Genomic DNA, 112745 nt, shown 5'->3' with positions numbered 1-112745 from the left:
CCGCCGCGCGTCGCGCCGAGCAGGCCGGCTTCGACGCCCTCGAGCTCCACTTCGCCCACGGCTATCTCGTCCACGAGTTCCTCTCGCCGCTGGTGAACACCCGTCAGGACGCCTACGGCGGGGACGGCCCTGGCAGGCGCCGCCTGGCCCGAGAGATCGCCGCCGCCGTCCGCGAGCAGTGGCCCGCCGACCGGCCCGTGATCGTGCGCATCAGCGCCACGGACTGGCTCGACGGCGGCTGGGACATCTCGCAGTCCATCGAGCTCGCCCGGGAGCTGGAGGCCGTCGGGGTCGACGCCCTGCACGTCTCGACCGGCGGCGCCGTCATCGCGGACATCGCCGTGGGCCCCGAGTACCAGGTGGGCTTCGCCCGTACCCTGCGCGAGGCCGTCTCGCTGCCGGTCACCGCCGTCGGGCTGATCACCGACCCGGCCGGAGCCCAGGCGATCCTGGACCGCGGGGACGCCGACTTCGTCGCCGTCGGCCGTGCCGCCCTGCGCGAGCCGGGATGGCCCCAGCGCGCCGCCCACGAGCTCGGGGTGCGTGATGCATCGCTCTACCCGGGCGCGTACCGCCGCGGTTCCTGGTGACCGGGGGACGGTGGCTGTGATCGACCTGCTGCGGACCTCCGCCGCCCTGCGTGCCCGGGTGGCGCTGCGCCCCGGGAGCGTGGTGCTCGTCGACCGCTTCGGGGAGCTGACGGCGGCCGAGCTGCTCGATCAGGTCCATCTGCTCGGGCACCGCCCGCGTCGCGCCGCGCGCCACACCCCCACCCGGGGTCTGCGCGTCCTGCCGCCCGACGCCGCGCTGCGGCAGGTGCTGCTGGAGGCGTTGGCCGGCGACGGAACCCTCGACGTGCGCTCGCGGGGCACCGTCGGCGGGGCCAGCACACTGCATCGCGGGGCCCTGTCGCCCACCCAGCTCGCCACCCTCGTGGACCTGGCGCGACGCACCGGTCTGCGTCCGGGCCGACGGGTGGCCAGCGCCGCCCCGGGAGTGCACCGGCACGGACTGCTGGTGGCACTCGGCGCCCTCGCGCTGGGTGCACCGCTGGTGGACCTCACCCATCTGTCGGCGAGTCGGCGGATCGCCCTGCTGCACCGCGCGCCTCCGTCGCTGCTGACCGGGGTGCCCGTGCACCTGGAGGACCTCCTGCACGCGGACATCGAGTTCGGGGGCCATCGCCCGCTGCGGATCCCCCGCATCGTCTCCGGGACCGACCTGCTCCCGGAGACCCTGCGGGCGGATCTCGCCCGCCACTTCCACGGGCGGGTCCACGATGTCTACGGCACCACCGCGACAGGCCCCCTGACCGTGGACGGCCGAACGCTGCGCGGCGTCCGTCTGCGGTCGCAGGACGGGCTGCTGCGGGCCCGGACCCCGTTCACCCGGGGCCGCACCCTGACCACCGATCGGGGCCGGATCGACCCCGACGGGACCGTCCTGGTGACGGGCCGGACGGACGGCGCGGTCCCCGCGGGAGGGATGATCCAGGATCCCGGCGCCGTGGCGCGTCTGCTGCGCGCCCAGCCCGGCATCGCCGCCGTGCAGCTGCGCATGGTCCCCGGGGAGCGCAGCGGCTCCTGCGCGATCGCCGAGGTGACCCTCGCGCCCGGGATGCCGGTCGGCCTCGCTCCGGGCCCGGAGGAGCTCCGCGCTCTGGTGCGCGACCGGCTCGGCGCGGCCTCGGTCCCGAGCGAGGTCCGACTCAGCAGTCCGGAACGCTGACCGGCACCGCGGTCACGGCGAGCCCGCCCATCGCGGTCTCCTTGTAGCGCTCGCTCATGTCGGCGCCCGTCCGGCGCATGGTCTCGATCACGGTGTCCAGGGAGACGAAGTGCTCACCGGTGCCGCGCAGCGCGAAGCGCGCCGCGGTGATCGCCTTGACCGCGGCCATGGCATTGCGCTCGATGCAGGGCACCTGCACCAGACCGCCGACCGGATCGCAGGTGAGCCCCAGGTTGTGCTCCATCGCGATCTCGGCGGCGTTCTCCACCTGTGCGGGCTTGCCGCCCATCGCCTCGCACAGCGCGGCCGCGGCCATCGAGCAGGCCGAGCCGACCTCGCCCTGGCATCCGACCTCGGCGCCGGAGATCGAGGCGTGCTCCTTGTACAGGGAGCCGATCGCCCCGGCCGTCAGCAGGAACCGCACCGCGATCTCGTCGGGGTCGACCCCCTCGATATAGGTGGTGGCGAAGTGGAGCACCGCCGGGATGATGCCGGCCGCCCCGTTGGTGGGGGCGGTGACGACCCGGCCGCCGGCGGCATTCTCCTCGTTGACGGCGAGCGCCGCCAGAGAGACCCATTCGAAGGCGTTCATCGGCAGGCGGACGGGGTCCTCGGCGCTCAGGGCGTCGTACCAGGCGGCCGCCCGGCGGTTGACCTCCAGACCACCGGGCAGCACGCCGGGGGTGCGGATGCCGCGTTCGATGCAGTCGCTCATGGTGTGCCAGATCGCGAGCGCGGCGCTGCGGATCTCCTCGTCGCTGCGCCACTGGCGCTCGCGCAGCAGCATCGCCTCGGAGACGGAGATGCCGCGGTCCTCGCACACGGCCAGCAGCTCGTCGCCGGTGGTGAAGACGGTCCGCCCCTGGCCCTCGGCCGTGACCTCGGCGATGGACCGGTCCATGTCTGCCTCGTCGACCACGAAGCCGCCGCCGACGGAGAACATCGTCCGGCGCAGCACCTCCTCGCCCCGGGCGTCCAGGGCCACGAAGGTCATGCCGTTGGGGTGCTGGGGCAGGAAGGTCAGCGGGTGCAGGGCGATCCGCGAGGGGCGCAGTCCCACCTCGAGCGTCCCGTTCAGCAGCAGCCCGCCATCGGCCTCGATCCGTGCCACCCGTTCGCGCCCGGCGATGGGGTCGACGTCCTCGGGATCGGCGCCCTCCAGTCCCATCACCACGGCGTCCAGGGTGCCGTGCCCCTCACCGGTGGCGGCGAGGGATCCGTACAGGTCCACCGCGACGTCGGCGACCCGCGGGCCGGTCAGCTCGTCCTCGAGGACCTCGCGGGCGAACTGCGCGGCGGCGCGCATGGGGCCGACGGTGTGGGAGCTGGAGGGTCCGATCCCGATCTTGAACATGTCGAAGGTGCTGATGCTCATCGGGCGCCTCCTCGGTGCCGGCCGCGGCCGGGCCGGGAGGAACCACCGCCGCGACCTCCGGCGCCGCCACGGCCGCCGCCGGATCCCCGGCCTCCTGTGCCGCCCTGGCCGCTGGGGTTCTTGCCGGCACGATTCCTGCCGGGCGAGGTCTTGCCGCGCGAGGTCTTGCCACCGCTGCGCGAACCACCGCCGCCCGGACCGCCGCCGCGGCGCGAATCCGCCCCGCCCCGTCCCGGACGCCTGGCGCCGGAATCGGGCTCGGGAGCCTCCTCCCAGGAGGCCCTGCGCTCCTCGTTGGCACGGCGCTCCTCGGCGCGGCGCTCATCCGCCCCGCCCCGTCGGGAGAGGTCGAGCTTGCGCGGGGCGCCCTTGTACTTCACGAGCGCCGGATCCTCGGCGGGTTCCCCCGCCGGAGCGCGACCGCCGAGCTCGTCGAGCGCCGGCTCCTCGGCGCTCGCGACGTCGGCCCATCCGGCCTCGACCTCGGCCTCGCCGACGATGCGCCGGGTCCGGGAGACCTGATGCGGCAGGGCGAGGGTGACCACCACACCGGCGGCGCCCGCGCGGGCGGTGCGGCCGGACCGGTGGACGTACTCCTTGACGTCGTCCGAGGGGTCGACGTGGACGACCATGCCGATGTCGTCGATGTGCAGGCCGCGGGCGGCGACGTCGGTCGCGACCAGCACCGGGAAGGCTCCCTGGCGGAAGCCGGCCAGCACGTTCGTGCGCAGCCCCTGCTGCTTGTTCCCGTGCAGCGCGGCTGCCGGCACCCCGACCTCCACCAGCTCCTGGGCGACCCGCTCGGCGCCGAGCTGGGTCCGGGTGAACAGCAGGGTCCGCCCCGGCCGCGCGGCCAGCTGCGCGGTGACCTCGCGCTTCACGGAGGGCTCGATGGTGAGCACGTGATGGTCCATCGAGGCCACCGCGGCGGCGACCGGAGTGGTCTCGTGGCTGACGGGGTCGACCAGGAAGGCATCGACGATCTCCTCGACCTGTCCGTCGAGGGTGGCCGAGAAGAGCATCTTCTGCGTCCCCATCCCGATGGCGGCCAGGATGTCCCGCACATCGGGCAGGAACCCGAGGTCGGCCATGTGATCGGCCTCGTCGAGGACGGTGGTCTCGACCAGGTCCAGCTGCAGGGCGCCGCGCTCGGCCAGGTCGATCAGACGACCCGGCGTGGCGACGATGATCTCCACGCCGCGGGCGACGGCATCGGCCTGCTTCTCGATGTTCATGCCGCCGGCGACCAGCTGTGCCCTGATGCCGACCGCGCGGGCGAAGGGGTGGATGGTGTCGACGACCTGGACGGCGAGCTCGCGCGTGGGCACCAGCACGACGCCGAGGGGGCGTCTGCGGTGCACCTTGCGCCCTCGGAAACGGGAGGTCATGGCGAGCGTGAAGGCGAGGGTCTTGCCGGATCCTGTCTCGGCGCGGGCCAGCACATCGCGCCCGGCGAGCGCGTCGGGCAGGATCGCGGACTGGATCTCGAAGGCGCTCGTGAGCCCCTGCTCGGCGAGGACGCCGAGCAGCTCATCGGGCAGCGCCATGTCCTCGAACCGCTCCGAGCTGTGGGCGGAGCGACGGCGGGCCTTGGGCATGGTGATCCTCCTGACGATGCGGACCCGCCCATCATCGCGCATGTGGGGGACGTGGGAGAATGGCAGGACGATGTTGCGCACTCTCATGACTTCGAAGATCCACCGGGCCACGGTGACGCAGGCGGACCTGCACTACGTGGGCTCGGTGACGATCGACCCCGATCTCACGGAGGCCGCAGGGCTGGTCGAGAACGAGCAGGTCTCGATCGTCGACATCACCAATGGTCACCGCCTGGTCACCTATGTGATCGAGGGGACGCGCGGAAGCGGCGTGATCGGGATCAACGGCGCCGCGGCGCATCTGGTGACCCCCGGCGACCTCGTGATCATCATGGCCTACGGGCAGTTGGACGAGAGCGAGATCTCCACCCATCGCCCCCGCGTGGTCCACGTGGACGAGAGCAATCGCATCGTGGCGCTCGGAGCAGACGGCGCCGAACCGGTGCCGGGCATGCCCGATCAGTTCTGCGGGCGCACCTCCGGCGGGATCCGCTGAAGCCCGCACCCGACGACCCATGGACACCGGAAGCCCCTTTCCCGGCCGGCGACTAGGATCGCGTCCGTGATCCGTCCTCGCCCCTGCCGCCTGCCGTGACCGGGGTCCTGTCCGGCTTCTTCATCGTCTGGGCGCTCATAGGCGTGGGCTGGGTGGCCGGCCGCGCCGGCATCCTCGGACCGCAGGGCCGGTACGTCCTGAACCGGGCGACGTTCTTCATCGCCTCCCCCGCCCTGGTGCTCATCGGGCTGCTGGAGTCCGACGTCCGCGAGGTGCTCTCTGTCCCCATGGCGGTGGCTGCCGTCTCGGGCCTGGCCACCGGCGGCCTGCTGCTGCTCGGGCTGCGCGTGTTCACCGGGCGCCGCGGCACCGAGCTGCTGATGGCCGCGATCAGCGGATCCGTCGTCAATGCCGCGAACATGGGCTTCCCCATCGCCGCCTACGTGCTCGGGGACATCTCGCACGCGCTCCCGGTGATCCTGTTCCAGATGGCCCTGTACAACCCGCTGTACCTGTTCGTGCTGCACCAGAGCACCGAGAAGGAGTCGATGGGCCTGGGCGGGGTGGCCCGCGCCATCGGGGCGAACCCGGTGATCGTGGCCGCGGCCGTCGGCCTCGTCCTCACGATGGTCGACGTGCAGATCCCCGACGTGGTGCTCGAACCCGTGCGGTCGCTGGCCGATATGGCCATTCCCGCGATGCTGCTGGCCTACGGGCTCTCCCTGTACGGCTCGAGACCCTTGGCGAAGGACGACGGCTACCGCGGACTGATCGCCGTCGCCGCCTCCGCGAAGCTGCTGGCGATGCCGCTGATCGCCCTCGGGGTGGGCCTGCTGTTCGGGCTCTCGGGGCACTCGCTGTACGAGGTGGTGGTGATGGCGGCACTGCCCACCGCCCAGAACGTCTACGTGGCGGCGGCCCGGTACCGCGCCGCCGAGAATCTCGCCCGGGACACGGTGCTGATCACCACCATCGGCACCGTCCTGGTCCTGCTCCTGATCTCCGGCGTGCTCGGCGTGTGACCCCACCGAGCAGCAGCTCCCGGAGTTCGCCGACCTCGCCCCGGCGACCTCAGAACGGGGACGTGCCGGAGGTGCCGGGCGCCAGCTCCTGATCGAGGAAGAGGCTGGCCGCCCCGATCGCGCCGACGTCATCGCCCAGGTGGGAGGACTCCACCACCCCCGAGGTGCCGGCCCTCCAGCCCTCGAGCGCACGGAGCACCTCCGCCTCTCCGACCTCCCGCAGTGCGGGCCAGGTCGGCCCACCGATGATGATCCGCTGGGGGTCGTGCACCCCGGCCAGGATGCGGATCGCCTCCCCGAGCGCGCTCGCATGGGAACCGATGATCGACCGCGCCGACGGCGAACCGTCCGCGGCAGCGGCCGACAGCGCCTCCAGCGCCGCGGTCGTCCCTGCCCCGGCGGGCATCGAGATCCCGGCCTCGCGCGCGTTGGCGATCATCACGTGCGCATCGGTGTACAGGCTCTGGCAGCCGTGGCGGCCGCACGGGCAGACCTGATCCGCTCGGCCGATGGGCAGGTGGCCGATCTCCCCGGCCTGGGTGCTGCCGCCGCGGTGGACCCGGCCCCCGCCGCTGACGGCCGACCCCACGCCGTGCCCGACGTACAGGTACAGGATCGTCTCCACGGCGTCGAGATGGCGCGACCAGATCTCCCCCGTCAGGGCGGCGTTGGTGTCCTTGTCGAGCGTCGCGGGCAGACCGGTGACCGCGCTGAGCGCATCGACCACCGGCACGTCCCGCCAGCCCGGGATCCACGGCGGGTCGCGCAGGATCCCGGCATCGGCGTCGAGCCCGGCCGGGGCCGCGATCCCGATCCCCAGCAGGCGACGATGGGTCGCCGTCTCGGCCTCCCCCTCCCCCGGCACAGGTCCGCTCGCCCCCAACGAGCGGCTCAGCTCCGCGATCGCCGCGGCGATCCGTTCGAGATCCGCGCGCGGATCATGCGTCGGCGGCGCGAGCGTCGTGCGGGCCACCGGGCGCGCCGCGAGATCGCAGATCACCACGGCGATGTGCGCGGGGTCCAGGTGCACGCCGATGGCGAGCCGGGCGTCGGCGACCACCCGCAGCAGCGTGTGCGGCTTGCCGGGGCCGGAGATGCGCCGGCCCGCCTGCTCCACCAGCCCGTCGGCCAGCAGGCGCCGGGTGATCAGCGAGACCGCCTGGCGGGAGAGACGACTGCGCCGGACCACCTCCGACTGGCCGATCCCGTCCGGGGCGCTGCGGATCGTCTGCAGGACGAGCTTCTCGTTGAACGCGCCGATGTCCGTCATCGATGAGCCGTGCACGGGGCCTCCTCTCCGACCGCCGACGCGGGTGCTTAAGCGGTTATTGCATATGTCCATCGGTGTGAGTAACCTACCTCACACGGGACGACGCGGCCCCTTCTCCCCCACGGATCCGCGAGGCACCGACGCCTACTGCTCCCGCTTCACCGCACCGAGGGCGGCGCGGTGCTTACCTGAAGGGAGAGCGATGAGCGCCAGCGACGTCGTCGCGACGGACACCCCGCGGACCGGACCATCCGGCCCCGGCCCCGCCGCCGACCCCACAGCGCGCAGCGGACCCCGAGCCGGCGACGGCACGGCGGGCACGAGGCCGGTGAAGAGAAAGCTCACCGGGCGCGAGAAACGCAATCTGCGGATGGGACTGCTGTTCATCTCCCCCTGGATCATCGGGGTCACGGTCTTCGTGATCTACCCGCTGATCTACTCCTTCGCGATCAGCCTGACCCAGTACTCCGGGATGCAGTCCCCGACGTTCATCGGGTTCCAGAACTACATCGCCGCATTCCTCGACCCGCTGGTGCGCACCGCAGTCGGCAACACCGTCTACTACATGCTCCTCGCGGTCCCGATCGGGCTCGTGGTCGCGCTGCTGCTGGCCTTGGCGATGAACCGCAACGTGCGCGAGGTCGCGCTGTACCGGACCTTGCTGTACCTGCCCTCGCTGATCCCGATGTTCGCGCTGTCGTTCATCTTCATCGTGTTCGTCAACCCCCAGTACGGCATCGTCAACCAGTTCCTGGGGCTGTTCGGGATGCCGGCCACGAACCTGCTGGGCGACCCGCAGTACGCGAAGATCGTCATGATCGTGATGGCCCAGCTCGGTGCGGGCAATGCGGCGCTGATCTACCTCGCGGGGCTGCGGAACATCCCCGACACCCTCTACGAGGCGGCGCGCATCGACGGAGCGAGCCGGTTCCGCCAGTTCTTCGCGATCACCGTCCCGCTGCTGACCCCCACGATCCTGTTCAACCTGATCACCGGTGTCTCCGGCGCGATGATGGTGTTCACCGAGGCGTTCATCATGACGGACGGCGGGCCGGACAACTCGACGCTGTTCTACATGCTGTACCTCTGGCGCAACGCGTTCTCGTACGGGCAGCTCGGCTTCGCCTCGGCGCTCGCGGTGCTGCTGTTCCTGTTCGGCATGCTGCTGGCCGGACTCATCTACTGGCTCTCCCGCCGGTTCGTGAACTACGACGTGTCGGCCGGCTGAGGAACAGGAGAACCCCATGGCCATCAATACCGCCAATCCCGGTGCCCAGGACCTCGGTCAGGCACCCAAGCTCAAGTCCCGGTCCAACTACGGGCGCAATGCCGACGGCTCCCGCCCCACCAGGGTCAGCGCGTGGATATCGCGCCTGGTCATGCTCGCGGTCCTGCTGCTGTTCTCCCTGCCCGTGTACTGGATGATCATCTCGGCGCTGAAGACGCCGGAGGAGCTCGCCCAGTTCCCGCCGACGCTGTTCCCGACGGAGCTGCGCTGGGAGAACTTCTACGACGCGGTCACGGTGATGCCGTTCTGGACCTTCTTCCGCAACAGCGCGATCATCACCATCAGCGTCGTCGTCTTCAGCGTGATCTCGAACTTCATCGTCGCCTACGGATTCGCCTGCATCGAATGGCCCGGCCGCAACAAGGTGTTCTTCATCGTGCTGGCCACGCTGTTCCTGCCGTTCCCGGTGACCCTGATCCCGATGTTCGACATGTGGGCGGCCCTCGGATTCGTCAACACCTTCGTGCCCCTGATCGTCCCGGCGCTGTTCGCGGGCGGCTTCTTCACCTTCCTGCTGCGCCAGTTCATGCTGCAGACCCCGCGCGACATGCTCGACGCCGCGCGGGTGGACGGGGCCAGCGAGTGGTCCATCGCCTGGCGGATCGTGTTCCCGACCGCACGGCCCGCCATCACCGTGATCGCGATCTTCGCGGCCGTGGGCACGTGGAACGACTTCATGGGCCCCCTGATCTACCTGCAGGACGAGGACAAGCAGACGCTGTCGATCGGTATGGAGGTCTTCCGCTCCGTGAACTCCCAGGACGTCCAGTTCAACCTGCTCATGGCTGCCTCGTTCCTGGTGCTGCTCCCCCTGGTGATCCTGTTCTTCATCTTCCAGCGCTACTTCGTCAGCGGCATCACCCTCGGAGGTTTCAAGTGATCGATCGTCGAACTCTGCTGCGCGCCCTCGGCGCCGGCGCCAGCGTGACCATCGCAGGTGGCTCGGTCATCGGCTGCACCAACCGCCCCGTCGGCGAGGACCGCGACCCGAACACGGTGCGCCTCTGGGGCATCTGGGCCTCGGACCAGGAGAAGGAGATGCAGGTCATCGAGGCCTTCTCCGAACAGAACCCCGATGTGAAGATCGAGGTCTCCCAGGTGCCCTCCAACGGTCAGGGCGACGCCTCCAGCGTCATCACGGCCGTGCGCGGCCGCACCGGCCCCGACATCTACTTCATGGACCGCTTCAACGGGGCCCAGTTCGCCTCCCTCGGGCTGCTCGAGCCCATCGACGGCCTCATCGAGGAGCACGAGGACGTCAGCGTCGAGGAGTTCATGGCCGGATGGGTCAAGTTCGCCACCGACGAACTGTTCTACGACGGCCAGTACTACGGACTGCCGATGGACACCGATACCCGCGGGATGTACGTGAACCTGGGTCTGGCCGACGAGGCCGGCATCGACCGGTCCCTGCTGGATCCGGCCAACGGGCCGATGTCCTACGAGCAGCTCTGGGAGATCAACGACGCGTTCAACGTGCAGAACGAGAGCGGCACCTACGAGCGGGTGACCTGGATCCCCTGGGACGACCAGGCCTCGTTGCTGATGTGGGCGATGGCCAACGGCGTCAAGTTCTTCTCCAACGAGACCTGTCATACGCTGCTGGACTCTCCGGAGATGCTGGCCGTGGCGGAGATGTACGCCGGCTGGATCGAGCGCTTGGACTTCGCCCGCCTGGACGCCTTCAAGGCGACGTACCAACCGCCGAACGCCCCGCCGACGCAGACGTCCTTCTTCTCCGATCGCCAGCTGTTCCAGATCACCGGCCCCTGGGGCGTCCAGTCCCAGGCGGACTACAAGCCCGACATGGAGTACACCGTCACCCATCTGCCGGTGCCGGAGGAGGGCGATGAGCCCTTCACCTGGGCCGGCGGCTTCGCGCTGACGATGCCGAAGGGCGCGAGCATGTCGAAGGCGGCCTGGGACTTCTTCAAGTTCTACGCGGGCTACGAGGGCCAGAGCATCCTGATGCCGCAGATCAGTCGCATCCCCACCAACATCGAGACCGTCGAGGACCCGAAGGGGTGGGACCGGGACATCAAGTTCTTCGTGGAGCTTCTGGGCGTGGCCAAGTCCCGTCCACCGCTGCCGGTCGGCACGAAGCTGTGGGACGCCATGATGACCATGCAGGGCAGCCTCAACCAGGCCTCGGACACCCCGGAGAACCTGGTCAAGGAGGCCCAGCAGTACGTGGATCCGACGATGCAGCAGTTCTGCCCGGTCACGCTCCCCGAGGGTTTCGGGGAGCCGGATCCGCACTTCCCCGTCGAGGACGTGCCGGGCGCCTGAGCGCGCGACCTGCCGGGGACGGAGCGGGGCCGACGACCCTTCGCCCCGTCCCCGGGCCGGCCCAGCGTGATGGCGCTGATGCGCGGCGTCCGTCCGCCCCGTCCCGTTCCCCCATCCTGCATCACCCCGGAGGTACACCATGATCGATCGTCGGACCCTGCTGCGCGCCCTCGGCGCCGGCGTGAGCGTGACCATCGCCGGCGGCTCGATCATCGGCTGCACGAACAGGCCCGTCGGCGAGGACCGTGATCCGAACACCGTGCAGCTGTGGGGCCTCGGCGCGGCGGATGCCGAGAAGGAAGCACAGGTCCTCGAAGCGTTCTCCGAACAGAACCCGGAGGTGAAGGTCGAGGTCTCCCAGGTCCCCTCGAACGGGGAGGGGGATGCCTCCAGCGTCATCACGGCGATCCGTGGCAGAACGGGCCCCGACCTCTATTGGCTGGACCGCTTCAATGCTCCCCAGTTCGCCTCCCTCGGGCTCCTCGAGCCGATCGACGGCCTGATCGAGGAGTACGAGGGCGTCGGCCCCGAGGAGTTCATGGCCGGGTGGATCGGCTTCGCCACCGACGAGCTCCACTACGACGGCCAGTACTACGGCCTGCCGACGTCCACCGACACGCGCGGCATGTACGTGAACATGGATCTGGCGACCGAAGCGGGCATCGATCCGGCGCTGCTGGATCCCCGCAACGGCCCGATGACCTACGACCAGCTGTGGGAGATCAACGACTCCTTCAACGTCCAGGACGACAACGGCACCTACGAACGGGTGACCTGGATCCCCTGGGACGACCAGGCGAAGCTGATCATGTGGGCGATGGCCGCCGACGTCCGCTTCTACGACGAGTCCACGGGTCACATGCTGCTGGACTCGCCGGAGATGCTGGCGGTCGCGTCGATGTACGCCGACTGGATCGAACGTCTGGACTTCCCCCGGATGGACGCGTTCAAGGCCACCTACCAGCCTCCGAACGCACCGCCGGCGCAGACGTCCTTCTTCTCGGACCGTCAGCTGTTCCAGATCACGAACCCGGGGGCCGTGCGCAGCCTCGCGGACTACAAGCCGGATATGAACTACGCGGTCACCCACCTTCCCGTGCCCGCCGAGAACGACGAACCGTTCAGCTGGTCAGGCGGCTTCGCCCTGGCGATGCCCAAGGGGTCGAGCTTGTCGAGGCCCGCCTGGGAGCTGATGACGTTCTACGCGGGCTACGAGGGCCAGAAGATCCTCATGCCGCCGCTGACCGGCATCCCGACGAACCTGGAGACCATCGCGGATCCCGAGGGGTGGGACCCGCGGATCGAGTTCTTCGTCGAGCTCCTGGACGTCACCAGGTCGAGGCCTCCCCTGCCGGTCGGGACGAAGCTGTGGGACGCCATGGAGACCATGCAGGGCAGCTTGACCCAGGCCTCGGACACCCCCGAGAACCTGGTGAAGGAGGCGCAGCAGTACGTGGACCCGACGATGCAGCAGTTCGTCCCCTTCTCGCTCCCGGAAGGTTTCGGCGAACCCGATCCGAACCTGAAGCTGCCTCAGCACTGAGACCGCATCACGACCGCGCCGCCGCGCGCCCTCGTGGTCACCGCACTCAGGTCGCTGCGAGAGCGCGGTACCATGAACGCGTGGCACGACGGCTCCTGCTTACGCAGCCGCATCGGAGAAGGTCCGCGCCGACCCTGCGCTCCTGAAGCGCCTGCGGTCCGCTGTGGGCACCGATGCGGCTCCCCTCGCCTGCGCGAGGGTTTTTTCATGTCACGAGACGCCTGGCGGCATCCGCCGCACTGATCCTTCGGAGGACGATTCACCCATGAGCGAGGCCCCGCACCGATACACCGCCGCGGTGGCGGACGAGATCGAACGCCGCTGGCAGCAGCGCTGGGACGAGGACGGCACCTTCCATGCCGACAACCCGGTCGGTGCGCTGCGCGGATCGGCCGAGTCGCTCGAGCAGGCCGCCTCCGCGACGCCGCCCGAGAAGATGTACATCATGGACATGTTCCCCTACCCCTCGGGGGCGGGGCTGCACGTGGGCCACCCGCTGGGTTACATCGCGACCGACGTGGTCGCCCGCCACCAGCGCATGCTGGGCAAGAACGTGCTGTACACGATGGGCTACGACGCCTTCGGCCTGCCCGCCGAGCAGTACGCGGTCCAGACCGGCACTCATCCTCGCACCACCACCGAGGCCAACGTGGCGACCATGCGCCGTCAACTGCACCGTCTGGGGCTCTCGCACGATCCCCGCCGCTCGCTGGCGACCACCGACCCGCAGTTCGTGAAGTGGACCCAGTGGATCTTCCTGCAGATCTTCGACTCCTGGTACGACCCGGAGGCCCCCAACGCCGACGGCATCACCGGTCGCGCCCGCCCGATCGCCGAGCTGCAGGAGGAGCTGCGCGCCGGCCGCGTCGACCCCTTCGCTCTGGCCGACCGTCAGGGCGTCGAACTGCCCGTGGCCTGGGCGGGGCGCACCGCCGCGGATGTCGCCGGTGCCTCCGAGGCGGAGATCGAGGACCTGGCCCACGCCTTCCGCCTGGCCTACATCTCCGAGACGCCGGTGAACTGGTGCCCGGGCCTGGGCACCGTGCTGGCCAACGAGGAGGTCACCGCCGACGGTCGCTCCGAGCGCGGCAACTTCCCCGTCTTCCGCAGCCGCCTGCGCCAGTGGAACATGCGCATCACCGCCTACGGGGATCGGTTGATCGACGATCTGGAGCGCGTGGCCTGGCCGGAGTCGATCCGCACGATGCAGCGCAACTGGATCGGCCGCAGCCACGGCGCCCAGATCACCTTCGAGGTCCTCGGGCTGGCGGGCTCCGGGCGGGCAGATGACGCGCAGAGCACCCCGGGCGCGGAGGTCCCGGGGACCGCTGGTTTCGACGTCTTCACCACTCGCGCGGACACCCTGTTCGGAGCGACCTTCTGCGTGCTGTCCCCGGAACATGCGCTGCTGTCGGATCCCTCCGCCCTGCCGGCGCAGTGGCCCGAGGGCACTCGCGAGGCGTGGACGGGCGGTGCAGCAACCCCGCACGAAGCCGTCGAGGCCTACCGGGTGCGCGCCGCGTCCCTGGGCGAGGAGGAGCGCACGGCCGATGACCGCGAGAAGACCGGTGTGTTCACCGGTCTGTTCGCGAAGAACCCGATGGACGGCCGCGAGCTGCCGGTGTTCACCGCGGACTACGTGCTGACCGGGTACGGCACGGGCGCCATCATGGCGGTCCCCGCCGAGGACGCGCGCGACTTCGAGTTCGCGACGACGTTCGAGCTGCCCGTGATCCGCACCGTGCGCCCACCGGAGGACTTCGACGGCGGCGCGTGGACCGGGGACGGCGAGAAGATCAACTCCGCCAGCGCCGAGCTGGACCTCAACGGTCTGGACCCGGACGAGGCGAAGGACCGCGCTACCGGGTACGCGCAGGAGAAGGGCTTCGGCCGGGCCCGCACCACGTACCGGCTGCGGGACTGGCTGTTCTCCCGCCAGCGCTACTGGGGCGAGCCGTTCCCGATCGTCTACGACCCCGAGCGCCCCGAGGTGCCGATCGCGCTGCCGGAGTCCATGCTGCCGTTGGACCTGCCGGAGGTCGCGGACTTCTCCCCCAGGACCTTCGACCCCATGGACGCCGACTCGGTGCCGCAGACCCCGCTGTCGCGGGCGAGGGAGTGGGCCGAGGTCGAGCTGGACCTGGGCGAGGGGCCGAAGACCTACCTGCGAGAGACGAACACGATGCCGCAGTGGGCGGGCTCGTCCTGGTACCACCTGCGCTACATCGACCCCACCGAGGACGACGTCCTGGTGAGGCCCGAGAACGAGCAGTACTGGCTGGGCCCGCGCGAGGACGGGGGCGTCGGCGGCGTGGACCTCTACGTCGGCGGGCAGGAGCACGCCGTGCTGCATCTGCTGTACGCGCGCTTCTGGCACAAGGTGCTGTTCGATCGCGGCGTCGTCTCCAGCCAGGAGCCGTACCACCGCCTGTTCAACCAGGGGTACATCCAGGCCTACGCCTACACCGACTCCCGCGGCGTCTACGTCCCGGCGGAGGAGGTCATGGCCGAGGACGACGGCACCTACACCTATCAGGGCCGGCCCGTGGCCCAGGAGTACGGGAAGATGGGCAAGTCGCTGAAGAACGCCGTCGCCCCGGACGACATGTACGAGGAGTTCGGCGCGGACACCCTGCGCGTGTACGAGATGTCGATGGGCCCGTTGGACCTCTCGCGGCCCTGGGAGACCCGGGCCGTGGTCGGTTCCCAGCGGTTCCTGCAGCGGCTGTGGCGCCTGGTGGTCGACGAGGAGTCCGGTGAGCTGGTCGTCTCCGACGAGCCGGCGGATCTGGCCACGAAGCAGGCCACGCACCGCACGATCGAGGGCGTCGACCGGGACATGTCCCAGATGCACGTCAACACGGCGATCGCGAAGCTGATCGAGCTGGTCAACCATCTGACCAAGCTCGGATCCTCCCCGCGCGAGGCGGTCGAGCCGCTGGTGCTGATGGTCTCGCCGATGGCCCCGCACCTGGCCGAGGAGCTGTGGTCCCGGCTGGGCCACGAGGGCTCCGTCTCGCGGGCGGCCTACCCGGTCGCCGATCCCGAGCTGGTCAAGGCCGACGCCGTCACCTGCGTCATCCAGGTCAAGGGGAAGGTGCGCCACCGGATCGAGGTGGACCCGGAGATCTCCGAGAGCGATCTGGAGGCCCGCGTCATGGCCGAGGAGCGGGTCCAGGAGCTGCTCGAGGGCCAGAGCATCCGCAAGGTCATCGTGCGGGCCCCGAAGATCGTGAACATCGTGGTGTGAGCTCGCACCGAACCGTGTCGATCGGTCCCGGGGCCAGCACGGCCCCGGGACCGCTCTGTCGTCGTGCCTGGCCTCGCGCACCTTCCTCCACAATGCTCCGCCGTCCACATCCGAGCGGCCGGCGCCGTGAACGGGCCTCTGCGCTGGCTACGGTCGCGCCATGGACATCATCTGGGGATGCGACACGGAGGACATGGACGAGCTGGTCGAGCGGATCGTGGAGGGGGCCGAGCGCCTGCGCCGGCTGATCGAGCTGCTGCGCAGCAGCTCCGCGACCGTCGCGTGGACCGGTCCGGATGCGAGCGCGCACCGGGAGCGGACCGCCGTCGTGACCGGCGAGGCGAGCGACCTGTGCGGGATCCTCCGGGAGCGCTCGCGGCAGCTGCACGAGGAATCCGTCCAGCAGACCCGTGCCTCCCGGGCCGAGCGCGGCCTCGCCGTCGACCCGTTCGCGGCGGTGCGCGCCGAGTGGCCGGACCATCTCCCCGGCGGTCCGATGCAGCCTCCGGACCTCGAGGGAGGACCTCCGATCGGGTTCCGGGCACCGATCGACGTCGACGAGATGCCGGCTGTCCCGTGGCCGGAGGGGATGGGGAAGCCCGGCCCCTGGGTCGGAGGACCCTTCCAGCCCCAGGAACCGATCGATCCGAGCCGTCCGCTCCCCGAGGGCGAGCCGTTCGACCTCACCGAGGAGTCCCTCGCCCACGGCGAGGACTGGCGGCGGCTGCTCCTGAAGACCACCCCCTACTCGGCGCTCGCGCAGAGGGCCATGGACGCGCACGATGCCGTCGGCGACGGCCTGGATCGGGCCGAGTCCGCCCTGGTGGACAGCGGCCACGAGGAGTTCGTCCCGGTGATCGATGCAGCGCGCGTCCCCCATGACGTCTCCTCCCTGGTGCTCGGGGAGGACTCGAGCCTGGGCCAGGTCACCACGGGGATCGATCAGATCCTGGCCAATGGGCACCAGACCGGCACCGAAGTGGCCGACGCGCTCGGCGAGGGCGACTTCTCCGGCGCGGCGCGGGCCGGGGAGCGCGGGATCTACCGTCACTACGGGGCCCTGGCCGACATCGCCCTGGCCAACCAGCTCCCGCACGTCCCCGGGGTCGCGGCCGACGTCGCCGAGCACAGCGCGAGCGCGATCGAACCGATCAGCCCTCAGGCCGCGGACGGGCTCCGAGAAGCCGGCGAGCGCGCCGAGGCGTTCGGCGAGCGCTTCGAAGGAGCCGTGGACCGCGCCACGGACACCGAACGGTGGTACGACGCGCGCCGCCGTTACATGCCGATGCCGTGGGATCCCCAGGGGTGAGCGGTGCGGGCGCGGTGAGGTGGGCACGGCCAAGCGGGGCCGGTCACCCGGCCCCGCTCCCCCGGAGCTTCCTCGCCCCGGGGACGATCGGTCAGGACGTGCGCTCCTCCCTCGCAGCCGGCGACGCCCCGCCCGCCGTCGGCGCATCGTCGCCCACCACCGGCTCCTCCTCGCCGTCGCCGACGGCGAGCACCAGCCCGGGCCCGGCCTCATCGGCACGGACCTCGACGCTCTGGCCGTCGTGGACCTCGCCCTTCAGGATCAGCCGCGCCAGAGAGTCGCCGATCTCCTTCTGCACCAGACGCTTCAGCGGACGCGCCCCGTACAGCGGGTCGAAGCCCTCCGCGGCGAGCCATCGGGTGGCCGACTCGTCGACCTCCAGGCGGATCCGTCGGTCCTCGAGACGCTTCGCGACCTCGGCGACCTGCAGGGTGACGATCCGTGCGAGCTGATCGCGCGAGAGCGCATCGAACATCACCACGTCGTCCAGCCGGTTGAGAAACTCGGGCTTGAACGAGGCACGCACCACCTGCATCACCCGCTCATGCTTCTCGGACAGCCCGAGGGTCGCATCCTGCAGCACGTGCGCGCCGAGGTTCGAGGTGAGGATCAGGATCGAGTTGCGGAAGTCCACGGTGCGGCCCTGACCGTCGGTGAGGCGACCGTCGTCGAGCACCTGCAGCAGCACGTCGAACACATCGGGGTGGGCCTTCTCGATCTCGTCGAGCAGCACCACCGAGTAGGGACGACGCCGCACGGCCTCGGTGAGCTGACCACCCTCGTCGTAGCCGACGTATCCCGGGGGTGCCCCGACCAGCCTCGAGACGGTGTGCTTCTCGCCGTACTCGGACATGTCGATACGGACCATGGAGCGCTCGTCGTCGAAGAGGAAGTCGGCCAGCGCCTTGGCGAGCTCGGTCTTGCCCACGCCCGTCGGCCCCAGGAACAGGAACGACCCGGTGGGTCGGTTCGGATCGGCGATCCCGGCCCGGGAGCGGCGCACGGCATCGGAGACCTCGGCGACCGCGCGCTGCTGACCGATCAGCCGGTGGCCGATGAGGTCCTCCATCTCGAGCAGCTTCTCGCTCTCGCCCTGCAGCAGACGGCCGGCGGGGATCCCCGTCCAGCTGCCCACGACGTCGGCGATGTCGTCCGCCCCGACGTGGTCGGAGACCAGCGGCCGGTCACCCTCGAGGCCGCCGGCGGCCTCCCTCTCCTCGGCATCCACCAGCTGCATCTTCAGCTCGGGGATGTCGCCGTAGAGGATCTTGGAGGCGGCCGTCAGGTCACCCTCGCGCTGGGCGCGGTCCGCCTGCATGCGCAGCGTCTCGAGCTGGGCCTTGAGGTCGCCGACGAGATTCAGCCCGGCCTTCTCCCGGTCCCAGCGGGCCGACAGAGCCGTCATCGCCTCGGTGCGGTCGGCGAGCTGGGAACGGACCGACTCCAGTTGGGCGATGCTGCCGGGGTCATCGCTGCCGTCCAGGGCCAGCTCCTCCATCTTCAGCCGGTCCACCTGCCGACGCAGGATGTCCAGCTGCTCGGGCGAGGAGTCCAGCTCCATGCGCTGGCGGGACGCGGCCTCGTCGACCAGGTCGATGGCTTTGTCCGGCAGCTGACGGCCGGTGATGTAACGGTCCGAGAGCGTCGCCGCGGCCACCAGTGCGGCATCGGTGATGGAGACCTTGTGGTGGGCCTCGTACTTGTCCTTCAGCCCGCGCAGGATCGTGATCGAGTCCTCGACGCTGGGCTCGCCGACCAGCACCTGCTGGAAGCGTCGCTCCAGCGCGGGGTCCTTCTCGATGTTCTCGCGGTATTCGTCCAGCGTGGTGGCGCCGACCATGCGCAGTTCGCCGCGGGCCAACATGGGCTTGAGCATGTTGCCGGCATCCATCGAGCCGTCGCCGGTGCCGCCGGCGCCGACCACCGTGTGGAGTTCGTCGATGAAGGTGATGATCTGCCCGTTGCTGGTACGGATCTCGTCGAGCACCGCCTTCATACGCTCCTCGAACTCGCCGCGGTACTTCGAGCCCGCGACCATCGAGGGCAGGTCCAGGGCGATCAGACGCTTGCCGCGCAGCGAGTCGGGGACGTCGCCGGTGACGATGCGCTGGGCGAGTCCCTCGACGACGGCGGTCTTGCCCACGCCGGGCTCGCCGATCAGCACGGGGTTGTTCTTGGTGCGGCGGCTCAGCACCTGCACCACGCGGCGGATCTCGGCGTCACGACCGATCACCGGGTCCAGCCGACCCTCCTGGGCCTGCTCGGTGAGGTCGACGCCGAACTTCTCGAGGCTCTGGAAGGTGCCTTCGGGGTTCTGGGAATCCATCTGGGTCATGCGCTCATCTCCTGGGGTCAGTCGGGCCACGGCATCGCGGAGGGAGACCGGCGTCGCCCCGACGTCGGCCAGCAGTCGTGCGGCCTCGTCCTTCCCGAGCGCGATGCCGATCATCAGGTGTTCGGTGGACAGGTAGGTCCGGTGCTGGGCGTCGGCCTCGCGCCGCGCCGCCTCGAGGGCGTCGAAGCCGGTGCCGACGAAGGTGGGGGCGGAGCTCGCCCCGGACCCGCTGACCTGCGGGAGGGCGTGGACGGCATGCTCGGCGCGGGTGGCGAGGTCCTGGGGGTCCGCGCCGACCTCGGCGAGCACGGCGCGGCCGATCCCGTCGGCCTGCGTCGCCAGCACCCACAGCAGGTGCAGGGAACTGATCTGGGGGTTCCCGAGCTGGACGGCCTTCTCCGCGGCAGCGGTCACGGCTTCCTGCGAGCGGGTGGTGAACTGGAACTCCACGATGCTCCTTCCTGGGGCCGGAATCCTGGGTCCGGACGGGGTCTCGCATACGGTAACGACCCCTGGGTTGAGTCTATTCCGCTCAACCCTGATCGTCCCCGACGGCCGACCGCTTCCGGTGCGCGGCCCGGTCCGCGATCGGCGACGACCAGGGGCGGAGGAGGGCCGGACGAAGGACGGACGAGGGGTGGCCCCTGTAGCATCGCAGGGACCCGGAGCCGTCCCGTATGGGGGATACGGACGGCGGCGCGCTCCGCGATCTCATCCCGTCCCCGTCTCCCGCCGCCGAAACCGAGGCCTCCATGTCCCAGTCCCCGTATCAGTCGCCGGGCGGGCAGTTCATGCCCAACGGCCGACCGCGCCCCGGTGCGCCGACCTCCGCCGAGGGCTCCCCGTCCTTCCAGTCCCAGCCCCGCTACGTCGACTACGGCAATCCGCGGGCCTACGACACGTCGGTGCGTCCCGCCGCGGGGATCACCGCAGCGCGCCACGCTCCCGCGCAGATCCAGCGGCCCGCGCAGGCGCAGCCGCAGTCGGCCTGGTCCACCCAGATGCGCCGGGTCCAGGAGGTCGCCCAGCACGGCACCAAGCTGCCGGCCGTGAGCATCGTGGTCTGGATCGCGGCCGTGGTCCTGGGCATCGCCCTGCTGCTGGTGCTGGGCTTCTTCTTCCTGCGGTTCGTCACCGGCTCCAGCGCGAACCCCATCTGGTGGCCGGTCACGGCCTTCATCGCCCTGATCTCCCTGGTGGTGATCGCCCTGGTGATGTTCCTGGCGGACCGGTGGGATCCGCAGCCGTTCCCGCTGCTGATCATCGCCGTGTTCTGGGGGGCGGCCATCGCGGCCTTCATCAGCTTCTGGATCAACTCCTTCAACTCGCTGCTGACCTGGTGGATCACGCAGAGCGAGGCGGCCGTCGCCTTCGTCGGGCCCGTGATCAGCGCGCCGCTGGTCGAGGAGATCACCAAGGGACTTGGCCTGCTGCTGCTGATGGTGCTGGCCCGCCGGTACTTCAACGGACCGTTGGACGGGCTGATCTACGGCGCCCTCATCGGCGGCGGCTTCGCCTTCACCGAGAACATCCTCTACTACACCCGCGGGCTCGAGGCCATGGGTGGTGACGGTGTGCTGATCTCGTTCGTCATGCGCGGCGTGCTGAACATCTTCGGGCACGCGATCTACGTCTCGGCGACGGGCATCATCGTCGGCTTCGTGGCCCGCAAGTGGGGCACGGCCATGGGATTCCTCGTGTTCATCCCCGCGCTGATCCCCGGCATGCTGCTGCACGCTCTGTGGAACCTCGCCGCCACCCTCGGCGGCGGCAACGGACTGGTCCTGGTCGTGATGTACCTCCTCGAGGCGCTGCTGTCGCTGCTGTGGATGGGCGTGATCGTCGCACTGATCTGGGACGAGTCGCGCCTGACCCGGGTGCGCCTGGGCGACTACGCCAACCAGGGCTGGCTCACTCATGAGGAGGTCGACATGCTCGCGACCTGGAAGGGTCGGCGCGAGGGCAAGCGCTGGGCGAACCAGATCGGCGCGAAGCCCGTGATGAAGCGGTTCATCCGCGAGAGCGCGGACCTCGCCTCCATCCGCCAACGGCTGCTGGCCGACGGCGCGAACCCCAAGGTCGTCGCCCAGGAGACGCATCTGCTCGGACGGCTGACGAGCAATCGTCAGGAGCTGCTCTCGCACACCGGCTGAGGCCGAGTCGCTGCCCATGCACCCCGCTGGAGCGCTCAGCGCCGTGGGTCCTCGTCCCTGCCCCGCAGGCGATCGAGGGCCCGGCGTTCGCGCTTGGTGGGCCGTCCGGTGCCGGGCTCGCGACGCGGCGGGGCGGCGGCCAGCTGCTGCGGCGGCTCCGGGCTGTGGTCCTCGTACGCCTCGCGCGCGACCGGATATCCCACCCGGGTGGTGAGGATCCTGGTGACCACGACGATCCGTTCCCGGCCCGGCGACCGCAGGCGGAGCTCGTCCCCGACGGCGATCCGCTGGGCGGCCTTGGTCGGCGCCCCGTTGCGGCGCACGTGACCGGCGCGGCAGGCGGCGGTGGCCGCGGAGCGCGTGGGCATCAGTCGTGCGCTCCACAGCCAGAGGTCGAGGCGGACGGTCTGCGGGCCGGTCATGCGGCGGCGGGCTCGCGCACCAGCGGCCACGGGTCGTGCGCCTCCAGCTGGGCGGCCAGCTGCAGCAGCAGCGCCTCGTCCCCGCGGCGGGTCGCCCCCAGCTGCACGCCGAAGGGCAGCTCGGTCCCGTCGACCTCCTCGCGGTGGATCGGCACCGCCAGCGCGGCGTCACCGGTCATGTTCCAGCTGCTGGTCCAGGGGGTGAACGCCCGCTGGGCGTCGAAGTCGGCCCCGCCCTCGCTCAGCTGCAGCTGCTCGGGGAAGGCAGGCGGCCCGGACAGAGCCGGGGTGAGCACCAGGTCGTAGTCGGCGAAGGCCTCCGCGGTGCGACGGGCCAGGGTCTGGACCCCGGCCAGGGCGGCCGCGAGGTCGACGCCGCTGTAGGCGCGGCCGCGTTCCCGCAGCCACCGGGTGAGCTCGAGCAGCTGGGCCTCCTGCGGCTCGCTCAGCGCGATGGTGGCGGCGCCGACGGTCCACAGCGGCATGAAAGCCGTCCAGTCCTCGGCGGTGAAGGGAGCGGGGATCCGGCTCGTGCGGTGGCCGAGGCCGCGCAGCGTCTCCACGGCGCGGTCCAGCCCGCGCAGCGCGGCCGGGTGCACGGCGGTCTCGGCGGCGAGCGGCTCGTCGAGCACAGCGATCCGCAGCGACCCCGGCGACCCCTCGACGGCGTCGAGGTAGCTCGCGGTGCGGCGCGGCAGAGGCATGAAGTCCCCGGGCCGCCCGCCGACGAGCAGGTCGAGGCCGACCGCGACATCGCGCACGCTGCGAGCGAGAACACCGTCGGTGGCCAGGCCCATCCCTTCGGTGGAGTACGGGCCCGTCGAGACCAGTCCGCGGGAGGGCTTCAGGCCGAGCACGCCGCAGCAGGCGGCGGGAATCCGCACCGAGCCCCCTCCGTCGGAGCCGTGGGCGAGCGGCACGACGCCGCGGGCGACCGCCGCGCCGGCGCCTCCGCTGGACCCGCCGGCGGTGCGCCGCAGGTCCCACGGGGTGCGGGCCGGGGCCCCGGTGGCCGGTTCGGTGTAGCAGGGCATGCCGAACTCGGGGGTGGTGGTCTTACCGATCGTCACGGTGCCGGCGTCGAGGATCCGCTGGGCCACCCCGTCGGTGACCTCCGCGATGTTCCCCCGCAGGGCGAGGGACCCGGCTTCGAAGGGCTGCCCGGCGATCCGGGTGAGGTCCTTGACCGGCAGCGGTACTCCCAGCAGGGGGCGGCGGGCGGCGAGCACCTCGAGCTCCCCGGCGCGGCGGGCCGCGACCAGGGTCTCGGCGGCGTGGCGGGCCTGCCGGTCGGAGAGGTCGGTCAGGAGGTGGGCGAACGCGCCCACGTCTGCGCCGGCGGTGCGGGCGGCCTCCAGGGTCCGCTCGGCGAGCTCGGGGGCATCGAGCTCCCCGCTGCGCAGCGCCGCGGCGGTCTCCAGCGCACCGCGGTCCCCGGGGATCATCGGCCCCGTCACGACCGGGCCCCGGACGATCCCTCGCGGCGCAGTGCGGTGCGGACGTGCTCGATGATCCCGGGCGCCGCCTCGGTGATCTGCTCCCAGGCGGTCTCGAACGCGGTCTCGTCGCCCCACCAGGGGTCCCGGATGCCCGTGTCCTCGACAGGGCCGGGGGCGAAGTCGCGCACCATGTGGGTGCGGCCGACGATCTCCTGGCCACCCACGCGATGCAGGGGGCGGATGTGGTCGTGGTCCATGGCAAGGACGAGGTCGGCCTGCTCCAGATCGCGGGAGCTCATCTGGCGGGCGCGGTGGGCGGAGGGGTCGAGGCCGTGGGAGCGCAGGAGCGCTCCGGCCCGCGGGTCGACCGGGTTGCCGATCTCCTCGCGCGTGGTGCCGACGGAGGCCACCTCGACCTGCTCGCCGAGCCCGGCCTGCTCCAGGGCGTCGCGCAGGGCGTACTCGGCCATGGGCGAGCGGCAGATGTTCCCGGTGCAGACGGTCAGGATGCGGTATGCCATCAGGCCCGACTCCCCTCGTCGTCGGCGGGGTCCGCGCGCAGATCGGCGTGCTCGGGGCGGGAGAGGATGCCGCGGGCGAACCAGCAGGTGGCGCGCACCCGGTATCCGCGCTCGCGGGCGTCGTCCAGGGCGAAGCGCACCAGCGCGGAGCCGATGCCGCGGCCCGAGCGCTCCGGCGCCACCACGGTCGAGCGGAGGTCACGCACCGCGGAGGTCCCGGTGTCGGGCGTCTCGTCGCCGTAGTAGAGGACGCCGACCGCCTCGTCGCCCTCGAAGGCCTCGTAGCGGTCGCGGTCGTCGTCGTGGACCAGGCGCACCGCGCCCGGCCCGGCGGAGGTCTCATCCATGCCGGTCACGGTACACTGCCGGTCATGCCTGCGCCTCTGATCTGGCACATCACCGAACTGTCCGCCTGGGAAGCGGCCGTCCGGGCGGGCTCCTACACCCGGGCGACCCGGGGCCGAGCGCTGTCCGAGGTCGGCTACATCCACGCCTGCTGGCCCGAGCAGGTCTCGATGGTCGCCAAGCGCGTGTACCCCGACCGCCCCGCGGACCTCGTGATCCTCGAGATCGACGTCGCCCGGGTGGAAGCCGCCGGGGTGGCGGTGGACATCGAGGCCGACGACGACGGCGCAGGGCGCGGTTACCCGCACATCAAGGGGCCGCTGCCCGTCACCGCGGTGCTGCGGCTGCGCCGTACCAAGTGGATCGGCCGCGAGTTCGTCGTCGTCGCCTGATCGACGTGCCGCGAACGGGTGAGCGGCAGGAGACCAGGCCAACCGGCATCGCCTGATCGTGTCGCCCGAGCGACGGGAGCGACCCGTGGCGTCCTCGCGTCCGGCGACGTAGCATCGGGCATGGCCAGATCCTCACCGCGTGCCCGCTACCTCGACATCCATCCCGTCGACCCGCAGCCGCGTCTCGTCGACCAAGCCGTCGACGTACTCCGTGACGGCGGCCTGATCGCGTATCCGACGGACTCCTGCTACGCCCTGGGCTGCTCCCTCGGCGCCGCCGAGGGACTCGAACGGATCCGTCGCATCCGCCAGGTCGACAAGAACCACCACTTCACTCTGGTGTGCGCGGACTTCGCCCAGCTGGGCCAATTCGTGATCGTGTCGAATCCGACGTTCCGCCTGGTCAAGAACGCCACACCGGGGCCGTACACGGTCATCTTGCCGGCCACCAAGGAGGTGCCGCGGCGGATGGCGCACCCCAAGAAGCACACCGTCGGCGTGCGCATCCCGGACCATCGGGTCGCGCACGCGCTGGTCGAGGCGCTCGGGGAGCCGATCGTCTCCTCGACGCTGCTGCTGCCGGGCCAGGAGGACCCGCCTTCGGAGGGCTGGGTGGTCCAGGACCTGCTGGGTGATCAGGTCGACGTGATCATCGATTCCGGGGAGGTCGGCATCGTGCCGACGACGGTCGTGGACCTCTCCAGCGGTGAGCTCGAGATCGTCCGCGAGGGCGCCGGGGACATCACGCGGTTCTGAGCCCTCGCCGACGGGTCTCGAGCACGCCGGAGAAGACCAGGATGCCCAGCATGTACAGCGGCACGATCCACAGGGCGTAGCGCAGCGTGAACGCATCGCCGAGCGCCCCGACGATCGGTGGGGTGACGAAGAAGCCCAGGCGTGCGAACCAGCCCACCACGGTGATCCCCACCCCGTGCGGGACACCCGGCATGTCGTCGGCCGCGCGGAACGCGGAGGGGAACAGCGTCGCCACGCCCCAGCCGGCGGCGGCGAAACCGATCAGCGCGGTGACCGGGTGGGGCACCAACATGGCCAGGCTCATGCCGATCGCGCCGACCAGCGCGCCCAGACGGGCAGTGGTGCGATCTCCGAGGCGATCCACGACGAAGTCCCCGGTGAACCGGCCGATGGTCTGGGCGCCCTGGAGAGCGACGAAGGCCATGCCGGCGAAGAACGGGGTCGCGGCGAAGGTGGAGGTCATGAACAGCGCGCCCCAGGTGTTGCCGGCGTCCTCGGTGGAGCCGGCGAACACCAGGACCATGCCCAGAGCGGAGATCAGGCCCAGCGCGCGCAGGCTCATGCCCGCGATCCGCAGGCCGCTGGGGGCGATCTCGGCGGGGACCTCCGCCCCGGAGCCGGCCGACGGACCCGCCGCCGCGGGGGTGCGCTCGGTGGCATCGTGCCCCGGCAGCATGAAGCGCAGCGACCCGGCCGCGAGGGCGCCGAAGACGATCAGCCCGATCACGCCCTGGACCCACAGGGGCACGCCCAGCTGTGCGAAGGTCGAGCCGATCAGTCCACCGGCGACCGCGCCGAGCGACCACCAGCCGTGGTAGCTGTTCATGATCGAGCGGCGGTAACGGCGCTCGACCCGCATGCCGTGGGCGTTCATCGAGATGTCCGTGATGGAGTCCGCAGCCATGGCCAGCACGAGAGCGCCCGCGAGCCACAGCCAGGACCCGGAGACGTACACGGCCAGATGCGTGGTCGAGGCGATGACCTGTGCGAGGACCGCGACCCGCGCCGAGCCGAAGCGCCGCATCAAAGGGGCCGCGGCGAGGCCCGCGACGAGCCCGCCGACCGGGCCGATGCCGATGGCGAGCCCGAAGGCGGTGTTGGACAGCCCGATGCTCTCGACGAGCTCGGGGTACCGAGGCATGATCGCGCAGAAGGAGGCGCCGTTGAGGAGGAACAGCAGGGAGATCGCGCGGCGGGCGTGGCGCGCGTCGGAGGCGATGGGGACGGGCGGGGCGCCGGCGGAGTGAACGTTCACGCGATCCATTGTCCGACGTCCGCCCCCGGATTCCAACCGCCCGGCCCGTCGATCACCCGGCCCGGCGGCGCGACCACTGCCGGCGATCACCCGGAGCCACCGGATCGTGCGTCGTCGGCGGAGCCCTTCTCCGCCGCCGACGTCCCTGCCCGAACTGGGCCGCCCGAACTGGGCTGCCCGGCCCCGCCCCCCCGCCCGGGAACATTCGTGCCCGGTCACCGTACGGCGACCGGGCACGAGGAATGTCAGGAGCTGATCAGGTCAGGAAACGAGGCACCAGGTCGAAGGTCAGGAACAGCGCGAACAGGCACATCCCGAGTCCGACGACGAAGGTCACGGCCGTGAACAGGCTCATCACGTAGAGCCCACCGGCGAAGAGGCCGAACAGCACGACGAACAGCACGATGCTGAGCACCAGGTTATTGCCGTGCGACGTCTGGTTCTCCTCACGACGCTCCGTCGTCTCGACGGTGCTCGTGACCTGCTCGTTGCTCATGGTGGTTCTTCCTCCGTGTCACCTGATCGTTCCGCCCGCTGCGGGCCGGGGCCCGAGGGCGCGGACGTTCGAGCCCATCCTAGACCAGGGAGGGAGCCGGTGCCGACTCGGCGCGGTGGCGGATCGCGGTGAGCAGGCTCCCGAACACGGCGGCGCCGTCGGCCCCGTCGATCTCGGGGTGCCACTGCACGGCCAGAACGCTGGATCCGCCCACGGCCTCGACGGCGAGCGGCAGGGAGCTCTCGTGGCGGGCGACCACCCGCAGCTCTCCGGCCACCTCGGCGACGCCCTGGTGGTGGAAGGCGGTGACCTCGGCGCGGGTGCCGAGGGCGAGGGCGAGGTCGCTGTCCGCGTCGATGGCGGCCTCCACCGCGGTGGGGCGCTCCCCCGTCGTGGGATGGGCCGGGAGGTCCGTCGGGAGGTGGCGGTGCAGCGCGCCGCCCTCGGCGATCACGATGATCTGCAGGCCGCGGCAGATGCCGAGCACCGGGACGTCGGTGCGGCGGGCCGCGCGGTACAGCGCCGTCTCGAAGGCGTCGCGCTCCGGATCCGGGGTCATGTCGGTGGCCAGAGCGTCCTCGCCCCAGGCCGCGGGATCCAGATCGGTGCCGCCGGTGAGGACGAGACCGTCGAGCTCGGAGATCTCCTCGTCGCTCCAGTCGTCCTGGGGGGCGAGGATCACGGGCCGGGCACCGGCGTCGCGGACCGCGCGCACGTAGTGCTCGGTGACCACCACGGCGTCATGGCCCGCCCAGGCGCCGGTCATCATGGCGCGGGTCCCTGCGGTCACGCCGATGAGCGGGCGACGGGTGGTGCGCTGCGCCATGATGGTGGTCCTTTCCGCGGGAATCCGTGCCGCCGATCTCGGCGACAGGACACAGTTCATCCTGCGGGCAGGGGTGGGGGCGAGCTCTGTGGCCGAATGTGAACCAGGGGCGCGGCTGCTCAGCGGGCGCCGAGCAGGCCCCGATGGCTCTCGAGAGCGGCGAGGTAGTAGCCGCGCAGCTGCTCGGCGAGCACCGGCCAGGTGCGCTTGTGCACGCTCTCCAGCGCGGCCCGGCCGAAGGCGCGCCGCTTGGCATCGTCGAACAGCAGGTCGGCGGCCTGCTCCTGGAGCTCATCGAGCATCCCCGGGGTGTAGAGCCACCCGGTGCGGCTGGGCGAGACGAGGTCGACGGGGCCGCCGCGGCGGGGAGCGATCACGGGCAGGCCGGAGGCCATGGCCTCCTGGATGGTCTGACCGAAGGTCTCGAGCTCGCCGGGGTGGATGAAGAGGTCGGCGCTGGCGAGGTGGGCGGCGAGGTCCGTCCCCGAGCGGAAGCCGGCGAAACGCGCCCGGGGCATCCGGCGCCGCAGCGCCTCGCGTTCCGGGCCGTCGCCGACGATCAGCAGGCGCACCCCCGGCATGTCGTGGATGACCTGCAGATCAGCGACCTGCTTCTCGGCTGCGAGACGCCCCATGTACACCACGAGCTTCTCGCCGGGCTCCGCGTACTGCGCGCGCAGCTCGTCGCTGTGCAGCGAGGGGGAGAACAAGGAGGTGTCCACGCCGCGGCGCCACAGGTCCACCCGGTCGATACCGTGCTCGATCAGTTCGTCCCGGGTCGTGGTGGAGGGAGCGAGGGTGAGGGTGGCCCGGTTGTGGACCTCGCGCATCGCCCGCCAGGAGGCCCGGGCGAGGAACGGCATCCCGTAGCGCGCGGTGTAGCCGGGGATGTCGGTCTGGTAGACGGCGACGGTGGGGACCCCCGCCTTCTGCGCGGCCACCATCGCCCGCCCGCCGAGGACGGTGGGCGAGGCCAGGTGGACGACGTCGGGCCGGAACTCCTCGATCCGGCGGCGCAGCGTCGTGGCGCCGGCCGCGGCGATCCGCACCGCCGAGTAGCCGGGCAGCGGGGCCGACGGGACGCGGTGCACCTCGATCGTGCGTCCGCAGGAGGTGCGCAGGGAGGTCTCGGCCCGTGGCCACTGCGGGGCGATGATCGCGACGTCGTCGCCCGTGGCGGCGAAGTGGTCGACGACGCGGAGCACCGAGTTGGTGACTCCGTTCATGTGCGGCAGGAACGATTCGGCGACGATGAGGATCCTCACGCCCCCGATGCTCTCTCGCCCGAGCAGAATCGGGTCCACGCCCGAATGACATCTTGTCGACGCCGAGGTGAACTCTCCGCCGTGCCCCCGGAGGCCGTGCCCCGGAGGCCATGCCCGGGTGCCGTGCCCCGGGCGCGTGCCCCGGATGCCATGCCCGGATGCCGTGCCCGGGCGGCGACCCACACCGCGCAGGTGGTGTCCCGGGCACCCGTCCACGACACACCGCCGCGCGAGCGCCGGTTCCACCCATCCATCCCGAGTCCGGGCCGGAACAGTGGAATCGATGCGCGTGTCGCGCTCGACGACCCGTCACGGCACGCAGACACCGGCGAGCCGCGATCACGCAGGCTCCCGCAAGCCCCGTTCACGCAGGCGCCGGCGAGTCCCGGTCACGCAGATGCCCGCAAGCCCCGATCACGCGGACGCCGCCGAACGCCACGCGGGTCGAAGTGCTCGTGCGCGCGGGCTCGCCGGACTTCCGTGCTCAGACCCCGCGTCCCGGTGCTCAGACCCTGCGGGAGGCGATCTCCGCGCCGCGGACGAGCGCGTCGAGCTTGGCCCAGGCGATCTGCGGGTGGATGCGTCCGCCGAGTCCGCAGTCGGTGGAGCCGATGACGCGATCGGGGCCGACCAGTGTCGCGAAGCGCTCGAGGCGCTGGGCGACCAGCTCGGGATGCTCGACCACGTTGGTCGCGTGGGAGACGATGCCGGGCACGAGGACCTTGTCCTGGGGCAGCTCGAGGTCCTCCCACACGGTCCACTCGTGCTCATGGCGCACGTTGGCCGCCTCGAAGCTGTAGTACCTGGCATCGATCTCCAGCAGCAGCGGGGCGATGTGGCGGAACTCGATGTCGGTGGTGTGGGGGCCGTGCCAGGATCCCCAGCACAGGTGGAACCGGGTCTGCTCGGTGGGGACGTTCACCAGGGCCCGGTTGACCGCGTCGACGCGCTTGCGGGTGAAGGCGAGGTAGTCCTCGACGCTCGGCTCGGGATTGATCTGGTCCCAGTTCTCGGCGATCGACGGGTCGTCGATCTGCACGGTGAGCCCGGCGGCGGCGATGGCCTCGTACTCCGGGCGCATCACCTCCACCCAGGCGTCGAGGAAGGCGTCCTCGTCCCCGTAGTGGTCATCGACGATGCGGCTGCCCGAGCCCGGGGAGAGGGCGTTGACGAAGCCGCGGTCGTAGCCGGCCGCTTCGAGGGCCGCCTGCACGTTGGCCACGTCCTGGGCCACCAGCTCGCGACCGACGTCGGAGTAGGCGATCTCGCCGGTCGCCGCCGGGAAGGTGGCCTGGCCGCCGACGGTGATGCCCGAGGTGGGGTCCTGGTAGGCGTCGGCGAAGATCGTCCAGTCGCGCCGGTCGGGGAAGGTCGTCAGGCGCACGTCGCCGGGGCTCGAGCGCACCGGCTCGCTGGAGAAGTGGTCGCTGCCGGTCAGTTCGAGGCCGCTGACGCGGTCGAAGATGTAGGACCACCAGGAACCGTAGTTCACGGCGGAGCCCATCAGATGCCCGTACTCGCCATCGTTGGGGATGGCGATACCGATCTCGCGCTGGCGGGCGACGACGTCCGAGACCGCCTGGCGCAGCACCTCACGGAACTCGTCGGTCGGCGCGGGGGTCAGCCCGTCCGCGCCGACGGGGCGCGCGGCGTTGGCGGCGATCAGCTCCTCACTGCGGGGGAGGGAACCGGCATGGGTCGTGAGGATCTCGGTCATGGGCACGAGCGTATGGCCCCGACGCCCCGGGGCGAAAACCGGGGCGTCACAGCTGTTCACGAGTCGCCGAGCGGTCTCCCCCGCCACCGCGCCCGCGCCGCGGGAATCTCAGTCGGTCTCGTGCGGCCAGGTCGGCACCAGATTCCGGTCACCGTAGGCCTGATCGATGCGACGCACCGGCGGCCAGTACTTCGACTGGATCCGCATCTGCGCGCTGTCGTGCGTGGTGAGGTCCTCCGGGGCGGTCCAGCTGCCGGGGTAGACCGCGACCTCCCGCGAGTAGGGGTGCGTCCACTCCCCCGTCGCGATCGACGCCGCGGTGTGAGGAGCGTTCACCAGCGGGTTGTCATCTTTCGCCCAGGCACCGGAGACGATCTCCTCGGCCTCCTTGGCGATCATCAGCATCGCGTCGACGAAGCGGTCGATCTCGGCGAGGTCCTCGGACTCGGTCGGCTCGATCATGAAGGTCCCGGCGACCGGGAACGACATGGTCGGGGCGTGGAACCCGTAGTCGATCAGCCGCTTGGCGACATCGTCGACGGTGACCGAGGTGCGGGCGGTGAAGGGGCGCAGGTCCACGATGCACTCGTGGGCGACCAGGCCGTTCTCCCCGGTGTAGAGGATCTCGTAGGACTCCGAGAGGCGATGGGCCATGTAGTTGGCCGCGAGCACCGCGGAGGCGGTCGCATGGCGCAGCCCCTCGGGCCCCATCAGCCGGATGTAGGTCCAGGAGATCGGCAGGATCGACGCCGAGCCGTACGGTGCCTGCGAGACGGGGCTCCCGCTGTGGGGCTGCGCGCCCTGCCCCGTCACCGGGTGCTCTTCCTGCTGGATGCCCGGGTGGCCGGGCAGGTACGGGGCCAGGTGCGCCTTGGCCGCGACGGGGCCGACGCCGGGGCCGCCGCCGCCGTGGGGGATGCAGAAGGTCTTGTGCAGGTTCAGATGGGAGACGTCGCCGCCGAACTCGCCGGGCCGGGCCACCTGCAGCAGGGCGTTGAGGTTGGCGCCGTCGACGTAGACCTGCCCGCCCGCGTCGTGGACCAGCTGGCAGACGGTGCGCACCTCCTGTTCGTACACGCCGTGCGTGGAGGGGTAGGTGATCATGATGGCGGCGAGCTCGTCGCCGTGGTCCTTGATCTTCTGCTTCAGGTCGTCGAGGTCGATGTTGCCGCGCGCATCGGAGTCGATGGCCACCACACGCAGTCCGGCGATGACGGCGGAGGCGGCGTTGGTGCCGTGCGCCGAGCTCGGCACCAGGCACACCTCGCGGCCGCTGTCGCCGCGGGAGGCGTGATATGCGCGGATCGCGAGCAGACCCGCGATCTCGCCCTGGGAGCCGGCGTTGGGCTGCAGGGAGACCGTGTCGTACCCGGTGAGGTCCGCCAGCCAGGTCTCCAGCTGGGTGATCATCTCCAGGTAGCCCGCGACGTCCTCGCGCGGGGCGAGAGGATGGACGGCGTTGAAGGAGGCCCACGTGACGCCGGCCATCTCGGTGGCGGCGTTGAGCTTCATCGTGCACGAGCCCAGCGGGATCATCCCGCGGTCCAGCGCGAAGTCGCGATCCGACAGGCGGCGCAGATAGCGCATCATCGCGGTCTCGGAGCGGAAGGAGGAGAACACCGGGTGGCGCAGGAACGCGTCCCGGCGCACCAGGGGTCCCCAGGTCGTGCCCGATTCCACGTCCGCGAGCTCATGACCGGGGTCCGGCGCGAAGCTGTCGAAGACGGCCGCGATCGCCCGCAGGTCGGCGTCGGTGACGGTCTCGTCGAGCGAGAGGTGGACGAGGTCGTCGCCGACGGTGTGGACCAGGTATCCGGCCTCCGCCGCCTGCGCGGCGATGTCCAGGGCCTCGCCGGTGGCCCGGATCTCGAGCGTGTCGAAGAAGGCCTCGGTGGTCAGCTCGAAGCCGCTGGCGACGAGGTGGTCCGCGAGGGTCGCCGTGCGGTCGGCGACGCCCCGCCCGATCCGGGTCAGGCCCTCGGGGCCGTGGTAGACGGCGTACATCGCGGCCATCACCGCGAGCAGCACCTGGGCGGTGGTGATCGAGCTGGTGGCCTTCTCCCGGCGGATGTGCTGCTCGCGGGTCTGCAGCGAGAGCCGGTAGGCGGGGTTGCCGTCGGCGTCGACCGAGACGCCCACGAGGCGGCCCGGCAGCTGGCGCTCGAGGCCCTTGCGCACCGCGACGAACCCGGCGTGCGGACCGCCGAAGCCCATGGGGATGCCGAAGCGCTGCGAGGAGCCGACGGTGACGTCGGCACCCAGGGATCCGGGGGAGGACAGCATCGTCAGGGCGAGCAGGTCCGCCGCGACGATCGCGACGGCCTTGGTGGACTTGACCTCGGCGATCACCTCGCTGGGGTCCCACACGCGTCCGGAGGACCCGGGGTACTGGACGAGCGCACCGAAGTACTGGCCCTCGGGGGCGCCGTCCGTGGCGAAGTCCCGCTCGCGCAGCTCGATGCCGAGTCCGTCGGTGCGGCCGCGCAGCACCGCCTTCGTCGCGGGCAGGGCGTCCGTGTCCACGTAGAACACGTTGCCGTTCCGCTTGGCGGTGCGCCGCGCCAGCATCAGCGCCTCGGCCGCGGAGGTGGCCTCGTCGAGGGTGGAGGCGTTGGAGACATCCATCCCGGTGAGGTCGCAGATCATGGTCTGGAAGGTCAGCAGCGCCTCGAGGCGGCCCTGCGAGATCTCGGGCTGGTACGGGGTGTAGGCGGTGTACCAGGCGGGGTTCTCCAGCACGTTGCGCTGGATCACCGCGGGCGTGTGGGTGCCGTGATACCCCATGCCGATCAGGGAGCGGCGCACCGTGTTGCGATCGGCCAGTTCTCGCAGCTCGCTCAGCGCGGCGGGCTCCGTGGCCCCCTGGGGCACCGCCGAGGCGGCTTCGCCGGCGTCGTTCTCCAGCAGGATCGTGCTGGGCACCGCCGCCTGGATCATCTGGTCCAAGGTCTCGTAGCCGAGCACCTCGAGCATGTGGCGCTGGGTGTCGGAGTCCGTGCCGACGTGGCGGCGGACGAAGGAGTCGTGCTCGCGCACAGAAGGATCAGTCGGATCAGTCGGATCGGTCGTGTCGGTCATGGTTCAGCAGTGCCCCTGGTCTCGCGGTTCTCGGTGCGTGCGTGCGCCGTGGCGGAGACGGCCGCTCCTCGATGCCTCGGGGCGGCCGCCTTCGAGCGGCTCGGTCTCAGGATGCGGTGAAGGCCTTGTAGTCCTCGGCGCTGAGCAGGTCCTCGGGCAGCGCGTCGAAGCTGGCCTTGAGCAGCCATCCCTCGTCGAACGGGGAGGAGTTGACCAGCTCCGGGGTGTCGACGACGGCCGGATTGATCTCGGAGACGGTGCCGGAGATCGGGGAGAACAGATCCGAGACCGACTTGGTGGACTCGATCTCGCCCATCTCGGAGCCGGCGGAGATCTCGTCCCCGGACTCGGGCAGGTCGACGTAGACCACGTCGCCGAGCTGTTCGGCGGCGTAGTCGGTCACACCGACCACGGCGACGCCGTCGGAGACGACGCGGACCCACTCGTGGTCCTTGCTGAAGAGGAGCTCTGCGGTCATGAGGATGGTCCTTCCTGAAGGGGAAACGGGGGTTGAGCGGGGGTCGGGTTCGCGGGGGTCGGGTACGCGGGGGTCGAGCGGGGGTCGCGGGGCGTGAGGATCAGCCGCGCCGGTAGAACGGCAGGGCGACGATCCGGGCGGGCAGGTCCTTGCCGCGGACGTCGGCGACGAGCTCGGTGCCCTCGTCGGCGACCCCCGGGGACACGAACGCCATGGCGATGGGATGGCCGAGCGTCGGGGACAGCGCGCCGGAGGTGATCGTCCCGACCGCGCGGCCCTGCCCGTCCCGCACCTCGGAGCCGGCGCGCGCGGCACGACGCCCCTCGGCGACCAGGCCCACCAGGACAGGACGATCGGTCAGGTCCGCCGCCTCGATGCCGCTGCGGCCCACGAAGTCGCCCTTGGACGTCAGGGCGGCCACGCGCCCCATCCCCGACTGGGCGGGGTACAGCTCGCGGGAGAGCTCGTGGCCGTACAGCGGCATGCCGGCCTCGAGGCGGAGGGTGTCGCGGCATGCGAGCCCGCACGGGGTGAGGTCCTCTCCGCCGGCGGCGGTCAGCTGCTCCCACAGGGCGACGGCGAGGTCGCCGGGGACGTACAGCTCGAAGCCGTCCTCCCCGGTGTACCCGGTGCGGGCGACCAGCAGCTCCTGACCACGGTAGGTGCCCGCGGCGAAGCGGTAGTTCCTCATCGCGGTGAGATCCTCGGCGCCGATGCCCTCGACGCCGCTGTCGCCGGTGGTCAGCGCCCGCAGCAGGATCTCCTCGCTGGCCGGGCCCTGGACCGCGATCAGCGCGGTGCGCTCCGAGGCGTCGTCGACCTCGACGTCGAAGCCTGCTGCCCGGGCGGTGAGCTCCTCGGCGTCGACCTCCGCGTTGGAGGCGTTGGCGACGGTCACGTAATGGTCGTCGGCCAGGCGGTACGTGATGACGTCGTCGATCACACCGCCCTCCTCGGTCAGCAGCAGCGAGTACTTCGCGCGGCCGACGGACATCGCGGACAGCTTCCCGGCCAGCGCGTGGTCCAGAGCCTCTCCGGCCTGCGGGCCCCGCAGGTGGATCTCGCCCATGTGGCTGAGGTCGAACAGCCCCGCGCGCTCACGGACGGCGGCGTGCTCGGCGAGGTCGGAGGCGTAGCGCACCGGCATCCGCCAGCCCGCGAAATCTGTGAAGGTCGCTCCGAGCGACTCGTGGACCGCTTCCAGCGCCGTGCTGCGCAGGGCCTGCTCGACCATGGTGCTCCTTCTCGTCACGGGGCGGGATCCTCGCCCCTCGGCATCCGCGGCACGTTCCCGTGATCCGGCAGTTCGCAGCACCTCGGCGTGCCGCACGGCTCACCATACCGTCCGTCCCCACCCCGCGAGGCACTCGGACGCCGCCGCACGGAAACCGGGGGCAACCAGGTGGCAACAGGACGGCAACTCAGCGGAAGTCCGCGGGCCCGCGGGGACGCACCTTGTACGGTGGGGCCGTGACGAAGGAAGGCACGAGCGACTGGCCGGTGCGGATCCGCAGCCCACGGCTGGTGATCCGACCGCCCGGCGACGAGGACCGCGCGGCGATGATCCGCCTGATGACCGACCCCGTCACCCGCGAATACCTGGGCGGGTCGGTGGACTACGCCTCCCGGCAGGCTCTCGAGCTCTCCCCGCTGGGACTGAGCTGGGGCCGCTGGGCGCTCGCCCTGGGCGAGGACGACACCATGATCGGTTCGATCACGCTGGACTACGACCGCGGCGAGCTGGAGCTGTCCTATGCGCTGCTGCCGGAGTGGACCGGACAGGGCTTCGCGGCCGAGTCGTGCATCGCCCTGCTGTCCTGGGCGCGCCGGGAGCTCGAGGACGAGCACGTGATCGCGGTCAGCCAGACCCGCAACAAGCGCAGCGTCGCCCTGCTGCGCAAGCTCGGATTCACCGTCCGCAAGGGCCTGGAGGAGTTCGGCACCCAGCAGCTGCTGCTCGAGCGCTCTCTGACCGAGCCGCTGCCGCAGCAGGCGCAGACGCTGCAGACGGAGGCGGATCCTCCTCCGCCCACCCGGCGCTGACAACCTCCCCGGGATCCCCCGCGTGCCCCTCCGCCCCAGGGCCCCGGGCTCGGATCCCCGGGCGCGGGGTCGTCGCCCCGGATCTCCCGCACGCCCCCTCAGCCGCGGGAGACGGGGCAGCTCATGCAGCGCGGCCCGCCGCGGCCGCGACCGAGCTCGTCGCCGGCGAACTCCAGCACCTCGACCCCTTGGGCCCGCAGATAGTCGTTGGTCGCCGCCGCCCGCTCATAGGCGACCACGCGACCCGGGGCGATCGCGAGGACGTTGCAGCCGTCGTCCCACTGCTCGCGGGCCGCGGTGTAGGGGTCCAGTCCGGCGCTGAGCACGCGCAGGCGATCGACGCCGAGGCCCTTGGCGAGCACGTCGTCCATCTCGTCGGCCGCCCGAGCGCGCGAGACCAGCCGCTCCCCCGGGCGCTCGATCTCGAAGGTCTCCAGCATGCCCAGCGGCCCGTAGCGCAGCATCGACTCGTGGTCGACGACGGTGGTGACGGTGTCCAGGTGCATCATGGAGCGCCGATGCGGCAGGGCGATCGCGATCACCCGCCGGACGGGACCGTGCTCGAGCAGGTCCGCGGCGAGCCGTTCGACCCCGACCGCGCTGGTGCGCTCCGAGAGCCCGACGGCGACCACCTCGGGAGACAGCATCATCACGTCCCCTCCCTCGACGGTGGCGGCGCCGGCCCCGTCCCGCCCCAGCAGACGTCGCGGCGCGGCGGTCCCGGCGAAGGACGGATGGTGGCGGTAGATCGCCTCCAGGTGCAGGCTCTCGCGGCGGCGGGCGCCGTGGCGCATCGGGCTGACCGAGACCATGTCGCCGATCCAGGCCGAGGGGTCCCGGGTGAACAGGTGGTTGGGCAGCGGGTCCAGGACCAGATGCTCCTCGGGCACCCGCTGCAGCGCGATCGAACGGGGCCCGACGCCGAGCCCGCGCAGCTCGGAGACCGTGATCCCCGCGATCATCACCTCGACCAGCCGGGCCGACGGCATCTCCTCGAGCGCCTCGGTGAGATCCTGCACGGCGATGTCCCCGAGCACGGCCGGGTCCAGCGCCCGCTGCAGCAGGCCCGCGCGGAGGTCGGGGATCTCCAGGAGATCGGTGAGCAGATCCGTCAGCTCCAGCACCTCGACCCCCTCGGACCGCAGCAGGGCGGAGAACTCCTCGTGCTGGGCCTCGGCGCGCCCCCGCCAGAGCACCTCATCGAAGAGGAACTCCTCGCGGGAATCCGGGGTGAGGCGTTCGAGCTCGGGGCCGGGCCGGTGGACGATCACCCGACGCAGCGGGGAGATCTCGTCGGGCACTCCGGAGGGCGCGAGAGGCGCATCGGGCATGGGGGATCTCCTCGTCGAGACGTGGGTGCCCGCACGGTAACAGACGCTCTCGCACCTCCCGGCAGGGATGACTACGCTGGTGGTGTCCGCTCCCGTCCCCCGCAGGAGGCATCCATGACCACCTCGTCCTCTCTCCCGCTGTCGAACCCCACTCTGTCGATCCCCACCACGTCTCTGGCCGACGGCGCCCCGTTCCCGCTGATCGGCTTCGGGACCTCCAGCATGAAGGGCCGTGGTGCGGTCGACGGGATCGCCGCAGCGCTGGGCTCGGGCTACCGGTTGCTGGACACCGCGGCGCAGTACGGCAACGAGGCCGCCGTCGGCGAGGCCGTGCGCGTCAGCGGCGTCGACCCCGATGAGGTGCTCGTGACCACCAAGATCGCCGGAGGCGACCAGGGCCGCGAGGCCACCCGCACCGGCTACCTCGAGTCACTGCGCCGCCTCGGGCTCGAGCGCGCAGCCCTGGTGCTGATCCACTGGCCGAACCCCTCGCGCGGACTCGCCCTGGAGACCTGGCGGACCCTGATCGACCTGAAGGAGGAGGGCAAGGCGCTGCACATCGGGGTCTCCAACTTCCGTCCCGAACAGCTCCAGGAGCTGTTCGACGCGACCGGCGTGTGGCCCGAGGTGAACCAGATCCAGCTCTCCCCCGCCCTGCAGCGCAGCGCGGCGGTCTCCTTCCACCGCGAGCACGGGATCCTCACCGAGGCCTGGGGCCCGCTCGGCGGCCGCGAGGGCCTCCACGCCCAGTTCGCCCTGCGCAGGATCGCCGAGAAGCACGCAGCCACCACCTCCCAGATCTCGCTGCGCTGGGCGATCGACCAGGGCATCGTGGTGATCCCGAAGTCCTCCGACCCGCAGCGTCAGCGGGACAACGCGACCCTGGAGCACGTCCGCCTGGACGATGCCGACCGCGAGCTGCTCGCGACGCTCGATCTCGGCGAGGACTCGGCCTGGGACGCGCGCGAGCACGAGGAGTGGTGACGACGGCGGGTCGCTTCCGCCCCGGCCCGCAGCATGAGGAGATCGTCTTCCTCACGGGATCAGGGATCAGCGCCCGCACGGGGCTGGGGACCTTCCGCGGCCCCGACGGACTGTGGGCCCTGGAGCCGGAGACCGAGCAGGCGATGCACGCCGAGCTGCTGCCGGAGACTCTGCCTCGGCTGTGGAGCGTCTGGGGCGAGATGGCGCGGATCGCGACGGAGCACGGCCCCACCCCGGGCCACCGAGCGATCGCGCGCCTGGGCGCCCCGGTGATCACGCAGAACATCGACGGGTTGCACCAGGCCGCCGGCAGCGAGGTCGTCGCCGAGCTGCACGGCAGCGCCCTGCACGCGAGCTGCCTGGACCCGGACTGCCGCTGGTGGGGTCGACTGCGTCCCGGCGCGGGATCCCGTCCGGAGGATCACGGGGCGCCCGCGACCTGCCCCGCCTGCGGCGCCCCGACCCGGCCGGCCGTGGTGCTGTTCGACGAGATGCTGCCCCCGGACGCCCTCGAGCTCGGCATGCGCCTGGCCCAGCGCGCGGACCTGTTCGTCGCGGTCGGCACCAGCGGGACGGTGTTCCCCGCGGCGCAGCTGGCCCCGGTCGCCAAGGCCCATGGGGCCACGACCGTGCTGGTGGACATCTCGCCCCCGCTCGATCCCTCGCTGCGGGCGGCCTTCGACCACGTGATCGCCGAGGACGCCCACGAGGTGCTCCCGGACTGGGAGCGCAGTCTGCACCGCGTGGGCGGGACCTCGTTCCTCGATCCCTTCTGAGATCCCCGCGCCGCGGCGAGGCCGCGCTCACCGACCCCCGGCGCCCGCCTCCCGGACGGCCCGACCCTCAGATCCAGATCGCGGGGTCCATCTGCTCGGCGGGATGCGCGGCTTCGCTCCGCACCGTCGCCGGCACGCCGACGGCGGTGGCGAGCGCCGGGACGTCCCCCACGACCACTGCGTTGGCGCCGATCTGGGCCCCGCGCCCGATGACGACGGGCCCGATCACGCGGGCGCCCGCCCCGATGGTCGACCCGTCGCCGACCGTGGGATGACGCTTGGTGCGCTCCATGGAGCGGCCTCCGAGGGTGACCCCGTGATAGAGCATGACGTCGTCGCCGACCTCGGAGGTCTCCCCGATCACCACGCCCATCCCGTGGTCGATGAAGAAACGCCGCCCGATGGTGGCGCCGGGATGGATCTCCACCCCCGTGACCGATCGCGCGCCCTGCGCGATGACCAGGGCCGGGAGCCTCGCTCCGCGCTTCCACAGCCGGTGGGCGAGGCGGTGGGTCCAGATCGCGTGCAGACCCGGCGAGGTCAGCAGCACCGCGAGATCGTCCGTGGCCGCAGGGTCGCGTCGCCGCGCCGCCGCCACGTCCTCCCGGAGCGTCGCGACGGTGCCCAGCACACGGTCGGTGAGCCCGCCGGCCACAGACCTCGCCATGGTCGCCCTCAGTCCGCGTACTCGGCGAACAGCGGGGTGGAGAGATAGCGCTCGCCGAAGTCCGGCAGCACCACCACGATGGTCTTGCCGGCGAACTCCTCCCGGGCACCGACCCGGGCGGCGGCCTCGATCGCGGCGCCCGAGGAGATGCCCACCAGCAGACCCTCGGTGCGTGCCACGGTCCGGGCGCGCTCCATCGAGGTCTCGGCGTCGATGTCGACGACCTCGTCGTAGATCTCGGTGTCCAGCACGGTCGGCACGAAGTTGGCGCCCAGTCCCTGGATCTTGTGCGGTCCGGCGGCGCCGCCGCTGAGGATCGCGGACTCCTCGGGCTCGACGGCGATGATCTTCACCTCGGGCTTGCGCTCGGTGAGCACCTGGCCGACGCCGGTGATGGTGCCCCCGGTGCCGATGCCGGAGACCACAACGTCGACGCCGCCGTCGGTGTCCTCCCAGATCTCCTCCGCGGTGGTGCGGCGGTGGATCTCGGCGTTGGCCGGGTTGTCGAACTGCTTGACCTGGACCGCGCCGGTCTCGGCGGCGATCTCCTCGGCCTTCTCGACCGCGCCCTTCATCCCCTGGGCGGGCTCGGTCAGGACCAGTTCGGCGCCGAAGGCGCGCAGCAGCATGCGACGTTCCTTCGACATCGACGAGGGCATCGCCAGGACGACCTTGTATCCGCGCGAGCTGCCGATCATGGCCAGGGCGATCCCGGTGTTGCCGCTGGTGGCCTCGACGATCGTGCCTCCGGGCTGCAGCTGCCCCGACGCCTCGGCGGCGTCGATCATGGACACGCCGATGCGGTCCTTGACGGAATTGGCGGGGTTGTAGAACTCGAGCTTCGCGAGCACGGTGGCCTTGACGTCGTCGCCCAGGCTGTTGAGCTTGACCAGCGGGGTACGGCCGACCAGCTCGGAGACGTTCTCGTAGACAGGCATGCTTCCTCCTCGATGAACGGGCCACTCGGGACGTGACCCAAAGACACGCTTGGAGTCATCATAACGGTCTCACGCGAGCGGACGTCCAGCCGCAGGCCGACCGGACGGGCCCGGGCCGATGGGCCGACACGCCGAGGAATTCTCGACGGAGGTCGCAGGGGCCCCGGGCCACCTCCGCCCTAGTCTCGGGGTATGTCGTCCTCGAACGAGACCTTCCCGCCGCCGCGCCGCCGATCCCTCCGGCGGGCGGGCACGCTGCTCGCCCTGATCCTGGCACTGGTGGCGACACTGCTCCTGGCGCCCCAGCCGGCCCAGGCCGTCCCTCCGAGCACGGTGAGCGTCACCGACACCACCGGCGAGGTCGACCCCGAGCTGCTGCAGGCCCGCCTGACGGAGGTCGACTTCCGCCGGGAGGTGGACCTGAAGGTCGTGGTCCTCGACGTCACCGAGTACGGCTCGGACCCCGCGCAGGAGGCCCCGCTGGGCGATGCCGTGGCGGCTCATGCCCGCGATGCCGATCCGGAGCTGCTCTCCGAGGACGGCGAGCAGATCGCGGAGGGCACCGTGATCCTCGCCCTCGACCCCGCGCACGAGCTCCACGGCGCCTTCGCCGGAGACGACGTGGCGCTCGAGGCGAGCGGGGCCGAGGCGGTCGAGGACGCGATGGAGGAGAACGCGGAGGACGGACAGTGGGCGGACGCCCTCGAGGCCGGCACGCAGAAGTACGCCGAACTGCTGGACCGCCCGTGGTGGCAACACCCGGTTCTGCGGGCGTCGGTCGCGATCGTCGTCGGCGCCCTGGTGGTCCTGTCAGGCGCCGCCCTGCTCGGCCGGCGCATCGCACGGCGCCGGGTGGACGAGGCGCTGCCCCGGTACCACGAGATGCAGCAGCGGCGGACGCGGACCGAGGAGGCCGCCCGGGCCCTGCCGCCGTCCTCCCCCTACGCCCGGGCGGCCCTGGTCGCCCAGGAGGACCTTCTGCGACGACAGGACACGGCCGAGCAGCTGCACGAACGCCTTCCGGCCGCCGAGGCGCGGAGCTGGACCTGGGGCCTGGCCGGGTCGCAGCGGAAGCTGGCGCGCGACCTGGCGTCCACGGTGCGCGACCTCGAGGACGCCGACGACGACCTCCTGGCCACCAGCGACCTGCTGCGGCGGGAGGGGATCTGGCGCACCGCCTGGGAGCGCGAGCTGCGGCCGCTGCGCGATTCGCTCAGCGCCCTCGGCAGGGCCCTGCCCGAGGAGGCGGACCGGTCCGAGCAGGAGGCGGCCGCCGCGGCCGACGTGCGCGAGCTCGGCCGCGACATCGCCGGCGAGCTGGACACCCTGACCGCCGACCTGGAGGCGGAGCGGATCGATCCCGACTCCGCCCTCGAGCGCCTCGACACCCTGACCCGGGAGCTCTCGGCCGCCGCCGCCCGCCTGCAGGGTGCGCGCATCGATCGCCTCGCGGCGGACGACGAGGAGCGGGAGGTGCTGCGGCAGTGCGCGGGCGAGGTCGAGGAGCGCGGATACCGCTCGGTGCGCGGGCGACGTCACGCGCTGGAGCGCGACTCGTCGGAGGTCGGGGAGGTGTTCTGGACCCTCAGCCCGTTGCTGTGGTACTCGAGCTGGTCCACGCGGTCCGCGTCGGCGTTGGAGACCCATCGCCGTCGTGCTGTGCCGTCAGCCGCCTCCGAACCTCGGGCGGAGGCTCAGTAGACCATCCCCATCACCTCGCGCACCCGCGCGAGGGTGGCGTCCGCGACCTCGTTGGCCCGTGCGTTGCCCGCCCGGAGCACGGAGAAGAGGTATCCGGGATCCTGCTCGAGCTCGTGGCGGCGGGCTCGGATCGGCGCCAGATGCTCGTTGAGCGCCTCGGCGGTCATCACCTTGAGCGTGCCGGAGCCCTTGTCGCCGATCTCCTCGGCGATCTGTTCGGGGGTGCGACCGGTGCACTGCGCGGCGATGGTCAGCAGGTTCGCGACCTCCGGGCGGTTCTCGGGATCGAAGGTGATCACACGTTCCGAGTCCGTCTTGGCCTTCTTGATCTTCGTGGCGGTCTCCGCCTCGTCCATCCGCAGCATCACGGTGTTGCCGCGGGACTTGCTCATCTTGTGATCGCCGTCCAGGCCCAGGATGGTGGGCGCTTCCGAGAGCAGGGCGTCGGGCTCGGTGAAGACCTGCTCCCCGCCTGCGTAGCGCTCGTTGAAGCGGCGCGCGATGACGCGGGTCTGCTCGATGTGGGGTAGCTGGTCCCGGCCCACGGGCACCACGTTGCCGCCGCAGAACAGGATGTCCGCGGCCTGGTGGACCGGATAGGTCAGCAGCAGCCCGCCCATGGCGGTCTTCCCCGCGGCGGCGAGCTCCGCCTTGACGGTGGGGTTGCGCTCCAGCTCGGGCTGGGTGACCAGCGAGAGGAACGGCAGCATCAGCTGGTTCAGCGCCGGCACCGCCGAATGGGCGAAGAAGGTGGAGCGCTCGGGGTCCAGTCCGATGGCGAGGTGATCGGTCAGCAGCTCGCGCACTGATCCGGAGATGTCGCCGATCACGTCGCGGTCGGTGATCACCTGATAGTCGGCCACCAGGACCCAGGTCTCGACGCCGGCGTCCTGGAGCCGGACCCGGTTGCGCAGCGAGCCGAAGTAGTGCCCGATGTGCAGCGCCCCGGTGGGACGGTCGCCGGTCATCATCCGCAGGCCCGAGGGGTCGGTGGTGATCTTCGCCCAGAGCTCGTCGCTGCGGGTCTTGGCGGTGTCGTAGCTGCTGCGGGAGATGATCGGTTCGCTCACCCGTCCATGCTAGCGGGCACGGCGGCCCTCATCCGTCAGCGTCCTCCGGGGTCTGCCGGGCGGCCGCCGTCGATCCGCGCACGATCAGCTGCGGGCGCACCACGACCTCGGTGCGCGGCGGCCGACGGGAGTCCCGCCCCCCGCTGAGCGCGGTGCGCACGGCGGCGCGGGCCAGGGAGGGCACGGCCTGCCGCACCGTGGTCAGCGGCGGATTCGTCACCGCAGCCCAGAAGACGTCGTCGTAGCCGGTCACGGACACGTCCTCGGGCACGCGCAGGTCGAGGGCGCGGAGGGCCTCGAGCGCACCGGCCGCCATCACGTCCGAGCCGCACACGAGGGCGGTCACGTCGCGGGAGACCAGGTCGCGGGCGGCCTCGTACCCGCCCGCGTAGGAGAAGTCGGTGAAGGCGGTGGCCCAGGCTCCGGCGGGGTAGGTGGCCGCGACCTCGTCGAACACCGCGAGCTTCTCGCGCACCGGCCAGGTGTGCTCATCGCCCACGGCGAGACCGATCCGGCGGTGGCCGAGGTCCTGCAGATGGGTGAGGGTCAGGCGCATCGCGTGCTCGTCGTCGGTGGAGAGGAAGGCCGCGTCGAGGTCGTCGCGCACGCCGTTGACGAGCACCAGCGGGGTCCCGGCGGCGACGATCTCGCGGTAGTGCTCGACCGGGCCGCGGTGCTGGGCATGGTGGCCGGAGACGACGATGATCGCTTCGACCCCGCAGTGCAAGAATCGCTGCAAGATCTCTCTCTCACGCTCCACCGTACGGGCCCGCATGGCCACCAGGGTGGAGGCGCCGCGTTCGAAGAGCTCGGCCTCGATGCGCTCGGCCCAGGCGGCGAAGACCTGGTTGTCCAGGTCCGGCACCAGCACGCCGACCAGCGGCCCGGAGCCGACCGCCTCCGGGCCCACGTCCCGCCCCAGCCGCCGCGCGACGTCCAGCACGGACAGGCGCGTGGCCTCGTTGACGCCTGTCTTCCCGTTGAGCACCCGGGAGACCGTCGCCTCGCTGACCCCGGCGGCGTGGGCGATGTCGATGAGTCGTGTCATGACCTCATCCTTGCAGACCTCGTGCGTCGTCACCCGTGGCCGGATCGATACCTGCAAGATCTTGCGTGTTCTTGCACGAATCGGGGTCCGCGTCCTAGTGTTGCCGCATCGAGCACCGCCACGGGAGGCGGTCGCTCCACGATTCAAAGGAGAAGACGTGCAGATCCGTCGACAGAGTTTCCTCGCTCTCGGTGGCCTCGCCGCCGGGACCACCCTGCTCGCCGCCTGCGGCGGGGAGGAGGCCGGTGGTGGCGCCGGGGGCGCCTCCGATGCCGGCGGCGCGTCCGATGCCGGCGGCGCCGCGGAGGGCGGCGAGGAGGGTGCTCCCGCCCGCGCCGATGCCGATCTCGTGATCTGGACCGATGCCGAGAAGGCCGCCTCGCTCGAAGAGCCTGCCGCCGCCTGGGGCGAGGCCAACGGCCTCACCGTCGCGGTCCAGACCGTCGCCGAGGACCTCCAGGGCAACTTCATCACCGCCAATCAGGCGGGCAACGGTCCGGACATGATCGTGGCCGCCCACGACTGGATCGGGAACATGGTCCAGAACGGTTCCATCTCCCCGGTCCAGCTGCCGGGCAGCGCAGCCGACTCCCTCGCGCCGATCGGCCTCGAGGCGGTCACCTACAACGGGCAGACCTACGGCGTCCCCTACGCCGTGGAGACCTTGGTGCTGTTCGCCAACAACGCCCTGACCGACGTCCCCGAGCCCGCCACCGTCGAGGAGATGGTCGCCGCGGCCGAGGCCGGCGGTGCCGAGAACCCGCTGTCGCTCCCGGTCGGCGAGCAGGGCGATGCGTACCACATGGAGCCCTTCTACACCTCCGGCGGCGGGTACCTGTTCGGCAAGGACTCCGAGGGCAACTTCGACCCCTCCGACGTCGGCGTCGGCCAGGAGGGCTCGATCACCGCGGCCGAGAAGATCGCCGAACTCGGCGAGGCCGGCGTGCTGTCCACCTCGATCACCGGCGACAACGCGATCTCCCTGTTCACCGACGGCAAGGCCGCCTACCTGGTCTCCGGCCCATGGGCGATCGAGAACATCCGCACCGCCGAGCTCGACTTCTCCATGAGCGCGATCCCCGGCTTCGAGGGCCTGGACCCGGCGGTGCCCTTCGCGGGCGTCAACGCCTTCTACGTCGCCGCGGGCGGCAAGAACCCGGCCTTCGCCCAGCAGTTCGCGACCGCGGTGGCGTCCTCACCGGACATCGCCGAGCAGATGTTCCCCAAGAACGAGCTGCCCCCGGTGAATCTCGCGCTGCAGGAGAAGCTCGCCGGCGAGTTCCCCGAGGTCATCAAGATCGCCGAGCTCGCCGAGAGTGCGGAGGCGATGCCCGCCATCCCCGAGATGGCCGCCATCTGGCAGCCGCTGGGACAGGCGGAGGCGAACATCGTCGGCGGCGCAGACCCGGAGGACACCATGGTCTCCGCCGGTGAGGAGATCACCAGCCAGATCGGCTGATCCCGGCAGGGCGGGACGGGGCGGCGACAGTGCCGGCCCCGTCCCGCCCCTGCCCTCCGACCCGTCCGCGCCCGACCCGCTCCCCAGATCCTCGAAAGGCAGCGTCGCCATGTCCTCCACCCATGCGCCCGCGCATCGCGATCGCACCACCACCATCGGTGCGGTGCTGGTCCGTGTGCTGTTCCTCGGTGCCGTCCTCGCCGTGGTCGCCTTCACCGTGCCGCTGATGATCCAGCTGCAGCAGTGGATGTGGCTGGCCGTCACGGTCCTGTCCGCGGTCGCGATCTTCGTCCTGTACTCGACCAAGCGCTTCGTCCCGGGCAAATACCTCTTCCCCGGCACCTTCTTCCTGGTGGTCTTCCTGATCACCCCGATCATCCTCACGGTCGGGTACTCGCTGACGAACTTCGGAGACGGCACCCGCGGCACCAAGGAGCAGGCGATCGATTCGATCATCGCCAACTCGGTGCAGCAGACAGAGGACTCCACCTGGTACAACATGGCGGTCGGCACGAAGGGCGATCCGGTCGAGGGACCCTTCACGCTGTTCCTCGTGGACCCGGAGACGGGCACCGTCCACCGCGGTGACGAGACCACCTCGCTCGAGGAGGTCCCCGCCGACGAGGTCACCGTGACCTCGGGCTTCGTCACCGAAGCCGAGGGGTACACGATCCTGGACGCCCGCCAGGTCAACGCCGCCTACGACGCGCTGCAGCAGCTGGCCGTGCCCATCTCGGACACCTCCGCGGTGCGGGTCCAGGGGGCGAACCAGGCCTTCGAGGGCACCACGGTCCTCAGCTACGACGAGGCCACCGACACCATCACCGACTCCCGCACGGGCGAGGAGTACACGGTCGGCAAGATCGGCGACACCAAGTACTTCGTGAACTCCAGCGGCGAACGCGCCTTCGGCCAGTCCTGGCTGCAGAACGTGGGGCTGAACAACTACGAGCGCCTGTTCACCAACGGGAACATCGCGGGGCAGTTCGCCGCGGCGTTCGTGTGGACGCTCGTCTTCGCGCTCGGCTCGGTGCTGGCGACCTTCGTGGTCGGCTTCGCCCTCGCCCTGATCCTGAACGACCCGCGGATGAGGGGTCGGCGCCTGTACCGCTCGATCCTGCTGATGCCGTACGCGGTCCCCGGATTCATCTCCCTGCTGGTGTGGTCGAACTTCTACAACCGCGACTTCGGGCTGATCAACGAGACCCTGGGCCTGCACCTGGACTGGCTGGGCGATCCGACCCTGGCCAAGGCCGCGGTGCTGCTGACGAACCTGTGGATGGGATTCCCCTACATGTTCATCGTCTCCACCGGCGCCCTGCAGGCGATCCCCTCGGACATGACGGAGGCCGCCCGCATGGACGGCGCCAGCCGCCTGCAGACCACCGTCAAGGTCGTCACCCCGCTGCTGCTGGTCGCGGTCGCGCCTCTGCTGGTGGCGTCCTTCGCCTTCAACTTCAACAACTTCAACGCGATCCAGCTGCTCACCGAGGGCGGGCCGTTCCTGGCCGGGGAGTACACCCGCGGCGGCACCGACATCCTCATCTCGATGATCTACCGCATCGCCTTCGGCGGCTCGGGCGCGGACTTCGGCTTCGCCTCGGCGGTCTCGGTCGTCCTGTTCGCCCTGACCGGCGTCCTCGCGGCGATCCAGTTCCGCTTCACCAACATCCTCGAAGACGTCAACTGACCGGGAGCGAACGATGAGCACCTCCACCACCCCCACCCCGGTCAGCGCCCCGCGCCGGATGCCCCTCGGCCGTTGGATGTCCGAGATCGGCTGGCGTCACCTCGTCGGCCTGCTGGCCGTCGCCTTCGCCGTCTTCCCGATCCTGTTCGTCGTCTCGGCCTCGCTGAACCCGCTGGGCACCGTGTCCTCCTCGGGTCTGCTGCCGAAGGCGTTCAGCCTGACCCATTACCGGTCGCTGCTGCAGGGGGCCCACGGCCCGTTCCTGCAGTGGTACCTCAACACCGTGATCGTCGCCGGCGTGGTCGCCGGGGCGCAGGTGTTCCTGTCCACCCTGGCCGCCTACGCCTTCAGCCGCTTCCGCTTCACCGGGCGCCGCATCGGGCTGCTGACCCTGCTGCTGATCATGATGTTCCCGGCGTTCCTCGCGATGATCGCGGTGTACACGATGCTCTCCGGACTCGGGCAGATCATCCCCTTCCTGGGCCTGAACTCCCTGGCCGGCTACATCGTGGTGCTGCTGGGCGGATCGCTCGGCCAGGTATGGCTGATCAAGGGCTTCTTCGACACCGTGCCGAAGGAGCTGGACGAGGCAGCGATCATCGACGGCTGCAGCCACTGGCAGGTCTTCACCAGGATCCTGCTGCCCACGCTCACCCCGATCCTGGCCACCACCGCGCTGCTGGCCCTGGTCGGCGTGCTGAGCGAGTTCCTGCTCGGCACGATCTTCCTGACCGACGGTGACAAGAAGACCCTCGCCGTGGGCATGTACGGCCTGTTGCAGGGCGACCGCTCCAACAACCTGGGCGTCTTCGCCGCCGGCTCGGTGATGATCATGATCCCGGTGATCGTGCTGTACCAGTTCCTCCAGCGCTACATCGTCGGCGGCTCGACCGCCGGCGCCGTGAAGGGCTGAGCGGCCATGACGGAGCCTTCGAGCCTCGACGCCTCCGGCGTGCCGCTGCCCGAGCAGCCCCATCACGACAGCGGTCCCCTGTACGTGCCGACCTCGGCCCGACGTCTCGGAGACCTGGTGCGCCTGCGGGTCCGGGTGCCCGCCGCCTACCCGGCGCGCGCTCTCGCCCTGCGGGCGGTGGCCGACGGGGAGATCCTCACGGCGAGCTTCGAGATGGCGGAGGCCGACGCCGCGGGCACCTGGTGGGAGACGTCCCTGTGCCAGCGGAACCCGGTGATGGTCTACCGGGTCTGCGTTCTCGCCGACGCAGGGGCCCGGACCGCCTCCGGGGCGGAGGCGCCCTCCTACGCCTGGCTCACCGCCGCCGGGCTGATCCCCTGGGACGTCTCGGATGCGACGGACTTCCGGTTGGTCGCCCACCACCCGGCGCCGGACTGGGTCGACGACGCGATCGTCTACCAGGTCTTCCCCGACCGCTTCGCCCGCAGCGCGCAGGCTCCCACGGACGCCCAGGGACGCCCGGCACCGGCCGAGCTGCCCGACTGGGCGATCCCGATGGCCTGGGAGGACGAGCCCGCCGTGCGCGGGGAGATCACCGGCCGCCAGTACTACGGCGGCGACCTCGACGGCGTGATCGAACGGCTCGACCACATCGCCTCCCTCGGCGCCGACACCGTCTACCTCACCCCGGTGTTCCCGGCGGGCTCGGTGCACCGCTACGACGCCTCCACCTTCGAGACCGTGGACCCGCTGCTGGGCGGGGACGATGCCCTGGCGCGGTTGTCCCGGGCGCTGCACGCGCGCGGCATGCGCCTGGTGCTGGACCTGACCACCAACCACACCGGGGACACGCACGAGTGGTTCCGCGCCGCCCAGGCCGATGCCGACTCCCCCGAGGCAGGCTTCTACCTCTTCGAGCAGCATCCCGAGAGCTACGCCTGCTGGCTCGACGTGCCCTCGCTGCCCAAGCTCGACCAGCGCGATGCGCGACTGCGCTCCCTCCTGACCCGCGGCCCCGGCAGCGTCGTGGGCCGGTTCCTCGCCGAGCCGTTCGCCGTGGACGGCTGGCGGATCGACGTGGCGAACATGACCGGCCGCCACGGCGCGGTCGACCTCGCCCACGACGTCGCCCGCGAGATCCGGGGCACGATGCGCGAGGTCGCCGCCTCCACGGGCCGGGGGACCTGGCTGGTGGCCGAGCACGGTCACGACGCCACCGGCGACCTCGCCGGGGACGGCTGGCACGGCACCATGAACTACACGGGCTTCACCCGCCCGCTGTGGGCCTGGCTCGCCGATCCGGGCAGCACCCTGAACTGGCTCGGCCTGCCGATGACCCTGCCGAAGCTGTCCGGCACCGCGATCGCCCGGACGCTGCGCGAGTACAACGCGCAGATGCCCTGGCCCTCCCGCATGCATTCCCAGAACCAGCTGGCCAGCCACGACACACCGCGCACGCGGACCGTCGTCGGCAGCCGGGAGCGCCAGCTGTCCGCGATCGCGGCACTGGCGACCCTCCCCGGGGTGCCGACGGTGTTCGCGGGCGACGAGCTGGGCGCCGAGGGCGTGACCGGCGAGCACGCGCGCACCCCGATGCCCTGGCGGGCGATCGAGGAGGCCGACGGCGAGAAGATCGACCTCGAGGTGCTCACGGCGACCCGGGCGCTTCTGGGTGCGCGCCGGGAACAGGTCGCTCTGCGCCGCGGCGGCCTGCGCTGGCTGCACGCGGGCACGGACACGCTGGTGTACGCGCGGACGCACCCCGACGGGGACGTGGTGGTCCATCTCGCCCGCGCCGCCCATGACGAGATCACCCTGGATCTCGCGAACCTGTCCGGGCCCGGTCCTGCCGCCGTCCTCGACGGCGTCGGCGGGGCCCGAGCCCACGTCGGCGACGGCGTCCTGCGACTGTGGGCCGAGGACGCCGGCGCGAGCCTGACCCGCATCGAGCGCCCCACCCCCTGACCCGACCGACCCTCTGATCCGCGCCACCTTTGACCTGCGCCGTCGTGTCCCAGCCGGCCCCACGGGCCGGGACACGGCCGCGCCCCGCACCACCACACACCCCGCACCTCCGGAAGGACCCCATGACCACGCAGACACCCACCGCCCCGCAGAACTCGACCACGCTGCAGAGCACTCCCGCGTCCCAGGCCGCGGGCGAGAAGAGCGCCCCGGACCCGCAGTGGTGGCGCGACGCCGTCGTCTACCAGGTCTATCCCCGCTCCTTCGCCGATTCGGACGGCGACGGCATGGGTGACCTGCCCGGCATCACAGAACGCCTTCCCTACCTGCGCGACCTCGGCGTCGATGCGATCTGGCTCTCGCCGTTCTACACCTCCCCGCAGCACGACGGCGGCTACGACGTCGCCGACTACACGGACGTCGACCCGCGCTTCGGCACCCTGGCCGACGCGGACGATCTCGTCGCCCGCGCCCACGGGCTGGGCCTGAAGGTGATCGTCGACATCGTCCCGAACCACTCCTCCGATCAGCACGAGCTGTTCCAGCGCGCCCTGGCCGCCGACCCCGGCTCCCCCGAGCGTGATCTGTACGTCGTCGCCGACGGCCGCGGCGAGGACGGTGAGCTGCCCCCGAACAACTGGACCTCGATCTTCCACGGCCCCGCCTGGACCCGGATCACCGAGGCGGACGGCACCCCCGGCCAGTGGTACCTGCACATCTTCGACACCACCCAGCCGGACTGGAACTGGAAGAACCCGAAGGTCCACCACCTGTTCGAGGACGTTCTGCGCTTCTGGCTGGACCGCGGGGCCGACGGCTTCCGCGTGGACGTCGCCCACGGCATGGTCAAGCCCGACGGGCTGCCGGATGCCTCCGTGAACGCCGAGGGCCTGATCGACATCCCCGACGGAGAGGTGCCGATCTACTTCGACAACGACGGCGTGCTGGAGATCTACCGTCGGTGGCGGCCGATCCTGGACTCCTACGAGGGTGACCGCATGCTCGTGCTGGAGGCATGGATCCCCGAACACCGCCTCCCGCTGTACATCGGGGAGGACAGGGCGCACCAGTCCTTCAACTTCGGGTTCCTCCAGGCCCGCTGGGGCGTTCCGACGATGCGCGCCGCGATCGAGAAGCCGCTGGAGCTGGCCGAGGCCGTGGGCTCCCCCACCACCTGGGTGCTCTCGAACCACGACGTGATCCGGCACGCCTCCCGCTACGGCTTCGCCCCGGACCACCGCTTCGGCGAAGGGCTGCGCCGGGACGAGGTGCCCGATGCGGAGCTGGGCCTGCGCCGGGCGCGCGCCGCCACCGTGCTGATGCTGTCCCTGCCCGGGGCCGCCTACCTCTACCAGGGCGAGGAGCTCGGCCTGCCGGAGGTCCGCGAGATCCCCGACGAGCTGCGCGAGGACCCCTCGCACCTGCGCGCGGGCGTACCGGGGCGCGACGGCTGCCGCGTGCCGCTGCCCTGGCGTCGGGACGCCCCGGCCTTCGGCTTCTCCCCCACCGGGAAGAGCTGGTTGCCGCAGCCGGAGGAGTTCGCTCCCCTCGCCGCCGACCAGCAGCTCGGTGTGGACGGCTCCGTCCTGGAGCTGTACCGGAAGGCCTTGCGGCTGCGCCGTCAGCTGCGCCTGGGGGAGCTCGGCGACAGCACCGGCGTGAGGTTCGAGGACTCCGCGCCCGAGGGGGTCCTGATCCTCGATCGCGGCGATGTGCGGGTAGTGGTCAACACCACATCGGCTCCGGTGGCCCTCGCCGAGGTCACCGGTGCGTCCGGCGCCGAGGTGCTGCTGCGCTCGATCCCCGCCGCGACGGGCGACGAGGAGCAGACGGTCGCCGCCGACAGCGCCCTCTGGCTGCACCGGTCCCGCTGAAGGAGCTTCCGACGACGGCGATGGCCGGGCGATGACCGGGAGACGGTCGGGGCAGCGCTCGCCGCGACGGCCGAGGAGCCGACGGCGGCGTCGGCCCCGGACCTGGGCTCGGCAGGGGAACCGCGCCATTAGGATCGTCCCTATGCCGCACCCCGAGCCACACCCGCCCCATGCCACCGCGCCCCGAGCGGAGTCGTCCTCGGCCCCCGGGGGATTCGACCTGGTGCTACTGGGGTCCGGACTCGGCGTCTACACGCTCGCCCGCGCCTTCCACGAGGAGTACGGCGTGGTGGCGACGGTGCTGACGAAGGTGGGCATCGAGCCGATGCGCCGCTCCGTCACCTGCGACGTCCGCGAGCTCGGGGCTTCTGCGAGCAACGAGGACCTGATCGACGCCGCGCTCGGCCTGGCCGCCGAGCGCGGCGGGGTCCGTCCCCAGCTGCTGCTGGCCAATGCCGATTCCCTGGTGCAGCTGATGAGCGATCATCGCGAGCAGCTGGCGGAGCACTACGTCATGCCGATGCTCGAGGCGGACACCCTCGAGCGCCTCTCGGACAAGGCGGAGTTCGCGCGGCTGTGCACCGAGCACGGGGTCGCCACCCCGCGCACGGAGGTCATCGACCTGGGCGCACCCCGGGAGCCGGACTGGCAGCCACCGCGAACCTCCATCCCCTTCCCGGTGGTCATGAAGGCGGCCCGCACCGCGGACATGGCCGGCGTGCACTTCGCGGGCAAGAAGAAGGTGTGGTTCCTCGGGGATCTCGAGGAGCTCGCCGAGCTGGTGCGCTCGATCGCCGAAGCCGGCTACACCGGTCGCCTGGTCGTCCAGGAGCTGATCCCCGGCGACGACACCGCGGAGGGCTCGATCACCGCGTACACCGATGCCGCCGGGCGGGTGACCCTGCTGTGCTCTGCGCGGGTGCTGCTGGGCGAGCACACGCCCGATGCGCTGGGACGACCGGCCGCGATGATCACCACGCCCTTCGACGATGCGCTCGAGCAGGCTCGGGGTCTGCTCGAGGAGACGGGCTACCGGGGCTTCGCGAACTTCGACGTCAAGCGCGACCCGCGCGACGGGACCTGGAGGTTCTTCGAGGTCAACCCCCGCATCGGGCGCAACAACTTCTACGTCTCCACGGCCGGGGCGAACGTCTCCCGCTTCGTGGTGGCCGACGCCATCGAGCACCGCCGCATCGAACCGGTCACGCAGGTCGACGAGATCCTCTACTCCCTGGTCCCGATGCCGCTGCTGATGCGCTACGTGCGCGATCCCGCCCTGAAGCGCTGGGTGCGCACCGTCGCCCGGCGCGGGGTGCGCAATCCGTGGACCTATCCGGCCGACGGACGCTGGGCGCGCCGCTACGCGCGGATCGTCGCCCTGAACCACGTGCGCAAGTTCCTGCGCCACTACCCCCGGCCGACCGACTCGGGGTTCTGACGGCGGCTGTGCGCAGACCCGGCCGCCGGCGCCCCGCCGCGGACCGGCGCGACGCCCGCGGGTCGCTCACCGGAACAGCTCGGTGAGCTCCTTGCCGGCCTGGCGGACCGTGATGCGGGCGAGCTCGGTGAGCGAGTCGACCAGTCGCGCGTCGCCGCGGTATCCATGCTGGTCGTACACGACCGACAGCTCGGTGCAGCCGAGCACGGCGGTGCTCGCCCCCTGCTCGAGCGCCCGGTCGATGCAGGAGTCGAAGAGATCCAGGTCCACCGGGGCCCCGGCCTTGACCTGCCCGTAGATGAGGTGATTGATGTCGTCCTGCAGGGCACGGTCGGGGACCAGTGACGTGCCTCCCTGGGCGGCGATCGCCTCCTGGTAGACCTCGGCGTGGATGTTGCCCTCGGTCGCGAAGACGGCGATGGGCGCTCCGGCAGCGCTCTCGACGGCGGTGCGAGCGGTGGTCTCGACGATGCTCAGCAGCGGGACGGTGGTCGCCGCCTCCACCTGGCGCGCATAGTGGTGGGCGGTGTTGCAGGGCAGCACGAGCAGGTCCACCCCGGCGCGTTCGAGCATGACCGCGTCCCGGACGATCACCGGACCGGGGTCGGGAGCCCCGGGCTCCAGGATCCCCGCCGTCCGGTCCGGGGTGGTGGAGTGCTGGGAGACGAGCAGGTCCACGTGCTCCTGGTCGCTGCGGGCCGCGGTCGCGCGGATCAGCACGTCCAGGAACACCGAGGTGGCCGCCGGGCCGAGCCCGCCGAGGACGCCGACCACGGGGCGGGACCAGTCGGTGGGGTCGAGCCGGCCGCCGATCTCCTCGCTCATGCCTGGTCCTCCGGGACCCCACCGGATCGTCGGCGCAGCAGGCGGGCCAGTCGGTCACCGCCTTCGGGCCGGTAGTAGCGCTGGAACTTGAGCACGGAGTTCAGGGCCGCGGCCAGGGCGTACCGGCGTCGGGCCGGCGCGGTCTCGACGCCGGGATAGTGCAGGGGATTGCCCACGCGCCCGGCCCGCAGCACGCGGCGCAGCCGGGCCTTCTCCTCGGGAAGGGTGGTGTAGCGCTTGACCAGGGCGATCGGGACGACCGTGTAGAGCACCTCGGGCTGGTCCTGCACGATGCCGTCCTCGCCGATGCCGGAGCCCGCTCCCTGCTCGGGAAGGGCGTCGCGCAGGTGCTCGTCGACGTACCAGGTGACGGGATTGTGGCCGCCGGCGGTGACGTAGTAGTTGGAGCGCCCCAGGCGGGGGTTGAGCTCGAAGAACTTGGTGCGGCCGTCGCGCCGGTCGTACTTCAGGTCGAAGTTGGCGTAGCCGGTCCAGCCCAGTCGGGTGCACAGGCGCTGGGCCTGGGCGACCATCTCGCGGTCCACGCCGGTGATGATCGCGGCGGGGTTCCCGATCGCCCCCGGGGCGTGCTCCTCCAGGAGAGTCCGCCCCCAGGAGGCGAAGCGGACCCGGGACCCGGCGTCGCAGTAGACGGTGAGGATCCGCATGTACTGGTCGTCCCCGGGGATGCGGTCCTGGACGATGACGGACTCGCGGTACCCGGCCGCGCGGATGGTGTCCAGCAGCTCCAGCAGGGCCTCGCGGGTCTCGACGGTGTGGACCTTGTTCTTCCCCGGGAAGGAGATGCGCTTCCACTCGGAGACCTCGGCCGGCTTGGCGATCACGGGGAACTCGAACGGCACCTCGAGGTCGCCGGGGACCTCCTCGGCGAGGTCCACCACCAGCGTGCCCGGATGGTCCACCCCGAGGTCCTGGCAGAGCCGGGTGAAGTTCTGCTTCCCGGTGGCCTCCGTGAAGGCGTCCATGCCGACATAGGGGGCGATGTAGCGCGGGTCCAGGCCGATCTCGTCGCGGAGACGGATGATGGGCTTGACGGTGGCGTCGGCCGAGCCGAGCAGCAGCAGGGGACGCCCCGGATGCCCGTCTGCGACCTGCTGCAGCACCGGGGCCAGCGCCTCGGCGTCGAAGGGGTCCTCGCAGCGCACGTTGTCGATGAGGGCGGAGGTCCCGACCACCCATCCCGCCAGGCGGGAGATGACCACGGTGCGGATCCCGTACGCCTCGTGGAAGGCCCGTGCGAGGGAGTAGGCACCGATGTCGCCGCCGACGACGACGGGCGTGAAGTCGGCGGACTGCGAAGACGGTGCGTTCTCAGGCATGCCGGCCAGTCTAGCGACGCCCCGGTCCCGTTCTCCCGACGCTCGCCGCAGCAGCACCGGTGCCGGAGGGAGGGATCACACGAGCACGGACCTCGCATCCGCACGCGCCTGCTCACGCGCGCGGCAGCTCGTGGACGTGCTCGTCGAGGTCGTCCCCGGAGACGCCGGTGACGGCGGTCAGCAGCAGCACGGTGTCCGCCAGCGCCACCACGGATCGCCGCCGGAGGGGGAGTTCGTGCACGTCCCCACTGGTCAGGTCGAACGGATCGTCGGCGGTGACCCGGAGCGCACCGGTGAGGACGTAGATCGAGGCGGGCACATCGGCCTCGTGCTCGGCCAGTCGCGTGCCCTCGAGCAGGGCGATCACGGTCTGCTGCAACGGGCCACTGCGGATCACGTGCTCCGCGTGGTAGCCGGTGCTCGATGCCCGGGCCCTGTCGATGGCGATGGTGCCCGCAGTGGTCAGTGCAGTCATGACGTCCTCCTCGACGATGACGGTCACTCATCGTATCCCGATCGCTGCGGGACCCTGGAGCCGGCGATCCGCAGGACCGGTCGACATCATGCCGGATCGGTCGACATCCTCCGGGCCCCTCCCTACCCTGACCGGTATGAGCACACCGCACCTGACCCTCGCTTCGACCGCGACCCCCGAGGGCGGCGTCCTCTCGCCCCAGCAGCTGGCCTCCGCCTCGCTCACAGCCCATTATCAGGTGACGGGCTGATTGACCAGGGGGGAACACCCCGCGACCTGTCGGGCGCGCCCCGTCGTCGTCCCCGACCTGCGACCGTAGTCTCGAAGCATGAAGTCGACCACATGCCGCACGGAGCGCGCTGAGCGAAGATCAGACCTGGGTCTGACCCCGTTCATCCGCTCGGAGGACGCCGACAGCGCCTCCGGGTGCGAGTCTGCAGGGGTGAACCTGACCAGCATGCGCCCCGCCGAACGGACCGGCACGTCGCAGCGCCCGCTGCGGGTGCTGCTGACCACCGACTGGTGGGAACCCGTCGTCAACGGGGTCGTCGCCTCGGTGGCGACGCTGCGCCGCGAACTGCTGGCTCTCGGCTGCGATGTCCGCGTGCTCACCCTGTCCCCGGGGATGCGCACCCGCAGCGAGGAGGGCGTCTACCGGATCGGCTCCGTCTCGGCGGGACTGTTCTACGACCGGGCGCGCGTCGGGATGCCCGCCGGCCGCCGGATGCTGCGCGAGATCCTGCGCTGGGGGCCGGACGTCGTCCACTCCCAGTGCGAGTTCTCCACCCACGTGTGGGCGCGCCGCATCGCGAAGTCCCTCGGGGTGCCGCTGGTGCACACGTACCACACCATCTACGAGGACTACACGCACTACTACTCCCCCAGCCGCACCGTCGGCCGGAAGGTCGTCGCGACCTTCTCGCGCCGAGTGCTGGCGGGGGCCGACGCCGTCATCGCCCCGACCGCGAAGGTGGCCTCCCTGCTGGACGGCTACGGCGTGCACCGGCCCGTCCACGTGGTCCCCACCGGCCTGGACCTGCAGCGCTTCCGCCCGGCCCGCACCGCGGCCGAACGCGCGGACGCCGCGGCCCTGCGGGAGCGGCTCGGCATCACCGCCGGACAGAAGGTGCTGGTCTCCGTGAGCCGTCTGGCCAAGGAGAAGAACCTCGACGAGGTGCTGGACCTGGTCGCGGAGGCGGGGCGCGAGGACACCGTGCTCGTGCTGGTCGGCGAGGGGCCGTACCGCGCCGAGCTCGAGGACCGCGCCGCGGCCCTGGGCATCGCGGATCGGGTCCGCTTCCCCGGTGTGGTCGACCCGGCGGAGGTCCAGCGCTGGTATCGCATCGGCGACGCCTTCGTCAGCGCCTCCCGCAGCGAGACCCAGGGGCTGACGTTCATCGAGGCCCTGGCCAGCGGTTTGCCGCTGCTGTGCCGCCGGGACCCCTCCCTGGCCAGCGTCGTGATCGCCGGGCGCACCGGGTGGCAGTTCGAGACCGCCGGCGAGTTCTCCGCCCGGCTCGATGAGCTGCTCGATGATGCTCCGCTGCGCCGGGGGATGTCCCTCGCCGCGGCCGAGCACGCCCGGGCCACCTGCGGTGCGCAGGAGTTCGGCCGCGCGGTGCTGGGGGTGTACCAGCAGGTGCTGCGTCGCCGCAGTCCGCAGATCATCGCCTCACGGACGGTGGTCGCATGAGCACCGCGACCGGATCCGTCCCCGCCGTCTCCGCCCCGCCGCGCGTCGCGGGGACCCGCAGCGCACCGACCGTCCGGCCGCCGCGTGCTGATCCCGGCTCGCGGGGCGATGCCGGTTCACGGGGCGATGCCGGTTCGCGGGGCGACGCCGGTTCGCGGCTCGCACCTGCCGGCCGACGGGACCCGCTGCGCATCGCGGCCCGCCTGTCCCCGCTGCTGGGCCTCGCCGTCAGCATCGGCCTCGTGACCTGGGGTCTGCAGACCGGGGTGCTCGGGTCGTTGGAGAGCCTGCGGGCGTTCATCGATTCCCTGGGCATGTGGGGACCCGCCGTCTTCGGGGTGGTCTGCGCAGCCCTGGTCGTCTTCCCCGTGATTCCCGGCGGCCTGCCGGTCCTCGCCGCCCCCGTGCTGTTCGGCCCCGTCGAGGGGATGCTCTACAGCTACGTCGCCGTCTGCGCCGGCCTGATGCTCAACTTCGCGATCGGCCGGCACGTCGGACTGGGGCTGATCGAGCGGTTGGTCGCCCCGCGCACGCTCGAGAAGTTCCTGGGCTGGACCCGCCACCGACGGTTCAGCCGCGCCTTCGCCCTGGCGATCGCCCTGCCGATCGCACCGGACGACCTGCTGTGCTACGTCGCCGGCACGACGCGCATGCGGTGGCGCGACTATGTCCTGATCATCCTGCTGGGCAAGCCCTGGTCGCTGATCCTGTACGGCCTCGGCGTCAGCACCGTCGTCCTGCGCGTCCTGCCCTGGTGAACGGAGAACCATCATGTACATGAGATCCCGCGCCGTGAGGCGCCCCCGTCGGCCCGGGGGCCGCTCGGCGCAACGTGCCCGCACGGCCCTGCGCGCGGCGCTCTCGACCCTGCCCGGCCGCCATCCCCGAGGCGGAGTGCGCCCCGATCAGCCGCTGCGGGTGCTGATGCCCCGCGGCCTGGGGAGCCTGGCCCGGCAATCCGGCATCGGCGCCGCCATGCGCCATCAGGAGACCGCCGTGCGCTCCCTGGGCCACCAGGTGGTCACCAACCCGCTGCGCCCCTTCGACGTGGTGCACCTGAACACCCCGTTCCCGGACACGCCGCTGATCGCGCGGTGGGCCCGGCTGTGGCGGCGCCCCGTGCTGATGTGGGCGCACTCCACCGAGGACGACTTCCGCGACTCCTTCCCCGGCGCCAACGCCGTGGCCCCGCTCTTCCGCCGGTGGCTCGCGCATCTGTACCGCCGCGGCGACGCCGTGGTCACCCCCAGCGAGTACTCCCGCGAGCTGATCTCGGCCCCGAAGTACGGCCTGTCCGCCCCGGTCCACGTGCTCTCCAACGGCGTGGACACCACCTACTTCCGCCCCGATCCGAGCGCCCGCGAGCGCCTGCGGGCCTCCCTCGACCTGCCCCAGGACGCGACGGTCGTGATCAGCGTGGGCATGCAGCTGGTGCGCAAGGGGATCCTGGACTGGGTGGAGGTCGCCCGGCGCCTGCCCGAGGTGACCTTCGTCTGGTACGGGAGCACCGATGAGCGCCTGTTGACGGCGGACGTCCGCCGCGCCCTGGCCACCGCCCCCGCCAATGCCCGGTTCCCCGGATACGTGAGCGCGGAAACGCTGCGCGAGTCCTACTGCGGCGCCGACGCCTTCTGCTTCCTGACCAAGGAGGAGACCGAGGGGATCGTGCTGTGGGAGGCGCTGGCCTGCGAGGTGCCCGTGCTGGTGCGGGCGATCCCGCTGTACCGGGACCGGATGCCCGACGGCGTGCTCACGCATCAGGTCGCCGGGGACGGCCCGGGATTCGCCGGGGACGTCGCGGAGCGGCTGTCCGGGCTGCTGGCCGGGGAACTGTCCGATCTCACCCGCGCGGGCCGACGCGCGGCCGAGGACGTGGACCTGCACCAGGTCGCCCGCGACCTCCAGCAGATCTACGACATCACGGGCGTGCGCCCGCACCGGCTGACGCGACCGGTCACCGCCGACGCTGAGGTCGCCACAGTACGAGCGCTCCCGACTCGCGCCGCTGGGGACGCTGACCGCGGCGCAGCGCGCTGATCTCCCCGTCCCGGTCCGCGGCGAACACGCGCCGCTGCGCGGGGGTCAGGGAGTCGAGCGACTCCTGGACGCTCTCGAGCTGCTCGACGAGGTCGGTGACCTCGTCCTGCAGCTCGAGGATCCGCTTGATGCCGGCGAGGTTGATGCCCTGGTCCTGGGAGAGGCGCTGGACCTCGCGGAGCTTCGCCACGTCGCGGGCGCTGTAGCGCCGCCCGCGGCCCAGGGTGCGCTGCGGGGAGACCAGCCCGATGCGGTCGTACTGACGCAGGGTCTGGGGATGCATCCCGGAGAGCTCGGCCGCCACGGAGATCACGAACACGGGGGCCCGCTCGTCGATGCGGTGCTGAGCTGCCATGTCGGTGATTCTCCTTCCTTCGCGTGGTCCTCCACGTCGTGCGGCCGGTTCCGGAGCCGTGGCCCCCACGGTGCCACGGCGGGTGCCGCGGCTCCGCGACGCGCGGGGCCACGCGCCGGGACGCTCAGCGCGCGGCGGCCTCGGCGAGCCCGGCGCGCGGATCCTCGTCGGCCAGGGCCTCGCGCAGGTCCTCGACCGCCTTCTTGGCGGCCCCTTCGACATGCGTGGGGACCGCGACCTGCACGGTGGCCAGGAGATCGCCGGTGGTCTTCTTCGTCGCGATGCCCTTGCCGCGCACCCGCAGGGTGCGGCCCGAGGGCGTGCCGGCCGGGATCTTCAGGGTCACGGAGCCGCCGTCGAGCAGGGGCACGGGCACCGTGGCGCCGAGCACGGCCTCGTCGAAGGAGACCGGAAGGGTCAGGTGCAGGTTCGCGCCCTCGCTGCTGAAGACGGGGTGCTCGTCGACGTCCAGCGTCAGCAGCAGGTCGCCGGCCTTGGCACCGCCGGGGCCGGGACGACCCTTTCCGCGCAGGCGGATCTTCTGCCCGTCGTGCACGCCGGCGGGGATGCGGGCGGTCAGCGAGCGTCCGTCGACGCTGAGGCGGATCTCGGTGCCCAGCGCCGCGTCCCGGAAGCTGATCCGGGTGCGGGCGGAGAGATCGGAGCCCTTCGCGGGGGCGCCCCCGGAGCCGGCGGCGCCGCCGGGGAAGCCTCCCCCGCCGCTGAAGCCGGCCGACCCGCTGCCCTGGCCGAACATGCGCAGGATGTCGTCGAGGTCCGGGTTCCCGGCGCCGCCGGCGGTGCGCGCGCCGCCGGGGCCGGGGCGGCCGGCGCCCGGGAACCCGCCGCCCTGGCCGCCGCCGAACATGGAGGAGAAGACGTCCTCGAAGCCGGCGCCGCCGGGTCCGCCCTGGCCCGCGGAGAATCGAGCGCCGCCGGAGCCCATGGCGCGGATCGCGTCGTACTGCTCGCGCTGCTCGGAGTCGTTGAGCACCGAGTACGCCTCGCCGATCTCCTTGAACCGCTCCTCGGCCTTGGCGTCACCGGGGTGGTGATCGGGGTGGTACTTCCGGGCCTGGGTGCGATAGGCCTTCTTGATCTCCTGCGCGCTCGCGTCCTTCGAGACGCCGAGGACCGCGTAGAAGTCCTTGTCGAGCCAGTCCTGGGAGGACATGTGCGTCTCCTTCCGAGAGCGTCAGGAACTTCATGGGGTGTGGGGTGGAACGGGTGCGGGGCCTGCCGACCGGTCTTCGGCCGGCAGGCCCCGCACTGCCTGGGGTGGCTCCGCCGGTCAGGCGGGGCCGCGGGTCCCGACGCGCGCCGGGCGCAGCACCCGGTCGTTCATCGAGTATCCCGGCTGGATCACCAGCGAGATGGTCGCGGTCTCGACGTCGTCGGCGTCCTCGTGCATGAGGGCCTCGTGGACGGTCGGGTCGAACTCCTCCCCGACCGCGCCGAAGCGCGTGAGCCCGTGGGTGGCGAGGGTGTCCTCGAGCTTCTGGGCGATCGCGTGGAAGGGTGTGCCCTCGGCGATGTCGCCGTGCTGGCGCCCCGCCTCCACGTCGTCCAGGACCCCGATCAGCGAGGTCAGGACACGGCCGACGGCCGCTTCCTTGCCCGTCTCTGCCTGGGCCTCGATGCGCCGGCGCGAGTTGACGTACTCGGCCTGCTCGCGCTTGAGCTCCTCGGAGAGCTCGGCGACCTTGCCCTCCAGCTCGGCGACGTACCCAGCATCGGCCGGAGCGGACTCCTGCCCGCCCTCGGCCGCCTGCTCGTAGAGCGTCGCGGCCTCGGCGTCGATCGGGTCCACCGGCTGCGCCGGATCGGCCGGGGTGTCCCCGGCGGGACGGATGCTGCCGTCCTCCGGGTTCACCTTCCTCTTGTCGGTGAAGGAGAACCTCGGCTCGCCCTCCGGGCGCTCAGCGTCGTCGGGGGTGCTCCGGTCCTCGGTCATCACTTCTTCTCCTCGTCCTCGTCCACGACCTCCGCGTCGACCACGTCATCGTCGTCCGAGGATGCGTCGGCGCCGCCCTGAGCAGCACCCTCGGCGCCCTCGGACCCTTCGGCGCCCTCGGCCTGCGAGTAGATCGCGGTGCCGACGGCCTGCAGGGCCTCGTTGAGGCCGTCGCGCTTGGCCTCGAGGTCCTCCGTGGAGGCATCCTCCTTGGCCAGCTCGTCCTTGGCGTCCTTGATGGCGTCCTCGGCCTTGGTCCTGTCGGCGTCGGAGATCTTGTCCTCGTTGTCCTTCAGAAGCTTCTCGCCCTGGTAGACGAGCTGCTCGACGGTGTTGCGGGCGTCGGCGTTCTTCCGGCGCTCCTCGTCCTCGGCGGCGTGCGCCTCGGCGTCCTTCACCATGCGGTCGATGTCCTCGTCGGACAGCGCGGAGCCGCCGGTGATCTGGATGGACTGCTCGTTGTTCGTGCCGCGATCCTTCGCGGTCACGTGAACGATGCCGTTGGAGTCGATGTCGAAGGTGACCTCGACCTGCGGGATGCCGCGGGGCGCCGGGGCGATGCCGGTCAGCTCGAAGGTGCCGAGCATCTTGTTGTCCCGGGTGAACTGACGCTCGCCCTGGAACACCTGGATCGCCACGGAGGGCTGGTTGTCCTCGGCCGTGGAGAACACCTCGGAGGTCTTGGTCGGGATGGCTGCGTTGCGCTCGATGAGCTTGGTCATCACGCCACCCTTGGTCTCGATGCCGAGGGACAGCGGGGTGACGTCCATGAGCAGGACGTCCTTGCGCTCGCCCTTGATGACGGCGGCCTGCAGCGCGGCGCCGACGGCGACGACCTCGTCGGGGTTGACCGACTTGTTGGGCTCCTTGCCGTCGGTGAGGTTCTTGACAGCCTCGGTGACGGCCGGCATGCGGGTGGAGCCGCCGACGAGGACCACGTGGTCGATGTCGGAGACCTTGATGCCGGCATCCTTGATCACCTGGTGGAAGGGGGACTTGGTGCGCTCGAGCAGGTCCGAGGTCATGTCCTCGAACTGGGCGCGCGAGAGCTTCTCGTCCAGGTGCAGCGGGCCGTTCTCCGTCATCGACAGGTACTGCAGCGAGATGCTGGTGGAGGTGGCCGAGCTCAGCTCCTTCTTGGCCTGCTCGGCGGACTCCTTGAGGCGCTGCAGCGCGATCCGGTCCTTGGAGAGGTCCACGCCCTCCTTGTTCTTGACCTGGGAGATCAGCCAGTCGACGATCTTCTGGTCCCAGTCGTCACCGCCGAGGCGGTTGTCACCGGCGGTGGCCTGGACCTGGACGGTCGAGCCCTCGTCATCCTTGCTCACCTCGAGCAGGGAGACGTCGAAGGTGCCGCCACCGAGGTCGAAGACCAGGATCTGCTCGTCGTCGTTGCCCTTCTCGAGGCCGTAGGCGAGAGCCGCGGCGGTGGGCTCGTTGATGATGCGCAGGACGTTGAGACCGGCGATGGTGCCGGCGTCCTTCGTCGCCTGACGCTCGGCGTCGGAGAAGTACGCCGGGACGGTGACGACCGCATCGGTCACGGACTCGCCCAGGTAGGACTCGGCGTCCTTCTTGAGCTTGCCGAGGATGCGCGCCGAGATCTCCTGCGCGGTGTACTTCTTGTCGTCGATCTCCGTGCTCCACTCCGTGCCCATGTGGCGCTTGACGGAGGAGATGGTGCGATCGACGTTGGTGACGGCCTGACGCTTGGCGACCTCACCGACGAGGACCTCGCCCTGCTTGGAGAAGGCGACGACCGACGGGGTGGTGCGGGAGCCCTCGGCGTTGGCGATCACCGTGGGCTGGCCGCCCTCCAGGACGGAGACGGCGGAGTTGGTGGTACCGAGGTCGATTCCGACGACACGGGACATGGGTGCCTGCCTTTCTGCGGCGGATGTGCCGCAAGGTGGTTCGTGCGATACCGCCCGACGGGACCCGGATGCCCGGTGCTCCGCCCAGCGGTTCCGCCGGCCGCCGGGGCCGGCGGCAAGACTTGAGCTGTACGCACTCAAGTAGAGGATCCGTCGAGATCGTTGTCAACCTGAGGGTCATCGAACTTGAGTACACCCCACTCAACCTTGGGGGAGCCGCAGGTATTCCAGGCACGAGGCGACGTGGGGCGGATCACAGTTGTAGGTTCCGGGACAAGTTGGCCAGTTCCGGGTTTCTTGGCCCGTGCGTGTCAGATTTCCGGCGCATCTGTCAGACGGGCACGATGGACCTCCACGGGCGGATGCGAGGTGTTCCTCCGGTACCGCACCGTCGCCGACGACGAGGTCGCGACGGCGCCGATACCGGCGCGTGCCGATCTGCTCATCGAATGGTGTCTCGCATGATTTGGGCCCACCGACGGCGCAAGCTCGTCGAACGCCGAAGAGTGCTGCTCATCCGTTCGCCGGGGGCATCGGCAACAGAGCCCCCATGACGAAATAGGGCGTGGCGCTGCCGGTTGCGCGTGTCGGGTCCGCCGAGCTCAGGGCCTCGTCGAGTGCCTCGTGAAGTCGGAGCCGCACCCGGTGGGCTTGTTCCTGATCGAGCCAGAGCACTGTGTCTGCGAACAGGAGAGGGTCGCCCTGGCGTGTCGCCGAGGGGAGCAGATCGGTAGCCCACACCTCCCCGGCACGGGTGCATGCGACGACTCGATCGTGACGCGGGGCGGCGAGCAGCGCTGCGGTGTAGGCCCGGGCCAGGTTCTCCAGGAGCGGCCGGCCGTAGGTGTCGACACGATGCCGGATGTCGTCATAGCGCATCGCAGACATCGGCACCCGGTAGCCGTCGTGACTGGCGCGGTACACCTTGACCGCTCGCCCTGCCCGCGGCCGAGTCGCCACCACCTGCAGGAGTCCTGCGTCGACCATCCGCCGCACCCGGTACAGCAACGCATTCGGCGACACCTCCAGCTCGGCCGCGACCTGGCTGACTGTCACCTCGCGACCCAGGAACGGCCGGAGGAACCGCACCCGGTGGGGATCGGTCAGGATCGCGACCTGGGCAGGATCCGTGACTTCGTGCAGTGCATCGACGTCGATGTCATCCCATGGCGGCGCGCTCCGCGCAGCCACGGAGTCTCGGCTCGTAGCGCTAGGTGAATCGCCGCCTACCATTTCACTCAGACTAGACGAGACCGTCGCTCCATGCCTGTTTCTTCGATGGGGAGAACTCCAGCCGGCCGCCCACAGACTCTGCTGCGGGACCGTCGGATCGCCCTCGTCTGGACCGCCGGCCTCATCGCGTGGATCGGTAGCCATGCGATGTTCGTGGTGCTTCCATTCGTGGTCTTCGACAGCACGTCCTCACCCGGCGCCACGGCGCTGACCGTGCTCGCGTCGGCTCTGCCGCCGGTGCTGCTGGGACAGTTCGCAGGTGTCGTCACGGACCGCGCGGACCGGCGTCGGGTGCTGCTCGGAGCGAACCTTGCGCTGGCCGTGCTGACGATCGGCCTCCTCTTCATCGGCGACTGGGGATGGATTGCGGTGCTGTCCTTCGCGCGCAGCTGCGTCGCTCAACTGGTGGGGCCCGCTGAGCATGCACTACTGCCCGAGTTGGCACCCAATGATCGGCTCGGCGAGCTCGCGAGCCTCAACACGCTCAACAACACGCTCGCGCGTCTCGTGGGGCCCGCCTTTGGCGGAATACTGCTAGCTGCTGCCGGATTCAGCGGTGTCGTCTGGCTCGTCGTGGTGTGCCATGCTCTCTGTGCGGTCTTGGTCTTCGCCGTCGATCACCGGTCCCCCTGGACGGAATCCGACCAGGCCGGTCCGGGCATGTTGGCCCAGTGGCGAGAGGGCGCGAGGATCGCGAGACAGCAGCCCGTACTCCGCGTTCTCATGCCGCTGGTGGTGATGATGGCATGGGGAGAAGGGTTCGTCTCCGCTCTCCTCGCGCCCTTCACACGTGAGCTCCTGAACGCCGGTCCGGATGTGCTGGGTTGGATTCTCTCCGCTCAGGCCGTCGGCGGTGTATTCGGCGCACTCTGGTCAACTCGCGTGGCGGACCGACGGCCTCCGTTCCATCTGCTCGCGGTCGCGGCGCTCGTGGCTGGGATACTGCTGCTCGTCGTCTTCACGTACCCACTCGGATACCAGGCCGTGTGGCCGGCGGTGGCCCTGACCACACTCGCCGGCGCCCCTTTCGCCGTCGTGGCGGCAATGCAAGGAACCTTGCTGCAGACCCAAAGCCCACCGGCCGCTCGCGGCCGCGTATTTTCCCTGTTCTGGGGCGTGACCTCGCTGGCGCAACTGCTCGGCATCGGTCTGGCAGGCGTACTCGCCGAGCGTTTCGGCAGCGTCGTCGTGGTGCTCGACGGCGTCGGCTACGTCATCGCAGGCCTTGCCGGCCTCGCAGCGGCACGCCGCATCAATTGGTGAAGCTCCAAAGGCGCGCCGAGCTCGTTCGCCCTCTGCTCGAGCCCCGCCCAGATACTCCGATCACGCAGCGATGGGACGCAGCGGCACGGTCCGAGGGCGCATCGGTCCGCACGCAGCGTCGCTGGATGAACGGGTACCGCGACGGCGGCCTGGCAGGCCTCGCCGACAGCCGCATGACGGGACGGTATGCCCGCGGGATCGATCCTCGGTGGGACGCGGCGTGCGTGGCCGTGCCGAAGGATTACACCTCAACTCAGACCAAAGACCGCTGGGCAACGACTGACTGATGATCTCACCAATCACATCGCACACCGCTCGCTCAAGTCAGACGGCCTTTAGCCACAGTTGGCGCTCAAGCCGGGTCATTTATCATTCCTGAGAAGTTGGCGGATCGGCGTGGACCCCCGCAAGCAGTCCCGTGGACTGGCCGATCTCGATGTAGTACCCGTCGGGATCGCGCAGATAGTTCCGGATCTCAGCCTTCCGATCAAGCGGCTCGGTCACGAAGCTCGCACCTTGAGCCAGAGCGTGCTCGTAGAACTTCGCGATATTTGCCACGCGGATATTGAGGAAACTGGAGACCGGATCTCCCTCTTCGGGGGGGGGCGCAGATCGATGCCTGGCTTGTCAGGAGTAGGGCCACCGCCCGGGTTCATGATGATCCAACTGTTCGCGAGCTTGATCGTTGCGGGATTTTCTTCGAAGACGATCTCCGCCCCAAAAACTCGCGTATAGAAGTCTAGTGAAACGGCGACGTCGCGTACTGTCAGAAAGTGCGTGACCAAGAGGCCTTCTGTCGGTGCGGGGAATCCTCCCGCAGCCCCCGCTGGCACGTCACCTGGTTGGGCATGTGAATTCATGAGTCCTCCTTATTGTGGGCCCAATTCGGGCCGCTTTGGACGTGAGCCCACGTGTTGTCGACACAGCAGCGTCTGCCAAGGGGACACCTGCACCGACAGGCTGGCTGTAGAGATCTGTTGTCCTGCAGCCGCAGAGGTCGCCGCCGCGAGCACGGCTCGCGAGCCCGGTCCGCTACCGCGCGCCAGAAGCCCGGCGCACCGACGATGACTCAATGACCCGTCTCCCCGTCCTCGACAAGTCCCACCCGGAGGCATGGCGCGAACTGGGGGCGGTGGCTGCGACCGTGTCCGCGGCCGCCGGAACAAGCGACATCGCACCCCGGTCACGATCTCGAGGTCGTCGATGATCTTCCAGGGACCGTCGTTGCGGACCAGCTCGGCCTTGAACAGCGAGTTGAAGGCCTCGGCCAGGGCGTTGATCGCGCGAGAACCTCCAACCGTTGTCGATTCTCGAAGAACGCGGCCGTGGCAGATCGTGGATCGCGTACGCCCGCGCCATCGACAAGCCGGTCTCGTTCACCGACCCTTTCAGACGGGATCCGTGACGCTCTGCTCCTCGAGCGGGCACTCTCCTCTGCCGCGGCGGGAGGACCGTTCCATGTCCAGGAATCGCGGACGCTACTGTCGGGACATGGCACTGACGCTGATGTGCGGTCTCTCCTTCGCCGGCAAGAGCACGCTGGCAAAGCACCTTGCCCGGGAGCTGCCCGCGCAGCTGATCAGCCTCGATCTCCTCAATGCGGAACGTGGTCTGGACGGCGGCCAGGGAATCCCGCCCGAGGAATGGGCCACGACGAATCGGCTCGCTCATGAGCGGGCACGCGTGCTCCTCGCGCACGGTCATCATGTCGTCCTCGACGACACCGGGTCGCCCCGCTTCATCCGGGACGCCTGGCGCGCGACTGCGGAGGCCGCTGACGCGCCCTTCGCTCTCATCTGGGTGCAGATCACCCTCGACCTGCAGCGCGAACGCGTCCGCGCGAACAGAGAAGCGCGAGGACGTCTCGACGTCACCGACGCCGTGCTTCATGACCACGCCGCGAGTTTCGAACCTCCCATCGACGAGGACGCGATCGTCGTCGACGCACGGAGCACGGACGACCCGGAACGTGTCAGGGTGATTGCCCGGGCCCTCTCCCCCGCTCGGGTCGAAGACGCCGAGTGAGCAGCGGGGAGCGGCCCTCGTGGGCTGCCCGGCCGCCACACCAGGGCATGCCGGTCTCACGAGGTCCGCTCTGCGCGGGAGCGCTCGCGCCACCGCTCCACACCGACGACAGCGACGTTCACAGACATGAGGATCGCAGAGGAGGGGCCGCCCGCTCCCGCGCCCCGATCGACAGCGGGCGCCTCGCCACCGGAGAGCGGTGCGTTCATGGCAGAACGGTGAGCAGCACGCCGGGCACCAGCAGCAGCGGCTTCCACCAGATGAGGAGCAGATGAGCCCCATGGGGACGGGAGGCATCGAGCGTATGGGCCATGGTCAGTTTCCGGCCGCGTCGAGCAGCCAGTGGTAGCGCAGGCGCAGGGCACGCTCCGTGCTGGCGAGCGCGGCCGCGAGGGCGAGGCTGATGGTCAGCCACAGCGGCAGGCGGAACAGCGGCTCGACGGTCCCGATCCGCTCCGCGATCGGCGGGATCCGCAGGATCGGCACGGCGATCTCCTGGAGCAGCAGCGCCACACCCACCAGCAGGGCCACGATCGAGACGGCGCCCACCACGCGGCTCAGCACGGGCCGACGCTCTTCGAAGCGGGCTCGTCGGCCCTCCGCGGACCGAGGATCCGGGGTGAGCTGGTGCTCCGTGCCGTCGTCGGCGACGACATGGCAGCGCTTCAGCCCGAAGCTGCTGGCGGCCACCTCGATCGTGCCGCCCTCGACGGGGAACAGCGCCGGGGCCCGCGCGACGGCGTGCTGGAGCCCGTCGCGGTAGAGGTGCACCATCACGGTGCCGTTCTCGTCGGTCTTCCACTGCCTCACATCCACGGTGTACCGCACGGGGCCCTCGACGGGAACGGGACGATCGAGGTGGAACATGGACCGGCCGAGCAGCTGCCACCAGCGGAATCTCCGGAGGGCACTGCCATCACCGGGCTCGATCCGCTTCACCGCACGACGGCGACGCCACTGCTGGAACATCGGGGCCTCCTCGGCACTCGGTCGTCGGACCAACACGCTGTGCGGGTCGAGCTGTCTGCACGCTAGCACGCTGTTCTAGTACGCTGTATCGCACGAAAGTCGGGGGACGGATGAACGAGGAGCGGATGAATGAGTCACGGACGGGCGACGAGCGTCTCCTCGGCCAGCAGAAGAACGACCAGCAGGAGATGCCCACCCGGGAGCGGATCCTCGCGGCGGCCGCCGCGATCATCGGCGAGGACGGGGTCGCCGCACGGCTGAGCGTGCGCGCGGTCGCCGCCCGGGCGGAGGTGAGCTCGGGCTCCCTGCGACACCACTTCCCCACCCAGCAGGACCTGCGGGACGAGGTGATGCGCCGGATCTTCGACTGGATGATGCCCGAGAGCAGCATCAGCGACACCACGGTCCCGGCGCGGGACCGGCTGGTCCGCAGCCTGCGGGAGGTACTGGACATGGGAGGCACGGGGCCTCGGGCGCGCGAGTCGATGCTGCAGATGACCGGCTCGTTCATCGCGGCAGAGCACACCGAGTCCGTCCGCGAGGCCTATCTCGCGGCACAGCGGGACGGGCAGCGCCGGATGGAGGGGTGGCTGCGGGTGCTGGCCGAGGAGGTCTCCGTGCCCGAGCAGGACATTCCGCGCCGCGCGCGCTTTCTGGGCACCGTGCTGAACGGCCTTGCGCTGGAGCGGGCTCTGCCTGCCGAGGACTCGCTCGTCCAGGTCGAGGTCGAATCGCTGTACGCCGCGGCTGACGCCGTGCTCTCGACGGGCGCAGCGACGACCTCCGACGGGCCCGGGGCACCGTCTCCGCGGTGATGTCGTCGCCACACAGGAACGCTACGATCCTGGAGCATCCGCAGCCGACATCCCGAGGGAGCGACATGGACGGTGAGACCCTGCAGGAGACCGCCCGCACGCGCGCCGAGGAGCTCCCGGCAGTGGAGCTGACCCGTCCCTTCGGGCCCGAGCACGACGTGGCCAAGGTCGTGGGGAAGATGTTCCTCCTGCTCACCGAGGTCCGCGGGAGACCGATCGTGGTTCTCAAGGCGGACCCCCGGGACTCCGAGGCGCTGCGACAGGCGCACCCCGACATCACGCCGGGCTATCACATGAACAAGCGGCACTGGATCACGCTCGAGCCGGGCGAGGACCTGGACGAGGAGATGATCCGGGAACTCGTCACCGAGTCCTATCTTCTCGTCGTCGAGCGCCTGCCACGGGCGAAGCGTCCGGTGGATCCGGCAACCGTCGGCCCGCGTCCCGACGGTTCGTCGGCTTCGTAGGCTCCGCCGCATCATCCGCACGGGGTATCGGTCGCAGACAGGTCAGGCAGCTCGAGCCCGTGCGCGATGCACCGGAACAGCGAGGCCGCCCCGGCTCCGAGTTCCGTGGCCACGGCCTGGATCGAGGCCTCTGACCCACAGCGGCGCCGAGACCCCTCACCCGGGACGCTCCGCCCCCTCGGGCACGTCGCGCTCGCGCAGACCGCCGAGCTCGAGCGCGGCCGCACCGAGCACGTCCAGCGCATGGCGGATGGTCCTGCGCGATTCGGCGCCGGCCCGCGTCACGGCGGCGATGCGGCGCGTCGGCGCATTCGCTCCCCGCACCGGGATCCGCACCACGGGATGATGATCGGGCCAGCGCGCCAGCCGGGAGACGAGGCAGACCCCGAACCCCGCGGCGACCAGCGCCGTTCCGGTCTCCCATTCGTCGGCGTAATGGGCCGCCGTGGGCGTGAACCCGGCCGCGGCGGGAAGGGGTCGAGAGCACGGAGGAGGTGTCACCCATGTCCACCGCGACGCTGGGACGCAGGGCGAGGATCGGATCGAGGCCGCAGATGGTGATCGGGGCCGCAGGTCTCGCCGCCCTCTCGGCCGCGGCCAACATGGCCAGTCCCCTGTATCCCGTCTACCAGCAGATCCACGGGATGTCCGACTCCCTGATGACCCTCCTGTACGCGACCTTCGCCCTGACGGCGATGCCGGCCCTGCTGCTGTTCGGATCGGCGGCGGACGCCCTGGGGCGTCGCCCGGTGCTCCTCGCCGGCCTGGTGAGCGCCTTCGCCGGCACCGCGCTGTTCGCTCTCGACGGCGCCGGTGTGGGCGGTCTCCTCCTCGGCCGGGTGCTGCTGGGGATCGGCCTCGGGCTCGGCACCGGCGCGGGGATCGCGCTGATGGTGGAGGCCTCCCCCGTCCGTCGGCCCGCCCTGGGTTCGACGCTCGCGACCATCGCCTTCGTCGCCGGCACCGGAGCGGGTCCCGCGATGGCCGGGATCGTGGCCGAGCACTCGGCGTCCCGGACCACGACCCCGTTCCTGGTGATGCTCGCCGTCCTGGCGGCGGTCACCGTGGGCACCGCGCTCCTGCGCGTTCATCGCCCCGCGGTGCGACAGCGGTGGCGGCCGACGTGGCCGACGGTGCCGACCTCGCTGCGCCCCGGCTTCGCCGTGGCCGCGGCGACCGGTTTCCTGGGATGGTCCGCCGTGGGGATCTTCCTCGCACTGGTCCCGTCGATCGCCCGTTCTGCGCTGGAGGACCCGAGCCTGGCGCTGATCGGTCTCCTCGTGGGCTCGGTGCTGTTCGTCTCGGCGCTCAGCCAGCTGATCGCACCGCGCTTCTCCCCCCCCCCCCCGCCGCGCAGACCCTCGGACTGACCGGGCTGGCGATCGGGATGGTGCTGCTGCTCGGTGCGCACCTGCCGACCGTGCCCGACGGCAGCGGCCCGGTGATGATGGCGGTCGCGGCCGTCGCCACGGGGACCGGTCACGGTCTGGGGTACTGGGGTGCGAACCAGGAGGTCGACTCCCAGACCGCGCATGCCGAGCACGCGGGGACGTCCGCCGCTCTGTACCTGGCGTTCTACGCCGGGGCCGGGCTGCCGGCCGTGGCCGTCGGGATCCTGTCCGCCGGATCCTCCATGACCAGCGCCGTGCTGCTGATCAGCCTGGTTCTGGTCCTGACCACGATCGCGTTCCTCCCGGTGCCCGGCATGTTCCGCCCCGCCGCCCCCGCGATCTCGTCCGAGCGCGACAGCACAGCGCCCGCCGACGAGCCACACGAACGCAGCGCGCCCGGCCCCACGGGCCCCTGATTCCGGACGTCCTCCGCCATCGAGCAAGACCTCGTCGTACGGCCATGTCCGCCGACGTGCCCGCGGGAGGCCACTCCGGGCGCCGATGCTGACCGGGTCGGCCGACGGTGCGAGTTCCCCAGGGAACCGCGCACGCGGGATCAGCCGTGGCGGTGCCGCTCACAGCGGCCGCTTGAACCCCACGTGGCTGGGCTCGTAGCCGAGCCGCTCGTAGAAGCGATGAGCATCCGCCCGGGACCGGTCGGTGGTCAGCTGCGCGAGGACCGCCCCGCGCTCGCGGCCCCAGCCGTGCGCCCAGGTCAGCAGGGCGCTGCCCAGCCCCGTCCCGCGCGCCGAGGCGTCGACCCGCACGGCCTCGATCTGCAATCTGGTCGCTCCGCCACGGGACAGTCCCGCCAGCAGGGTGAGCTGCACGGTGGCGGCGATCTGCTCGTCCTCGTCTCGCACGGCGACCAGGAGCTGGTGGGGGTCCGCGTCGATCTGCTCGAACGCCCGGAGGTAGGGCTCCATCGCCCCGTTCTCCCGCCCCCGCCCCAGGACGTCGTCGGCCAGGAGCGCGATGAGTGCCGGGACGTCGACGGCGCGGGCGCGGGCCACGCGGAAGGTGCGGCCGGCGACCTCGAGAGTGTCCATGCACAGGAGTATCCCGTACGCCGCCGGCCCGACCTCCCGACATCGGCTCCGCGCCGTCGGCGACAATGTCTCCATGACCCCTCCCCCCTCCTCCGGCAGAGTCCTCCGCAGCGCACAGCTGCGCCGCTGCGACCAGAGCGCCTCGATCGTGCAGGACGAGGTCGTCGGCGGGTGGGTGCTGCAGATCGGGGGCGTCGAGCAGTCGCATGTGGATCTCGAGGACCCCACGCACATCGTCCATGAGTACCTGCGACGGATGGCGAACGTCCTGGACGAGGTGTGGCCGAGAGGCCGGCCGGTCCGGATCGCGCACCTGGGCGCCGGGGCCCTCACCCTGGCCCGCTACGTGCAGGCGAAACGGCCCGGCTCGGCCCAGCTGGTGATCGAGATCGAACGGGAGCTGCCCACGCTGGTCACCACGGCGCTGCCGCTGCCGGCAGGGACCGATCTCGAGGTGGTGATCGGCGATGCCCGCGAAGAGCTCGCCGCGATGGGCTCCCGACGGTTCGACGCGATCGTGCTCGACGTGTTCTCCGGCGAGTCCTCCCCCGCGCACCTGGCCACCCAGGACTTCTACCGCGAGGCGCTGGGCCACCTGGAGGCGGACGGCCTGCTGCTGACCAACATCGGCGACGACGCCGGGCAGCGTTTCCTCGCCCAGCAGGTCCGCGAGCTGGAGGACGCCGCCGCCGCGGAGGGCCTCACGGGGGTGTGGACGCTGACCCACGCCTCGCTGCTGACCCGCCCGGCCGACGGGAACATGGTGCTGCTGACCGGCGGCGCGCTGTCCTCCCCCGAGGTCGAGTCGTGGCGCGAGGCCTGGAAGCGGGAAGGCCCCCATCCCGCCGCGGTGCTGGACCCGGCCGAGACGCTCGAGGCATTCGAGGAGATCGGTCGGACGCCGTCGCGATGATCGGGGCGCCCTCTCGCACCGGCGGGTCTCCCGTCCCCGATACCCTGGCCGGATACGCGTGATCAACCGATGCGGCCGGGCCGGGCCCACCCGGTGGCGCACCGCGAACGCCTCGTCATCGAAGGAGACCTGCATGAGAGAGCTCGACGTCCGCGTCCACCCGTCCGAGGACGACCTGGCCCGGAAGGACCAGCTCGCCTGGGCGATGGCCGAGGTGGCCGCCGATCCGGTCGCCGTCCAGCCCGCGGTCCAGGAGATGATCATCAACCGGATCATCGACAACGCCTCGGTCGCGGTCGCCTCCCTGAATCGTGCCCCCATCGTCTCCGCCCGCGCCCAAGCGCTCAGCCACCCGGTCTCCACCGGCGGCTCCGGGGCGTCCATCACCGGGATCGGGCAGAAGACCTCCCCCGAATGGGCGGCCTGGGCCAACGGCGTGGCCGTGCGCGAGCTCGACTTCCACGACACCTTCCTGGCGGCCGAGTACTCCCACCCCGGGGACAACATCCCACCGATCCTCGCCGCGGGCGAGCACACCGGGCGATCCGGCCAGGACCTGATCCGCGGCATCGCCACCGGCTACGAGCTGCAGGTCGATCTGGTGCGCGCGATCTCGCTGCACCGGCACAAGATCGACCACGTCGCCCACCTGGGCCCGTCGGCCGCCGCCGGGATCGGCACCCTGCTGGGGCTGGAGGCGGAGACGATCTTCCAGGCCGTCGGGCAGGCGCTGCACACCACCACGGCCACCCGCCAGTCCCGCAAGGGCGAGATCTCCACCTGGAAGGCCCACGCCCCCGCATTCGCCGGGAAGATGGCGATCGAGGCCGTGGACCGGGCGATGCGCGGGCAGACCTCCCCGGTACCGATCTACGAGGGCGAGGACGGTGTGATCGCCTGGCTGCTGGACGGCCCCGACGCCCGCTACACCGTGACGCTGCCGGAGGCCGGCGAGGCGAAGCGTGCGATCCTGGAGACCTACACCAAGGAGCACTCGGCCGAGTACCAGGCCCAGGCGTGGATCGACCTGGCCCGCAAGCTGCACACCGAGCACCCCGAGGCCGCCGATCCCGAGCGGGTCGACTCGATCCTGATCCGCACCTCGCACCACACCCACGTCGTGATCGGCTCCGGCGCGAACGATCCGCAGAAGTACGACCCGACCGCGTCGCGCGAGACGCTGGACCATTCGATCCCCTACATCGTCGCCGTCGCCCTGCAGGACGGCACCTGGCACCACGAGCGCTCCTACGCCCCCGAGCGGGGGGGCCGGGCCGACACCGTGGCGCTGTGGCGCAAGATCACGACCGAGGAGGATCCGGAGTGGACGCGCCGCTACCACTCGCAGGACCTCGCCGAGAAGGCCTTCGGCGGCGCCATCACCATCACCTTGCGCGACGGCACCGTGATCGAGGACGAGATCGCCGTGGCCGATGCCCATCCCCAGGGCGCCCGCCCCTTCGCCCGGCAGCAGTACGAGGACAAGCTCCGCTCGCTCGCCGCGGGACTCGTGGACGAGGTCGAGATCGACCGCTTCCTGGAGACCGCCGCGCATCTCGCCGACCTTCCCGCCGGGGAGCTGGGAGCGCTGAACCTCCGCGCCGCCGCCGGCGTCGTGGACCCGACCGCCGGACCGAAGGGACTGCTGTGATGCTGCACTCCACCCGCGCTGCAGCGCAGAAGCGTCAGGACCTGCGCGCGCTGCTCACCCCCGGTGCCGCCCAGCCCTTCCCGGGCGCCTTCACCCCGCTGTCGGCGAAGCTCATCGAGGAGAAGTCCTTCCCCGGGGTCTACATCTCCGGGGCGGTGATCGCGAACGAGCTGGGGCTGCCCGACGTCGGTCTGACCACCCTCAGCGAGGTCGCCGCCCGCGGCGGGCAGATCGCCCGGGCCACCGATCTGCCGTGCCTGATCGACGCCGATACCGGCTTCGGCGAACCGATGAACGTCGCCCGCACGGTCCAGGAGCTCGAGGACGCCGGCCTGGCCGGCTGCCACATCGAGGACCAGGTCAACCCCAAGCGCTGCGGCCACCTCGACGGCAAGACCATGGTCGATCTGGACACCGCCACCCAGCGGATCCGCGCCGCGGCCGACGGGCGCCGCGACGCGGACTTCCTGGTCATGGCCCGCACCGACCTGCGCGCCACCTCCGGTCTCGACGCCGCGATCGACCGGATGAAGGCCCTGGTCGACGCCGGGGCGGACGCGATCTTTCCCGAGGCGCTCGCGGACCTGGGCGAGTTCGAGCAGGTCTGTGCGGCGCTGGACGTGCCGGTGCTGGCGAACATGACCGAGTTCGGCAAGTCCGAGCTGTTCACCCGGGCCCAGCTCGCCGAGGCGGGCGTGGCGATGGTGATCTACCCGGTCACGCTGCTGCGCAGCGCGATGGGCGCGGCGGAGCGGGTGCTGGAGACGATCCTTTCGGAAGGCACCCAGGGCCCCCGGGTGGATGAGATGCTCACTCGCGCTCGGCTCTACGACCTGGTGGACTACGAGGGCTACGCCCGCTTCGACACCTCGGTCTTCGACTTCGAGGTGCCCGCCGCCCACCGCACCGACACCCCGCCCGGCACCGCCGTCGATCCCAGGAGGGACTCATGACCGAGACCAGCGAGATCCACAAGGGACTGGACGGGGTCGTCGCCGACGTCACCGCCATCTCCAAGGTCAACCCGGAGACCAATTCCCTGCTCTACCGCGGCTACCCGGTGCCCGAGCTCGCCGCCACCCAGCCCTTCGAGGCGGTGGCGCACCTGTTGCTGACCGGCGAGCTCCCGAGCACCCAGGAGCTGGAGACGGCCGTCGCCCAGGAACGCTCCGACCGGGCGCTGGACCCGGCGGTGAAGGCCGCGATGGACTCGCTGCCGATCACCTGCCACCCGATGGACTCGGTGCGCACGGCAGTCTCCGTCCTCGGGGCGCTGGACCCGGCCGCGGAGGACTCCTCCCCGGAGGCCGAGCAGAAGAAGGCCCGGCGCCTGTTCGCCCAGCTGCCCGCGGTGGTCGCCTACGAGCAGCGCCGCCGACGCGCCGGCGGCCCCACCGACCCCGTCGCCCCGCGCGAGGACCTCGACTACTCGCGCAACGTCCTGTGGATGACCTTCGGCGAGGAGGCGGCCGACGAGGTGGCCGAGGCCTTCCGCGTCTCGATGGTGCTGTACGCCGAGCACTCCTTCAACGCCTCCACCTTCACCGCCCGGGTGATCACCTCGACCCAGGCGGACCTGCACTCGGCGGTCACCGGCGCGATCGGTGCGCTGAAGGGCTCCCTGCACGGCGGGGCGAACGAGGCCGTGATGCACACCTTCGACGAGATCGGCATCCGCCCCGAGGAGAGCGAGGACGAGGCGAAGGCGCGCGCGAAGGCCTGGATGGACGACGCCCTGGCCCAGAAGAAGAAGGTGATGGGCTTCGGCCACCGCGTCTACAAGCACGGCGACTCCCGCGTGCCGACCATGAAGAACGCGATGGATGGCATGATCGAGTACTTCGACCGCCCCGAGATCCTGGGCCTGTACAACGGGCTGGAGCAGTCGATGGACGAGGCCAAGGGCATCAAGCCCAACCTGGACTACCCGGCAGGGCCCACCTATCACCTGATGGGCTTCGACACCGAGATGTTCACCCCGCTGTTCATCGCCGCCCGCATCACCGGCTGGAGCGCGCACATCATGGAGCAGCGCGCCGACAACGCCCTGATCCGCCCGCTGTCGCAGTACGACGGGCCCGACGAGCGGCCGGTCCCGGGGGCCTGAGGGTCGCGGAAGGAGGGGCCGCCGGCGCTACACCTCGGGCAGCTCCGGCAGCGCGGCGGTCGCTTCGCGGATGTGCGCGGCGGTCAGCTCCCCGGCTTGCGCGCTCCGTCCCTGCGCGATCGCCTCGAGGATCCCGTGGTGCTGGCTGCGCAGCATGTTCGCCATCGCGTCCCAGTCGGTGACCTGCGTGAAGGCCTCCAGGATGGGTGCGCGCAGGGAGGCGCGGATCGCGCCGGTCATATCGGAGAACAGGGTGTTCCCGCCGGCCTCGGCGATGGCGACGTGGAAGGAGGTGTCGGCGTCGTTGAACTCCTCGCGGCTCACGCCCGGCTCGTCCATGAGGGCCACCAGCCGCTCCAGCTCCGCGACGGTATCGGCGTCGGCCCGCTCGGCCGCCAGCGATGCGCTGGCCTGCTCGAGGATGATGCGCGCCTCGACGACCTCCTGGATGCGGAAGTTCGCCAGGGCGACGTGCAGGCGCAGGAACCTCGCCAGCGCGGCGCTGGGCAGGGAGGCGACGAAGGTGCCGGCTCCGCGGCCGGAGCCGACGTCGGAGCGCAGCACGCCGTGGCCCTCCAGGACCCGGATCGCCTCGCGCACCCCGGCGCGACTGACGTTCAAGCGCGAGGCGAGCTCGCGCTCCGGGGGCAGGAGGTCGCCGACGACGAGCGCGCCGGTCATGATCTGGTCCTCGATCGCCTCGATGACCAGCTCATGCGTGCTGGCGCGCGTCACCGGGCGCCAGGTCGCGTCCGCCCCGGGAGACCGCCTCCCCTGCGGTCCGACCTCTTCGCTGTCCGTGTTGTCGACCATCGTCCCGTTCTAGCACAGCGGGCCCCGTCGATCGACAGAGTTTTGCCCTCGCCGTCCCGACCCCCTACTATCGGCTCTGTGGTCAGACCACTACACGGTCTTCCATCCCTGTCCTCACCGACTCACGAGGCACGACATCGACGGCGATGCAGTGCACGCACCGCAGCTGATGTGTGTCGGAGGTCCCTATGTACACCCCTGAACTCGCACCGCTGGCCGGCAGCCTGCTGTGGTCCTCGCTCGTCGCCCTCCTGCCCCTGGTGACCATCTTCGTCACCCTGGGCGTGCTGCGCTGGAAGGCGCACTGGGCGGGCCTGGCCGCCCTGGCCGTGGCGATGCTGGTCGCCGCGCTCGCCTACGGCATGCCGGTGGGTCTCGTCGGCCTCTCGGCCACCGAAGGTCTTGCCTTCGGCCTGTTCCCGATCATGTGGATCGTGCTGAACGCGATCTGGCTGTACGAGCTCACCGTCCGCAGCGGCCGCTTCGAGGACCTGCGCCGGGTGATCGACCGGATCTCGGACGACCCGCGCGTGCAGGCGATCATCATCGCCTTCTGCTTCGGCGGCCTGCTCGAGGCCCTCGCCGGTTTCGGGGCACCGGTGGCGATCACCGGTGTGATGCTGATGGCCATCGGCTTCACCGCGATGCGCGCGGCGACCGTCGTGCTGATCGCCAACACCGCGCCCGTGGCCTTCGGGGCCATCGCCATCCCGATCATCACCGCCGGCAACCTCACGGGGATCCCCTACGAGCACATCGGCGCCATCATCGGGCACCAGACGCCCTTCCTCGCTGCGATCGTCCCGCTGTTCCTGGTCTTCCTGGTCGACGGCAAGCGCGGCGTGAAGCAGCTGTGGCCGCTGGCCCTCGTGGTCGGCGTCGTCTTCGGGATCAGCCAGTTCGTCTCCTCGAACGTCATCTCCGTCGAGCTCACCGACATCATCGCCTCGCTGGCCGGCCTCGCCGCCGCCGTCATCATGCTGCAGTTCTGGAAGCCCGTCGGCGGCCAGGACGCCCTGGAGAACATGGGCCGCGAGCGCGCGCGGGAGAGCACCGGGACGACGGACTCCTCCGCGCAGGACGCCGGGGCCGTCGCCACGCCGCCGCGCACCGCGGTGCGCCTCACCTCCGGTCGGGTGTTCATGGCGCTGTTCCCCTACCTGCTGGTGATCGTGATCTTCTCGGCCTCCAAGCTGGTGCCGGTGCTGAGCTCGTTCCTCGCCGCGACCGACGTCAAGGTCCCCTGGCCCGGGCTCGACGGCAAGGTCTTCACCGCCGAGGGCGAGCTCGCCGGCAGCACCGTCTACTCCTTCCAGTGGCTCTCCTCCCCCGGCACCCTGCTGCTGATCACCGGCATCGTCGTCGCGATCGTGTACCGGATGTCGCTGCGGGACGCGGCGAGCGTCTACCTCACCCAGCTCGTCAAGCTCCGCTACTCGATCCTCACCGTCGCCGCGGTCCTGGCCCTGGCCTACGTCATGAACCTGTCGGGGCAGACCATCACCATCGGCACCTGGATCGCCGGCACCGGCGCGGCCTTCGCCTTCCTCTCCCCCATCCTCGGGTGGCTGGGCACGGCCGTGACCGGCTCCGACACCAGTGCGAACGCCCTGTTCGCGACCCTGCAGCAGACCGCGGGCGAAGAGGCCGGACTGAACCCCGCCCTGTTGGTCGCGGCGAACACCTCCGGCGGTGTGGTCGGCAAGATGATCAGCCCGCAGAACCTCACCATCGCGGCCACCGCCGTGGGACTGCTCGGCCAGGAGTCGGCCATCTTCCGCAAGGTGATCTGGTGGAGCCTCGGCATGCTCGCGGCGCTGTGCCTCCTCGTCGGCCTGCAGTCCACCGTGCTGTCCTGGATGATCCCCACGCTCTGACCCGAGCGCCCACTCCGCCCGCCCACGATCCATCACGTCCTCACCACGAAGGAGATTTCCATGGTCACGAGACAGATCCCCCGGCCCGCCGAGCTCCTGGAGCTCATGAAGTTCAAGAAGATCGACCTCGATCCGAAGCGTCGTCGTCTCTCCGCGGCGCTGACCATCGAGGACCTGCGGTCGATCGCGAAGCACCGCACCCCGGCGGCCGCCTTCGACTACACCGACGGCGCCGCCGAGCGCGAGATCTCGATGGACCGCTCGCTCCAGGCCTTCGAGGACATCGAGTTCCACCCCTCGATCCTGCACGACGTCTCGCACGTGGACACCACCACGCAGATCCTCGGCGGCAGCTCCGCCCAGCCCTTCGGCATCGCCCCCACCGGCTTCACCCGGCTGATGCAGACCGAGGGCGAGACCGCGGGCGCCGGAGCCGCGGGGGCCGCCGGGATCCCCTTCACCCTCTCGACGCTCGGCACCACCTCGATCGAGGACGTGAAGGCCGCGAACCCACTGGGCCGCAACTGGTTCCAGCTCTACGTCATGAATGAGCGGGAGACCTCCTACGGGCTCGTCGAGCGTGCGGCGCAGGCCGGCTACGACACGCTGTTCTTCACCGTGGACACCCCCGTGGCCGGGGCCCGCCTGCGCGACACCCGCAACGGCTTCTCGATCCCGCCGCAGCTGAGCCTGTCCACCGTGCTCGACGCCATCCCGCGGCCCTGGTGGTGGTGGGACTTCCTGACCACCGCCAAGCTCGAGTTCGCCTCGCTCAGCGAGACCGGCGGTACGGTCGGCGAGCTGCTGAACTCCGCGATGGATCCCAGCATCGACTTCGACGACCTCGCGCAGATCCGGACGATGTGGCCGGGGAAGTTCGCGGTCAAGGGCGTCCAGACCGTCGAGGACGCGAAGAAGCTCGCCGACCTCGGGGTCGACGCGATCGTGCTGTCCAATCACGGCGGGCGCCAGCTCGACCGCGCCCCTGTGCCCTTCCAACTGCTGCCCGAGGTCGCCCGCGAGGTCGGCGACGATGTCGAGATCATCCTCGATACCGGTATCCGTAGCGGTGCCGACATCGTCGCAGCGATGGCCCTGGGCGCCGACTTCACCCTGATCGGCCGGGCTTACCTCTACGGCCTGATGGCCGGCGGCCGCGAGGGGGTGGACCGGACGATCGAGATCCTCTCAGACGAGGTGGAGCGGACCATGAAGCTGCTGCAGGTCCCGACCCTGAAGGATCTCACGCCGGAGCACGTCACCCAGCTCAGCCGCTTCACACGCCTCGACCGGGAGGACCCCGCGCACCGGCGCTGAACGGCGGGAAATCGCTCGCGGATCACCCCGGCGCGTCGCTACGCTCACGAGATGAGCGACGACGACGCCGAACGGACGACTCTGCACCGCTACCTGCAGGACCAGCGGGAGGTGATGCTGTTCAAGCTCGACGGGCTGGACGAGCGACAGCTGCGATGGCCCGCCACGCCGACCGGCACATCGTTGCTGGGGCTGGTCAAACACCTGACCTGGACCGAGCTGGGCTACCTCGGCGAGTGCCTCGACCGTCCCCTGGACCACCCGTGGCCCTGGGAAGCCGCCGGGGCCGCGCCGGACTCCGCCTCGGACCCTGATCCTGAGGGGGCGCTCGAGGACCAATGGGTCCGCGCCGACGAATCGCCCGAGGACATCGTGGACGGCTACCGACGGGCCTGGGCGCACGGCGATGCCGCGATCTTCTCGCTGCCGCTGTCGACCACGGGAGAGGTCTCCTGGTGGTCCGAGGAGCGGCGCCGACCCACGCTGCACACCCTCCTGATCCACCTCGTCGCGGAGACGGCCCGACACGCGGGGCACGCCGACATCATCCGCGAAGGGCTCGACGGCTCCACCGGGATGAGAGCAGGCACCAGCAACCTCCCGCCGCTGACCCAGCAGCAGTGGGCGGAGCACCGCGATCGCCTGCGCGCGATCGCCGAGGGAGCCTGAGTCCCCTGCGCGCGCGTCCCTTCCCCGCACTCGAGCTCGAGGACTAGGGTCGGGCCATGGCCACCGACGACGCTCCTCCCCCCGCTTCCGGACCCGACATCAAGCCCCGCAGCCGTCAGGTCACGGACGGCCTCGCGGCCACCGCCTCCCGCGGCATGCTGCGCGCGGTGGGCATGGGCGACGGCGACTGGGGCAAGCCCCAGATCGGGATCGCCAGCTCGTGGAACGAGATCACCCCGTGCAACCTCTCGCTGGACCGGCTTGCCCAGGCGGCCAAGGACGGCGTCCACTCCGGCGGCGGCTACCCGTTGCAGTTCGGGACGATCTCGGTCTCCGACGGCATCTCGATGGGCCATGACGGCATGCACTACTCGCTGGTCTCCCGCGACGTGATCGCCGACAGCGTCGAGACCGTCATGCAGGCCGAGCGGCTGGACGGCTCGGTGCTGCTGGCCGGCTGCGACAAGTCCCTGCCGGGCATGCTGATGGCCGCCGCCCGCCTGGACCTGGCCAGTGTGTTCGTCTATGCCGGCACGATCATGCCGGGCCGGGTGAGCCTGACCGACGGCACGGAGAAGGACGTCACGCTCATCGACGGCTTCGAGGCCGTCGGCGCCTGCGCCCGCGGGCTGATGAGCCGCGAGGACGTCGGGCGCATCGAGCGCTCCATCTGTCCGGGCGAGGGCGCCTGCGGCGGCTACTTCACGGCCAACACCATGTCGACCGTCGCGGAGGCCATGGGGATGTCGGTCCCGGGATCGGCCACTCCCCCGTCGGCCGACCGCCGCCGCGACGCCGATGCCCGCCGGGCCGGCGAGGAGGTGGTCGGGATGCTGCGCCGCGGCCACACCACCGGAGACATCATGACCAAGGCGGCCTTCGAGAACGCGATCGCCGTCGTCCAGGCCTTCGGCGGCTCCACCAACGCCGTCCTCCACCTGCTGGCCATCGCCCACGAAGCCGGCGTCGACCTCACCCTCGACGACTTCGCGCGCATCGGCGCGAAGGTCCCCCACCTCGCCGATCTCAAGCCCTACGGCCGGTACGTCATGAACGACGTCGACCACGTCGGCGGCATCCAGGTGGTCATGAAGACGCTGCTGGACGAGGGTTTGCTGGACGGGGACTGCCTGACCGTCACCGGACGCACCGTCGCCGAGAACCTCGAGGTCCTCGCGCCGCGTCCGGCCGACGGGTCGGTGCTGCGGCCGGCCACGGCGCCGATCGCGCCGACCGGCGGGATCTCGATCCTGCGCGGGTCGCTGGCCCCCGAGGGCGCGGTGGTGAAGTCCGCGGGCTTCGAGGAGGACGTCTTCGAGGGCACCGCGCGCGTGTTCGAGCGCGAGCAGCAGGCGATGGATGCGCTGAACGACGGCACGATCGACCATGGCGACGTGGTCGTGATCCGCTACGAGGGGCCCAAGGGCGGGCCCGGCATGCGCGAGATGCTCTCCATCACCGGCGCGATCAAGGGCGCGGGACTGGGCAAGGACGTGCTGCTGATGACCGACGGGCGTTTCTCCGGCGGCACCACCGGGCTGTGCGTCGGCCACATCGCCCCCGAGGCGGTCGACGGCGGGCCGATCGCCTTCGTGCGCGACGGCGACCGAATCCGGCTGGACGTGAGCTCCGGCGCCCTGGACCTGCTGGTCGACGAGGAGGAGCTGGCCTCCCGCCGCGAGGGCTGGACCCCGCTGCCCCCGAAGTTCACCAAGGGCGTGCTGGGCAAGTACGTCACGCTCGTGAAGTCGGCCTCCCGCGGCGCGATCCTCGGGGACTGATTCCGCGGCGTGCACAGCAGGCAGGTCACCAGGGTGACCTGCTCTCCCGAGCAGGTGAGCCCCGGTGCCGGCCGGCACCGTCGAGCTCAGTCGGATCCGAGCAGCGCCTCCACCAACGCGAGCGTCTGCTCCCGGCTCCCCGCCGCGTCGATCCGCAGCGCCCGCGGGCGCTGCGCGAGCACCCGTTCGATCGAGGCGACCAGCTGCGGGGCGTCGTCGGGGTCGACGAACCGGTCGTTGGCCGCCTGCTCGGCCCGGTCGGGCGCTGCGAGTCGTCCGCGGAGACGGCGGGCGAGGCTCCGCTCGTCGAGCATCAGCGCCGCCTCGACGAACCTCGCCCCGCAGTCCGCGGCGAGCCGCTCGAGCTCCTCGAGGAACGGGGTGCGCGCCAGATACTGTCCGACGACGACGTCATGCCCGTCGGCGAGGTGCTGCCGGATCAGCACCACGGCGAGCCGACGAGCCTGCAGACCGGACGCGTTCAGGTCCTGGTCCCATGCGCCGAGGGAGTGCTTGATCGTGTCGATGTCCAGCGCCAGCGCGAGAGGACGCTCAGCTGCGAGCAGCGCGGCCAGCGTGGATTTCCCGCTGCCGGGGGCGCCGTTCAGCAGCATCAGGGTCGGGGCGGACGACCGCCGGTCCATCTCAGGGCTCCGAGACGACGAGGACGAGCGAGCCCTCGTACTGCGACCGGGTGCGCAGCTCGCCGTGCTTCGCATCCCAGGTGCCCTCGAGGAGATCCATCGTGAGCTGCTCGGTGAAGCGGGTGATGACCGCGGGGGCCACGAGGCTCCACGCCGAGCAGGCACGCTGCGCCTCCGCCTCGAGCAGACGCTCCGGCCGACCGAAATAGGCCTCGGTGAATCCGTCGGTGCAGGCCTGCGGGATCGCCAACGCACGGCTCGAGAACCGCCCGCCGAGACCGTCGGCGAGGATTTCGAGCGAGGGGTAGCGTCTCGCCTCGGTGGCGAGCACCTCGGGCGCGTACTCGCGCAGCCAGAACTCCTCGACCCGTGTCGGGTCGCAGGTCAGGATCACGACGGGGCCACGGGTCACCCGACGCATCTCCCGCAGCCCGGCGCCGACGTCCCGCCATTGGTGGACGCTGAACGTGCTCATCGAGGCGTCGAAGGAGTCGTCGGCGAAGGGGAGCTGCTCCGCGGTGGCGTCGATAGCGCGGGCCGGGTGCTCCCGGCGCTGTGCGCGCATGAAGGCCGACGGCTCGACCGCAGTCACCTGTCTGTCGGCGGGTTCGTAGGATCCGGCGCCAGCACCCACGTTCAGCACCGTGTGCGCCTCGCCCAGAGCATCCGTGATCGCCGCGGCGATGCGCGGGTCCGGCTGCCGGTACCCCGCATAGGAAGCGCCGATCGCGCCGTAGTCCGCATCGCCGGCGCTGCCGTCCGTCGCTCTGGTGCCCATACCCTTCACAGTAGCCACCCGTGCCCCGGGCGTCAGCGGCGGGACGCGGTGATCGCGGCTTGGGGTCGCGAGCCCAGGTCATGACGCCGCTCGAGGTCCAGGATCGTGAATCCGGCGCTCTCGAGCAGCGCTCCCATCCGCGGTGCCGGCCAGAACTGCGCAGGGGCCACGGCATGGCCGAAGGACTCCTGCCGCGGCCCGTCGAAGAACCCGAGCAGGAGCTGCCCCGTCGGACGAAGCGCGCGATGCAGCGTCATGAGCACGTCGGGAACCACCTCGGGCGGCAGATGGATCAGCGAGTACCAGGCCAGGATTCCGCCCCAGGAGCCCGCCCGGTCGTGCAGATCTGCGAACGATCCGACGCTGTACGCGATCCCGGGATGGGCGCGACGGGCGATCTCGACGAACTCCGGGACCGGATCGATCCCGTGCACCTCGTGCCCGAGAGACGCCACGTGCGCCGTCCAGTGCCCGGGCCCGCAGCCCGCGTCCACAATCGGACCGTCGACGCCCGACGCCCACGCCTCGATGCACCTCCTGTCCGGCGGGGCCATCACCTCGATCGATCCGAGCACGTCGGCGTACTCCTGCGCGCGGGCACCGTAGGCGTCCAGTGCGGTCATCCTTGCTCCCAGAGCCCTGCGACCTGTTCCCAGAGGATCTCCGCGCTGCGATCGGGCGTCGTCCCATCCGGGGTCTTCACGAGACGCTCCGGCGGCAGGATGGATCGCAGCACCGCAGCATCGGCGGCGGCGTCGGCGACGACGGCGTGTCCGCGCACGATCTCGACGAGGTGCGGCAGCACAGTGGATTTCCCCGTCCCTGGCGGCGCCGCGATGCGGATCAGCCCGGGAGAGCTCGGGATGGGGTGCGACGTCATCGGTCGTGTCCTTCTGGCCTGTCCATGAGATCCGTGGTCCTACAGTAGTCCGATGACCGAGCACTGCGAGCAGCCGCTCGAGGGCGGCAACGCCACCGAGGGCGTGGTGCGCCTCGGCGACACCGTGCGCAAACCCTGGGGGCCGACGACGCTCGCCGTCCACGAGCTGATGCGCACGGTCGCCGCGGCGGGGGTCGACGTGCCCGAGCCGCTTGGCCGGGACGAGCGCGGGCGCCAGATCCTCGAGTTCGTGCCGGGACCGCTCGCCCTGCGCTGCCCTCCCCTGTCGCTCGCCGAGCTCGGGCGGGTCGGGCGGCTGATCCGCGCGATCCACGATGCCTGCGAGGGCTTCATCCCGTCGGCCCCGGCCCCCTGGGAGCCCTTGCTCCCGGCGCCGGGCGGGGAGGCGGATCTCGTCTGCCACGGGGACCTCACCCCATGGAACCTGCTCCTCGGCGAGCGCTGGGTGTTCATCGACTGGGACGAGGCGTCCCCGAGCACCCGGCTGTGGGACCTCGCCTACTCGGCGCAGGCCTTCACCCTGAACGACGCGTCCGCCGATCCGGAGGAGTCCGCGGCACGCCTCGCGGCGCTGGTGGACGGGTACGGGGCCGACGCCGCGCTGCGCGCCCGGCTCCCCCGCGCGATGGTCGAGCGCACCGAGGCGATGCACGAGCTGCTGCGGACCTCGCACGCCACCGGCCGCGAGCCGTGGGGGTCGATGTTCGTCCAGGGCCATGGTGAGCACTGGCGCCGGGCGGCGGATCACGTCGCCACGCACGAGGCGCTGTGGGCCCGGGTGCTGAACGGTTCCACCGCTGAGTAGCGCTCACCCCACGCTCGCGCGCGGCGCCCCGATCCCCGGATCGATCTGCGGCACCTCGCCGGAGCCCGGCCGGATGTCGATGTCGAAGATGTCCAGCGGCAGGTACACCGTCGCGCAGGCGTTGGGGATGTCCACCACGCCGGAGAACCTGCCCTCGATCGGGGCGGCGCCGAGCAGCAGGTAGGCCTGCTCCTTCGACCAGCCGAACGTCGACAGGTACTCGATCGCGTGCAGGCAGGCCCGCTGGTAGGCGAGGTGCGAGTCGAGGTAGCGCTGCTCGCCGTCGAGGGTGACCGAGGTGCCGGAGAACGAGAGCCACCGGCTGTGCTGCGGCGGCGTGGTGCCGGGCATGAAGATCGCGTTCTCGCTGACGCCGTACTTCTCCATGCCGCCGGGGATGACGTCGACGTGGAGATCGAGGAAGCCGCCCATCTCGATGCCGCCGCAGAAGGTGATCTCACCGTCGCCCTGGGAGAAGTGCAGGTCCCCGACGGAGAAGTTCGCGCCGTCGACGAACACGGGATAGAAGATCCGGGTGCCCCTGGTGAGGTTCTTGATGTCCTGGTTGCCGCCGTTCTCGCGCGGCGGGGCCGTGCGGGCGCCCTCCCCGGCCACCCGGGCACGGTCCCCCTCGGACACCCCGCCGAGGATCGCCCCATCGGGCTCGGGCGGCAGGGCGAGCGCGGGCACGCGCTGAGGATCGGTGGCGATCAGCGCGGCCTCGCGGTCGTTCCACCGCTTCAGCAGCTCGGGCGAGGGCGCGGTGCCCATCAGGCCCGGGTGGATCATGCCGGTGAACTCCACCCCGGGGACGTGCCGGGAGGTGGCGCGCTCGCCGTGGAAGTCCCACACCGCCTTGTAGGCGTCGGGGAACTCGTCGGTCAGGAAGCTGCCGCCGTTGCGCTTGGCGAAGATGCCGGTGTAGCCCCAGCCCTGTCCGGCCAGCGGCCCGGAGTCCTCCTGGGGGATGGGTCCGACGTCGAGGATGTCGACGATCAGCAGATCCCCGGGCTTCGCCCCCTCGATGCGGAACGGCCCGGAGAGGGTGTGCACCGTGTGCAGGGGCGCGGTCGCGATGTCCTCGGCGGAGTCGTCGTCCTTGATGTAGCCGTCGAACCACTCGCGGCAGTCCACGCGGAAGGTGTCCCCCGGTCGCACGCTCACCGCGGGCGGGATGTCGGGGTGCCACCTGTTGTGCCCCAGGATCTTCTGCTCGGTGAAGGGGGTGGTGGAATCCAGCGGGAAGACGTTCTCGGGCATGATCTCTCCTTCCACAGCGACGGGCCGAGGGGCGGCGCCGTCAGGTCCGGGGCCGGCGTCAGGGACGCGGCAGTCTCACGTGGCGCGGGTCGTGCGTGGTGTGAGCTGGACGGGAGGGCCCGGTGCCGGGCACCTGGTCGACGACGGTCGGGGCCTGCGCGCTCGACTCGGCACGGTCGATGAGGCGTGCTCGCGGTGATCCGAGGTGGCCGAGGGCGGGCGAGCTGATCAGTCTCGAAGCCGCTGATCCGCACTCGGGGCAGACCGCGCTGCGGTCCGCGGCGGCCAGCGGCATCATCAGCTCGTGCAGATGGGAGTTCTCGCAGCGGAATTCGTACAGCGGCACGCCGACCTCCCTGTGACACAGCCCATACGGTGTCCTCATCGTAGGAGCCGCGGCCCGAAAGGGCCAGCAGAGCGCCGACGGGAGAAGAGGCGGCGTTCGTCCGTCGGCCCCCGTTCGTAGGGTCGCCGCATGACCACGAGAGGATCGATCCTCACGCACCCCACCGGCAGCACCGTCCAGGACGAGCGGGAGCGGATCCGCGCCCATCTGCTGGATCTGCGGCCCGAGCTCGCCGCGCTGATCGAGGTGGGCCCGAGCGGAGCCCTGCTCCTCCCCCTGTCCGCAGGACGGGCGATCGAGATCGGGCGGATGCGGCGGCGGGGGCGGGCCCGCTGGGTGGTCGTCTCCCCGGAGGCCGACGGGGCTCGTCTGCGCGACCCGACGTCGCTGCTGTCCGCCGCACGTCTCGCCGTGGCCGCCTGGGAGCGCGGGGGCCGACGGGGCCGTGAAGAGGCGGAGCGGCTCAGGCCGCGATGACGAGGTCGGCGAGCATCTCGACCTGGCTGCCGAGGATCTGCTCGCCGACCGCGACGGCGTCAGCGCCCAACTGCCCGAACACGTGGGCGCTGATGACCCCTACGAGGCTGCTCCAGGCCGTCACGGCGCGCAGGGCGACGACGGGGCCCGCCTCGACCGCGAACTCGGCGAGGTGCTTCTCCAGCAGCGCCCGCACCTCCGGGGTGACCGGTACGGCAGGGCGCCCTGCCCCAGAGTCCACCGCCCCGCCCGGCCCCTCGGCGCCGGCCGCATCGGCGGCGATCGCGAGCACCGCGGCCATGACTCGGGTGCCGTCGAAATTGGTGCTCTCCGCCGGGGCGTCGTAGTCGGGCACCGGGGTGCCGTACAGGAGGGTCCAGCGCTCGGGGTGTGCGATCGCCCAGCGCGCCATCGCCCGCGCCAGCGCGAGAAAGCGCGTGCGCGGATCCCGGCCCACCTCATCGAGCGCCGCGTCCACGGTGTCGGCGAGATCGCCGTAGGCGTCGACGATCAGCAGGGTCAGCAGCTCCTCGCGACAGCTCACGTAGCGATAGATCGCCGAGGAGACCATGCCCAGGCCGCGGGCGATCTCGCGCACGCTGAGGCCCGCCGCGCCGCACTCGGCGAGCTGCTCGTTGCCGAGCTCGACGATGCGACCCAGGGTGCGCTCACGGGCGACGGCACGCGGGGTCGCAGGCCGCTGATCCGTTCCGGTGACCTTCATGATCCCATCCTCCCACAAAACCGAGAGCACCGCTCTTGACGGGAGACCGAGAGCAGTGTTCACTGCTTCTACAACCGAGAGCACTGCTCACATCATGGAGGTCCTCATGCATCACCTGGTCATCGGAGAAGGACAGATCGGACGCGCCGTCATCGACCGCGCCCTCGCCGACGGCGACACCGTGACGGTGCTGCGCCGCACGCCCCGGGAGCCCGCGCCGGGCGTCCGCCGCGTCGCCGGAGATCTTCTGGACCCCCAGGCGCTCACCGAGGCGCTCGAGGGTGCCGAGGCGATCCATGCGAGCTTCCATACGGTCTACGACGCCCGCGCCTGGCGGCGCGAGCTGCCGCGGCGCGAGAAGGCCGTGCTGGACGCGGCTGCGGAGCGCGGGATCCCCGTCGTCTTCCCCGAATCGATGTACGGCTTCCAGGGCGAGGCCTCCGACCTCGTCGAGGGCGCCGGGCCGTCGCCGCGGGACGCGAAGGGCGAGGTGCGCATCGAGCTGCTCGCGCAGCGCCGGGCGCATCCGGCGCGCACCGTGAGCGTGGTCGCCTCGGACCTCGTCGGCCCCACCGCCGTGGGCACCGGCGCCGCGGTCGCCAGCGCCATGGTCATCGAGCGGATCGTCGCCGGCTCCCGGCCGATCATCTACGGCGATCCGACGGCGCCGCACACCCTGACGCACATCCCGGATCTCGCCGCGGCCATGCTCCATGCGGGCCGCCACGCCGAGCGTCTGACCGGCGCGGGCAGCGACGTCGTGCTCCATGCGCCGTCGGCCCCGGCCCGGCCGCAGACCGATCTGCTCGCGGAGGTCTTCAGGCTGACCGGGGCGCCGCCCCGTCGGCCGCTGCGGATCCCCCTGGTCGCGATGCGGGCCCTGTCGGGCGTCAACACCTTCGCCCGGGAGCTCGCGGGGATCTCCGGGCTCTGGTTCGCGCCGAGCGTGCTGCGGCCGGGGATCCTCACTCTCGAGGAAGGGCTGGAGCCGACCAGCTGGGAGGAGGCCGTGCGGCAGACCGTCGAGCAGGCGCGCACCGCCCGGGCCCAGGACGCACCGCAGGGATCGGGGGCCGCGCCGCGGGGATCAGGGGCCGCGCCGCGGGGATCGGGGGCCGCGCCTGTTAGCGTCCAGCCATGAGTGAGTCCGCGAACATCCCGGATGCCGCCGGCAGCGGCGCCTCCCGCCACATCGACGTCGTCATCGAACGCCCCTGGCGCGAGGTCTACGACTACGCGGCCGACCCGCGGAACCTTCCCCGCTGGGCGGCGGGCCTGGCCGGCAGCGAGGTCCAGCGGGAGGTGACGCAGTGGTCGATGAACTCCCCGATGGGGCGGGTGCTGGTCAGCTTCGTCCCGGAGAACCCCTACGGGGTGCTCGACCACACCGTCACCCTCCCCACGGGCGAGTCGGTGCTGAACCCGGTGCGGGTGATGGACCTGGAGGAGGGTCGCTGCGAGGTGGTGTTCACCCTGCGGCGCGGCACCATGAGCGAGGCGGAGTTCGCCCAGGACGCGGCGGCCGTCGCCGAGGACCTCGCCACGCTGAAGGAGCGGTGCGAGGCGGGCTGAGAAATCGGTGGCGCCGCGGCGGCTCCCCTTCTACCCTGGAGAGCTTTGCTCACCCCGAGGAGGCCTCGATGACGCCGTTCCACCCCGACTATCCCGCCGAGCTCACCCGTCGGCACGTCGACGGGGACGACGTCGGGCGCAGCGCCTTCGTCCGGGACGACTGGCCGCCGACCACACCGATCGAGATCGTCGAGCCCGACCCGGCGTGGCCCGCCCGCTTCGAGCAGCTGCGCGTGCGCCTCGACGGCGCGCTCGGTGCGGTCGCCCGACGGATCGAGCACGTCGGCTCCACGTCCGTGCCCGGACTGCCCGCTAAACCGATCCTCGACATCGACGTGCTCGTCCAGGACACGAGCGCCGAGGAGACCTACGTGCCCGCCCTCGAACGGATCGGGGCGACGCTGGTCATCCGGGAACCGTGGTGGAACGGCCACCGCATGCTCATCACGCCGGGCGGCGGTGCCAACGTGCACGTGTTCCCGACCGACGCGCCCGAGCCCCTGCGGCACGTGCTGTTCCGCGACTGGCTGCGGACGCACCCGGCGGACCGGGAGCTGTATGCGCGCGCGAAACGGGACCTCGCCGTGAGCACCGCCGAACGTCCCGTGGACTACAACCTCGCCAAGAACGAGGTCATCGACGACATCTACACGCGAGTGTTCGCCGTGGAGCCCGCCCGCCACCCGGCATGGCCCGACGGGCCCCTGGTGCTCCGCGCTCCGCAGGGATAGCGTGGCCGCTCAGGACGAGCCGTCCGACGAAGGAAGCCGCCATGCCCGAGACGTCGCCTACGTCCCCGCAGACCCCGGACCGACCCGCCTCTCACAAGGCCCATCGACCTGCCGCTGTCCCGCCGGTCGTCGACCGCGAGGACTTCGAGCTCGCCCTGTCCCAGCAGGTCGTCCTCGACAAGGAAGTCACCCGCGCCGGCGATCGCGCGGCGGCCGCTCGCAGGCGACTGCCGATGGTGGAGGTGCCCGACTACGAGTTCACCGGCGAGGACGGCCCCATCCGGCTCTCGGAGCTGTTCGGCGAGCACTACCTCCTACTGGTCCAGAACGTCATGTTCGGCCCCGACTGGGAGGAGGGCTGCCCCAGCTGCACCTGGGCGGTCGACAACCTGCCCACCCAGGGCGGCCGACTGGAGGACGAGGGCATCGCCTTCGCGATGATCTCCCAGGCCCCGATCGAGAAGCTCCGCGCCTGGCGCCTGCACCGCGGCTGGCCGCACACCTGGGTCTCCTCGGGCGGGACCGGCTACCACGACGACTGGGGCTGGACCCTGCGTGGCGAGGACGGCGGATACTCGGGCCCGGTCCCGGGCTACTCGTACTACCTGCTGCACGGGGGGCGCGTGTTCCTCACCTATGTCACGACGGCGCGCGGCACCGAGGCGATCCTTCCCGTCGCCCAGATCATGGATCGCACCGTCTACGGACGCCAGCAGGATTGGGAGGACTCCCCGGAGGGGTGGCCGCAGTACCCGACCTACGGGTAGGGGTGCCTTGTCGGGCCAGCCCGACAGCTCCCGACCCGGTGGCAGGATGGGGCCGACGAGCAGATCGCGCCACAGTAGGGGACATGACCACGATGACCATGCCCGAGACGGCACCGATCTCCCCCTCACAGCGCTGGTCCGTCGGCCGTTGGGCCGCTCGGATCGGCCGTTTCCTCGCCTATGGGCTGATCGCGCTGCTGCTGGGCGTGGTCGGCTTCTCCCTCACCCTCTCCCTTCTCGTCGCCGGGGTCTCCACCGTCGTCGTCTGGGTCGGGCTGCCGATCCTGGTGGTGGGCGTCCTCGTCGCCCGCGGCTTCGCCGCCGCCGAGCGCGCCCTCCAGCCCGTCCTCCTCGGCGACGAGCTGCCGACGCCGACCGCGAAGCGCGTTCCGGAAGGTTCCGGCTGGATGCGGCGCCTGCTCGTGCCGTTGACCGATCCGCAGTCCTGGCTCGACGCCCTCTGGGTGCTGGTGAACTTCCTGCTGGTGCTGATCACGTTCCCGCTGGCCATCGCCTGGACGGTCGGGGCGATCGGGACCGTGGGCGGACCACTGAGCACCGTGGTCCTCGCGCAGGTGCTGCCGGGGGCGGAGATGAACGGCCTGGGCGAGCTGCTGGGCTTCACCGGCTCGCTCGCGATGGTCGTCGACATCGGGCTGCAGGTCGCCGGCGGACTGTTCTTCCTGCTGACCGTGGGACCGCTGGTGCGGGGCCTGTCCGCACTGCACCGGGGCGTGGCCCGCGGACTGCTCAGCTCCCGCTACGAGGATCAGCAGCGCCTGCTGCGCACCCAGGAGTCCCGGGCCGCAGGTCGCAGCGCCGAGTCCACCGCCCTGCGCCGCCTCGAGCGGGACCTGCACGACGGGCCGCAGCAGCGCCTGGTGCGGGCCTCGATGGATCTCGCGAGGGTCGAAGCGCTGGCCGCGAACGATCCGGAGAAGGCGCAGATCGTGCTGCGCGAGACGCGGGAGCAGCTCGGACTGACGCTCGACGATCTGCGCCGTCTCTCGCGCGGGATCGCCCCGCCGATCCTCGTCGACCGCGGACTGTCCGCCGCGCTGACGGAGCTGGCCGCGATCTCCCCCGTGCCCACCACCGTGCAGAGCCCGGACCTGGACCTGCCCGAGCACGTCGAGATCGGCATCTACTACGTGGTCTCGGAGTCCCTGACCAATGCCGCCAAGCACGCCCGCGCCGGGTCGGTGCGGGTGGAGGTCGACCGGATCGGGGATGATGCCCGGGTGAGGATCCAGGACGACGGGCGCGGCGGCGCCGGAATGCGCACCGGCGGCGGGCTCGCCGGTCTCGCCGGGCGCGTCGCCTCCCTGGAAGGACGGCTGACAGTGCACTCCCCCGCGGGCGAGGGCACCCGGGTCGAGGCGGTGATCCCGTGCGGGTCCTGATCGCTGACGATTCCGCGCTGCTGCGCGAGGGCCTGCGGCTCCTGTTCGAGGACGCGGGGCACACGGTGGTCGGGACGGCGGCCTCCGGCACCGAGCTGGTGGCACGTGCGCTGGAGCTGCGCCCCGAGCTGGTGATCTCCGACATCCGCATGCCGCCGAGCCACACCGACGAAGGCCTGCGGGCCGCGCAGGAGATCCGCCGGACCTGGCCCGAGGCGCCGATCGTGCTGCTGAGCCAGTACGTCGTGGTGGGCTACGCGACCGAGCTGATCGAATCCGGCGAGCGCGCCACGGGTTATCTGCTGAAGGACCGCGTGTTCGACATCCGGGCGTTCCTGGAGTCGGTCCAGCGGGTGGCCGACGGCGGCGTCGCCATCGACCCGGACGTGGTGGGTCAGGTGATCGCCTCGCGGCGCCGCTCCCCGCTGGACGAACTGACCCCGCGCGAGCGCGAGGTGCTGGAGCTGATGGGCGAGGGCATGACCAACGCCGGGATCTCGCAGCGGCTGTTCATCAGCGGCGGTGCGGTGGAGAAGCACACCCAGCGGCTGTTCGCGAAGCTGGGGCTCAGCGAGGACGCGAGCGTGCACCGCCGGGTGACGGCGGTGCTGACTCTGCTGGGGCGCTGACCTCGTCGGGCGACAGCGCCGTCGGAGCGTCGGGACCGCCGGAACACCGGAGGCTCTCTGCGCACCCCACGATGCAACCTTCCTCCCCCGGTGCAGGTTCTCCACAATACTGATCGAGTTCTTGACATGAACGCTGAGAAAATCACCCCTTCCTGATCACGCGCTCGCAGACGCACCCCTGAGGAACCTCCGAGAATCGGGCCACACACAGCAGGCCGGAGCGAGATCACTGCCGGGACGGCCCTCCACGACCCCCACAGGTCCGCCCGGGCGGCCGAACACAGACCTTCCTCCACACACCCATCTTTTCCACCGCTGCATCCACATCTTCTACGTTATCCACAGCTCCAGCGTTTGGCCTTCACTCCGGTTTCGAACGTGCGTACGCTTGATGGCATGGACACGGCGCGCAGCGGGGATCGTCCCGACGAGGAGGAAGCGATCATCGATGCTGCCTCGTCGGGCGGCGACCTTCTGAGCGACGTCGCCGGTCGGCTCGCCGAGTTCGACGGCAGCGCCGGAGCACGGGTGGTGCTCGCCGAGATCCTCGCGGCCACGCTGCAGGCCTTCACGCTGACGACCTCGGTACGGGACCCGCTGCCGAGCACGGCCCCGGGAACTGCCGAGGAGTCCCTCGCCGTGCTCGGCGGCCTCGACCAGCTGACGTCCTCCCTCGCCGCCCTCGACGCGAAGTGGCAGGTCCGCGCCGAGCAGCGGATCCGCGAGGACGACGCGACGCAGGAGGTGCGCAGACCTCAGCAGGGCAAGGGTGCCGCCCACGAGATCGGGCACGCCCGCCGCGTCTCCTCCGCCTCGTCCTCCTTCTCTCTCGCATCCGCCCGGCGCCTGGTGGCCCAGATGCCGGAGGTCCACGGCGCCCTGCGGACCGGACGGTTGCCCGCGCGCACGGCGTCGACTCTGTCCCGCGCCCTGTCCCAGGCGGACCCGGACACCATCGCCCGCCTCGACGAGCTGGTCGGCGCGAACCCGATGGCGCTCACGGGTGCCGGGGAGCGGAAGCTGCGCTCCGAAGTGCAGATGCTGATCCAGCAGCTCGAGCCCGAGAAGTCCCGTGATCGAGCCGAGCGGGCCGCGCGATCCCGCCACGTGACGATGACGCCGCTGGCCGATGGAATGGCCCAGGTCAGCGCCGTGCTGCGCGGGATCGATGCGGCCGGCGTGATGCAGGCCCTCCACCGCAGGGCCGAGTCCCTCCGGGCGGCCGGGGCGAAGGACTCCGTCCTGGCGCTCGAGGCGGACCTGCTCGTGGACGCCACCCTTCGCAGCGGCGCACCGGACGCCGGAACGCCGGGAGGCGAGAAGCCCGATGACGGAGCATCGCTGCGCCCCCGCACGACCCCCGGCCTCGACGTCGGCATCGTCATCTCCGACACGGCCCTGTTGGGTCGCGACGACCAGGCCGAATGCGCCCGGCTCGAGGGATACGGCGCCATCCCTGCTCACATCGTCACCGATACCCTGCACGGCACGCCGCCCGGGTACCTGGCCGGTTCCGAGGAGGCCTATCCCGAGCAGTCCCATCCCGACGAGGCGGTGTCGGCCGTCTACCGCCGGCTCTACATGCGCCCGAGCACCGGCGAGCTGGTCGGCATGGAGTCGAGGGCACGGGCATTCCCCGCCGGACTCGCCCGGATGATCCGCTGGCGCGACGCCACCTGCCGCACCCCGTGGTGCAACGCGATCATCCGGCAGGTCGACCACGTGACGCCGCACCACCGCAGCGGACCGACCAGCTTCGACAACGGCCAGGGCCTGTGCGTGCGCTGCAACCTGCTCAAGGAGCTCGGCCTCTGGGTCCTCACACCGCTGGCCCAGGACGGGCCCGGATCACCCGATGCGCCGATGGTCGAGGCCGACGCCGACGCCGATGCCGATGCCGATGCCGATGCCGATGCCGACACCACCGAGGCAGGCACCGACGAGCGCGGCACCGGGACCACCGGCGCCTCACCGTCACATGGATGGGCATGGACCAGCCCCCACGGCGCGCAGGGGATATCTGTCACGCCGCGCCTGCTGGGTTCGGCGCTGATGGACGCCGCACGGCCCGGCCGAGGGCCGCAGCGACCGGACAACGGCACCGCGGATCCTGGCGACGCGCCCGAGGGTCCTGGCGACGGGCCCGAGGGTCTAGGTCCCCAGGACTCGCCTGGTCCCATCGGCTCGGCGGATCCCACCGGCTCACCGGATCCCGACGGTTCCGACGACACGCCGGAAGCGCCGGACCCCGCAGTAGGGTCGGACCGATCAGCATCATCGCCACAGACGTCTCGGCGACCGACCGTTCCCTGCGAGGAAGGCACCACGTCCCATGACACAGCGCTGGAGGATCCGTGTCCTCGGCGCGGGCGTGGCCGGGCTCGCGGCCGCGATCGCCCTCGCCGCCGACGGGCACGACGTCGAGCTGATCGACGAGAGCTTCGCCGTCCCGACCGTGGGGACGTCCCTGGGGATGTTCGGCTCCGCCCAGCGGGTGCTGCACCGGTTCGGGATCCTGGAGGCGGTGCAGGAGGTCTCGGCCTCTCCGCGCCAGGGCTCGCTCATCGGGGCGGATTCGCGGGTGATCGCCACGGTCCCCGCCGGGGACGCTCTCCTCGTGGCTCGCTCCGATCTGGTACGGATCCTCCAGCAGGCGGTCCCCGGCACGGTCCGGATCTCCCGACGACGGGTCGAGGACGTGCGCCCATTGCGTGAGGACGCAGATCTGCTCCTCGGAGCGGACGGCGTGCACTCCCTCGTGCGCCGCTCCGGATGGCCCGGATCCGCAGCACGCAACCACGGGTTGACCGTGCTGCGCGGGACCGCAGACATCGACCCGCCCGAAGTGGCCGAGACCTGGGGCGGAGGCTGGCTGGTGGGGATCACCCCGCTGGCCGGCTCCGGCAGGGACGACGCGGGACCGGCCGGCACGAACTGGTTCGCCTGCCTCCCGGAGCATCGCACCCCGTCGGTGGCGGAGGACCTCGCCCATCTGCGCGCTCTCGTCGGCGGCCGGCGGGCGCCGATCGACGAGCTCCTGGGGGCGGTCCGTGCGGAGACCACGCTCGTCCACGGCATCCATTCCGCCCCTCCGGTCCATCCGGTGCGGCAGAACGTGGCACTGCTCGGAGACGCCGCCCACGCGATGGCACCCAATCTCGGGCACGGGGCGAACACGGCTCTCGAGGACGCCGACGCGCTCGCCGCCTCCCTGCGGGACCGCAGCGGCATACCGGCCGCTCTGCGCGCCTACGCAAGGCGTCGCGCGGCGGTGGATCAGGCGTGGCGACTCGGCTCAGCGCTCATGATGCGGATGGCGATGATGCGATCGGGGGCGGGCGCCCGCGACCGGGCGCTCCGCGGTATCGCGAGCCTCGGCCCGCGCTGATGCAGAAGGGTCCGCCGTCCGTGCCGAGGCGAGAACTCAGCGCGGCGGGCGCGGACTCAGCGCAGCTTCCGCGCCAGGGTCGTGATGACGTGCCAGTGCTTCTTGTCCGCCATGAAGCGACCGTCCTCGTCCCGCACCGTGCGGTCGATGACCTGGAAGCCCTGGAACATCTCGTCGATCTCGTGCAGCGGGAGCGTCGCGACGTCCGAGCGATCCGCCCAGGTGTCGTTCGTGCCGAACAGGTCCACCGCCATCACGCCGCCGCGCGGCAGGGCGGCGACCAGCTTCGCCCAGGTGTCGAGCAGCGCCTCGGGCCCGAGCAACCCCAGCGTGTAGGTCGAGTAGACGATCTTCGCCGGAGGGAATTCCTCGACCTCGGCGATGTCGACATGGTGGAACTGCACCGCGCCGGGCATCCGCTCGTTCTCCACGAGACGGGCGGCCAGGGTGTCGTCGCTGTCATACGCGTGCACGGTCCAGCCGCGGCGCGCGAACTGCAGGGAATCGGCACCGGCACCGGCACCAAGATCCAGGACCACGCCCGGTTGGCGGTCACCACCGGCCGCTGCGATCGCCTTCCCCACGAGACGACGAGCAGGGCGGCCCGCCGCATGGGCGTTCAACGTCGCCCAATCCACCTTCTCCGCCGTATCCATGCAAGTCAGGCTCTATGACACCCGTGCACCATTTCAACTTCCCGTGATCCAGGACGCCCTCATTTTCGTCATGGGCGAACAGTCGACCTCCTGTCGGTCCGATACCCACCCCCGGTGGTGCCCGCCTAGGATGGCGGGCATGCCTGTCGACGCTCTGCGCATCGCCGCGATCTCTCTGCACACCTCGCCCGTCGAGGAACCCGGCGGCGCCGATGCCGGCGGTATGAACGTCGTGGTCCTGGAGCAGTCCCTGGCGCTGGCCCGGCTGGGCCATGAGGTGGACCTGTTCACCCGGCGCCGCGATCCGGATTCCCCCGACGTCGTCGAGATCGCCGAGGGCCTCCGCCTCCACCACGTCGACGCCGGTCCGCCCCAGCCTCTCGCCAAGAGCGATATGGAGCAGGCGATCGCGCCGTTCCGGCGAGCCCTGCATCCGCTCCTGGCCGAGGGCTCCTACGATCTCGTCCATTCGCACCACTGGTTCAGCGGCGTCGCCGCGCTCCCGGTGGCCCGCGAGCTGCACCTGCCTCACCTGCAGTCGTTCCACTCCGTCGCCGCCCCCGTCGGCGCCGAGGACCTCGGGGCCGGGGAGCCCGCGGAGTCCTCCGGCCGCATTCCCGGCGAGCAGTTCGTCGCCACCGGCTCCGATCTGGTCGTCGCCGTCTCCGACGCGGAGGCCGGTACGGTCGCCGAGCGCTACGGCGTCCCCGGTCAGCGGCTCAGCGTGGTGCGCCCCGGCGTGGACGTGGACAGGTTCCGTCCCTGCGCCGACGTCGGATCCCGTCGACAGCGTCCGACGCTCCTGTTCACGGCACGGCTGCAACCGTTGAAGGCTCCCGACCTGGCGCTGGAGGTCCTCGCCCACCTCGATCCCGCCCTCGGGGCCCGCCTGGTCCTCGCCGGAGGCGTCTCACAGGATTTCACGGACTACCTCGCCGAGCTGCGGGACCGCGCCGAGGAGCTCGGGGTCGCCGATCGTGTCGAGTTCGTCGGCTCGCTGGGCCGGGACGAGCTCGCCGAGGCGATGCGCTGCGCCGGGGTGCTGGTGCTGACCAGCTGGTCCGAGACCTTCGGCCTGGTGGCTCTCGAGGCACAGGCCAGCGGCACCCCCGTCGTCGCCTGGCGCTGTGCGGGCGGCGTGCAGGAGGCCGTCGATCCGGGCCAGGGCGTGGTGCTGACCAGCCGCGATCCGGACGTGTGGGCCGAGGCGGTGCAGTCCCTGCTCGGCGAGGCCGAGCCCTACGACGCCGCGGTGCGCTCCGCCCGGGCGTACGCCGCCACGCGCACCTGGGAGTCCGCCGCCGAATCCCTCGCAGCGCTGTACACCCGCGTCCTCGAGCCCCACGGAGGAACCCGAGCATGAGCCGCCCGACCATCAGCCCCGACCCGTGGCAACTGCTCGAGGACGCCTCCACGGCGCTGATCGTCCACGCCCACCCCGACGACGAATCCCTCTCCACCGGCGCCCTGCTCGCCGCGCTCAGCGCCGCCGGCACCCGCATCGAGCTGGTGACAGCCACCCGCGGTGAGGAGGGCGAGGTCGTCCCCGGTGCCATCGCCGGCGACGAGGAGCGTCCGCTGGAGCTGATCCGACAGCGCGAGATCGACGCCGCCGTCGCGCACCTCGGCCTCGCCGCGCGCCACCTGCTCGGCACCCCGCCCGCTCTCGCCCCCGGCGTCCCGCCCCGCCACTATCGTGATTCCGGCATGCGATGGATCCGTGAAGGCCTCGCCGGGCCCTCCCCCAGCGCCGGGCCCGACAGCTTCACCCACCGTCCGCTCGAGGACGCGACCGACGACCTGGTCGCGCTGATCGAGCACCTGCGCCCCGACGTGGTGATCGGCTACGACGACGAGGGCACCTACGGGCACCCCGACCACGTCCGGGCCCATCACGTCACCGCAGCGGCCTGCGCCCGCAGCGGCACCGTCCGGCTCGAGGTCTCCAGCGCGCCCAAGGGGTCGGTCCCCGCCACGGGCGGCTTCAGCTGGCGCGAGCACCCCGGCACCGCCGAGGTCGTGCGCGCAGCGGCGGATTCCTATCGCACGCAGCTGACCGTCCTCGGCACCGACGACGAGGGGATCCGGATCCGCCACGTCGGGGGGCAGGACGACGTCATCGCACTGCGGACCGGGCTGCGCGTCAGCGCATGAGGCGTCTCAGACCGTGACGTCCAGCAGCGACGGCAGGTGATCCGATGCCCCGGCCAGGCGCTCGGCGGGGACCCTCGTCGTCGAGGTGACCGCCTGCGCGGCCCGCACCTGCACCCCCGCCGTGGTCAGCACCGCGTCGATGCGCCGCACCGGGTCCGCTGCGGGGAAGGTGTGCTCGGTCTGCACGGCCTGGTCGCTCAGCAGCGGCTCGAGCGCTTGCCGGGCCGCCCCGTCGGCCGTCTCGTTCAGGTCCCCGCCGACGATCGCCGGGGCCCCCGCCCCCTCGACGAGATCGCGCAGCTGTGCCGCGTGGGTCAGTCGGTTCTCCTCCTGCAGCGCCAGATGGGTCGAGGAGACCACCACCTCCCCGCCGCCGGGCACCGAGAGCCGCACGGCGGCGATCCCGCGCGGGTAGGTCGAGTTCAGATCGGTGATCCGCTGCGGCACCGGCGCCAGCCCTCGCCGGATCACCTGGGCGACGACATCGTCGGTGGCGAGGACCGCCAGCCCCCGCCCGCCGAGGCCCCCGAGGAGCACGCGGCGGTCGATCTGGCGGGCCAGCCAGGACAGCCTCGCCGTCGGCAGCACGAGGCGGGGCGCCTCCTGCACCAGCACGATGTCGGGCCGCAGATCCTGGAGGGTCTCGACGAGAGCGTGCAGGTCGCCGCGCAGCTCCCACAGGTTCCAGGTGACGATCCGCAGCGACCAGGGGTCCCGCTGACTCATCACGCTCAGCGCCTCTCGTCCTCGACGGCCGCCATCGGGTCGAGCAACCGGTCGACCAGTCCCCACAGCTCCTCGATCTCATAACCCGGCCAGCCGAACAGCACGCGCCGCCACTCCGGCGGCACGGCCTTGGGGCCGAGCGCGGCGCCGATCAGGGAGCCGGTGATGCAGGCGACGGTGTCCGTGTCGTATCCCGCGCGGGCCGCGGCCTCGAGGGCGGCGACGAGCGTGTCGCGCTGGGCGAACTTCCCCTCCGGGATCGGGCGGACCCCGGTCACCGCGGCCCAGGCGGCCTGGAAGGCGCCGACCACCCAGCCGTTGCGGCGGAACTGCGCAGGAGTCGCGGTCTCGGCCTCCACGATCCGCTCGGTCCACAGCTCGCGGCGGTCCTCGGACAACCGCGACAGCCCGCAGCGCACGTCGATCTCGCCCGTGAGGATCGCGTGGCGCACGGCGAAGCCCCACAGCAGGCAGGCCTCGGTGGTGTCGGGGTGCACATGTGTCAGACGGCACACCACCTCTATGCCCTCGGCCGCGTCGTCGTCCGAGGACAGCAGGTACGGCAGCACGGCGGCGTGGGTGCGCATGAGCGATCCGTTGCCGGCGTTGGCCGGGAGCTCCTCGTGCGCGGCGAGCGCCGCCGCCCGGAAGTCGGCCGCACGCGGGGCGTAGTGGCCGCTGTCGCGAGCGGACTCCGCGGCGCGGCGGATCACCTGCGAGGTGAGCGTGCCGATGTCCGGGGTGCCCAGCGACCACGAGTACCACTCGCGGGCGATCTGGTCCTGCGCGGACTCCATCCGCAGGTCATGACGGTCGGGCGTGGAGATCGCGGCCTCCAGCACCACGATCGCCATGGCGGTGTCGTCCGTCCACTCCCCGACCTGCCAGCCGAGCACCCCGCCACCGATCATGTCGATGTCCTCGGAGTCGACCACCGGGGCCTGGAACTCGTAGGGGGCGCCGAGCGCATCACCGGTCGCGGCCGCGACCACCGATCCCGCCGCGCGCCGTCGCTGCTCAGGGGTCAGCCCGGTGTCCGTCGTCATCGCCGCGTGTGTGCTCACGTGATCATCGTTCCACACCCGCTTCCGCGCTCCCTGATCCCAGTACCCTGGAGGGGACATCGAAGGAGCCCCATGACCGAGATCCCCGGCAGGTCCACGGACCAGCCTGCCGACGTCCGCACCGACGTCCCCGCGGGCGCCGCGCCCGAGAACGACCCCCAGGGCGGAGACCCGCACGACCACAGCGACCCGCACGGACACGGGGACCCGCACGACCACAGCGACCACGAACATCCGCCGACCGGGGCGGACCTGGTCCAGGACCTGGTCAAGGGTCTGTCGATCCTCGCACTCCTCCTGCCCGTGCTGGGCGTGGTCCTGCTGCTGGCGATCCTGCCGCTGGCTCCCACCAGCCCCGCCGCGCTGCTGCTGGGCATCGGTCTGGGCGCCGCGCATCTCGCCGCCCTCGTGGTGACCAGCATGTTCGTCGCCCGGACCCGGAAGCAGCTGGCGGTGAACCCGGGGCTGCTCGCCGTGCGCAGCATCCTGGAAGAGGTGCTGCGCGTCGCCGCCGTGCTGCTGGCGCTGCTGCTGTGGCCCGCCGACATCCGCGCCGAGCTCGGCGTGTGGGTCGGAGCCGGGGCCGCCCTGGTGTGGCTGGCCCTGGCGACCGCGCAGACCGTCTCCACCCGGCGCCGCATCGCCCGACCCTCGGAGTGGTCCCAGGACGCCGTGGCCACCCTGCTGTCCGAACGGGTCGGGGCCCGCGGGGCCGTGCTGATGCGCCTGCTGGACGTCGTGGGCACCGTCACCTTCCACATCGGCGCGACCGTGCTGGTGATCCTCTCCCCGGTGCTCGTGATCGGCACCGCGGTGTTGTCGATCGGCTCCGGCCTGTCCACGCTGGTGCTGCAGCGCCGCGCGCCCGCGGAGCGCTCGCGCACCCCCTGGGCCTACGCCCCGCTGGGGATCGGCCTGCTCACCCTGGCCCTCGCCTCGCTCGGGCTGGTCGGGCTCTGAGCCGCCGGCCCCGATGACCCGCGTGACCCACCCCACCCCACGACCCCGCAGGAGCCGATGATGACCACTGCCCCCACCGCCCTCTCGTCCACCAGCCACTCCGGCCTCTCGCTGGGCGAGGTCGACCTCGCCGTCCGCCTCCAGGACGACCTCTTCGGCCACGTCAACGGCCGCTGGCTCGCCGCCCACGAGATCCCGGCGGACCGGTCGAGCGACGGAGCGTTCCACCAGCTGCGCGACCTCTCCGAGGAGCGGGTCCGGGAGATCATCGAGGAGGCCGCCGAGGAGGTCGACGCCGCGGACCCCGCCGTCGCCCCCACCACGGATCACGGTCGCGTGGGCGCTCTGTACCGCATGTTCATGGACACCGAGGCGATCGAGAGCGCCGGCATCGCCCCGCTCGAGGACCTCCTGGCCACCGTGAGCGCGAGCGCGGACCTCCCGGCGATCACCCGCACCATGGCCGCCCCCGACTCCGGGACCAGCGCGCTGCTGGCCTACGTCTGGACCGACGACCACGACTCCTCCAGCTACCAGGTCAAGCTCCACCAGGGTGGGCTCGGCCTGCCCGATGAGTCCTACTACCGCGAAGAGCACTACGCCGAGATCCGCGAGGCCTACGTGGCCCACCTCGCGAACCTCGCGCGCATCGCCCGCCTGCCGGGCCGGGACGGTCTGCTCGCCGGCGGAGCCGAGGAGCTCGCCGGCGCGGTGATGGACTTCGAGAGCCGCCTGGCCGCCTGCCATGTCGACGTCGTCCGCCTGCGCGACCGCGAGAAGTCCTACAACCCGATGGACGACGCCCAGCGCCGCGAGCTCGCGCCGGCTTTCTGCTGGGATGCCTACTTCGAGGGCTCCGGGGCGCCCGCCGCGGCCGTCGAGGTGGTCTCGATCGGCCAGCCGGAGTTCGTCTCCGCCGCCGCCGAGCTGCTGGCCGGCCAGGACTTGGCCGTGCTGCGGACCTGGCTCGCACTGCACACCGTCGGCGCCTACGCCCCGTACCTGGGCGCGGCCCTGGTCGAGGAGGACTTCGCCTTCTCCGGCAAGGTGCTCTCCGGCGCCGAGGAGCTGCGCGAGCGCTGGAAGCGCGCCGTCGCCTTCGTCGAGGGCGCCGTGGGCTTCGCCGTCGGCCGCGAGTACGTCACCCGCCACTTCCCGCCCTCCCACAAGGAGCGCATGACCACCCTGGTCGACGCGCTGATGGACGCCTACCGCGACTCGATCACCACGCTGGAGTGGATGACCCCGGCCACCCGCTCGACGGCGCTGGCCAAGCTCGAGAAGTTCACCGCGAAGATCGGCTATCCCGAGCACTGGCGCACCTACGACGGCCTCGAGATCGTCCCCGGCGACCTGGTCGCCACGGTGCGCGCCTCCCGCCGCTTCGACGCCGACTTCGAATACGCGAAGGTGGGCGGCCCGATCGACGAGACCGAATGGCACATGACCCCGCAGACGGTCAACGCCTACTACAACCCCGGCGCCAACGAGATCGTCTTCCCCGCCGCCATCCTCCAGCCGCCGTTCTTCGACGCGGAGGCCGAGGACGCCGTGAACTTCGGCGGCATCGGCGCGGTCATCGGCCACGAGGTCGGCCACGGCTTCGACGACCAGGGCTCCAAGTACGACGGGGACGGGAACCTCGTCTCCTGGTGGACCGACGAGGACCGCGAGGCCTTCGACGCCCGCGCCGCCGCCCTCATCGCCCAGTACTCCGAGCTCTCCCCGCGCGAGCTCGATGACGTCCACCGCGTCAACGGCGCCCTCACCATCGGCGAGAACATCGGTGACCTCGGCGGGCTCTCGATCGCACTGAAGGCCTACCGCGGCAGCCGGACGCCGGACGACGCCGACGCGGTCCTGGACGGCTTCACCGGGCTGCAGCGGGTGTTCCTGTCCTGGGCGACGGTGTGGCGCGGCAAGAACCGCCCCCAGGAGGCGATCCGCCGCCTCGCCGTGGACCCGCACGCCCCGATGGAGTTCCGCTGCAACACCGTGGTCTCGAACCTCGAGGAGTTCCACCAGGCCTTCGACGTGCACGCGGGCGACGGGATGTATCTCGCCCCCGAGGACCGGGTGGCGATCTGGTGAGCGGCAGACCGGACGCTCCCTTCTACGTCGGCACCACCCGGCCCTCCGGGGTCGGGTGGACCCGCATCGGCCTCACCGCGCTGGCGGGCGTGATCGTCACCCTCCTGATGGCCTCTCGCAGCTCCCTGCTGGCCGCCGTGGTGATCGCCGGCCTGTTCGCGCTGCTGACGCTGTGGACCTGGATGGGCCAGCACTGCCGCTTCCTCGTCGACGAGCGCGGCGTGACCGTGAGCCTCGGCGGTTTCCTGCCGCGGCCCAGCTGGCCGCTGGAGGACTTCCGCACCGTGCAGTACCGCACCCTGGCGGCGAACACGGTCGGCGTGACCCTCGGCGGCTACGGCTGGCGCCGGGGGAAGGCGACCTCCTCCACCCGCCCCGAGCTGGCTCCCGTCGGCGACCGGAAGATCTTCACCACCGGGCAGACGCAGCAGCCGCACCGGATGATGGTCACCCGCGCCGGCACCATGGTCGAGATCATCGGCCGCTCCGGCACGAACTACCTGCTGTCCCCCGAGGACGTCGACGCCACGGCCGAGGCGATCGACCAGGCGATCCGCTCCCGGCGCTGACGGGATAGACTGGCCCACGGTCATCCGCTGACAGGGGAGCACCACCACGGTGCTGAGAGTGCGCGATCCGGCGCAGACCCTCGAACCTGATCCGGCTCACACCGGCGTAGGGAGTCGGGATTTCCGCGAGGCGCCGACGGCGTCCCGCGCCCCTTCCGCTCGTGGAAGGAGAAGTGATGACACGCTTTCGCACCGTCGATCTCTTGGTCACCGTGCTGATCGGGGCGGCCTTCGGCGTCGCGTTCCTGGGCTACGGGCAGCTGTACACCCTGATCGGCCCGCTGACGGCGACGTTCAAACCCGCCGAGGGCCTGCTCGCCGGGATCTGGTTCCTGCCCGCCGTGCTGGCGGCCCTGATCGTCCGCAAGCCGGGCGCCGCCCTGCTCGCCGAGATGATCGCCGCGGTCGTCTCGATGCTGCTGGGCAGCCAGTGGGGCTGGGGCACCGCGGTCTCCGGGCTGATGCAGGGCGGAGGGGTCGAGCTGGCGTTCGCGCTGGCCCGCTACCGCCGCTTCACCCTGCCTGTCGCGGTCCTCGGCGGCATGCTCTCCGCCCTGCTGGAATGGGGCTGGGAGAAGATCGCCTACTACCCCGAGATGAGCTGGGCGTACTCGGTGACGATGCTGGGGTTCTTCCTGCTCTCCGGGGCCGTGCTGGCCGGCGGTCTGGGCTGGGCCGCCTCCCGCGCCCTGGCGGCGACCGGCGCCGTGGACTCGCTGCCGGCGGGACGTGAGCATGTCCGCGCCACCGAAGCCTGAGATGGCCGGGGAGCTCACGCTCTCCGGCCTCACGTGGCGGCCCCACACCCGCGCCGAGCCGACGATCGCCGGGCTGGATCTGGTGATCCCAGCCGGTCAGCGGGTGCTGCTGGCCGGGGCCAGCGGCAGCGGGAAATCGACCGTGCTGCGCGCCCTGGCCGGCCTGCTCGATCCGGAGACCGGCGAGGGGACGGGAGCGCCGGGGGCGCCCGATCGACCCGGAGCGCACGGCCTGCTGCTGCAGAATCCCGCAGACGCCCTCGTCGCCGCATCGATCCGGCGGGACGTCGCCTTCGGCCCCGAGAACGCGGCCCTGCCCCGCCCTGCGATCCGGCAGCGGGTCGCGGCCGCCCTCCCGGCGGCGCGCGTGGACCTGGATCCCGAGCGGGCACCGCTCGAGACCAGCGGCGGCCAGCAGCAGCGCATCGCCCTGGCGGGGGCGCTCGCGCTGGGGCCGGAGGTGCTGCTGCTGGACGAACCGACGAGCCTGCTCGATGCGGAGACCGCCGAGCAGGTGCGCTCGGCGATCCTCGCCACCGCCGAGGACCGCACCCTGGTGCTCGCCGAGCACAGGATCGAGCCGTGGCTCCCCCATGCCGACCGGCTCGTCGTGCTGGGACCGCAGGCCCGCATCCTGCTGGACGTCGACGCGGCCACCGCCCTGTCCGAGCACCGCGACGCCCTGGTGGCGGCGGGGATCCTGGAGGACGGGAACGGCGCATCGGCACGGGCCCGGCGCTGCCCGTCGGACGGCGACGGGCGGTCCGTCCGAGCCCACGCGGGGACCGTCGCGGCGCTGCACCGCGTCCTGGTCCCCGAGCGAGGGCTCACCCGCCCCGTCGATCTCACGGTCCGTGCGGGTCGGCTGGGCGTCCTGACCGGCCCGAGCGGGGCGGGCAAGACCACCCTGCTGCGGGTGCTGACCGCGGCGGCCCCTCCGGCCCACGGCAGCGTGCGGCGTCCTGACCTCTCGCGCATCGCGACCGTGCCGCAGGACCCCGAGCACTCCTTCGTCGCCGCCACGGTGCGCGAGGAGCTGCTCGCCTCCCCCTGGGCCGATGACGAGGAGCTGGCCGATCAGCTGCTGGAGCGCGCCGGGCTCGTGCCCCTCGCCCGCGCCAACCCCCACCGTCTCTCCGGCGGCGAGCAGCGGCGCGTCGCGATCGTCGCGGCCCTGGCCCAGAAGCCCGAGCTGCTGGTGCTCGACGAGCCCACTGTCGGCCTCGATGCCCGCCGGGGCGAGGCCGTCCTGGGACTGCTCGAGGACGCTGCCTCGCGCGGCTGCGCGGTCCTCGCCGCCTCCCACGATCCGGCGCTCATCGCCCGGGCCACGGACCGGTTCGACCTGGCGGCGCCTCCCCCGGACGCGGCGGCCCGTCCCCGCCCCCGCCGCCGGATCCCGGCCGACGCGCTGAACCCGCTGACCCTGTGCCTTATCGGGATCCTTGCGGCGATCGGCTCCTTCGCCGTCCAGACCTGGCAGGGCGGGCTGCTCGCGCTGGTGCCGCTGGTGTTGCTCGGGCCGCTCGCCGTCCGCTCGGTGCGCGGCGGTCTGCTGCGCCTGGTGCCGATCGTGCTGTCGGCCGCCTCGCTCGCCTGGACCACCGCGCTGCTGGGCGAGGCGCCGTCGCTGTCGGCGGCGGCCTGGCTGCTGGGGCTGAAGGAGGCCGCCCGGATCACCGTCTTCGTCGCCCCTGGTGTGCTGGCCCTGGGCAGCGTGGCCCCGACGCCGCTCGGCGATGCCCTGGGCGGCCGGCTGCACCTGCCCGCGCGGCCGGTCACCGCCGGCGTCCTCGCCCTGGTGCGGGTGGGCCACCTGGGCCGGCAGTGGGAGATCATCACGGCCGCCCGGATCCAGCGCGGCCTGGGTTCGGCCCGCTCGCCGCGGCTGCTGGCGAGCGCGACCCTGGCTCTCCTGGTGGACACGCTGCGCGGCGCCGAGCAGCAGGCCCTGGCCATGGACGCCCGCGGCTTCGCCGGCGCCACCGGCCGCACCTGGGCCGAGCCCAGCGAGCTGGGGCGGGCCGACGTGCTCGGAGTGCTGATCGGGCTCCTGCTGCTGGTCTGGCCCGCCGTGGCGTCAGCGATCGTCGGGTGAGCCTTACCACGGGTGCGCCGCGGCCGGGGGCGTCGTAGCCTGGAGCGGTGAACGAGGACACCCAGCCCCAGCCCACCGCCGCCGAGGACGAGGCCGTGATCGCGCTGGCGACCACGATGCTCGAGGCGGCCCGCAGCGGCGATGCCGACGCCCTGCTGTCGCTCGTCGACCAGGGCGCCCCCGTGAACCTGCGCGACGGCGGCGGCAACTCGGCGCTCATGCTCGCCGCCTATCACGGGCACGCGGAGCTGGTGCGCGAGCTCGCCGCCCGCGGCGGTGATGTGGATCTGACCAACGACCGCGGGCAGTCGCCGCTGGCAGGGGTCGCCTTCAAGGGCACCACGGACGTGGCGCGCGCCCTGCTCGCAGCGGGCGCCGATCCGCACCGAGGGGCCCCGAGCGCCCTGGAGACCGCGCAGTACTTCGAGCGCACCGAGATCCTCGCCCTGCTCGAGCAGGCCCCGCCCGTCGAGCGCTGAGCCGGAATCGCCGCAGGCGGCCCCCGGGCCTCAGCCCCGTCCTGGGCGCAGCAGCATCGGCACGTGCTCGATGCCGGCCTCGTCGAACGGCTCCCCCACCGTCTCGAAGCCGAGCCCCTGGTACCACCGCTCGAGGTAGGCCTGGGCGTCGACGTGGATCTCCGCCTGCTGATCGAGTTCACGGGCCAGGTCGATGCTCGCCCGCATCACCCGCCCTCCCAGCCCCCGACGGCGCTCCGCGGCGCGCACGGCAACCCGGCCGATGCGCAGGCCGCCGTCGGCCTCGTGCAGCACCCGGGTGTGGGCGGCGGGCTCGCGCCGGAGGCCCGCGGCCTCGGCCACCGGGCCCGGCACCTCGATCCACACCAGCGTGGTGCCCGGCTCGAGGTCGCGCCCGTCCAGATCCGGGTCGGTGGCGCCCTGCTCGAGCGCGAAGACGTCCTGGCGGAGCTTGGCGATCAGGTACAGGGTGCGGGGATCGATCTCGGCGACGGGGCCGCGTCGCAGCACCTCGTCGGGGTGGGTCACGGGCTCAGACATGAGGGCCAGGGTACCGATCGGACGCGGCGGCCGCGTCGACCATCCGCGCCAGCGATTCCCGCCACGCACCGACCATGCCCGGACCGCCGTGCCCCTCGTCCTCGATGATCACCAGCTCGCTGCCGGGCCAGGCACGGTGCAGCTCCCAGGCGGTCAGCGCGGGCCCGGAGACGTCGCGTCGGCCGTGGATCAGCACCCCGGGGACCTCCGCGAGCCGATCCATCCCGCCGAGCAGCCCGCTGCCGGCTGCGGCGCCCCACGGCGCAGCCCAGTCCGCGACGAAGCCGTCGTGGGCCCAGTAGTGGGTGACCAGGCGGGCGACGCCCCGCTCGTACGCGGTGACCGGATCGTCCGCCGCCCCGGCGTGCGGGCCGGAAGGGCCTCCGCCCCCGATGCCGATGTGCGCGTCCTCCCAGGTCATCCAGGCCCGCGCCGCGTGATCGACCAGTGCCGGGTCCGCGGACGTGACCATCCGCCGATAGGACTCCACCAGAGAGAGCCGATCAGAGGACCGGTTGTGACGGTCGTAGCCTCCGTGAGCCTCCGCGACGCGGGCGAAGGCGTCCCAGGCCTCGGGGTACAGCGCCCCGACCCCTTCGGTGATCCAGTCGACCTCGCGGCGGGAGGTGCTGGTCACGGCGAACAGCAGCACGCCGAGCACCCGATCGGGATGCGCCTGGGCGTAGGCGAGGGCGAGGGTGCTGCCCCAGGAGACGCCCTCGACGATCCACGCCTCGATCCCCCGGTGCTCGCGGAGCCGCTCGAGGTCGGCGACCAGGTGGGTCGTGG

At 71.4% G+C, this 112745-nt stretch carries 105 protein-coding genes and 1 riboswitch (2 of these 106 cut by a window edge); of the genes, 58 read left to right on the top strand and 47 right to left on the bottom strand.

The window, feature by feature from the left end; translation table 11 throughout:
- Positions 1–590, top strand: partial view of an NADH:flavin oxidoreductase/NADH oxidase gene (locus BH708_RS00755; RefSeq protein WP_076805811.1) — the 3' portion only. Its footprint begins 517 nt before the window's first position; 590 of the gene's 1107 nt are visible here — the last part of the coding sequence; its start codon lies beyond the left edge, outside the window; it ends in the stop codon at positions 588–590.
- Between the two features lie 10 nt (positions 591–600).
- On the top strand, positions 601–1728 hold the full coding sequence (locus tag BH708_RS00750; RefSeq protein ID WP_253705432.1) for an AMP-binding protein: 1128 nt from the start codon (positions 601–603) through the stop codon (positions 1726–1728).
- Here BH708_RS00750 and BH708_RS00745 read toward each other — a convergent pair.
- Together BH708_RS00745 and BH708_RS00740 are read right to left on the bottom strand one after the other, a co-directional pair.
- Positions 1709–3103 (bottom strand): L-serine ammonia-lyase, encoded by a 1395-nt coding sequence (locus tag BH708_RS00745; protein ID WP_076805809.1) that lies wholly within the window; start codon positions 3101–3103, stop codon positions 1709–1711. The two genes, BH708_RS00750 and BH708_RS00745, sit on opposite strands and share 20 nt — an antisense overlap.
- On the bottom strand, positions 3100–4701 hold the full coding sequence (locus tag BH708_RS00740) for a DEAD/DEAH box helicase (protein WP_076805807.1): 1602 nt from the start codon (positions 4699–4701) through the stop codon (positions 3100–3102). Before BH708_RS00740 ends, BH708_RS00745 begins: the two co-directional genes overlap by 4 nt.
- A 70-nt stretch (positions 4702–4771) precedes the next feature.
- Between BH708_RS00740 and panD the strand changes: the two genes are divergently transcribed.
- On the top strand, positions 4772–5197 hold the full coding sequence (gene panD / locus BH708_RS00735) for an aspartate 1-decarboxylase (protein WP_076805806.1): 426 nt from the start codon (positions 4772–4774) through the stop codon (positions 5195–5197).
- Between the two features lie 95 nt (positions 5198–5292).
- Positions 5293–6219, top strand: coding sequence for an AEC family transporter (locus tag BH708_RS00730; RefSeq protein ID WP_076805805.1), 927 nt, complete (start codon positions 5293–5295; stop codon positions 6217–6219).
- A gap of 49 nt (positions 6220–6268) precedes the next feature.
- Here BH708_RS00730 and BH708_RS00725 read toward each other — a convergent pair whose 3' ends face one another.
- The gene (locus BH708_RS00725; RefSeq protein ID WP_076805804.1) at positions 6269–7504 is read right to left on the bottom strand and encodes an ROK family protein; all 1236 of its coding nucleotides are present in this window, start codon (positions 7502–7504) and stop codon (positions 6269–6271) included.
- 187 nt (positions 7505–7691) lie between these two features.
- Between BH708_RS00725 and BH708_RS00720 the strand changes: the two genes are divergently transcribed.
- The 6 genes from BH708_RS00720 to BH708_RS00695 all read left to right on the top strand — a co-directional run bounded on the left by BH708_RS00720 (position 7692) and on the right by BH708_RS00695 (position 17168).
- Complete coding sequence (locus BH708_RS00720; protein WP_083713146.1) at positions 7692–8717, top strand: carbohydrate ABC transporter permease; 1026 nt, start codon at positions 7692–7694, stop codon at positions 8715–8717.
- Positions 8718–8733: 16 nt separating this feature from the next.
- Positions 8734–9657, top strand: coding sequence for a carbohydrate ABC transporter permease (locus BH708_RS00715; RefSeq protein ID WP_076805802.1), 924 nt, complete (start codon positions 8734–8736; stop codon positions 9655–9657).
- Entirely contained in the window at positions 9654–11066 is a 1413-nt protein-coding gene (locus tag BH708_RS00710) for an extracellular solute-binding protein (RefSeq protein WP_076805800.1), read from the top strand. The genes BH708_RS00715 and BH708_RS00710 overlap by 4 nt, the downstream gene beginning before the upstream one ends.
- A gap of 139 nt (positions 11067–11205) precedes the next feature.
- Positions 11206–12609, top strand: a complete 1404-nt coding sequence (locus BH708_RS00705; protein WP_076805797.1) for an extracellular solute-binding protein — start codon at positions 11206–11208, stop codon at positions 12607–12609.
- Between the two features lie 265 nt (positions 12610–12874).
- Positions 12875–15859: a leucine--tRNA ligase gene (leuS, locus tag BH708_RS00700; protein ID WP_076805796.1), complete on the top strand. Its 2985-nt coding sequence runs from the start codon at positions 12875–12877 to the stop codon at positions 15857–15859.
- Positions 15860–16019: 160 nt separating this feature from the next.
- The gene (locus tag BH708_RS00695) at positions 16020–17168 is read left to right on the top strand and encodes a hypothetical protein (protein ID WP_076805795.1); all 1149 of its coding nucleotides are present in this window, start codon (positions 16020–16022) and stop codon (positions 17166–17168) included.
- 91 nt (positions 17169–17259) lie between these two features.
- Here BH708_RS00695 and BH708_RS00690 read toward each other — a convergent pair whose 3' ends face one another.
- Entirely contained in the window at positions 17260–19953 is a 2694-nt protein-coding gene (locus tag BH708_RS00690) for an ATP-dependent Clp protease ATP-binding subunit (RefSeq protein WP_076805794.1), read from the bottom strand.
- Between the two features lie 302 nt (positions 19954–20255).
- Here BH708_RS00690 and BH708_RS00685 point away from each other — a divergent pair, with 302 nt between their 5' ends.
- The gene (locus BH708_RS00685) at positions 20256–21656 is read left to right on the top strand and encodes a PrsW family intramembrane metalloprotease (RefSeq protein WP_076810615.1); all 1401 of its coding nucleotides are present in this window, start codon (positions 20256–20258) and stop codon (positions 21654–21656) included.
- A gap of 35 nt (positions 21657–21691) precedes the next feature.
- On the opposite strand, the gene BH708_RS00680 is transcribed toward BH708_RS00685, so the two are convergent.
- From BH708_RS00680 to BH708_RS00665, 4 genes are read right to left on the bottom strand one after another with little or no spacing between them, the layout of a single operon-like run.
- Positions 21692–22078, bottom strand: a complete 387-nt coding sequence (locus tag BH708_RS00680) for an RNA-binding S4 domain-containing protein (protein WP_076810614.1) — start codon at positions 22076–22078, stop codon at positions 21692–21694.
- Complete coding sequence (locus BH708_RS00675; RefSeq protein ID WP_076805791.1) at positions 22075–23523, bottom strand: amidase; 1449 nt, start codon at positions 23521–23523, stop codon at positions 22075–22077. The genes BH708_RS00680 and BH708_RS00675 overlap by 4 nt, the downstream gene beginning before the upstream one ends.
- Before the next feature lie 8 nt (positions 23524–23531).
- The gene (locus tag BH708_RS00670; protein ID WP_076805789.1) at positions 23532–24038 is read right to left on the bottom strand and encodes a low molecular weight protein-tyrosine-phosphatase; all 507 of its coding nucleotides are present in this window, start codon (positions 24036–24038) and stop codon (positions 23532–23534) included.
- Positions 24038–24385 (bottom strand): GNAT family N-acetyltransferase, encoded by a 348-nt coding sequence (locus tag BH708_RS00665; protein ID WP_076805787.1) that lies wholly within the window; start codon positions 24383–24385, stop codon positions 24038–24040. The genes BH708_RS00670 and BH708_RS00665 overlap by 1 nt, the downstream gene beginning before the upstream one ends.
- A gap of 24 nt (positions 24386–24409) precedes the next feature.
- Here BH708_RS00665 and BH708_RS00660 point away from each other — a divergent pair, with 24 nt between their 5' ends.
- Together BH708_RS00660 and BH708_RS00655 are read left to right on the top strand one after the other, a co-directional pair.
- A complete protein-coding gene (locus tag BH708_RS00660; RefSeq protein WP_076805785.1) occupies positions 24410–24775 on the top strand; it encodes a DUF952 domain-containing protein in 366 nt (121 codons plus the stop codon).
- Positions 24776–24895: 120 nt separating this feature from the next.
- Positions 24896–25531 (top strand): L-threonylcarbamoyladenylate synthase, encoded by a 636-nt coding sequence (locus BH708_RS00655; RefSeq protein ID WP_076805784.1) that lies wholly within the window; start codon positions 24896–24898, stop codon positions 25529–25531.
- On the opposite strand, the gene BH708_RS00650 is transcribed toward BH708_RS00655, so the two are convergent.
- The 8 genes from BH708_RS00650 to gcvT form a co-directional block, all read right to left on the bottom strand.
- Entirely contained in the window at positions 25518–26786 is a 1269-nt protein-coding gene (locus BH708_RS00650) for an MFS transporter (RefSeq protein ID WP_253705431.1), read from the bottom strand. The genes BH708_RS00655 and BH708_RS00650 overlap by 14 nt on opposite strands.
- Positions 26787–27042: 256 nt before the next feature.
- On the bottom strand, positions 27043–27282 hold the full coding sequence (locus tag BH708_RS00645) for a hypothetical protein (RefSeq protein ID WP_076805780.1): 240 nt from the start codon (positions 27280–27282) through the stop codon (positions 27043–27045).
- A gap of 79 nt (positions 27283–27361) precedes the next feature.
- On the bottom strand, positions 27362–28108 hold the full coding sequence (locus tag BH708_RS00640; protein ID WP_076805778.1) for a gamma-glutamyl-gamma-aminobutyrate hydrolase family protein: 747 nt from the start codon (positions 28106–28108) through the stop codon (positions 27362–27364).
- 119 nt (positions 28109–28227) lie between these two features.
- The gene (locus tag BH708_RS00635) at positions 28228–29373 is read right to left on the bottom strand and encodes a glycosyltransferase family 1 protein (protein WP_076810613.1); all 1146 of its coding nucleotides are present in this window, start codon (positions 29371–29373) and stop codon (positions 28228–28230) included.
- Positions 29374–29878: 505 nt separating this feature from the next.
- Positions 29879–31090, bottom strand: coding sequence for a cobalamin-independent methionine synthase II family protein (locus BH708_RS00630; RefSeq protein WP_076805773.1), 1212 nt, complete (start codon positions 31088–31090; stop codon positions 29879–29881).
- A 108-nt stretch (positions 31091–31198) separates the two neighbouring features.
- Positions 31199–34168, bottom strand: a complete 2970-nt coding sequence (gene gcvP / locus BH708_RS00625) for an aminomethyl-transferring glycine dehydrogenase (RefSeq protein WP_076805772.1) — start codon at positions 34166–34168, stop codon at positions 31199–31201.
- A gap of 106 nt (positions 34169–34274) precedes the next feature.
- Entirely contained in the window at positions 34275–34646 is a 372-nt protein-coding gene (gcvH, locus tag BH708_RS00620; RefSeq protein WP_076805770.1) for a glycine cleavage system protein GcvH, read from the bottom strand.
- A gap of 100 nt (positions 34647–34746) precedes the next feature.
- Positions 34747–35880 carry a glycine cleavage system aminomethyltransferase GcvT gene (gene gcvT, locus BH708_RS00615; protein WP_076805768.1) on the bottom strand — a complete coding sequence of 378 codons (1134 nt, stop codon included), beginning with the start codon at positions 35878–35880 and terminating at the stop codon, positions 34747–34749.
- A 236-nt stretch (positions 35881–36116) separates the two neighbouring features.
- Between gcvT and BH708_RS00610 the strand changes: the two genes are divergently transcribed.
- Positions 36117–36689 (top strand): GNAT family N-acetyltransferase, encoded by a 573-nt coding sequence (locus BH708_RS00610; RefSeq protein WP_253705430.1) that lies wholly within the window; start codon positions 36117–36119, stop codon positions 36687–36689.
- A gap of 98 nt (positions 36690–36787) precedes the next feature.
- Here BH708_RS00610 and BH708_RS00605 read toward each other — a convergent pair whose 3' ends face one another.
- The gene (locus tag BH708_RS00605; RefSeq protein ID WP_076805765.1) at positions 36788–38020 is read right to left on the bottom strand and encodes an arginine deiminase; all 1233 of its coding nucleotides are present in this window, start codon (positions 38018–38020) and stop codon (positions 36788–36790) included.
- 114 nt (positions 38021–38134) lie between these two features.
- Between BH708_RS00605 and BH708_RS00600 the strand changes: the two genes are divergently transcribed.
- The gene (locus BH708_RS00600; protein ID WP_076805764.1) at positions 38135–39004 is read left to right on the top strand and encodes an aldo/keto reductase; all 870 of its coding nucleotides are present in this window, start codon (positions 38135–38137) and stop codon (positions 39002–39004) included.
- Entirely contained in the window at positions 39001–39780 is a 780-nt protein-coding gene (locus BH708_RS00595) for a Sir2 family NAD-dependent protein deacetylase (RefSeq protein WP_076805762.1), read from the top strand. Before BH708_RS00600 ends, BH708_RS00595 begins: the two co-directional genes overlap by 4 nt.
- A gap of 67 nt (positions 39781–39847) precedes the next feature.
- On the opposite strand, the gene epsC is transcribed toward BH708_RS00595, so the two are convergent.
- The gene (gene epsC, locus BH708_RS00590; RefSeq protein WP_076805760.1) at positions 39848–40447 is read right to left on the bottom strand and encodes a serine O-acetyltransferase EpsC; all 600 of its coding nucleotides are present in this window, start codon (positions 40445–40447) and stop codon (positions 39848–39850) included.
- Between the two features lie 8 nt (positions 40448–40455).
- Entirely contained in the window at positions 40456–41385 is a 930-nt protein-coding gene (cysK, locus tag BH708_RS00585) for a cysteine synthase A (protein WP_076805758.1), read from the bottom strand.
- A 192-nt stretch (positions 41386–41577) separates the two neighbouring features.
- Here cysK and BH708_RS00580 point away from each other — a divergent pair, with 192 nt between their 5' ends.
- Positions 41578–43086, top strand: a complete 1509-nt coding sequence (locus BH708_RS00580) for a DUF5129 domain-containing protein (protein ID WP_076805755.1) — start codon at positions 41578–41580, stop codon at positions 43084–43086.
- On the opposite strand, the gene trpS is transcribed toward BH708_RS00580, so the two are convergent.
- Positions 43080–44156 (bottom strand): tryptophan--tRNA ligase, encoded by a 1077-nt coding sequence (gene trpS, locus BH708_RS00575; protein ID WP_076805753.1) that lies wholly within the window; start codon positions 44154–44156, stop codon positions 43080–43082. The two genes, BH708_RS00580 and trpS, sit on opposite strands and share 7 nt — an antisense overlap.
- A 28-nt stretch (positions 44157–44184) precedes the next feature.
- Positions 44185–45204, bottom strand: coding sequence for a LacI family DNA-binding transcriptional regulator (locus BH708_RS00570; protein ID WP_076805751.1), 1020 nt, complete (start codon positions 45202–45204; stop codon positions 44185–44187).
- Between the two features lie 157 nt (positions 45205–45361).
- Here BH708_RS00570 and BH708_RS00565 point away from each other — a divergent pair, with 157 nt between their 5' ends.
- The 6 genes from BH708_RS00565 (at position 45362) to BH708_RS00540 (ending at position 54543) form a co-directional block, all read left to right on the top strand.
- A complete protein-coding gene (locus BH708_RS00565) occupies positions 45362–46663 on the top strand; it encodes an extracellular solute-binding protein (RefSeq protein ID WP_076805749.1) in 1302 nt (433 codons plus the stop codon).
- A gap of 109 nt (positions 46664–46772) precedes the next feature.
- Positions 46773–48353, top strand: coding sequence for an ABC transporter permease subunit (locus tag BH708_RS00560; RefSeq protein ID WP_076805747.1), 1581 nt, complete (start codon positions 46773–46775; stop codon positions 48351–48353).
- Between the two features lie 13 nt (positions 48354–48366).
- Positions 48367–49266: a sugar ABC transporter permease gene (locus tag BH708_RS00555; RefSeq protein ID WP_076805746.1), complete on the top strand. Its 900-nt coding sequence runs from the start codon at positions 48367–48369 to the stop codon at positions 49264–49266.
- A 6-nt stretch (positions 49267–49272) separates the two neighbouring features.
- A complete protein-coding gene (locus BH708_RS00550; protein ID WP_076805744.1) occupies positions 49273–51231 on the top strand; it encodes a glycoside hydrolase family 13 protein in 1959 nt (652 codons plus the stop codon).
- 122 nt (positions 51232–51353) lie between these two features.
- Entirely contained in the window at positions 51354–53105 is a 1752-nt protein-coding gene (locus BH708_RS00545) for a glycoside hydrolase family 13 protein (protein ID WP_076805742.1), read from the top strand.
- 142 nt (positions 53106–53247) lie between these two features.
- Positions 53248–54543, top strand: coding sequence for a hypothetical protein (locus BH708_RS00540; RefSeq protein WP_076805738.1), 1296 nt, complete (start codon positions 53248–53250; stop codon positions 54541–54543).
- A gap of 66 nt (positions 54544–54609) precedes the next feature.
- Here the strand turns inward: BH708_RS00540 and BH708_RS00535 are convergent, their stop codons facing one another.
- The 3 genes from BH708_RS00535 to BH708_RS00525 all read right to left on the bottom strand — a co-directional run bounded on the left by BH708_RS00535 (position 54610) and on the right by BH708_RS00525 (position 57183).
- A complete protein-coding gene (locus BH708_RS00535; RefSeq protein ID WP_076805737.1) occupies positions 54610–55368 on the bottom strand; it encodes an aspartate/glutamate racemase family protein in 759 nt (252 codons plus the stop codon).
- The gene (locus BH708_RS00530) at positions 55365–56708 is read right to left on the bottom strand and encodes a hypothetical protein (protein ID WP_076805736.1); all 1344 of its coding nucleotides are present in this window, start codon (positions 56706–56708) and stop codon (positions 55365–55367) included. The genes BH708_RS00535 and BH708_RS00530 overlap by 4 nt, the downstream gene beginning before the upstream one ends.
- A gap of 112 nt (positions 56709–56820) precedes the next feature.
- A complete protein-coding gene (locus BH708_RS00525; protein ID WP_076810611.1) occupies positions 56821–57183 on the bottom strand; it encodes a hypothetical protein in 363 nt (120 codons plus the stop codon).
- A 442-nt stretch (positions 57184–57625) separates the two neighbouring features.
- Here BH708_RS00525 and BH708_RS00520 point away from each other — a divergent pair, with 442 nt between their 5' ends.
- The 3 genes from BH708_RS00520 to BH708_RS00510 are packed head-to-tail and all read left to right on the top strand — an operon-like array spanning position 57626 to position 60913.
- The gene (locus BH708_RS00520) at positions 57626–58876 is read left to right on the top strand and encodes a glycosyltransferase family 4 protein (RefSeq protein ID WP_253705429.1); all 1251 of its coding nucleotides are present in this window, start codon (positions 57626–57628) and stop codon (positions 58874–58876) included.
- Positions 58873–59634: a TVP38/TMEM64 family protein gene (locus BH708_RS00515; RefSeq protein ID WP_076805734.1), complete on the top strand. Its 762-nt coding sequence runs from the start codon at positions 58873–58875 to the stop codon at positions 59632–59634. The genes BH708_RS00520 and BH708_RS00515 overlap by 4 nt, the downstream gene beginning before the upstream one ends.
- A gap of 19 nt (positions 59635–59653) precedes the next feature.
- Complete coding sequence (locus BH708_RS00510; RefSeq protein WP_253705428.1) at positions 59654–60913, top strand: glycosyltransferase; 1260 nt, start codon at positions 59654–59656, stop codon at positions 60911–60913.
- Here BH708_RS00510 and BH708_RS00505 read toward each other — a convergent pair.
- The 5 genes from BH708_RS00505 to BH708_RS00485 form a co-directional block, all read right to left on the bottom strand.
- Complete coding sequence (locus BH708_RS00505; RefSeq protein WP_076805732.1) at positions 60831–61268, bottom strand: heat shock protein transcriptional repressor HspR; 438 nt, start codon at positions 61266–61268, stop codon at positions 60831–60833. The two genes, BH708_RS00510 and BH708_RS00505, sit on opposite strands and share 83 nt — an antisense overlap.
- A gap of 124 nt (positions 61269–61392) precedes the next feature.
- Complete coding sequence (locus BH708_RS00500) at positions 61393–62442, bottom strand: DnaJ C-terminal domain-containing protein (RefSeq protein WP_076805729.1); 1050 nt, start codon at positions 62440–62442, stop codon at positions 61393–61395.
- Between the two features lie 117 nt (positions 62443–62559).
- Positions 62560–63222: a nucleotide exchange factor GrpE gene (locus tag BH708_RS00495; RefSeq protein WP_076805727.1), complete on the bottom strand. Its 663-nt coding sequence runs from the start codon at positions 63220–63222 to the stop codon at positions 62560–62562.
- Positions 63222–65096, bottom strand: a complete 1875-nt coding sequence (gene dnaK / locus BH708_RS00490) for a molecular chaperone DnaK (RefSeq protein WP_076805725.1) — start codon at positions 65094–65096, stop codon at positions 63222–63224. Before dnaK ends, BH708_RS00495 begins: the two co-directional genes overlap by 1 nt.
- Positions 65097–65609: 513 nt before the next feature.
- Positions 65610–66287: a winged helix-turn-helix domain-containing protein gene (locus BH708_RS00485; RefSeq protein ID WP_076805723.1), complete on the bottom strand. Its 678-nt coding sequence runs from the start codon at positions 66285–66287 to the stop codon at positions 65610–65612.
- A 72-nt stretch (positions 66288–66359) separates the two neighbouring features.
- Here BH708_RS00485 and BH708_RS00480 point away from each other — a divergent pair, with 72 nt between their 5' ends.
- Positions 66360–67592 (top strand): MFS transporter, encoded by a 1233-nt coding sequence (locus BH708_RS00480; protein WP_083713141.1) that lies wholly within the window; start codon positions 66360–66362, stop codon positions 67590–67592.
- Between the two features lie 369 nt (positions 67593–67961).
- Here BH708_RS00480 and BH708_RS20075 read toward each other — a convergent pair whose 3' ends face one another.
- Complete coding sequence (locus BH708_RS20075; RefSeq protein WP_216639490.1) at positions 67962–68150, bottom strand: VOC family protein; 189 nt, start codon at positions 68148–68150, stop codon at positions 67962–67964.
- A complete protein-coding gene (locus BH708_RS20575) occupies positions 68093–68452 on the bottom strand; it encodes a VOC family protein (protein WP_371329937.1) in 360 nt (119 codons plus the stop codon). Before BH708_RS20575 ends, BH708_RS20075 begins: the two co-directional genes overlap by 58 nt.
- A gap of 631 nt (positions 68453–69083) precedes the next feature.
- Between BH708_RS20575 and BH708_RS00460 the strand changes: the two genes are divergently transcribed.
- Entirely contained in the window at positions 69084–69617 is a 534-nt protein-coding gene (locus tag BH708_RS00460) for an ATP-binding protein (RefSeq protein ID WP_076805716.1), read from the top strand.
- Between the two features lie 315 nt (positions 69618–69932).
- On the opposite strand, the gene BH708_RS00455 is transcribed toward BH708_RS00460, so the two are convergent.
- Positions 69933–70586, bottom strand: a complete 654-nt coding sequence (locus BH708_RS00455; protein WP_076805714.1) for a hypothetical protein — start codon at positions 70584–70586, stop codon at positions 69933–69935.
- A 125-nt stretch (positions 70587–70711) separates the two neighbouring features.
- On the opposite strand from BH708_RS00455, the gene BH708_RS00450 reads away from it, so the two are divergent.
- Together BH708_RS00450 and BH708_RS00445 are read left to right on the top strand one after the other, a co-directional pair.
- Positions 70712–71401: a TetR/AcrR family transcriptional regulator gene (locus tag BH708_RS00450; RefSeq protein WP_253705427.1), complete on the top strand. Its 690-nt coding sequence runs from the start codon at positions 70712–70714 to the stop codon at positions 71399–71401.
- Positions 71402–71466: 65 nt separating this feature from the next.
- Positions 71467–71868: an MmcQ/YjbR family DNA-binding protein gene (locus BH708_RS00445; protein ID WP_076805712.1), complete on the top strand. Its 402-nt coding sequence runs from the start codon at positions 71467–71469 to the stop codon at positions 71866–71868.
- Between the two features lie 156 nt (positions 71869–72024).
- On the opposite strand, the gene BH708_RS00440 is transcribed toward BH708_RS00445, so the two are convergent.
- Positions 72025–72369, bottom strand: coding sequence for a LysR substrate-binding domain-containing protein (locus BH708_RS00440; RefSeq protein ID WP_076805710.1), 345 nt, complete (start codon positions 72367–72369; stop codon positions 72025–72027).
- A 2-nt stretch (positions 72370–72371) separates the two neighbouring features.
- Here BH708_RS00440 and BH708_RS00435 point away from each other — a divergent pair, with 2 nt between their 5' ends.
- Entirely contained in the window at positions 72372–73238 is an 867-nt protein-coding gene (locus tag BH708_RS00435; RefSeq protein ID WP_076805708.1) for an MFS transporter, read from the top strand.
- A gap of 17 nt (positions 73239–73255) precedes the next feature.
- Complete coding sequence (locus tag BH708_RS00430; protein ID WP_076805705.1) at positions 73256–73675, top strand: hypothetical protein; 420 nt, start codon at positions 73256–73258, stop codon at positions 73673–73675.
- A gap of 159 nt (positions 73676–73834) precedes the next feature.
- On the opposite strand, the gene BH708_RS00425 is transcribed toward BH708_RS00430, so the two are convergent.
- Positions 73835–74308: a GNAT family N-acetyltransferase gene (locus BH708_RS00425; protein WP_076805703.1), complete on the bottom strand. Its 474-nt coding sequence runs from the start codon at positions 74306–74308 to the stop codon at positions 73835–73837.
- 73 nt (positions 74309–74381) lie between these two features.
- Here BH708_RS00425 and BH708_RS00420 point away from each other — a divergent pair, with 73 nt between their 5' ends.
- The 4 genes from BH708_RS00420 to BH708_RS00405 all read left to right on the top strand — a co-directional run bounded on the left by BH708_RS00420 (position 74382) and on the right by BH708_RS00405 (position 78979).
- Entirely contained in the window at positions 74382–75221 is an 840-nt protein-coding gene (locus BH708_RS00420; protein ID WP_076810608.1) for a spermidine synthase, read from the top strand.
- Between the two features lie 133 nt (positions 75222–75354).
- Entirely contained in the window at positions 75355–76872 is a 1518-nt protein-coding gene (locus BH708_RS00415) for an MmgE/PrpD family protein (protein WP_076805700.1), read from the top strand.
- Complete coding sequence (gene prpB, locus BH708_RS00410) at positions 76872–77825, top strand: methylisocitrate lyase (RefSeq protein ID WP_076805697.1); 954 nt, start codon at positions 76872–76874, stop codon at positions 77823–77825. The genes BH708_RS00415 and prpB overlap by 1 nt, the downstream gene beginning before the upstream one ends.
- Complete coding sequence (locus BH708_RS00405) at positions 77822–78979, top strand: bifunctional 2-methylcitrate synthase/citrate synthase (RefSeq protein WP_076805695.1); 1158 nt, start codon at positions 77822–77824, stop codon at positions 78977–78979. The genes prpB and BH708_RS00405 overlap by 4 nt, the downstream gene beginning before the upstream one ends.
- Before the next feature lie 27 nt (positions 78980–79006).
- Here BH708_RS00405 and BH708_RS00400 read toward each other — a convergent pair whose 3' ends face one another.
- The gene (locus BH708_RS00400) at positions 79007–79792 is read right to left on the bottom strand and encodes a FadR/GntR family transcriptional regulator (RefSeq protein ID WP_076805693.1); all 786 of its coding nucleotides are present in this window, start codon (positions 79790–79792) and stop codon (positions 79007–79009) included.
- 188 nt (positions 79793–79980) lie between these two features.
- Between BH708_RS00400 and BH708_RS00395 the strand changes: the two genes are divergently transcribed.
- Genes BH708_RS00395 through ilvD form a run of 4 tightly spaced genes read left to right on the top strand, consistent with a single transcriptional unit; the run spans position 79981 to position 85436 of the window.
- Positions 79981–81669: an L-lactate permease gene (locus tag BH708_RS00395; RefSeq protein ID WP_076805691.1), complete on the top strand. Its 1689-nt coding sequence runs from the start codon at positions 79981–79983 to the stop codon at positions 81667–81669.
- Positions 81670–81729: 60 nt separating this feature from the next.
- Positions 81730–82986 (top strand): alpha-hydroxy acid oxidase, encoded by a 1257-nt coding sequence (locus BH708_RS00390; RefSeq protein WP_076805689.1) that lies wholly within the window; start codon positions 81730–81732, stop codon positions 82984–82986.
- A 51-nt stretch (positions 82987–83037) separates the two neighbouring features.
- A complete protein-coding gene (locus BH708_RS00385) occupies positions 83038–83655 on the top strand; it encodes a DinB family protein (protein ID WP_076805688.1) in 618 nt (205 codons plus the stop codon).
- 56 nt (positions 83656–83711) lie between these two features.
- Positions 83712–85436 (top strand): dihydroxy-acid dehydratase, encoded by a 1725-nt coding sequence (gene ilvD / locus BH708_RS00380; RefSeq protein ID WP_076805686.1) that lies wholly within the window; start codon positions 83712–83714, stop codon positions 85434–85436.
- 86 nt (positions 85437–85522) lie between these two features.
- On the opposite strand, the gene BH708_RS00375 is transcribed toward ilvD, so the two are convergent.
- The 4 genes from BH708_RS00375 to BH708_RS00360 are packed head-to-tail and all read right to left on the bottom strand — an operon-like array spanning position 85523 to position 87738.
- Complete coding sequence (locus BH708_RS00375; RefSeq protein WP_076805684.1) at positions 85523–86080, bottom strand: AAA family ATPase; 558 nt, start codon at positions 86078–86080, stop codon at positions 85523–85525.
- Between the two features lies 1 nt (position 86081).
- Positions 86082–86858 (bottom strand): class I SAM-dependent methyltransferase, encoded by a 777-nt coding sequence (locus BH708_RS00370; RefSeq protein WP_076805682.1) that lies wholly within the window; start codon positions 86856–86858, stop codon positions 86082–86084.
- A 32-nt stretch (positions 86859–86890) separates the two neighbouring features.
- Complete coding sequence (locus BH708_RS00365) at positions 86891–87481, bottom strand: class I SAM-dependent methyltransferase (RefSeq protein WP_076805681.1); 591 nt, start codon at positions 87479–87481, stop codon at positions 86891–86893.
- Entirely contained in the window at positions 87478–87738 is a 261-nt protein-coding gene (locus tag BH708_RS00360) for a hypothetical protein (RefSeq protein ID WP_076805677.1), read from the bottom strand. The genes BH708_RS00365 and BH708_RS00360 overlap by 4 nt, the downstream gene beginning before the upstream one ends.
- A gap of 52 nt (positions 87739–87790) precedes the next feature.
- Here BH708_RS00360 and BH708_RS00355 point away from each other — a divergent pair, with 52 nt between their 5' ends.
- Positions 87791–88564 carry a phosphotransferase gene (locus tag BH708_RS00355; protein WP_076805675.1) on the top strand — a complete coding sequence of 258 codons (774 nt, stop codon included), beginning with the start codon at positions 87791–87793 and terminating at the stop codon, positions 88562–88564.
- A 3-nt stretch (positions 88565–88567) separates the two neighbouring features.
- Here BH708_RS00355 and fmdA read toward each other — a convergent pair whose 3' ends face one another.
- Together fmdA and BH708_RS00345 are read right to left on the bottom strand one after the other, a co-directional pair.
- Entirely contained in the window at positions 88568–89824 is a 1257-nt protein-coding gene (gene fmdA, locus BH708_RS00350; RefSeq protein ID WP_076805673.1) for a formamidase, read from the bottom strand.
- Between the two features lie 58 nt (positions 89825–89882).
- The gene (locus tag BH708_RS00345) at positions 89883–90170 is read right to left on the bottom strand and encodes an FmdB family zinc ribbon protein (protein ID WP_076805671.1); all 288 of its coding nucleotides are present in this window, start codon (positions 90168–90170) and stop codon (positions 89883–89885) included.
- Positions 90171–90299: 129 nt separating this feature from the next.
- On the opposite strand from BH708_RS00345, the gene BH708_RS00340 reads away from it, so the two are divergent.
- On the top strand, positions 90300–90647 hold the full coding sequence (locus BH708_RS00340; protein WP_076805669.1) for a hypothetical protein: 348 nt from the start codon (positions 90300–90302) through the stop codon (positions 90645–90647).
- Here BH708_RS00340 and BH708_RS00335 read toward each other — a convergent pair.
- On the bottom strand, positions 90634–91371 hold the full coding sequence (locus BH708_RS00335) for a TetR/AcrR family transcriptional regulator (RefSeq protein WP_076805667.1): 738 nt from the start codon (positions 91369–91371) through the stop codon (positions 90634–90636). The genes BH708_RS00340 and BH708_RS00335 overlap by 14 nt on opposite strands.
- Positions 91372–91477: 106 nt before the next feature.
- Between BH708_RS00335 and BH708_RS00330 the strand changes: the two genes are divergently transcribed.
- The 8 genes from BH708_RS00330 to BH708_RS00295 all read left to right on the top strand — a co-directional run bounded on the left by BH708_RS00330 (position 91478) and on the right by BH708_RS00295 (position 99861).
- The gene (locus BH708_RS00330) at positions 91478–92512 is read left to right on the top strand and encodes an NAD-dependent epimerase/dehydratase family protein (protein ID WP_083713138.1); all 1035 of its coding nucleotides are present in this window, start codon (positions 91478–91480) and stop codon (positions 92510–92512) included.
- Positions 92509–92943, top strand: a complete 435-nt coding sequence (locus BH708_RS00325) for a hypothetical protein (protein WP_076805665.1) — start codon at positions 92509–92511, stop codon at positions 92941–92943. Before BH708_RS00330 ends, BH708_RS00325 begins: the two co-directional genes overlap by 4 nt.
- Before the next feature lie 68 nt (positions 92944–93011).
- A complete protein-coding gene (locus BH708_RS00320) occupies positions 93012–93674 on the top strand; it encodes a GrpB family protein (RefSeq protein WP_076805663.1) in 663 nt (220 codons plus the stop codon).
- 41 nt (positions 93675–93715) lie between these two features.
- Complete coding sequence (locus BH708_RS00315; protein ID WP_076805661.1) at positions 93716–94441, top strand: DUF899 family protein; 726 nt, start codon at positions 93716–93718, stop codon at positions 94439–94441.
- Between the two features lie 83 nt (positions 94442–94524).
- A complete protein-coding gene (locus BH708_RS00310; RefSeq protein WP_083713137.1) occupies positions 94525–95844 on the top strand; it encodes a sensor domain-containing protein in 1320 nt (439 codons plus the stop codon).
- Complete coding sequence (locus BH708_RS00305; protein ID WP_076805658.1) at positions 95832–96473, top strand: response regulator transcription factor; 642 nt, start codon at positions 95832–95834, stop codon at positions 96471–96473. Before BH708_RS00310 ends, BH708_RS00305 begins: the two co-directional genes overlap by 13 nt.
- Positions 96474–96869: 396 nt before the next feature.
- Positions 96870–99188 carry a DUF222 domain-containing protein gene (locus BH708_RS00300; RefSeq protein ID WP_076805656.1) on the top strand — a complete coding sequence of 773 codons (2319 nt, stop codon included), beginning with the start codon at positions 96870–96872 and terminating at the stop codon, positions 99186–99188.
- Complete coding sequence (locus tag BH708_RS00295; protein ID WP_253705426.1) at positions 99091–99861, top strand: FAD-dependent monooxygenase; 771 nt, start codon at positions 99091–99093, stop codon at positions 99859–99861. The genes BH708_RS00300 and BH708_RS00295 overlap by 98 nt, the downstream gene beginning before the upstream one ends.
- A gap of 56 nt (positions 99862–99917) precedes the next feature.
- On the opposite strand, the gene BH708_RS00290 is transcribed toward BH708_RS00295, so the two are convergent.
- Positions 99918–100517 carry a trans-aconitate 2-methyltransferase gene (locus tag BH708_RS00290; protein ID WP_076805652.1) on the bottom strand — a complete coding sequence of 200 codons (600 nt, stop codon included), beginning with the start codon at positions 100515–100517 and terminating at the stop codon, positions 99918–99920.
- A 139-nt stretch (positions 100518–100656) separates the two neighbouring features.
- Between BH708_RS00290 and BH708_RS00285 the strand changes: the two genes are divergently transcribed.
- Together BH708_RS00285 and BH708_RS00280 are read left to right on the top strand one after the other, a co-directional pair.
- Complete coding sequence (locus BH708_RS00285; RefSeq protein ID WP_076805650.1) at positions 100657–101880, top strand: glycosyltransferase; 1224 nt, start codon at positions 100657–100659, stop codon at positions 101878–101880.
- Positions 101877–102671 (top strand): PIG-L family deacetylase, encoded by a 795-nt coding sequence (locus BH708_RS00280; protein ID WP_083713134.1) that lies wholly within the window; start codon positions 101877–101879, stop codon positions 102669–102671. Before BH708_RS00285 ends, BH708_RS00280 begins: the two co-directional genes overlap by 4 nt.
- A 6-nt stretch (positions 102672–102677) precedes the next feature.
- Here BH708_RS00280 and BH708_RS00275 read toward each other — a convergent pair whose 3' ends face one another.
- Together BH708_RS00275 and BH708_RS00270 are read right to left on the bottom strand one after the other, a co-directional pair.
- Positions 102678–103397, bottom strand: a complete 720-nt coding sequence (locus tag BH708_RS00275; protein ID WP_076805649.1) for an endonuclease/exonuclease/phosphatase family protein — start codon at positions 103395–103397, stop codon at positions 102678–102680.
- Positions 103398–103402: 5 nt separating this feature from the next.
- The gene (locus tag BH708_RS00270; RefSeq protein WP_253705425.1) at positions 103403–104461 is read right to left on the bottom strand and encodes an ADP-ribosylglycohydrolase family protein; all 1059 of its coding nucleotides are present in this window, start codon (positions 104459–104461) and stop codon (positions 103403–103405) included.
- A gap of 72 nt (positions 104462–104533) precedes the next feature.
- Between BH708_RS00270 and BH708_RS00265 the strand changes: the two genes are divergently transcribed.
- The 6 genes from BH708_RS00265 (at position 104534) to BH708_RS00240 (ending at position 111416) form a co-directional block, all read left to right on the top strand.
- Positions 104534–105421, top strand: a complete 888-nt coding sequence (locus tag BH708_RS00265) for a hypothetical protein (RefSeq protein ID WP_253705424.1) — start codon at positions 104534–104536, stop codon at positions 105419–105421.
- A 60-nt stretch (positions 105422–105481) separates the two neighbouring features.
- Positions 105482–107512 (top strand): M13 family metallopeptidase, encoded by a 2031-nt coding sequence (locus tag BH708_RS00260; RefSeq protein ID WP_076805645.1) that lies wholly within the window; start codon positions 105482–105484, stop codon positions 107510–107512.
- Positions 107509–108081 carry a hypothetical protein gene (locus tag BH708_RS00255; protein WP_076805644.1) on the top strand — a complete coding sequence of 191 codons (573 nt, stop codon included), beginning with the start codon at positions 107509–107511 and terminating at the stop codon, positions 108079–108081. The genes BH708_RS00260 and BH708_RS00255 overlap by 4 nt, the downstream gene beginning before the upstream one ends.
- A gap of 22 nt (positions 108082–108103) precedes the next feature.
- Positions 108104–108211: riboswitch (TPP riboswitch) on the top strand.
- 46 nt (positions 108212–108257) lie between these two features.
- Complete coding sequence (locus tag BH708_RS00250) at positions 108258–108839, top strand: ECF transporter S component (protein ID WP_076805643.1); 582 nt, start codon at positions 108258–108260, stop codon at positions 108837–108839.
- Positions 108817–110937, top strand: a complete 2121-nt coding sequence (locus BH708_RS00245; RefSeq protein ID WP_253705423.1) for an ATP-binding cassette domain-containing protein — start codon at positions 108817–108819, stop codon at positions 110935–110937. The genes BH708_RS00250 and BH708_RS00245 overlap by 23 nt, the downstream gene beginning before the upstream one ends.
- A gap of 47 nt (positions 110938–110984) precedes the next feature.
- On the top strand, positions 110985–111416 hold the full coding sequence (locus BH708_RS00240) for an ankyrin repeat domain-containing protein (protein ID WP_253705422.1): 432 nt from the start codon (positions 110985–110987) through the stop codon (positions 111414–111416).
- A gap of 30 nt (positions 111417–111446) precedes the next feature.
- Here the strand turns inward: BH708_RS00240 and BH708_RS00235 are convergent, their stop codons facing one another.
- On the bottom strand, positions 111447–111956 hold the full coding sequence (locus BH708_RS00235) for a GNAT family N-acetyltransferase (protein ID WP_076805639.1): 510 nt from the start codon (positions 111954–111956) through the stop codon (positions 111447–111449).
- Positions 111949–112745: the 3' portion of an alpha/beta fold hydrolase gene (locus BH708_RS00230; RefSeq protein WP_076805637.1), read on the bottom strand. Its footprint extends 265 nt past the window's final position; 797 of the gene's 1062 nt are visible here — the last part of the coding sequence; the start codon falls outside the window, past its right edge; it ends in the stop codon at positions 111949–111951. The genes BH708_RS00235 and BH708_RS00230 overlap by 8 nt, the downstream gene beginning before the upstream one ends.

Source organism: Brachybacterium sp. P6-10-X1, assembly GCF_001969445.1.
Taxonomy (GTDB): domain Bacteria; phylum Actinomycetota; class Actinomycetes; order Actinomycetales; family Dermabacteraceae; genus Brachybacterium.
This window is presented reverse-complemented; position numbering and strand designations above follow the sequence as displayed.

Excerpts from the sequence above, each read along its gene's own strand:
- BH708_RS00745 (WP_076805809.1), bottom strand. The coding sequence starts at position 3,103 with ATGAGCATCAGCACCTTCGACATGTTCAAGATCGGGATCGGACCCTCC.
- BH708_RS00740 (WP_076805807.1), bottom strand. The coding sequence starts at position 4,701 with ATGCCCAAGGCCCGCCGTCGCTCCGCCCACAGCTCGGAGCGGTTCGAG.
- panD (WP_076805806.1), top strand. The coding sequence starts at position 4,772 with ATGTTGCGCACTCTCATGACTTCGAAGATCCACCGGGCCACGGTGACG.
- BH708_RS00720 (WP_083713146.1), top strand. The coding sequence starts at position 7,692 with ATGAGCGCCAGCGACGTCGTCGCGACGGACACCCCGCGGACCGGACCA.
- BH708_RS00715 (WP_076805802.1), top strand. The coding sequence starts at position 8,734 with ATGGCCATCAATACCGCCAATCCCGGTGCCCAGGACCTCGGTCAGGCA.
- BH708_RS00705 (WP_076805797.1), top strand. The coding sequence starts at position 11,206 with ATGATCGATCGTCGGACCCTGCTGCGCGCCCTCGGCGCCGGCGTGAGC.
- leuS (WP_076805796.1), top strand. The coding sequence starts at position 12,875 with ATGAGCGAGGCCCCGCACCGATACACCGCCGCGGTGGCGGACGAGATC.
- BH708_RS00695 (WP_076805795.1), top strand. The coding sequence starts at position 16,020 with ATGGACATCATCTGGGGATGCGACACGGAGGACATGGACGAGCTGGTC.
- BH708_RS00685 (WP_076810615.1), top strand. The coding sequence starts at position 20,256 with ATGTCCCAGTCCCCGTATCAGTCGCCGGGCGGGCAGTTCATGCCCAAC.
- BH708_RS00680 (WP_076810614.1), bottom strand. The coding sequence starts at position 22,078 with ATGACCGGCCCGCAGACCGTCCGCCTCGACCTCTGGCTGTGGAGCGCA.
- BH708_RS00675 (WP_076805791.1), bottom strand. The coding sequence starts at position 23,523 with ATGATCCCCGGGGACCGCGGTGCGCTGGAGACCGCCGCGGCGCTGCGC.
- BH708_RS00670 (WP_076805789.1), bottom strand. The coding sequence starts at position 24,038 with ATGGCATACCGCATCCTGACCGTCTGCACCGGGAACATCTGCCGCTCG.
- BH708_RS00665 (WP_076805787.1), bottom strand. The coding sequence starts at position 24,385 with ATGGATGAGACCTCCGCCGGGCCGGGCGCGGTGCGCCTGGTCCACGAC.
- BH708_RS00660 (WP_076805785.1), top strand. The coding sequence starts at position 24,410 with ATGCCTGCGCCTCTGATCTGGCACATCACCGAACTGTCCGCCTGGGAA.
- BH708_RS00655 (WP_076805784.1), top strand. The coding sequence starts at position 24,896 with ATGGCCAGATCCTCACCGCGTGCCCGCTACCTCGACATCCATCCCGTC.
- BH708_RS00645 (WP_076805780.1), bottom strand. The coding sequence starts at position 27,282 with ATGAGCAACGAGCAGGTCACGAGCACCGTCGAGACGACGGAGCGTCGT.
- BH708_RS00640 (WP_076805778.1), bottom strand. The coding sequence starts at position 28,108 with ATGGCGCAGCGCACCACCCGTCGCCCGCTCATCGGCGTGACCGCAGGG.
- BH708_RS00630 (WP_076805773.1), bottom strand. The coding sequence starts at position 31,090 with ATGACCGAGATCCTCACGACCCATGCCGGTTCCCTCCCCCGCAGTGAG.
- gcvP (WP_076805772.1), bottom strand. The coding sequence starts at position 34,168 with ATGACCGACACGACCGATCCGACTGATCCGACTGATCCTTCTGTGCGC.
- gcvH (WP_076805770.1), bottom strand. The coding sequence starts at position 34,646 with ATGACCGCAGAGCTCCTCTTCAGCAAGGACCACGAGTGGGTCCGCGTC.
- gcvT (WP_076805768.1), bottom strand. The coding sequence starts at position 35,880 with ATGGTCGAGCAGGCCCTGCGCAGCACGGCGCTGGAAGCGGTCCACGAG.
- BH708_RS00605 (WP_076805765.1), bottom strand. The coding sequence starts at position 38,020 with ATGCCCGATGCGCCTCTCGCGCCCTCCGGAGTGCCCGACGAGATCTCC.
- BH708_RS00600 (WP_076805764.1), top strand. The coding sequence starts at position 38,135 with ATGACCACCTCGTCCTCTCTCCCGCTGTCGAACCCCACTCTGTCGATC.
- epsC (WP_076805760.1), bottom strand. The coding sequence starts at position 40,447 with ATGGCGAGGTCTGTGGCCGGCGGGCTCACCGACCGTGTGCTGGGCACC.
- cysK (WP_076805758.1), bottom strand. The coding sequence starts at position 41,385 with ATGCCTGTCTACGAGAACGTCTCCGAGCTGGTCGGCCGTACCCCGCTG.
- BH708_RS00580 (WP_076805755.1), top strand. The coding sequence starts at position 41,578 with ATGTCGTCCTCGAACGAGACCTTCCCGCCGCCGCGCCGCCGATCCCTC.
- BH708_RS00570 (WP_076805751.1), bottom strand. The coding sequence starts at position 45,204 with ATGACACGACTCATCGACATCGCCCACGCCGCCGGGGTCAGCGAGGCG.
- BH708_RS00560 (WP_076805747.1), top strand. The coding sequence starts at position 46,773 with ATGTCCTCCACCCATGCGCCCGCGCATCGCGATCGCACCACCACCATC.
- BH708_RS00555 (WP_076805746.1), top strand. The coding sequence starts at position 48,367 with ATGAGCACCTCCACCACCCCCACCCCGGTCAGCGCCCCGCGCCGGATG.
- BH708_RS00550 (WP_076805744.1), top strand. The coding sequence starts at position 49,273 with ATGACGGAGCCTTCGAGCCTCGACGCCTCCGGCGTGCCGCTGCCCGAG.
- BH708_RS00545 (WP_076805742.1), top strand. The coding sequence starts at position 51,354 with ATGACCACGCAGACACCCACCGCCCCGCAGAACTCGACCACGCTGCAG.
- BH708_RS00540 (WP_076805738.1), top strand. The coding sequence starts at position 53,248 with ATGCCGCACCCCGAGCCACACCCGCCCCATGCCACCGCGCCCCGAGCG.
- BH708_RS00535 (WP_076805737.1), bottom strand. The coding sequence starts at position 55,368 with ATGAGCGAGGAGATCGGCGGCCGGCTCGACCCCACCGACTGGTCCCGC.
- BH708_RS00530 (WP_076805736.1), bottom strand. The coding sequence starts at position 56,708 with ATGCCTGAGAACGCACCGTCTTCGCAGTCCGCCGACTTCACGCCCGTC.
- BH708_RS00525 (WP_076810611.1), bottom strand. The coding sequence starts at position 57,183 with ATGACTGCACTGACCACTGCGGGCACCATCGCCATCGACAGGGCCCGG.
- BH708_RS00515 (WP_076805734.1), top strand. The coding sequence starts at position 58,873 with ATGAGCACCGCGACCGGATCCGTCCCCGCCGTCTCCGCCCCGCCGCGC.
- BH708_RS00510 (WP_253705428.1), top strand. The coding sequence starts at position 59,654 with ATGAGATCCCGCGCCGTGAGGCGCCCCCGTCGGCCCGGGGGCCGCTCG.
- BH708_RS00505 (WP_076805732.1), bottom strand. The coding sequence starts at position 61,268 with ATGGCAGCTCAGCACCGCATCGACGAGCGGGCCCCCGTGTTCGTGATC.
- BH708_RS00500 (WP_076805729.1), bottom strand. The coding sequence starts at position 62,442 with ATGTCCTCCCAGGACTGGCTCGACAAGGACTTCTACGCGGTCCTCGGC.
- BH708_RS00495 (WP_076805727.1), bottom strand. The coding sequence starts at position 63,222 with ATGACCGAGGACCGGAGCACCCCCGACGACGCTGAGCGCCCGGAGGGC.
- dnaK (WP_076805725.1), bottom strand. The coding sequence starts at position 65,096 with ATGTCCCGTGTCGTCGGAATCGACCTCGGTACCACCAACTCCGCCGTC.
- BH708_RS00480 (WP_083713141.1), top strand. The coding sequence starts at position 66,360 with ATGCCTGTTTCTTCGATGGGGAGAACTCCAGCCGGCCGCCCACAGACT.
- BH708_RS20575 (WP_371329937.1), bottom strand. The coding sequence starts at position 68,452 with ATGAATTCACATGCCCAACCAGGTGACGTGCCAGCGGGGGCTGCGGGA.
- BH708_RS00460 (WP_076805716.1), top strand. The coding sequence starts at position 69,084 with ATGGCACTGACGCTGATGTGCGGTCTCTCCTTCGCCGGCAAGAGCACG.
- BH708_RS00455 (WP_076805714.1), bottom strand. The coding sequence starts at position 70,586 with ATGTTCCAGCAGTGGCGTCGCCGTCGTGCGGTGAAGCGGATCGAGCCC.
- BH708_RS00450 (WP_253705427.1), top strand. The coding sequence starts at position 70,712 with ATGAATGAGTCACGGACGGGCGACGAGCGTCTCCTCGGCCAGCAGAAG.
- BH708_RS00445 (WP_076805712.1), top strand. The coding sequence starts at position 71,467 with ATGGACGGTGAGACCCTGCAGGAGACCGCCCGCACGCGCGCCGAGGAG.
- BH708_RS00435 (WP_076805708.1), top strand. The coding sequence starts at position 72,372 with ATGTCCACCGCGACGCTGGGACGCAGGGCGAGGATCGGATCGAGGCCG.
- BH708_RS00430 (WP_076805705.1), top strand. The coding sequence starts at position 73,256 with ATGGTGCTGCTGCTCGGTGCGCACCTGCCGACCGTGCCCGACGGCAGC.
- BH708_RS00425 (WP_076805703.1), bottom strand. The coding sequence starts at position 74,308 with ATGGACACTCTCGAGGTCGCCGGCCGCACCTTCCGCGTGGCCCGCGCC.
- BH708_RS00420 (WP_076810608.1), top strand. The coding sequence starts at position 74,382 with ATGACCCCTCCCCCCTCCTCCGGCAGAGTCCTCCGCAGCGCACAGCTG.
- BH708_RS00415 (WP_076805700.1), top strand. The coding sequence starts at position 75,355 with ATGAGAGAGCTCGACGTCCGCGTCCACCCGTCCGAGGACGACCTGGCC.
- prpB (WP_076805697.1), top strand. The coding sequence starts at position 76,872 with ATGCTGCACTCCACCCGCGCTGCAGCGCAGAAGCGTCAGGACCTGCGC.
- BH708_RS00405 (WP_076805695.1), top strand. The coding sequence starts at position 77,822 with ATGACCGAGACCAGCGAGATCCACAAGGGACTGGACGGGGTCGTCGCC.
- BH708_RS00400 (WP_076805693.1), bottom strand. The coding sequence starts at position 79,792 with ATGGTCGACAACACGGACAGCGAAGAGGTCGGACCGCAGGGGAGGCGG.
- BH708_RS00395 (WP_076805691.1), top strand. The coding sequence starts at position 79,981 with ATGTACACCCCTGAACTCGCACCGCTGGCCGGCAGCCTGCTGTGGTCC.
- BH708_RS00390 (WP_076805689.1), top strand. The coding sequence starts at position 81,730 with ATGGTCACGAGACAGATCCCCCGGCCCGCCGAGCTCCTGGAGCTCATG.
- BH708_RS00385 (WP_076805688.1), top strand. The coding sequence starts at position 83,038 with ATGAGCGACGACGACGCCGAACGGACGACTCTGCACCGCTACCTGCAG.
- ilvD (WP_076805686.1), top strand. The coding sequence starts at position 83,712 with ATGGCCACCGACGACGCTCCTCCCCCCGCTTCCGGACCCGACATCAAG.
- BH708_RS00375 (WP_076805684.1), bottom strand. The coding sequence starts at position 86,080 with ATGGACCGGCGGTCGTCCGCCCCGACCCTGATGCTGCTGAACGGCGCC.
- BH708_RS00370 (WP_076805682.1), bottom strand. The coding sequence starts at position 86,858 with ATGGGCACCAGAGCGACGGACGGCAGCGCCGGCGATGCGGACTACGGC.
- BH708_RS00365 (WP_076805681.1), bottom strand. The coding sequence starts at position 87,481 with ATGACCGCACTGGACGCCTACGGTGCCCGCGCGCAGGAGTACGCCGAC.
- BH708_RS00360 (WP_076805677.1), bottom strand. The coding sequence starts at position 87,738 with ATGACGTCGCACCCCATCCCGAGCTCTCCCGGGCTGATCCGCATCGCG.
- BH708_RS00355 (WP_076805675.1), top strand. The coding sequence starts at position 87,791 with ATGACCGAGCACTGCGAGCAGCCGCTCGAGGGCGGCAACGCCACCGAG.
- fmdA (WP_076805673.1), bottom strand. The coding sequence starts at position 89,824 with ATGCCCGAGAACGTCTTCCCGCTGGATTCCACCACCCCCTTCACCGAG.
- BH708_RS00340 (WP_076805669.1), top strand. The coding sequence starts at position 90,300 with ATGACCACGAGAGGATCGATCCTCACGCACCCCACCGGCAGCACCGTC.
- BH708_RS00335 (WP_076805667.1), bottom strand. The coding sequence starts at position 91,371 with ATGAAGGTCACCGGAACGGATCAGCGGCCTGCGACCCCGCGTGCCGTC.
- BH708_RS00330 (WP_083713138.1), top strand. The coding sequence starts at position 91,478 with ATGCATCACCTGGTCATCGGAGAAGGACAGATCGGACGCGCCGTCATC.
- BH708_RS00325 (WP_076805665.1), top strand. The coding sequence starts at position 92,509 with ATGAGTGAGTCCGCGAACATCCCGGATGCCGCCGGCAGCGGCGCCTCC.
- BH708_RS00320 (WP_076805663.1), top strand. The coding sequence starts at position 93,012 with ATGACGCCGTTCCACCCCGACTATCCCGCCGAGCTCACCCGTCGGCAC.
- BH708_RS00315 (WP_076805661.1), top strand. The coding sequence starts at position 93,716 with ATGCCCGAGACGTCGCCTACGTCCCCGCAGACCCCGGACCGACCCGCC.
- BH708_RS00310 (WP_083713137.1), top strand. The coding sequence starts at position 94,525 with ATGACCACGATGACCATGCCCGAGACGGCACCGATCTCCCCCTCACAG.
- BH708_RS00300 (WP_076805656.1), top strand. The coding sequence starts at position 96,870 with ATGGACACGGCGCGCAGCGGGGATCGTCCCGACGAGGAGGAAGCGATC.
- BH708_RS00290 (WP_076805652.1), bottom strand. The coding sequence starts at position 100,517 with ATGGATACGGCGGAGAAGGTGGATTGGGCGACGTTGAACGCCCATGCG.
- BH708_RS00285 (WP_076805650.1), top strand. The coding sequence starts at position 100,657 with ATGCCTGTCGACGCTCTGCGCATCGCCGCGATCTCTCTGCACACCTCG.
- BH708_RS00280 (WP_083713134.1), top strand. The coding sequence starts at position 101,877 with ATGAGCCGCCCGACCATCAGCCCCGACCCGTGGCAACTGCTCGAGGAC.
- BH708_RS00275 (WP_076805649.1), bottom strand. The coding sequence starts at position 103,397 with ATGAGTCAGCGGGACCCCTGGTCGCTGCGGATCGTCACCTGGAACCTG.
- BH708_RS00265 (WP_253705424.1), top strand. The coding sequence starts at position 104,534 with ATGACCGAGATCCCCGGCAGGTCCACGGACCAGCCTGCCGACGTCCGC.
- BH708_RS00260 (WP_076805645.1), top strand. The coding sequence starts at position 105,482 with ATGACCACTGCCCCCACCGCCCTCTCGTCCACCAGCCACTCCGGCCTC.
- BH708_RS00250 (WP_076805643.1), top strand. The coding sequence starts at position 108,258 with ATGACACGCTTTCGCACCGTCGATCTCTTGGTCACCGTGCTGATCGGG.
- BH708_RS00245 (WP_253705423.1), top strand. The coding sequence starts at position 108,817 with ATGTCCGCGCCACCGAAGCCTGAGATGGCCGGGGAGCTCACGCTCTCC.
- BH708_RS00235 (WP_076805639.1), bottom strand. The coding sequence starts at position 111,956 with ATGTCTGAGCCCGTGACCCACCCCGACGAGGTGCTGCGACGCGGCCCC.